Annotated in this window: 108 protein-coding genes (1 of these 108 running past the window's edge); 53 read left to right on the forward strand and 55 right to left on the reverse strand. The window is 74.3% G+C overall.

All coding sequences use genetic code 11. The features are described from left to right. Nucleotides 1–135 precede the first annotated feature (135 nt). Complete coding sequence (locus ACF061_RS22010) at nt 136–630, reverse strand: DUF6328 family protein (protein WP_392268620.1); 495 nt, start codon at nt 628–630, stop codon at nt 136–138. Nucleotides 631–788: 158 nt separating this feature from the next. Here ACF061_RS22010 and ACF061_RS22015 point away from each other — a divergent pair, with 158 nt between their 5' ends. Then, entirely contained in the window at nt 789–1175 is a 387-nt protein-coding gene (locus ACF061_RS22015; RefSeq protein ID WP_392268621.1) for a hypothetical protein, read from the forward strand. A gap of 93 nt (nt 1176–1268) precedes the next feature. Here the strand turns inward: ACF061_RS22015 and ACF061_RS22020 are convergent, their stop codons facing one another. From ACF061_RS22020 to ACF061_RS22045, 6 genes are all read right to left on the reverse strand, one after another. Further along, a complete protein-coding gene (locus ACF061_RS22020) occupies nt 1269–2252 on the reverse strand; it encodes an aldo/keto reductase (protein WP_392268622.1) in 984 nt (327 codons plus the stop codon). Between the two features lie 63 nt (nt 2253–2315). Beyond that, nucleotides 2316–2924 carry a TetR family transcriptional regulator gene (locus ACF061_RS22025; protein ID WP_392268805.1) on the reverse strand — a complete coding sequence of 203 codons (609 nt, stop codon included), beginning with the start codon at nt 2922–2924 and terminating at the stop codon, nt 2316–2318. Between the two features lie 44 nt (nt 2925–2968). Continuing rightward, entirely contained in the window at nt 2969–4471 is a 1503-nt protein-coding gene (locus ACF061_RS22030; RefSeq protein ID WP_392268806.1) for an MFS transporter, read from the reverse strand. A 203-nt stretch (nt 4472–4674) separates the two neighbouring features. Then, on the reverse strand, nt 4675–5388 hold the full coding sequence (locus ACF061_RS22035) for a ribonuclease H (protein WP_392268623.1): 714 nt from the start codon (nt 5386–5388) through the stop codon (nt 4675–4677). A gap of 54 nt (nt 5389–5442) precedes the next feature. Then, nucleotides 5443–6240, reverse strand: coding sequence for a VOC family protein (locus ACF061_RS22040; RefSeq protein ID WP_392268624.1), 798 nt, complete (start codon nt 6238–6240; stop codon nt 5443–5445). A gap of 183 nt (nt 6241–6423) precedes the next feature. Continuing rightward, nucleotides 6424–6906: a VOC family protein gene (locus ACF061_RS22045; protein ID WP_392268625.1), complete on the reverse strand. Its 483-nt coding sequence runs from the start codon at nt 6904–6906 to the stop codon at nt 6424–6426. A gap of 313 nt (nt 6907–7219) precedes the next feature. On the opposite strand from ACF061_RS22045, the gene ACF061_RS22050 reads away from it, so the two are divergent. Next, complete coding sequence (locus ACF061_RS22050; RefSeq protein WP_392268626.1) at nt 7220–7858, forward strand: ClpP family protease; 639 nt, start codon at nt 7220–7222, stop codon at nt 7856–7858. A 1-nt stretch (nt 7859) separates the two neighbouring features. Beyond that, the gene (locus tag ACF061_RS22055) at nt 7860–8462 is read left to right on the forward strand and encodes a ClpP family protease (protein ID WP_392268627.1); all 603 of its coding nucleotides are present in this window, start codon (nt 7860–7862) and stop codon (nt 8460–8462) included. Nucleotides 8463–8483: 21 nt separating this feature from the next. Here the strand turns inward: ACF061_RS22055 and ACF061_RS22060 are convergent, their stop codons facing one another. Then, nucleotides 8484–9044: a helix-turn-helix domain-containing protein gene (locus tag ACF061_RS22060; protein ID WP_392268628.1), complete on the reverse strand. Its 561-nt coding sequence runs from the start codon at nt 9042–9044 to the stop codon at nt 8484–8486. 338 nt (nt 9045–9382) lie between these two features. Here ACF061_RS22060 and ACF061_RS22065 point away from each other — a divergent pair, with 338 nt between their 5' ends. Beyond that, nucleotides 9383–10267, forward strand: a complete 885-nt coding sequence (locus ACF061_RS22065) for an RNA polymerase sigma factor SigF (protein ID WP_392268629.1) — start codon at nt 9383–9385, stop codon at nt 10265–10267. Between the two features lie 30 nt (nt 10268–10297). Here ACF061_RS22065 and ACF061_RS22070 read toward each other — a convergent pair whose 3' ends face one another. Continuing rightward, the gene (locus ACF061_RS22070) at nt 10298–10753 is read right to left on the reverse strand and encodes an ATP-binding protein (protein WP_392268630.1); all 456 of its coding nucleotides are present in this window, start codon (nt 10751–10753) and stop codon (nt 10298–10300) included. Nucleotides 10754–10920: 167 nt separating this feature from the next. On the opposite strand from ACF061_RS22070, the gene ACF061_RS22075 reads away from it, so the two are divergent. After that, a complete protein-coding gene (locus ACF061_RS22075) occupies nt 10921–12231 on the forward strand; it encodes a streptophobe family protein (RefSeq protein ID WP_392268631.1) in 1311 nt (436 codons plus the stop codon). A gap of 112 nt (nt 12232–12343) precedes the next feature. On the opposite strand, the gene ACF061_RS22080 is transcribed toward ACF061_RS22075, so the two are convergent. Then, a complete protein-coding gene (locus ACF061_RS22080; protein WP_392268632.1) occupies nt 12344–12754 on the reverse strand; it encodes a hypothetical protein in 411 nt (136 codons plus the stop codon). Between the two features lie 312 nt (nt 12755–13066). On the opposite strand from ACF061_RS22080, the gene ACF061_RS22085 reads away from it, so the two are divergent. Next, entirely contained in the window at nt 13067–13450 is a 384-nt protein-coding gene (locus ACF061_RS22085) for a nuclear transport factor 2 family protein (RefSeq protein ID WP_392268633.1), read from the forward strand. Nucleotides 13451–13548: 98 nt separating this feature from the next. Here ACF061_RS22085 and mgrA read toward each other — a convergent pair whose 3' ends face one another. Then, a complete protein-coding gene (gene mgrA, locus ACF061_RS22090; protein ID WP_392268634.1) occupies nt 13549–14541 on the reverse strand; it encodes an L-glyceraldehyde 3-phosphate reductase in 993 nt (330 codons plus the stop codon). 136 nt (nt 14542–14677) lie between these two features. Between mgrA and ACF061_RS22095 the strand changes: the two genes are divergently transcribed. From ACF061_RS22095 to ACF061_RS22105, 3 genes are all read left to right on the forward strand, one after another. After that, on the forward strand, nt 14678–15592 hold the full coding sequence (locus tag ACF061_RS22095; protein ID WP_392268635.1) for a LysR family transcriptional regulator: 915 nt from the start codon (nt 14678–14680) through the stop codon (nt 15590–15592). 83 nt (nt 15593–15675) lie between these two features. Next, on the forward strand, nt 15676–17175 hold the full coding sequence (locus ACF061_RS22100) for a carotenoid oxygenase family protein (RefSeq protein WP_392268636.1): 1500 nt from the start codon (nt 15676–15678) through the stop codon (nt 17173–17175). A gap of 27 nt (nt 17176–17202) precedes the next feature. Next, a complete protein-coding gene (locus ACF061_RS22105; RefSeq protein ID WP_392268637.1) occupies nt 17203–17718 on the forward strand; it encodes a DUF664 domain-containing protein in 516 nt (171 codons plus the stop codon). Here the strand turns inward: ACF061_RS22105 and ACF061_RS22110 are convergent. The 4 genes from ACF061_RS22110 to ACF061_RS22125 form a co-directional block, all read right to left on the reverse strand. Further along, a complete protein-coding gene (locus ACF061_RS22110; RefSeq protein ID WP_392268638.1) occupies nt 17700–18770 on the reverse strand; it encodes an adenosine deaminase in 1071 nt (356 codons plus the stop codon). The two genes, ACF061_RS22105 and ACF061_RS22110, sit on opposite strands and share 19 nt — an antisense overlap. Nucleotides 18771–18796: 26 nt before the next feature. Beyond that, nucleotides 18797–19192: a VOC family protein gene (locus ACF061_RS22115; protein ID WP_392268639.1), complete on the reverse strand. Its 396-nt coding sequence runs from the start codon at nt 19190–19192 to the stop codon at nt 18797–18799. Between the two features lie 89 nt (nt 19193–19281). Continuing rightward, the gene (locus ACF061_RS22120) at nt 19282–20211 is read right to left on the reverse strand and encodes a M48 family metalloprotease (protein WP_392268640.1); all 930 of its coding nucleotides are present in this window, start codon (nt 20209–20211) and stop codon (nt 19282–19284) included. After that, the gene (locus ACF061_RS22125; protein ID WP_392268641.1) at nt 20208–20579 is read right to left on the reverse strand and encodes a BlaI/MecI/CopY family transcriptional regulator; all 372 of its coding nucleotides are present in this window, start codon (nt 20577–20579) and stop codon (nt 20208–20210) included. The genes ACF061_RS22120 and ACF061_RS22125 overlap by 4 nt, the downstream gene beginning before the upstream one ends. Nucleotides 20580–21078: 499 nt before the next feature. Between ACF061_RS22125 and ACF061_RS22130 the strand changes: the two genes are divergently transcribed. After that, the gene (locus ACF061_RS22130) at nt 21079–21819 is read left to right on the forward strand and encodes a dienelactone hydrolase family protein (protein ID WP_392268642.1); all 741 of its coding nucleotides are present in this window, start codon (nt 21079–21081) and stop codon (nt 21817–21819) included. 24 nt (nt 21820–21843) lie between these two features. Here the strand turns inward: ACF061_RS22130 and ACF061_RS22135 are convergent, their stop codons facing one another. Both ACF061_RS22135 and ACF061_RS22140 read right to left on the reverse strand, forming a co-directional pair. Continuing rightward, nucleotides 21844–22749 (reverse strand): aldo/keto reductase, encoded by a 906-nt coding sequence (locus tag ACF061_RS22135; RefSeq protein WP_392268643.1) that lies wholly within the window; start codon nt 22747–22749, stop codon nt 21844–21846. 196 nt (nt 22750–22945) lie between these two features. Further along, nucleotides 22946–23113 (reverse strand): hypothetical protein, encoded by a 168-nt coding sequence (locus ACF061_RS22140; protein ID WP_392268644.1) that lies wholly within the window; start codon nt 23111–23113, stop codon nt 22946–22948. A gap of 267 nt (nt 23114–23380) precedes the next feature. On the opposite strand from ACF061_RS22140, the gene ACF061_RS22145 reads away from it, so the two are divergent. Then, a complete protein-coding gene (locus tag ACF061_RS22145) occupies nt 23381–24919 on the forward strand; it encodes an SDR family oxidoreductase (protein WP_392268645.1) in 1539 nt (512 codons plus the stop codon). Between the two features lie 313 nt (nt 24920–25232). Next, nucleotides 25233–26606, forward strand: a complete 1374-nt coding sequence (locus ACF061_RS22150) for a cryptochrome/photolyase family protein (protein ID WP_392268646.1) — start codon at nt 25233–25235, stop codon at nt 26604–26606. Between the two features lie 12 nt (nt 26607–26618). Here the strand turns inward: ACF061_RS22150 and ACF061_RS22155 are convergent, their stop codons facing one another. Continuing rightward, nucleotides 26619–27080, reverse strand: coding sequence for an SRPBCC family protein (locus ACF061_RS22155; protein ID WP_392268647.1), 462 nt, complete (start codon nt 27078–27080; stop codon nt 26619–26621). 197 nt (nt 27081–27277) lie between these two features. Further along, nucleotides 27278–28726, reverse strand: coding sequence for a hydrolase (locus ACF061_RS22160; protein WP_392268648.1), 1449 nt, complete (start codon nt 28724–28726; stop codon nt 27278–27280). Nucleotides 28727–28944: 218 nt separating this feature from the next. Between ACF061_RS22160 and ACF061_RS22165 the strand changes: the two genes are divergently transcribed. Then, nucleotides 28945–29211: a GlsB/YeaQ/YmgE family stress response membrane protein gene (locus ACF061_RS22165; RefSeq protein ID WP_392268649.1), complete on the forward strand. Its 267-nt coding sequence runs from the start codon at nt 28945–28947 to the stop codon at nt 29209–29211. Nucleotides 29212–29778: 567 nt separating this feature from the next. Here the strand turns inward: ACF061_RS22165 and ACF061_RS22170 are convergent. Further along, nucleotides 29779–30558 carry a GNAT family N-acetyltransferase gene (locus ACF061_RS22170; protein ID WP_392268650.1) on the reverse strand — a complete coding sequence of 260 codons (780 nt, stop codon included), beginning with the start codon at nt 30556–30558 and terminating at the stop codon, nt 29779–29781. A 386-nt stretch (nt 30559–30944) separates the two neighbouring features. Between ACF061_RS22170 and ACF061_RS22175 the strand changes: the two genes are divergently transcribed. Then, nucleotides 30945–31463 (forward strand): GNAT family N-acetyltransferase, encoded by a 519-nt coding sequence (locus tag ACF061_RS22175; RefSeq protein ID WP_392268651.1) that lies wholly within the window; start codon nt 30945–30947, stop codon nt 31461–31463. Between the two features lie 128 nt (nt 31464–31591). On the opposite strand, the gene ACF061_RS22180 is transcribed toward ACF061_RS22175, so the two are convergent. Further along, nucleotides 31592–32260 (reverse strand): chaplin, encoded by a 669-nt coding sequence (locus ACF061_RS22180; protein WP_392268652.1) that lies wholly within the window; start codon nt 32258–32260, stop codon nt 31592–31594. Nucleotides 32261–32545: 285 nt separating this feature from the next. On the opposite strand from ACF061_RS22180, the gene ACF061_RS22185 reads away from it, so the two are divergent. Next, nucleotides 32546–34192, forward strand: a complete 1647-nt coding sequence (locus tag ACF061_RS22185; RefSeq protein ID WP_392268653.1) for an alpha/beta hydrolase — start codon at nt 32546–32548, stop codon at nt 34190–34192. A gap of 21 nt (nt 34193–34213) precedes the next feature. On the opposite strand, the gene asnB is transcribed toward ACF061_RS22185, so the two are convergent. Beyond that, complete coding sequence (gene asnB / locus ACF061_RS22190; RefSeq protein ID WP_392268654.1) at nt 34214–36055, reverse strand: asparagine synthase (glutamine-hydrolyzing); 1842 nt, start codon at nt 36053–36055, stop codon at nt 34214–34216. A 326-nt stretch (nt 36056–36381) separates the two neighbouring features. Between asnB and ACF061_RS22195 the strand changes: the two genes are divergently transcribed. Together ACF061_RS22195 and ACF061_RS22200 are read left to right on the forward strand one after the other, a co-directional pair. After that, nucleotides 36382–37482 carry a chemotaxis protein gene (locus ACF061_RS22195; protein ID WP_392268655.1) on the forward strand — a complete coding sequence of 367 codons (1101 nt, stop codon included), beginning with the start codon at nt 36382–36384 and terminating at the stop codon, nt 37480–37482. Between the two features lie 70 nt (nt 37483–37552). Next, nucleotides 37553–38578 (forward strand): Gfo/Idh/MocA family protein, encoded by a 1026-nt coding sequence (locus tag ACF061_RS22200; RefSeq protein ID WP_392268656.1) that lies wholly within the window; start codon nt 37553–37555, stop codon nt 38576–38578. Between the two features lie 80 nt (nt 38579–38658). Here ACF061_RS22200 and ACF061_RS22205 read toward each other — a convergent pair whose 3' ends face one another. Further along, nucleotides 38659–39072 (reverse strand): SsgA family sporulation/cell division regulator, encoded by a 414-nt coding sequence (locus ACF061_RS22205; RefSeq protein ID WP_392268657.1) that lies wholly within the window; start codon nt 39070–39072, stop codon nt 38659–38661. Nucleotides 39073–39488: 416 nt separating this feature from the next. On the opposite strand from ACF061_RS22205, the gene ACF061_RS22210 reads away from it, so the two are divergent. Beyond that, nucleotides 39489–40913 (forward strand): SpoIIE family protein phosphatase, encoded by a 1425-nt coding sequence (locus ACF061_RS22210; protein ID WP_392268658.1) that lies wholly within the window; start codon nt 39489–39491, stop codon nt 40911–40913. A 48-nt stretch (nt 40914–40961) separates the two neighbouring features. On the opposite strand, the gene ACF061_RS22215 is transcribed toward ACF061_RS22210, so the two are convergent. Then, nucleotides 40962–42455 (reverse strand): hypothetical protein, encoded by a 1494-nt coding sequence (locus ACF061_RS22215; RefSeq protein ID WP_392268659.1) that lies wholly within the window; start codon nt 42453–42455, stop codon nt 40962–40964. A 235-nt stretch (nt 42456–42690) separates the two neighbouring features. On the opposite strand from ACF061_RS22215, the gene ACF061_RS22220 reads away from it, so the two are divergent. Continuing rightward, nucleotides 42691–43833 (forward strand): aminoglycoside phosphotransferase family protein, encoded by a 1143-nt coding sequence (locus ACF061_RS22220; RefSeq protein ID WP_392268660.1) that lies wholly within the window; start codon nt 42691–42693, stop codon nt 43831–43833. Between the two features lie 399 nt (nt 43834–44232). Continuing rightward, nucleotides 44233–46245: an N-acetylmuramoyl-L-alanine amidase gene (locus ACF061_RS22225; RefSeq protein WP_392268661.1), complete on the forward strand. Its 2013-nt coding sequence runs from the start codon at nt 44233–44235 to the stop codon at nt 46243–46245. Nucleotides 46246–46312: 67 nt separating this feature from the next. Here ACF061_RS22225 and ACF061_RS22230 read toward each other — a convergent pair whose 3' ends face one another. From ACF061_RS22230 to ACF061_RS22245, 4 genes are all read right to left on the reverse strand, one after another. Next, the gene (locus ACF061_RS22230) at nt 46313–46810 is read right to left on the reverse strand and encodes a hypothetical protein (RefSeq protein ID WP_392268662.1); all 498 of its coding nucleotides are present in this window, start codon (nt 46808–46810) and stop codon (nt 46313–46315) included. A gap of 299 nt (nt 46811–47109) precedes the next feature. Beyond that, nucleotides 47110–48015, reverse strand: a complete 906-nt coding sequence (locus ACF061_RS22235) for a universal stress protein (protein WP_392268663.1) — start codon at nt 48013–48015, stop codon at nt 47110–47112. 129 nt (nt 48016–48144) lie between these two features. Continuing rightward, nucleotides 48145–48387 (reverse strand): DUF397 domain-containing protein, encoded by a 243-nt coding sequence (locus tag ACF061_RS22240; protein ID WP_392268664.1) that lies wholly within the window; start codon nt 48385–48387, stop codon nt 48145–48147. A gap of 319 nt (nt 48388–48706) precedes the next feature. Continuing rightward, nucleotides 48707–50206, reverse strand: a complete 1500-nt coding sequence (locus ACF061_RS22245) for an acyl-CoA synthetase (RefSeq protein ID WP_392268665.1) — start codon at nt 50204–50206, stop codon at nt 48707–48709. Nucleotides 50207–50416: 210 nt separating this feature from the next. Between ACF061_RS22245 and ACF061_RS22250 the strand changes: the two genes are divergently transcribed. Then, a complete protein-coding gene (locus ACF061_RS22250; protein WP_392268666.1) occupies nt 50417–52231 on the forward strand; it encodes a serine hydrolase in 1815 nt (604 codons plus the stop codon). Nucleotides 52232–52537: 306 nt separating this feature from the next. Here the strand turns inward: ACF061_RS22250 and ACF061_RS22255 are convergent, their stop codons facing one another. The 4 genes from ACF061_RS22255 to ACF061_RS22270 form a co-directional block, all read right to left on the reverse strand. Further along, the gene (locus ACF061_RS22255) at nt 52538–52729 is read right to left on the reverse strand and encodes a DUF2795 domain-containing protein (RefSeq protein WP_392268667.1); all 192 of its coding nucleotides are present in this window, start codon (nt 52727–52729) and stop codon (nt 52538–52540) included. Nucleotides 52730–52828: 99 nt separating this feature from the next. Then, a complete protein-coding gene (locus tag ACF061_RS22260) occupies nt 52829–54418 on the reverse strand; it encodes a phytoene desaturase family protein (RefSeq protein ID WP_392268668.1) in 1590 nt (529 codons plus the stop codon). A 416-nt stretch (nt 54419–54834) separates the two neighbouring features. After that, nucleotides 54835–55692 (reverse strand): oxygenase MpaB family protein, encoded by an 858-nt coding sequence (locus tag ACF061_RS22265; protein WP_392268669.1) that lies wholly within the window; start codon nt 55690–55692, stop codon nt 54835–54837. 63 nt (nt 55693–55755) lie between these two features. Beyond that, a complete protein-coding gene (locus ACF061_RS22270; protein WP_392268670.1) occupies nt 55756–56148 on the reverse strand; it encodes a ferredoxin in 393 nt (130 codons plus the stop codon). Nucleotides 56149–56272: 124 nt separating this feature from the next. Between ACF061_RS22270 and ACF061_RS22275 the strand changes: the two genes are divergently transcribed. The 9 genes from ACF061_RS22275 (at nt 56273) to ACF061_RS22315 (ending at nt 62528) form a co-directional block, all read left to right on the forward strand. Next, nucleotides 56273–56677, forward strand: coding sequence for a ChaB family protein (locus ACF061_RS22275; protein ID WP_392268671.1), 405 nt, complete (start codon nt 56273–56275; stop codon nt 56675–56677). An 81-nt stretch (nt 56678–56758) separates the two neighbouring features. Beyond that, complete coding sequence (locus ACF061_RS22280) at nt 56759–57127, forward strand: DUF6479 family protein (RefSeq protein ID WP_392268672.1); 369 nt, start codon at nt 56759–56761, stop codon at nt 57125–57127. Between the two features lie 53 nt (nt 57128–57180). Continuing rightward, nucleotides 57181–57534 (forward strand): hypothetical protein, encoded by a 354-nt coding sequence (locus tag ACF061_RS22285; RefSeq protein ID WP_392268673.1) that lies wholly within the window; start codon nt 57181–57183, stop codon nt 57532–57534. Between the two features lie 320 nt (nt 57535–57854). Further along, entirely contained in the window at nt 57855–58718 is an 864-nt protein-coding gene (locus tag ACF061_RS22290) for a ribonuclease BN (protein WP_392268674.1), read from the forward strand. Nucleotides 58719–58922: 204 nt separating this feature from the next. Next, nucleotides 58923–59414 (forward strand): DUF1360 domain-containing protein, encoded by a 492-nt coding sequence (locus ACF061_RS22295; protein WP_392268675.1) that lies wholly within the window; start codon nt 58923–58925, stop codon nt 59412–59414. Between the two features lie 3 nt (nt 59415–59417). After that, on the forward strand, nt 59418–59876 hold the full coding sequence (locus ACF061_RS22300; protein ID WP_392268676.1) for an AAA family ATPase: 459 nt from the start codon (nt 59418–59420) through the stop codon (nt 59874–59876). 592 nt (nt 59877–60468) lie between these two features. Further along, the gene (gene dhaK, locus ACF061_RS22305) at nt 60469–61461 is read left to right on the forward strand and encodes a dihydroxyacetone kinase subunit DhaK (RefSeq protein ID WP_392268677.1); all 993 of its coding nucleotides are present in this window, start codon (nt 60469–60471) and stop codon (nt 61459–61461) included. Nucleotides 61462–61507: 46 nt separating this feature from the next. Beyond that, nucleotides 61508–62116, forward strand: a complete 609-nt coding sequence (gene dhaL, locus ACF061_RS22310) for a dihydroxyacetone kinase subunit DhaL (protein ID WP_392268678.1) — start codon at nt 61508–61510, stop codon at nt 62114–62116. 1 nt (nt 62117) lies between these two features. After that, complete coding sequence (locus ACF061_RS22315) at nt 62118–62528, forward strand: PTS-dependent dihydroxyacetone kinase phosphotransferase subunit DhaM (protein ID WP_392268679.1); 411 nt, start codon at nt 62118–62120, stop codon at nt 62526–62528. Nucleotides 62529–62962: 434 nt separating this feature from the next. Here the strand turns inward: ACF061_RS22315 and ACF061_RS22320 are convergent, their stop codons facing one another. Continuing rightward, nucleotides 62963–63679, reverse strand: a complete 717-nt coding sequence (locus tag ACF061_RS22320; RefSeq protein WP_392268680.1) for a glycoside hydrolase family 75 protein — start codon at nt 63677–63679, stop codon at nt 62963–62965. A gap of 395 nt (nt 63680–64074) precedes the next feature. Here ACF061_RS22320 and ACF061_RS22325 point away from each other — a divergent pair, with 395 nt between their 5' ends. Further along, nucleotides 64075–65082 (forward strand): fibronectin type III domain-containing protein, encoded by a 1008-nt coding sequence (locus tag ACF061_RS22325; protein ID WP_392268681.1) that lies wholly within the window; start codon nt 64075–64077, stop codon nt 65080–65082. 205 nt (nt 65083–65287) lie between these two features. Further along, nucleotides 65288–65821, forward strand: coding sequence for a hypothetical protein (locus ACF061_RS22330; protein ID WP_392268682.1), 534 nt, complete (start codon nt 65288–65290; stop codon nt 65819–65821). Between the two features lie 243 nt (nt 65822–66064). On the opposite strand, the gene ACF061_RS22335 is transcribed toward ACF061_RS22330, so the two are convergent. The 3 genes from ACF061_RS22335 to ACF061_RS22345 form a co-directional block, all read right to left on the reverse strand. After that, nucleotides 66065–66616: a PadR family transcriptional regulator gene (locus tag ACF061_RS22335; protein WP_392268683.1), complete on the reverse strand. Its 552-nt coding sequence runs from the start codon at nt 66614–66616 to the stop codon at nt 66065–66067. A 40-nt stretch (nt 66617–66656) separates the two neighbouring features. Next, nucleotides 66657–68672 (reverse strand): FAD-dependent oxidoreductase, encoded by a 2016-nt coding sequence (locus ACF061_RS22340; protein ID WP_392268684.1) that lies wholly within the window; start codon nt 68670–68672, stop codon nt 66657–66659. Between the two features lie 173 nt (nt 68673–68845). Next, nucleotides 68846–69217, reverse strand: a complete 372-nt coding sequence (locus tag ACF061_RS22345) for a hypothetical protein (protein ID WP_392268685.1) — start codon at nt 69215–69217, stop codon at nt 68846–68848. Nucleotides 69218–69509: 292 nt separating this feature from the next. Here ACF061_RS22345 and ACF061_RS22350 point away from each other — a divergent pair, with 292 nt between their 5' ends. Further along, nucleotides 69510–71588: a SpoIIE family protein phosphatase gene (locus tag ACF061_RS22350; RefSeq protein WP_392268686.1), complete on the forward strand. Its 2079-nt coding sequence runs from the start codon at nt 69510–69512 to the stop codon at nt 71586–71588. A gap of 122 nt (nt 71589–71710) precedes the next feature. On the opposite strand, the gene ACF061_RS22355 is transcribed toward ACF061_RS22350, so the two are convergent. Beyond that, entirely contained in the window at nt 71711–72532 is an 822-nt protein-coding gene (locus ACF061_RS22355) for a putative protein N(5)-glutamine methyltransferase (protein ID WP_392268687.1), read from the reverse strand. Nucleotides 72533–73061: 529 nt separating this feature from the next. On the opposite strand from ACF061_RS22355, the gene ACF061_RS22360 reads away from it, so the two are divergent. Beyond that, entirely contained in the window at nt 73062–73547 is a 486-nt protein-coding gene (locus tag ACF061_RS22360; protein WP_392268688.1) for a MarR family winged helix-turn-helix transcriptional regulator, read from the forward strand. A gap of 81 nt (nt 73548–73628) precedes the next feature. On the opposite strand, the gene ACF061_RS22365 is transcribed toward ACF061_RS22360, so the two are convergent. Both ACF061_RS22365 and ACF061_RS22370 read right to left on the reverse strand, forming a co-directional pair. Beyond that, nucleotides 73629–74381, reverse strand: a complete 753-nt coding sequence (locus tag ACF061_RS22365; RefSeq protein WP_392268689.1) for a GNAT family N-acetyltransferase — start codon at nt 74379–74381, stop codon at nt 73629–73631. Continuing rightward, a complete protein-coding gene (locus ACF061_RS22370) occupies nt 74378–75304 on the reverse strand; it encodes an NADP-dependent oxidoreductase (protein WP_392268690.1) in 927 nt (308 codons plus the stop codon). Before ACF061_RS22370 ends, ACF061_RS22365 begins: the two co-directional genes overlap by 4 nt. A 290-nt stretch (nt 75305–75594) precedes the next feature. On the opposite strand from ACF061_RS22370, the gene ACF061_RS22375 reads away from it, so the two are divergent. The 4 genes from ACF061_RS22375 (at nt 75595) to ACF061_RS22390 (ending at nt 79083) form a co-directional block, all read left to right on the forward strand. After that, nucleotides 75595–76200 (forward strand): sulfite oxidase-like oxidoreductase, encoded by a 606-nt coding sequence (locus ACF061_RS22375; RefSeq protein ID WP_392268691.1) that lies wholly within the window; start codon nt 75595–75597, stop codon nt 76198–76200. Beyond that, nucleotides 76193–76948: a ferredoxin reductase gene (locus ACF061_RS22380; protein ID WP_392268692.1), complete on the forward strand. Its 756-nt coding sequence runs from the start codon at nt 76193–76195 to the stop codon at nt 76946–76948. Before ACF061_RS22375 ends, ACF061_RS22380 begins: the two co-directional genes overlap by 8 nt. A gap of 245 nt (nt 76949–77193) precedes the next feature. Further along, entirely contained in the window at nt 77194–78162 is a 969-nt protein-coding gene (locus tag ACF061_RS22385) for an acetylxylan esterase (protein ID WP_392268693.1), read from the forward strand. A gap of 156 nt (nt 78163–78318) precedes the next feature. After that, the gene (locus ACF061_RS22390) at nt 78319–79083 is read left to right on the forward strand and encodes a GntR family transcriptional regulator (protein ID WP_392268694.1); all 765 of its coding nucleotides are present in this window, start codon (nt 78319–78321) and stop codon (nt 79081–79083) included. A 145-nt stretch (nt 79084–79228) separates the two neighbouring features. Here ACF061_RS22390 and ACF061_RS22395 read toward each other — a convergent pair whose 3' ends face one another. Further along, entirely contained in the window at nt 79229–79954 is a 726-nt protein-coding gene (locus ACF061_RS22395) for a class I SAM-dependent methyltransferase (protein WP_392268695.1), read from the reverse strand. Nucleotides 79955–80367: 413 nt separating this feature from the next. Between ACF061_RS22395 and rho the strand changes: the two genes are divergently transcribed. Together rho and ACF061_RS22405 are read left to right on the forward strand one after the other, a co-directional pair. Next, on the forward strand, nt 80368–81516 hold the full coding sequence (gene rho / locus ACF061_RS22400; RefSeq protein ID WP_392268696.1) for a transcription termination factor Rho: 1149 nt from the start codon (nt 80368–80370) through the stop codon (nt 81514–81516). Between the two features lie 128 nt (nt 81517–81644). Next, complete coding sequence (locus ACF061_RS22405; protein WP_392268697.1) at nt 81645–82835, forward strand: D-alanyl-D-alanine carboxypeptidase family protein; 1191 nt, start codon at nt 81645–81647, stop codon at nt 82833–82835. A 22-nt stretch (nt 82836–82857) separates the two neighbouring features. On the opposite strand, the gene ACF061_RS22410 is transcribed toward ACF061_RS22405, so the two are convergent. From ACF061_RS22410 to ACF061_RS22445, 8 genes are all read right to left on the reverse strand, one after another. Beyond that, a complete protein-coding gene (locus ACF061_RS22410; RefSeq protein ID WP_392268698.1) occupies nt 82858–83781 on the reverse strand; it encodes a glutaminase in 924 nt (307 codons plus the stop codon). Nucleotides 83782–83905: 124 nt separating this feature from the next. Continuing rightward, nucleotides 83906–84922, reverse strand: coding sequence for an asparaginase (locus ACF061_RS22415; protein ID WP_392268699.1), 1017 nt, complete (start codon nt 84920–84922; stop codon nt 83906–83908). A gap of 133 nt (nt 84923–85055) precedes the next feature. Continuing rightward, nucleotides 85056–85727, reverse strand: a complete 672-nt coding sequence (locus ACF061_RS22420) for a FadR/GntR family transcriptional regulator (protein ID WP_392268807.1) — start codon at nt 85725–85727, stop codon at nt 85056–85058. A 176-nt stretch (nt 85728–85903) separates the two neighbouring features. Next, nucleotides 85904–86740, reverse strand: a complete 837-nt coding sequence (locus ACF061_RS22425) for an undecaprenyl-diphosphate phosphatase (RefSeq protein WP_392268700.1) — start codon at nt 86738–86740, stop codon at nt 85904–85906. Between the two features lie 93 nt (nt 86741–86833). Then, a complete protein-coding gene (crcB, locus tag ACF061_RS22430) occupies nt 86834–87208 on the reverse strand; it encodes a fluoride efflux transporter CrcB (protein WP_392268701.1) in 375 nt (124 codons plus the stop codon). Beyond that, a complete protein-coding gene (locus ACF061_RS22435) occupies nt 87205–87612 on the reverse strand; it encodes a DUF190 domain-containing protein (RefSeq protein ID WP_392268702.1) in 408 nt (135 codons plus the stop codon). The genes crcB (ACF061_RS22430) and ACF061_RS22435 overlap by 4 nt, the downstream gene beginning before the upstream one ends. Next, a complete protein-coding gene (gene crcB, locus ACF061_RS22440) occupies nt 87609–88070 on the reverse strand; it encodes a fluoride efflux transporter CrcB (RefSeq protein ID WP_392268703.1) in 462 nt (153 codons plus the stop codon). Before crcB (ACF061_RS22440) ends, ACF061_RS22435 begins: the two co-directional genes overlap by 4 nt. Nucleotides 88071–88293: 223 nt before the next feature. Then, a complete protein-coding gene (locus ACF061_RS22445; protein ID WP_392268704.1) occupies nt 88294–88584 on the reverse strand; it encodes an ArsR family transcriptional regulator in 291 nt (96 codons plus the stop codon). A gap of 292 nt (nt 88585–88876) precedes the next feature. Here ACF061_RS22445 and ACF061_RS22450 point away from each other — a divergent pair, with 292 nt between their 5' ends. Beyond that, nucleotides 88877–89221, forward strand: a complete 345-nt coding sequence (locus ACF061_RS22450; protein WP_392268705.1) for a VOC family protein — start codon at nt 88877–88879, stop codon at nt 89219–89221. A 112-nt stretch (nt 89222–89333) separates the two neighbouring features. After that, on the forward strand, nt 89334–89723 hold the full coding sequence (locus ACF061_RS22455) for a MarR family winged helix-turn-helix transcriptional regulator (RefSeq protein ID WP_392268706.1): 390 nt from the start codon (nt 89334–89336) through the stop codon (nt 89721–89723). Between the two features lie 20 nt (nt 89724–89743). Here ACF061_RS22455 and ACF061_RS22460 read toward each other — a convergent pair whose 3' ends face one another. Continuing rightward, nucleotides 89744–90151 (reverse strand): SseB family protein, encoded by a 408-nt coding sequence (locus ACF061_RS22460; RefSeq protein ID WP_392268707.1) that lies wholly within the window; start codon nt 90149–90151, stop codon nt 89744–89746. A 215-nt stretch (nt 90152–90366) separates the two neighbouring features. On the opposite strand from ACF061_RS22460, the gene ACF061_RS22465 reads away from it, so the two are divergent. Continuing rightward, nucleotides 90367–90687, forward strand: coding sequence for a DUF2795 domain-containing protein (locus ACF061_RS22465; RefSeq protein ID WP_392268708.1), 321 nt, complete (start codon nt 90367–90369; stop codon nt 90685–90687). Between the two features lie 289 nt (nt 90688–90976). Here ACF061_RS22465 and ACF061_RS22470 read toward each other — a convergent pair whose 3' ends face one another. From ACF061_RS22470 to ACF061_RS22485, 4 genes are all read right to left on the reverse strand, one after another. Then, nucleotides 90977–92089 (reverse strand): PP2C family protein-serine/threonine phosphatase, encoded by a 1113-nt coding sequence (locus ACF061_RS22470; protein WP_392268808.1) that lies wholly within the window; start codon nt 92087–92089, stop codon nt 90977–90979. 171 nt (nt 92090–92260) lie between these two features. Further along, complete coding sequence (locus ACF061_RS22475; protein ID WP_392268709.1) at nt 92261–93028, reverse strand: GNAT family N-acetyltransferase; 768 nt, start codon at nt 93026–93028, stop codon at nt 92261–92263. Nucleotides 93029–93342: 314 nt separating this feature from the next. Next, on the reverse strand, nt 93343–94860 hold the full coding sequence (glpK, locus tag ACF061_RS22480) for a glycerol kinase GlpK (protein ID WP_392268710.1): 1518 nt from the start codon (nt 94858–94860) through the stop codon (nt 93343–93345). A 59-nt stretch (nt 94861–94919) separates the two neighbouring features. Next, nucleotides 94920–95687: an IclR family transcriptional regulator gene (locus tag ACF061_RS22485; protein WP_392268711.1), complete on the reverse strand. Its 768-nt coding sequence runs from the start codon at nt 95685–95687 to the stop codon at nt 94920–94922. A 147-nt stretch (nt 95688–95834) separates the two neighbouring features. Here ACF061_RS22485 and ACF061_RS22490 point away from each other — a divergent pair, with 147 nt between their 5' ends. Then, nucleotides 95835–96269 (forward strand): ATP-binding protein, encoded by a 435-nt coding sequence (locus tag ACF061_RS22490; protein WP_392268712.1) that lies wholly within the window; start codon nt 95835–95837, stop codon nt 96267–96269. A 210-nt stretch (nt 96270–96479) separates the two neighbouring features. Here the strand turns inward: ACF061_RS22490 and ACF061_RS22495 are convergent, their stop codons facing one another. After that, nucleotides 96480–96995: a GNAT family N-acetyltransferase gene (locus ACF061_RS22495; protein WP_392268713.1), complete on the reverse strand. Its 516-nt coding sequence runs from the start codon at nt 96993–96995 to the stop codon at nt 96480–96482. A gap of 95 nt (nt 96996–97090) precedes the next feature. On the opposite strand from ACF061_RS22495, the gene ACF061_RS22500 reads away from it, so the two are divergent. The 4 genes from ACF061_RS22500 (at nt 97091) to ACF061_RS22515 (ending at nt 101109) form a co-directional block, all read left to right on the forward strand. Beyond that, nucleotides 97091–97894, forward strand: a complete 804-nt coding sequence (locus ACF061_RS22500; RefSeq protein WP_392268714.1) for a thioesterase family protein — start codon at nt 97091–97093, stop codon at nt 97892–97894. A gap of 185 nt (nt 97895–98079) precedes the next feature. After that, nucleotides 98080–99096: a TIGR01777 family oxidoreductase gene (locus ACF061_RS22505; protein WP_392268715.1), complete on the forward strand. Its 1017-nt coding sequence runs from the start codon at nt 98080–98082 to the stop codon at nt 99094–99096. A 205-nt stretch (nt 99097–99301) separates the two neighbouring features. After that, entirely contained in the window at nt 99302–100327 is a 1026-nt protein-coding gene (locus tag ACF061_RS22510; RefSeq protein ID WP_392268716.1) for an alcohol dehydrogenase, read from the forward strand. Between the two features lie 290 nt (nt 100328–100617). Beyond that, nucleotides 100618–101109, forward strand: coding sequence for a lamin tail domain-containing protein (locus tag ACF061_RS22515; RefSeq protein WP_392268717.1), 492 nt, complete (start codon nt 100618–100620; stop codon nt 101107–101109). A 122-nt stretch (nt 101110–101231) separates the two neighbouring features. Here ACF061_RS22515 and ACF061_RS22520 read toward each other — a convergent pair whose 3' ends face one another. Beyond that, nucleotides 101232–102179, reverse strand: a complete 948-nt coding sequence (locus ACF061_RS22520) for an MIP/aquaporin family protein (RefSeq protein ID WP_392268718.1) — start codon at nt 102177–102179, stop codon at nt 101232–101234. Nucleotides 102180–102523: 344 nt separating this feature from the next. Between ACF061_RS22520 and ACF061_RS22525 the strand changes: the two genes are divergently transcribed. The 5 genes in view from ACF061_RS22525 to sbnA are tightly spaced (at most 53 nt apart) and all read left to right on the forward strand, a layout consistent with a single transcriptional unit that may run on beyond the window. After that, nucleotides 102524–105040 (forward strand): Pls/PosA family non-ribosomal peptide synthetase, encoded by a 2517-nt coding sequence (locus tag ACF061_RS22525; RefSeq protein ID WP_392268719.1) that lies wholly within the window; start codon nt 102524–102526, stop codon nt 105038–105040. Between the two features lie 14 nt (nt 105041–105054). After that, the gene (locus ACF061_RS22530; protein WP_392268720.1) at nt 105055–108381 is read left to right on the forward strand and encodes an amino acid adenylation domain-containing protein; all 3327 of its coding nucleotides are present in this window, start codon (nt 105055–105057) and stop codon (nt 108379–108381) included. Nucleotides 108382–108417: 36 nt separating this feature from the next. Further along, nucleotides 108418–109422 (forward strand): TauD/TfdA family dioxygenase, encoded by a 1005-nt coding sequence (locus ACF061_RS22535; RefSeq protein ID WP_392268721.1) that lies wholly within the window; start codon nt 108418–108420, stop codon nt 109420–109422. Next, entirely contained in the window at nt 109419–110501 is a 1083-nt protein-coding gene (gene sbnB, locus ACF061_RS22540; protein WP_392268722.1) for a 2,3-diaminopropionate biosynthesis protein SbnB, read from the forward strand. The genes ACF061_RS22535 and sbnB overlap by 4 nt, the downstream gene beginning before the upstream one ends. 53 nt (nt 110502–110554) lie before the next feature. Next, nucleotides 110555–111353 carry the 5' portion of a 2,3-diaminopropionate biosynthesis protein SbnA gene (gene sbnA / locus ACF061_RS22545; RefSeq protein ID WP_392268723.1) on the forward strand. It continues 227 nt past the right edge of the window, so only the first 799 of its 1026 coding nucleotides appear in the window; it begins with the start codon at nt 110555–110557; its stop codon lies beyond the right edge, outside the window.

The following is a 111353-nucleotide window of genomic DNA, read 5'->3' on the forward strand; positions in this document are numbered from 1 at the left end:
CCGGGCGGCCGGGTGGGGGGGGCCGCCTAGTTGACGGTGGGCTGGACCCCGGGGGCGCCCAAACCCCCCACGGGGCGCGGCCCCGGGGGGGGGGCCGGCGCGCGGGCCCCTCGGTTTCCGTGCCCGTCCGCCGCCTCACGAGGTGTAGCGGCGCCTGGTCCACAGAGGCAGCACGAACCAGCACAGCAGGTACCAGGCCACCACGAGGGCGACCAGCCAGGGCACGAACCCGCCGTGCGTGGCCACCCTGAGTATCAGCACGAGCGAGGCGGTCATGGTGGCCAGCAGCAGGACGAGGCCGACGAAGGTCAGCCGGGAGGCCCAGCGCACCGCCTGCGGCTTCACCCGGCGCCCGGAGACGAGCCGGTGCAGGGAGACGGGCCCGATCAGGGCGCCGGTCGCGGCTGCGCCGAGGACGACCGTGACGATGTAGATGACCTGGTCGGTGTCGCTCAGGCTCTGGTACTTGGGCTGGAAGACCACGGTGAGCAGGAAGCCGAAGAGGATCTGCACCCCCGTCTGGGCCACCCGCACCTCCTGGATCAACTCCCCCCACATGCGGTCGGCTCTCTCCTCCTCGGTCTCGTCGCGCCCCCGGCGCCTTGCCGTGTCTTCTCCGGTCTGCGTCACCGTCACACCGTCTCCCCGCTCCCGCGAACTCGGTCCGTCGTCGTCGCGGGTTCCCCGAGGAGAGCGAATCCTGCCTGGTCGGTCGCCTGTTTGAGGGATCGGGCGCCGGTTACACGGAGCAGTGACGCAAGGCAGCCCAGTCGAGGAGGTCCTGGCCGATGCCCGGCACACAGCTCACGGTGACGCTCAGCGGTGGCGAGGTCGCCGACGCCCAAGCGGTCGTGAGGACTCTGGAGGGGGTCTTCGGGGCCCCGGACGAGTTCCCCTCCGACGAGAGGGCGACCGTCCGCACGGCCACCTTCTCCGGCGCGGCCGGCGAGGCCCGGCGGACCGGCGCACCCGGCGCGCCGGGTGCGACCGCCGGAGCCGAGCCCGGCGGCACGCGCGGCGGCGGACTCTCCGCGCCCGTGACCGTGACGGTCCAGGGCACCCCGGAGGCCGTGCGGCGGGCGAGCGACACGCTCGCCCACGCCTTCACCGCGCACGACGAGGGCGCGGCGGCCGGCGACCAGGAGCAGGAGCGGCAGTTGCGGCTGGACCCGTAGGCGCGGGCTCCGGCCGCCCCGCCGCGGGCGCCCGCCGGCCGGCCCCCGCGCCCACCGGCCGCCCGGGTCCCGGGCCTGGCGTCCCCGGCCCGTCTACCAGCGGGTCTCCACCTGGTCCTTGATCCGGCGCTCGTACAGCTCGGCGATCGCCGACTTCGTGTCGTCGGTGAGCGGCGGCATCTTCCCGGCGGCGGCGTTGGCGCGGGCCTGTTCCGGCGAGCGGGCGCCCGGGATCACGGTGGTCACGCCGGGCTGCTGGATGATCCAGCGCAGCGCCAGCTGGGCCGGGGTGCACCCCTCGGGAGCGAGCGCGGCGAACTCGGCCGCGGCCTCCACCCCGGTCGCGTAGTCGACGCCGGAGAAGGTCTCGCCCTGGTCGAAGGACTCGCCGTGCCGGTTGAAGGTGCGGTGGTCGTTGGCGGGGAAGACGGTGTCCCTGGTGTACTTGCCGGACAGCAGTCCGGAGGCCAGCGGGACCCGGGCGATGATGCCGACGCCCGCCTCCCGCGCCGCGGGCAGCACCTCGCGCAGCGGCTTCATCCGGAACGGGTTGAGGATGATCTGCACGCTCGCCACGTTCGGCCGGGCGATCGCGGTCAGCGCCTCGGCGCAGGTCTCCACGCTGACGCCGTAGGCGGCGATACGCTCCTCCTCGACCAGGGTGTCCAGTGCGTCGAACACCTCGTCGGTGGAGTACACGGGGGTCGGCGGGCAGTGCAGCTGCACCAGGTCGACGCGGTCGACGCCGAGGTTGCGGCGGGAGCGGTCGTTCCAGGCGCGGAAGTTGTCCAGGACGTAGTTCTCCGGGACCTGCTCCACGCGCCGGCCCATCTTGGTGGCGACCAGCACATGCAGGTCCGGACGGGTCCTGAGGAAGGTGGCGATGGTCTCCTCGCTGCGCCCGTCGCCGTAGACGTCGGCGGTGTCGAAGAAGGTCACCCCCGACTCGGCGGCCGCCTCCAGCACGGCGAGGGCTTCCTTGTCGTCCACGTCGCCCCAGTCGGCGCCCAGTTGCCAGGTGCCGAGCCCCACGACCGACGCGTGCTGGTGCGACCTGCCGAATTCACGTTCGTCCATGGCGCCAGTCTCGCACCCGACGGCCGCGGGCCCGCGGGCGGCGGTCCGGGCCGGCTGGGACGCTCACCCGGGCAGGGGCGTCAACTGGGACTGCACCGCCGGCGCGTACCGCTCCACGAGGTCGTCGACCGGGCGGGCGCGCACCCGTGGCCCGCGCGCGATGCCGTACATCGCGCTCAGGCCGAGCAGGACGCCGACGGCGAGCTCGGCGCGCAGACCGGCGTCGGGGCCGGTGAGGCGTTCGGCGAGGCGCTCGACGATCTGGGCGCGGAAGTTGGCGCGCAGGACGTCGCCGCGCTCGCCGTGCAGAGGGGCGAAGACGATCCGCAGGACGGGGTCCGCGCCCCGGTCGCGCTGGCTGAGCAGTACATGGCGGACCATGTGGCGGCCGAGGTCCTCCAGCGGCGCGTCGAGCAGGGCGGCTGCGTCTTCGTCGAAGGACATGACCCGGGCGAAGAGGGCGTCCTTGGAACCGAAGTACTTGAGGATCAACGGCGGGCTCACCCCGGCGCGTCCGGCGACCGCCTTGAGCGTGACGCCGGTGTGCTCCTGCCGCGCCAGGAAGTACCGGGCGGCCTTGAGGATGGCCGTCCTGGTGGCCTCGGCGTCCCTCCGGGCGGGCGCGGGCACGCTCCCGCGTCCGGCCCGGCCAGCGGAGGGGGCCGGCGGCACGGCGGCGGCGACGCGGGCGGGCGGGGAGGCGCCCGGCGGGGTGCTCACGCCTCCTCCAGTTCCTGGTCGCGGGGTTCCGGGGCGTGTGCGCGGGTGCGGCGCGGCCCGGCGCGGTCGGCGTCTTGCGGGATGGTCAGCGCCGCGGCGCAGGCGGCGAGGGCGACGGCCCCGGCCATGGCGAAGGCCAGCAGATAGCCGTGCAGGGTGGGCACGGGCAGGCCGCCGACCGGGCTGGTGTGGTGCACGAGCACGGCGGCGACGGCGGCGCTGGAGACCGCCTGGCCGATGGTGCGCATCAGCACGTTGACGCCGTTGGCGGAAGCGGTCTGCGTGGCCGGGACGGCGCGCAGGATCAGGGTGGGCAGCGCGGAGTAGGCGAGGGTGGTGCCGGTCGCCACGACCGTGGCGCCCAGGACGATCATCCACAGGTCGCGGCTGTCGGCGATGCGCACCGCGTAGCCGACGGCGATGACCGCGGCCCCGAGGGCCAGCGTGACACGGGGGCCGCGGGTCGCCGAGATGCGGGCCGACAGCGGCGAGAACAGCAGCATGGTGACACCGCCGGGCAGCAGGCACAGGCCGGTGGCGACGATCGACAGTCCGAGGCCGTATCCGGAGGCCTTCGGGGCCTGCACCAGCTGGGCCGTGACGAGGGAGTTGGCGTAGAAGGCGAAGCCGGTCAGCAGGGCGGCCACATGGGACAGGCCGACCCGGGGCCGGGAGACGAGCCGGAGGTCGACCAGCGGCCGCTCGGCGCGCAACTGCTGCCACCACCACAGGGCCAGGACCACCGCTGCGCCCAGGAACAGGCCCAGCACCCGGGGGCCGGCCCAGCCCCACTGGCTGCCCTGGGACACGCCCAGCAGCAGACAGACCAGGCCGGCGGCCAGGCCGAGCGCGCCCGGCACGTCGAACCGGCCGGGTTCGCGCACCGGTGACTCCCGCACCGCCCACCACACCGCCGTCACGCCGAGCGCGCCGAGGACGCTGGTCAGCCAGAACATGGTGTGCCAGTCGGCGTACTGCACGACGAGCGCGGCCAGCGGCAGCCCGAGCGCGGCGCCGATGCCGACGGTGGAGCTCATCAGCGCGACCGCCGAACCCCGGCGCTCCGGCGGCAGTTCGTCCCGCAGGATGCTGATCGACAGCGGCACGACGGAGGCGGCCGCCCCCTGCAGCGCGCGGGCCGTGATGAGCACGCCGATGTCGGACGACAGCGCGCACATCACCGAGCCGACCGTCATCAGGGCGAGGGCGGCCGTCAGCACCCGCCGCTTGCCGTACATGTCGCCGGCCCGGCCGAGCACGGGGGTGAGGACGGCGCCGGACAGCAGCGTCGCGGTGACCGTCCAGGAGACCGCGCCCGGCGAGGCGCCGGTCAGCCGGGGCAGGTCCGGCAGGAGCGGGACGACCACCGTCTGCATGACGGCCATGAGGATGCCGCCGAACGCCAGCACCGGGATGGTGAGCCGGTCCCGCAGGCGCCCGGCGCCGGCGGACGCGCCGGTCGGATCGGATATCGGTGAGGGCTGGGCGGGCTGGTCCATCGGCACTCCGGCGGGCGGCACGGTCCTCAACGAGGCGAGGTGAACAGCCATTCACCTTATCGGGTGAACGGCTCTTCACCAACGCTCGTCGGCCCCTCTCCCCGCGGTCCGTCGGCCGCCGGCGCGTCACCGGCGGGCCGGCGGAGCACGCCGGGTCCGTCGCCGCGACGCGGGGCCTGACCCGGGCGGGCCGGGCCGCCCGGTCAGCCGGCGGCGGCCGTACGGCACTCCGGGTGGCCCCAGCCCTGGTCGTTCTTGGCGATGGGCTCGCCGGCCGCGTAGGAGCGGCCGCACGCGCAGCGGCCGGGGAACTTGGCCTTGATGGTGCGGGCCGAGGAGCCGGCCCCTCCGGCACGCGCCCGCGCTCCCTTGGCCCGGTCGCTGCCGTTGGCGCGGCGGCGCGGCGCGGCGGACGCCGGGGCGGCGGCCGAGGGCGGCGGCTCGGGCGAGCCGAGGGCGCTGCCGGCGGGCCGCTGGGCGGTCGCCGCCTGGCTGGCCGCGCGGTCGGCGAAGTCGTTCAGCGGATCGCCGTCGACCTGGTGGGCGGGCACGTAGCGGAAGTCGACGGAGCGGCCGTCGAGCAGTTCGTCGATCCGCACGACCAGTTCCTGGTTGGCCACCGGCTTGCCGGCCGCCGTCTTCCAGCCGTTGCGCTTCCAGCCCGGCAGCCAGGTGGTGACCGCCTTCATCGCGTACTGCGAGTCCATCCGCACCTCGAGCGGCACGTTGGGGTCGGTGGCCGTCAACAGCTTTTCCAGTGCGGTGAGTTCGGCGACGTTGTTGGTGGCCGTTCCGAGCGCGCCGGCCTCCCAGCGGGCCGGGGTCCCGGCATCCTCGGAAACCACCCATGCCCAGCCTGCCGGACCCGGATTCCCCTTCGACGCCCCGTCGCACGCGGCCACCACTCGTTCACGCATGGGCTCGATGATGCCACGCCCGGACGGAGCCCCCGGCCGCGGTGGGCACGCGGTCTAGAAAACCTCCCCGACCTGCGGCGTTCCGCCTCGCTTCGTCGTGATGTCGATCACGGAGAAGTTCGCGCCCTGCGGATCGCCGAGCGCCGCGACCCGGCCGAAGGGGCTGTCCGCCGGACCGAACCGCAGCACCGCGCCCCGGTCCCTGGCGGCGGCCACCGCCGCGTCGCAGTCGGCGACGGTGAAGTAGACGTCGACGTACGACGGCACCTCGGGCGGGACGTCGTCCGTCATCCCCATCAGGCCGAGGACCGTGTCACCGCCGAGGTCGAACACCCGGAAGTCGACCGCCTCGTCCCCGATCCGCTTCGTGGTGTAGCCGAAGACGGCGGTGAAGAAGGCGTCCGCCCGCTCGGGCGCGCGGGTGATGACCTCCGCCCAGCAGTACGCGCCGGGCACCGCGGTCGCCCCGAAGCCCTCGTGGGTGCCGCCCTGCCAGACGCCGAAGACGGCGCCGCCCGGCTCGCGGGCCAGGCACATGGTGCCGAGGTCACCGACGCGCAGGGGCTCCAGCAGCACCTCCCCGCCGTGGTCACGGATCCGGCCGGCGGTGGCCGCCGCGTCCGGCGAGGCGAGGTACAGGCACCACTGCGACTGTCCCTCCTGCCCGGGCATGGGCGGTACGACGGCCGCCACCGCCCCGCCGTCCACGCGGGCCTGGAGGTAGTCGCCGTACTCCGCCGACGACTCGCCGAAGGTCCAGCCGAGGACGCCGCCGTAGAAGCTCTCGGCCTGCTCGACGTCGGTGAACATCGCGTCGGCCCAGCAGGGCGTTCCCTCGGGTCGTACCGCCATGGCCGCGCGCCTCTCCCGTCCGGCGACATGTCCGAGAGGCCACGCTAGTCACACCTCGTACGGGTTCGCACGGCGGCCGTACGCACAGGTGGACGGCGGGCGGACGCCCCGGGCCGCGGCGTCTGCCCCGCCGGTCGGCCGGCCCACTCCCCCGGTCGGGTGGGCCGGCCGCGCGGCCGCCCGCTACTCGCCCGCGTGGGCCCTTCGCAGGGCGGCGATGTCCAGCTTGCTCATGCCGAACATCGCCCGGGTGGTGCGGGCCGCTTTCTCGGGGTCGGCGTCGCCGACCATGTCGGCCAGCGCGTCCGGGACGACCTGCCAGGACACGCCGTACCGGTCCTTGAGCCAGCCGCAGGGGCCGGGCGCGCCGCCGTTCTCGGTGAGCGCGGTCCAGTAGTGGTCGATCTCCTTCTGGCTCCCGCAGTGGATCTGGAAGGAGACCGACTCGTTGAACCTGAACTGCGGGCCGCCGTTCAGCGCGACGAACCGGTGGCCGTTGGCCGTGAAGTCCACGGCGATCACGGAACCGGCGGGGCCGGGACCGGCCTCGGTGCAGCGGTTGATCCGGCCGATGCGGGAGTCCTCGAAGACCGAGACGTAGTAGTGGGCGGCCTCCTCGGCCTGGCCGTCGAACCAGAGGCAGGTGGTGAATCCTTCGCTGGCCACGAGTTCCTCCTGAGGGTGCGGGACGCGGTCATCGGTACTGACCCCGCCGCGCCGCGAAACTCATCGGCCGGCCCGCAAGACGTCCCGGAGGGCGGCCCGGGAGACCTCCCGGAGGGCGGCCGCCCGGCCCGGGGCGTCGCGCCCGGACCGGGCCGGGGTCGGTGCCGACGCGCCCGGCGTGGTCCGGACGCCGAGCCCTGGCATCGGCGCTCTGCCGGTGGCGAATCTGCCACCGGCAGAGGAACCGCTCCGGCGCACCGCCTCCGGCCGACAGTGGAGTCGACGGCATCCGACGCCACGACGAGGAGACCCGATGATGCCACTCACCGCACTGTCACCGCGCGCCCAGGAGGGCGACACCCCGCCCAGCCGCTTCGACGACCACCTCGCGGCCCGGCTGCTCGCCCAGCGGATCGTGTTCCTGGGCACGCAGGTCGACGAGGTGTCGGCCAACCGGGTGTGCGCCCAGCTCCTGCTGCTGTCGGCCGAGGACCCGCGCGCGGACATCGGTCTGTACATCAACAGCCCCGGCGGCTCCGTCACGGCGGGGCTCGCCGTCTACGACACGATGCGGCTGATCCCGAACGACGTGTCGACGCTGGCGATGGGGTTCGCGGCGAGCATGGGCCAGTTCCTGCTCACGGTGGGGACGCACGGCAAGCGGTTCGCGCTGCCGCACGCGCGGATCATGATGCACCAGCCGTCGGCCGGGATCGGCGGCACCACGGCGGACATCGAGATCCAGGCGGAGAACCTGGAGCACACCAAGCGGACCGTCGAGCGCCTCACCGCCGAGCACACCGGGCAGAGCGAGGAGACCATCTCGCGGGACGGCGACCGGGACCGCTGGTTCACCGCCGAACAGGCCAGGGAGTACGGGATGGTGGACCGGGTGGCGCAGTCGCTGGCCGACGTCCGCCCGGCCTCCCCGCACCGCCGGATCGGGTTGTGACATGGGCTCGTACACGGTTCCGTACGTGATCGAGCGGACCGCGCGGGGCGAGCGGTCCTCCGACGTGTTCAGCCGACTGCTGAACGAGCGGATCGTCTTCCTCGGCACCGAGATCGACGACGGGGTCGCCAACGTCGTCATCGCGCAACTCCTCCACCTGGAGTCGGCGAACCCGGAGCACGAGATCGCGATCTACCTCAATTCGCCCGGCGGCTCGTTCACCTCGCTCATGGCGATCTACGACACCATGACGTTCGTGCAGTCGCCGATCTCCACGTTCTGCGTGGGGCAGGCGGCCTCCACGGCGGCGGTGCTGCTGGCGGGCGGCGACCCGGGGCGGCGGTTCGTGCTGGAGCACGCGCGTGTGCTGCTCGGGCAGCCGGCCAGCGGCGGCCGGCAGGGGACGGTCTCCGACCTCGCGCTCCAGGCCAGGGAGATGGTCCGGGTCCGCTCACAGGTCGAGGAGGTGCTGTCCCGGCACACCGGACACGACGTGGCGGCCCTGCGCGCCGACATGGACCGCGACAAGGTGTTCACCGCGCGGGAGGCGGTGGCCTACGGGCTGGCCGACGAGGTGCTGAGCCGGCGCCTCGCACTGCTCTGAGGCGCCGGTCCGGGCTTGCCGTCAGGCCGCCAGGCACAGACCGCCGTAGCGGGAGCCGGACATGCCCCGGGCGCGGTCCGAGGCCGGGCCGGCGAGCCGCACCAGCTCGCCCTGCGCCAGTGTGAGCAGGTCGCCGAGGCCCAGCCCGAGCGCCTGAGCCGCGGCCGCGAGGACCTCCGAGGAGGCCTCCTTGCGGCCGCGTTCGACCTCCGACAGGTACGGCATCGAGATCCGAGCCGCGTCGGCGACGTCCTTGAGGGTGCGCTCCTGGGCGAGCCGCTCACGGCGCAGGACGTCGCCGACGAGGTCCCGCCAGAGTGGTTCGCGGGCGGCGGGCCGCGTCTCCCGGCCCGCGGGGCGCCCGGACACCGGAAGCCCTGGAGTCGGGGGTTCGGGGACCGGACGGCCGGCGGCGGGGCGCTCGGAGGCCGGACGGCCGTGGGCCGGGGGTTCGGAGACCGGCCGAGCGGGAGCGGGGCGCTCGGGGACCGGACGTTCGGAAGCGGGGCGGGCGCCGCCCGGGCGCGTGGCCGGCGGGCGCAGGACGACGAAGCGGGCTTGGTTCGGCGCTTGGTTGGTCACCTCCCCAGCCTAGGAGACCCGGGCGCCGGCGGAAGGGGGGCGGCATTGCGCCCTGGGTGAATCACCCTCTGCGCCAGCCCGGCACCGTCGGTTTCGCGCCGCCCGGCCGCACGGTGGGAGTACGCCGGGTCACTCCGGGTACCCGACGGGCACGCCCCGCACGGCACCGGGGCGCGGCGCGACGACCCGCCGGTCGGCGGCCGGGGCGCGGCATACCTTCCCCGCAAGGGGGTACCGGGGGTCCCGGAGCCGTGGGCGCCGACGCCGGGCAGCTACGCAGACATCCACATGAAAGCCGAAGAGGCAGAGGTCGAACCGTGACTTTCCTGGGAGAGGCAATGGACACCGCCGTGACCCGGTCCGACGCGAAGGTCGAGGAGACCCGAGGGCTCCGGACGGACGGTGTGCCTCTGCCGGCGGTCGCGGATCCCCGCTCGGTCGCCCCGCGGGACGCCCGTGAGCTGTCCCGGCACTTCTTCCGGCGCCTGACGGAGCTTCAGGAGGGCACGCACGAGTACCAGTACGCGCGCAACACGCTCATCGAGATGAACATGTCGCTGGTGCGGTTCGCGGCCGGCCGGTTCCGCAACCGCGGCGACGACATGGAGGACATCGTCCAGACCGGCATGATCGGCCTGATCAAGGCCATCGACCGGTTCGAGCTGTCGCGCGAGGTCGAGTTCACCTCCTTCGCGCTGCCGTACATCGTCGGCGAGATCAAGCGGTTCTTCCGGGACACCACCTGGGCGGTGCACGTGCCGCGCCGGCTCCAGGAACTGCGCGTGGAACTGGCCAGGGCCCGCGAGGAGCTCTCCAGCCGACTGGACCGCGACCCGACGGTCGCCGAACTCGCCACTCTCATGAACCTCTCCGAGAACCAGGTGGTCGAGGCCCAGATCGCCTCCAACGGGTACAACTCCTCGTCGCTGGACGCCGCACTCACCGGGGACGGCCCCGAGGGCGGCGAGGCGGTGCTCGCCGACTTCATCGGTGTGGAGGAGGACGGGATCCGGCTCGTGGAGGACTTCCACTCGCTGGCGCCGCTGGTGGCCGGGCTCAGCGACCGGGACCGGCAGATCATCCACCTGCGGTTCGTGGAGGAGGCCACCCAGGCGGAGATAGGCGAGCGGCTGGGCTGCTCGCAGATGCACGTCTCCCGTCTGATCAAGCGGATCATCACGCAACTGCGCCAGGGCATGCTGGGCGAGCTGGGCCTCGTCTGACCCGCGCGGGGAGGGAGGCGGTCCGCGGTCTCAGTCGCGTTCGAGGTGCACGAGGGCGCGCACCCGCTTGCCCACCGGGACCCGGTCCGCGGTGACCTCGGCCGCCAGGGCGTGCACGATCTCCAGGCCGTGCCGGCCGATCCGCCGGGGGTCGCGGGGGTAGCGCCTGGGCAGCGTGGCGCTGCTGTCGTACACGCACACGCTCACCAGCGCGTCCGTACCCTCCAGCTCCAGGACGTACGGCCCGCCGCTGTGCCGGTCCGCGTTGGTGACCAGCTCGCTCACCACCAGCAGCAGTGCCTCGCCGGACCGGCTGCCGATCGCGGCGCACCACTCGTTCCTGAGCTCGTCGAGGAAGTGCGCGGCGAAGGAGCGCGCCTCGGCGATGCAGCCGGGTTCGCCGGTGTAGTGCGTCGTCCGCCGAAGCGGTTCCACGGGAACGTCGAAGTCAGTGCGTATCACTGCCCCGTCCGGGTACTCGATCATGTGTTTCTCTTCCGGGAGCCGGTCCGACCGGACGCTACTGCACCTGTCTGTTACCCACAGCCGGGCCCGGCAGTCCCCTGCGGTCCCCGGCACGTCGCCCGGTGGTCCGCCGGCGCGGACGGACCTCCCGGCGGGCGGGGCGCCGGAGCGCTGCATAGCGTGACAGCGTGAGCCCCCCACCCAGCCGTTCTCCCGTACCACCGGGCCCGTCCGTCCGGCCGGCCGCCTCATGTCACGGCTGGCTGTGGGCGCTCGCCACCGTGCTGGGCGGACTGATCGGCATGGGCGTGACCGCCGCGCTGGGCCTGTGGGCGGCCGGTGCCGCCGACCTGCCCGGCGGCGCCTTCCCGCGGGTCGTCGCGGCGACCGTGGCGACCGCGGTCGGCGGGAGCCTGGAGCTGTCCGGCGACGCGGGCGTGCTGGCCGAGACGCACGCCGGTGTGACGGTGATGCCGCTGTCGGTCACGCTCGTCGGGGCGCTCGTGCTCGGCGCGGGCTTCGTGCGGCCGGTCCGGCGCCGGGCGGTGGCGGGGGCACGGGAGCTCGTCCGGTGGACCGCGCGGATCGCCGTGCTGTGGGTGGCGGGGCTGATCGGCCTGGCGTTCGCCGCCCGTCAGACCTTCACGGTCGATTTGGGCGACGGAGTGCTGGGCGCGATCGGCGGTCTGTTCGGCGCCGAGCCGAAGGTCGGCTTCACGACCCGGGTGCCGCTGACCGTCGCCTTCGGGCTGCTGTGGCTGGCGGGCGTGCTGGTGCTCGCCCTGCTGGTGGCACGCGGTGCGCCGCTGCCGGCGCGACTGCGGCGGTCGCAGGCGTCGGTCCGCCCGGTGGCGCACGCCATGGTCGTCCTGCTGCTCGCCCTCGTCGTCGTGGGGCTGGTCGTCGCCCTGGTCACGGCGGGCACGCGAGGACACCCCGCGCGGACCTTCGCCCTGATCCTGCTCGGGCTGCCGAACCTGACCTGGCTCGCTCTGACCATCGGGCTGGGGGCCACCTGGAACGGCAGGGTGGACGGTCCCTTCGGGCTGCCGGTGCCGCACCTGCTCGACGAGGTGCTGCGCACCCCGGACGTGTCCACGCTCAATCTGGGCACGCTCGCCGAGCACGACGGGCGGGTGTGGTGGCTGGTGACCGTCGACGCGGTTCTGCTGCTCGCCGCCGCGTTCCTGGCGGCGGCGCGCTCCCCGGCCCGGCTGCGCCTGTGGCAGCACGCCCTGCGCATGGCGGTCGCGCTGGTGCTGACGGTGCTGCTGGCCTGCCTGGCGGGCCGGATCTCGGCCCACTACGGGCTGTCCCTGCTGGGCATCGGCGACGTGGGCGGCGGCCTGTCCGGGGAACTGCTGCTGCGGCCGCGTCTGTGGAGCGCGCTCGGCCTCGCCGCGCTGTGGGGCCTGGTCACCGGCTTTCTGGGCGCGCTCCCGGCCCGCGTCGTGCGGCGGCGGCACCTCGGCGGGGCCCGGCCCGTCCCGCCGGGCTAGGAGTTCCGGCCCGCCTCCGGCCGGGCGGCGCGGGGCCGTGCCCCGCCGTGCCGGGCGGCGCGGGGCCGGGCCGGTCCGGACGGCTCCCGGCCCCGTCACGGCGGCCGGACCGTCAGCCCATCGGGAGCAGGAGCGCCGGGATGGTCCGCTGCATGCGCAGGGCGTCCACCGACTCGGCGAGCAGCTCGTACTCGGTGGTCTCGTCGCCGGCGGCGAGCCGCACCAGCCGGCCGCCGGCCAGCTCCTCGGCGACGACTTCCTGCCGGACCGGGTCGGCGCACCAGGCGCGCAGGATGCCGGGCACGTCGGGCACGGTCTCCGCCACCGGGACGAGCGCGCCCACCGGGACATAGGGGGTCGCGGGCCCGGGGTCGAGCCGTTCGGCGATCCAGGAGGCCCGGTCGCGCAGCCACCACAGGGCCAGGGCCAGGGTCGGCGCCCGGTAGGTGCCGAGCGGTACGCCGATGCGACGGCCGTCGCACACCCCGTACCCGGTGACGTGGCACAGGAATTCGTCGTGCACTGCTCCTCCCCCGTGGCGTGGTTCGCCTGCTGGTCGTGCCTCGCTCTCCGTGCGGCTCCTGTGCGGTGAAGCGTCCCTGACGTTCGAGTATGTTGACTCCTGAAACAGTGTCACCACGACTTTCCGGCCAGTCTCCTGGCATATTCCGTGGGCCCGTTGGCCGAAAGCGCGCGGGCCCGCCGCCGACCGGGCATTACCCCGGCGGTAATCGACCCCTCCCCGGCCGCCCGGGCATGGTTGAGCCATCGGATCGCCGGTCACGGGGATCCGGGCTCCGACAGAACCGACGCCCTCGATGGAGGCTGATTCCCCATGTCCGCACAGACCGACCGTTACGAGAGCGCCGTCGCCCGTTACCTCGAGGCCTGGAACGCCGACGGGCCCGAGGCGCTGGAGAAGGCGGTGGCCGCCGCCTGGACGCCGGACGGCAGCTACACCGACCCCCTCGCCGAGGTCAGCGGCCACGAGGGGATCGTGGCCCTGATCACCGCCGCGCAGGGGCAGTTCCCCGGGTTCGCCTTCCGGCTCAGCGGGGCCGTCGACGGCCACCACGACACCGCTCGCTTCTCCTGGGAGCTGGTGAGCACCGCGGACGGTTCCGCGCCGGTCGCCGGGTTCGACGTGATCACCCTGGACGGCGAGGGCCGCATCCGGACCGTGCTGGGCTTCCTCGACCGGGTGCCGGCCGGGGCGTGAGACGAGCCCGCTCGGGCGGCGGCCGGTGAGAGGACGGGCGGCCGCCCACCTCCCGTGAGGTGGACGGCCGCCCGGCGTGTGGCGTTCTCAGTGCCGCACTAGGACCGCACGACGGCGTCGATCCGGGCCAGTTCCGCGTCGTCGAAGTGCAGGTTGCGGATGGCCGCGACGCTGTCCTCCAGTTGTCCCGGGCTGCTCGCGCCGACCAGGGCCGAGGTCACCCGGCCGCCGCGCAGCACCCAGGCCAGCGCCATCTGGGCCAGCGACTGGCCGCGGGACTTGGCGATCTCGTCCAGGGCGCGCAGCCTGCCCACCAGCTCCCCGGTCACCGCGTCGGAGTTCAGGAAGGGGCTGTCGCTCGCCGCGCGGGAGTCCTCGGGGATGCCGTCGAGGTAGCGGGCGGTGAGGAGACCCTGCTCCAGCGGGGAGTAGGCGATGGAGCCGACCTGGAGCTCGTCGAGCGCGTCGAGGAGACCCTGCTCCTCGGGGCGCCGGTCGAGCATGGAGTAGCGCGGCTGGTGGATCAGCAGCGGAGTGCCCAGTTCGCCGAGGATCCGGGCGGCCTCGCGGGTCTGCTCGGCGGAGTAGTTGGAGACGCCGACGTAGAGCGCCTTGCCCTGCTGGACCGCCGAGTGCAGGGCGCCCATCGTCTCCTCCAGCGGAGTCTCCGGGTCGGGGCGGTGCGAGTAGAAGACGTCGACGTACTCCAGACCCATGCGCTTCAGGCTCTGGTCGAGCGAGGAGAGCAGGTACTTGCGGGAGCCCCACTCGCCGTACGGGCCGGGCCACATCAGGTATCCGGCCTTGGTGGAGATGACGAGCTCGTCGCGGTACGGCGCGAAGTCGGCCCGCAGCGCCTCGCCGAGGGCGCTTTCCGCGGCGCCGGGCGGCGGGCCGTAGTTGTTGGCCAGGTCGAAGTGGGTGACGCCGAGGTCGAAGGCGCGGCGCAGGATGGCGCGCTGGGTCGCGGCCGGGCGGTCCGGCCCGAAGTTGTGCCACAGGCCGAGCGACAGCGCGGGGAGCTTCAGGCCGCTGCGGCCGGTGCGCCGGTAGGGCATGTCGGCGTAACGGTCGGGATGGGCGGTGTACAACGCGACTCCATGAGGGGTTGGGCACTCGGACGACCGGCTCCGTCGGTACGGGAACCGGGGTCCCACTCTCGCGCGACCTGCGGACAGTGGTCCAACAGAAGAATCCGATGGGATTCAGCGGTTAGGCTTCTCAATCATGGAACTGCGCCACCTCCACCACTTCGTCGCGGTCGCCGAGGACCAGCATTTCACCCGGGCGGCGGAGCGCCTGATGGTGTCGCAGTCAGGTCTGTCGGCGTCGATCCGGGCGCTGGAGCGGGAGCTTCAGACCGCGTTGTTCGTGCGCACCACGCGCCGGGTGACCCTCACGGAGGCCGGGCGCGCGCTGCTCGGTGAGGCGGAGCGGATCCTGGCACAGGTGCGGTCGGCGCACGAGGCGGTGGCCGCGGTGCAGGGCGTGCTGCGCGGCACGCTGTCGCTGGGCACCGAGCAGTGCATCGCCGGGGTGCACGTGGCGGGGCTGCTCGCCGCGTTCCGGCGGCGGCACCCGGACGTGGAGGTCCGGCTGCGGCAGGCCGGCTCCGGTGCGCTGGCGGAGGGGGTCGCGGCCGGGCGGCTCGACCTGGCGTTCGCCTACCGGACCCAGCCGGACACCGACCAGCTGCGTTCGGTGGCGCTGGCCGGCGAGCCGCCGACCGTGCTGTGCCATCCCGGGCACCGGTTCGCGACGGCGGGCGCGGCGCTCGGCCCCGAGGACGTGAGCGGCGAGGTCTTCGTCGACTTCCACCCGGACTGGGGCCCGCGCCGCACCACGGACGCGGTGTTCTCCGCCGCCGGTGTCCGGCGCACCGTGGCCCTGGAGGTCAACGACGTGCACAGCCTGCTCGACCTGGTCGACGAGAACCTGGGCATCGCGGTGGTGCCTGGGCACTTCCGGCACAAGCGGCCCTCGCTCACCGCGCTGCCGTTCAAGGGCGTCGGCGGGACCGAGTACGAGACCGTGGCGCTGCTGCCGCCGGAGCAGGCCACCAGCCCGGCGGCCCGGGCGCTGGTCACGCTGCTCGAAACAGGGGGCCTGGCACCACCCCCGCAGGGGGCCCAGCACTCCTGACCTCGCCGTCGCGCGAGCGCAGACTCGTGACCGTCCCCCAGTGCCGCGACAGGCACTGGCAACCGCGGTCAGGAGGACGGACGATGGAACACACTCGACGCAGGGTACTGCTCGGCGGCGCGGCCGCCGCGGCGGCGGCCGGGATCCTCGGCGGGCCCGGCGGCTCCCGGGCGACGGCCGCCCCCTCGGAAGTGAAAAGGGGGCACCATCCCTTCCTGGAGGGTTCCTTCGAGCCGGTCGCCGAGGAGCTGACGGCCTTCGACCTGCCGGTCACCGGTCGCCTCCCGCGCGAGCTGAACGGGCGCCTGCTGCGCAACGGCCCGAACGTCCTGGGTCTGGAGGACCCGCGGGCGCACCACTGGATGCTCGGCGAGGGCATGGTGCACGGTGTGCGGCTGCGCGACGGCCGCGCCGAGTGGTACCGCAACCGGTGGGTGCGCTCGGCGGCGGTGGCGCACAAGCTCGGCGAGCCGGGCCCGGATCCGGTGCCGCCGGACGACTTCGCCTGCAACACCCACGTCATCGCCCACCGGGGCCGGATCCTCGCCCTCCAGGAGAGCGGGCCGCTGCCGTACGAGCTGGACGGCGACCTGGACACGGTGGGCCCGTACGACTTCCGGGGCACGCTGGAGGGGGCCTTCGCCGCCCACACCAAGTTCGACGAGCGCTCCGGCGAACTGCACGCCATCGCCTACTACCCCGCCTGGGACCACGTCCGGCACCTCGTCGTGGACCGCACCGGCCGGCTCGCCCGCACCCGGCGGATTCCGCTGGCGGGCTCGCCGATGATGCACGACTTCGCGCTCACCGAGCGGTACGTCGTCCTGTTCGACATGCCGGTCACCTTCGATCCGACCGCCGCCGGACGCGGCGCTTCGGTGCCGTACGTGTGGAACCCGGACCGTCCGGCGCGCGTCGGCCTGGTGCCGCGGGCCGGCGGCGCGGTGCGGTGGTTCGAGGTGGCGCCGGTGTTCTACTCGCACACGCTCAACGCCTACGACGAGGGCGCGGGCGTGGTGATCGACCTGACGGCGTACCCGGCCCCCTTCCTGGTCGCCGGCCGGGGCAGTGACGGCCCCTACTGCGCGGGCACCGCCAGGCTGGAGCGGTGGACCGTCGATCCGCGGCACGGCCGGGTGCGGACGAGGACGCTGGACGACCTGCCGCAGGAGTTCCCGCGGGTGAACGAGGCGCTGGTGTCCCGCCGCCACCGGTACGGCTACTCGGCGGCCGCGGCCGACATGACCCTGGCGTACCTCACCGCGGAGGACGGGAACCCGCCCGACCGGGCCTTCACCAACGCGCTCATCAAGCACGACCTGCTGCGCGGCACGGCCCAGGTGCACCGGCTGCCGCGGCACGCGGCGGCCAGCGAGGCCGTGTTCGTGCCGGCGGACCCGTCGGCGACGGGGGCGGCCGAGGACGACGGGTACGCGCTGGCCTACGTCCACAATCCCGACCGGGGGGCGTCCGACCTGGTCGTCCTGGCCGCGCAGGACTTCACGGGCGAGCCGGTCGCCCGGGTCCACCTGCCCGGGCGGGTACCTCTGGGATTCCACGGAAGCTGGGTTCCGGACGCGTGACGGGCCGTGATGCGCGATGGTGGACCCATGCATGTGAAGGACATCCTCATCGACGGCTACGGCCGCATCCGGGAAGAGGTCCACGCCGTCGTCGACGGCCTGTCACCGGAGCAGCTCAACGCCCGTCCGGCCGACGACGCCAACTCCATCGCCTGGCTGCTCTGGCACCTCACCCGGGTGCAGGACGACCACCTCGCGGACGCGTTCGACCTCGACCAGGTGTGGCTCTCGCAGGGCTGGGAGAAGCGCTTCGGGCTCGACCTGCACCGCCGCGAGACCGGTTACGGGCACACCCCGGCCAAGGTCGCCAAGGTGCGGGTCGACTCCGGTGACCTGCTGACCGGGTACTACGACGCGGTGCACGAGCAGAGCGTGCGCGCGCTCAGGGGCCTGGCCGCCAAGGATCTCGAACGCGTCGTCGACGAACGCTGGGACCCGCCGGTCACCCTGGGCGTGCGCCTGGTCAGCGTCCTGTCCGACGATCTGCAGCACGTCGGACAGGCCGCCTACGTCAGGGGGCTGCTTCAGAGCGCGGACGCGTAACCGGGCAGGACCACGTCCTCGATGAGGGCCTTGCGCTCGTCGAACGGGATGAACGCGCTCTTGACGGCGTTCACCGTGACGGTGCGCAGGTCCTCGGCCGTCCAGCCGGCCTGCTCGACCAGCAAGGACATCTCCCGGGTCATCGTCGTGCCGGACACCAGACGGTTGTCGGTGTTGACGGTGACCCGGAAACCGAGGTCCTTCAGCGCGGTGATGGGGTGGCCGGCGATCGATTCGGCGGCGCCGGTCTGGAGGTTGGAGGTCGGGCACATCTCCAGGGCGATCCGGCGGTCGCGCACCCAGCCGGCCAGGCGGCCGAGCTTGCCGTCGACGATGTCGTCGGCGATGCGCACGCCGTGCCCGATGCGCTGGGCGCCGCACACCTGCAACGCCTGGTGGATGCTGGGCAGGCCGTGCGCCTCGCCGGCGTGGATGGTGAACGGCACGCTCTCGCGACGCAGGTGCTCGAAGGCGGCCAGGTGGTCGGCGGGCGGGAAGCCGTCCTCGGCTCCGGCGATGTCGAAGCCGACGACGCCGGCGTCGCGGTGGGCGACGGCGAGGTCGGCGATCTCGCGGGTGCGGTCGAACATCCGCATGCCGCACAGCAGGGTGCCGACCCGGACGGGAGTGCCGTTCGCCGCGGCCTTGGCCATGCCCGCCGCGAGGCCCTCCTGCACGGTCTCGACGACCTCGGTCAGGGTGAGCCCGCCGTTCACCATCAGCTCGGGGGCGTAGCGGACCTCTCCGTAGACGACGCCGTCACCGGCCAGGTCGAGGACGTACTCCTCGGCGGTGCGCAGCAGGCCCTCGCGGTTCTGCATCACCGCCAGGGTGTGCTCGAAGGTGGCTATGTAGCGGACCAGGTCGCCGGAGTTGGCCGCCTCGTAGTACCAGGCGGCGAGCTCGTCGGGGTCGGTGGTGGGCAGGGTGTGGCCGACCGTTTCCGCGAGTTCCACCACGGTGGCGGGGCGCAGACCGCCGTCGAGGTGGTCGTGCAGCACGGCCTTGGGGAGCCGGCGGATGGTGTCGGTGTCGATGCGGGACGCGGTCATGGGTGTTTCCTCGGGCAGGTGGTGTGTCAGGTGGTGGCCGGCTGGAGCAGGTCCCAGCGGTTGCCGTACAGGTCCTGGAAGACGACGACGGCGCCGTAGGGCTCGTGGCGCGGTTCCTCCAGGAAGGTCACGCCCGCCGCCCGCATCCGGGCGTGGTCGCGGGCGAAGTCGTCGGTGTGCAGGAAGAACCCGACCCGTCCGCCGGTCTGGTCGCCGACCCGGGCCCGCTGGGCCTCCCCCCTGGCACGGGCGAGCAGCAGGGCGGTGCCGTCCTGCCCCGGTCCCGGGGCGACGACGACCCAGCGGGAGCCGTCCGGGCGCGGGGCGTCCTCGGCGAGGTGGAATCCGAGGGCCTCGGTGTAGAAGCGGATCGCCTCGTCGTAGTCGTCGACGACGAGGGCGACCAGGGCGATGTGTCTCATCGGGGCCTTTCGGGACGGGCGATTGACGGGTGACGTTATACGTAAAACTTGCGCCGCGCCAGTCAGCCCCGAAGAGGGAGCGGCAGGGTTCAGCGGGGCTCCTCGCCCTGGGCGACCTCGACCCGGTGGTGGAAGTCGATCATTCCGGTGGCCGAGGAGACCAGGGAGACCGCCGTGCAGGCCAGCAGCAGCGCGGCGATCAGGCCCGCGGCACGGCGTGGGGTGTGCGGGGCGGCGAGAAGGGCCCTGACGCGCTGGGGAACGGGGCCGGAGGCGGCGGCGGGGGCGAACCGCGGACGCGTGGAACCGGCCTCCTGCGCGGCCAGCGCGGCGCGGGCGATGGCGCGGGCGGTCAGTCGGCGGTCGCCGACGGCCCGCGCGGCGGCCTCGTCGGCGGCGCGTTCGGCGGCCAGGCGGATGGCGCCGCGGACCGGGCGCAGCGCCGGGTGGCAGTGGGCGGCGAGTTCGGCGGCGGCGAGGAAGTAGTGGTGGCCGCCCCGGTTGTGGGCGCGCTCGTGGGCGAACAGCGCCTCGCGCTCGGCGGCGTCGAGGCTGCGCAGCATCGCGGTGGTCACGACGATGCGGTGCGGGCGGCCGGGCAGGGCGTACGCGTCCGGGTGCGGGGAGTCGACGACGCACAGGTCGCCCGCCGCGGGCCTGCGGCCGGCCTCCGTGCGCGCGCTGCGGAAGGCCCGGAACTCGCGCAGCGCCGAGCGGCCGAGGGCGCCCGCGCTGACGGCGAGCGCGCCGACCGACAGCGCGGCCGCCGGCCCGACCAGCGGGCCGGGGGCGGTGGACAGCGGATGCACCAGATCGCCCAGGGCGGCGAAGACGGGCAGCTTCAGCAGACCGGTGAGGACGAAGCCGCCGAGCGCGGCGAGCGAGCAGCCGGCGAGCACGACCACGGTCAGGGTCAGCACCCGCAGGGCGGCGACGGGAGCGAGCCGGTCGAGGGCGCGCCGGGCCAGGGCCGGTACCGCGAACGGCAGCAGCAGGGGCAGGAGCAGCAGCGCGGTCATCGCTCTCCGGGTTCGAGCAGGTCGCGCAGGACACGCTCGTCGTCGGGGCTGAGCTGGGCGACGAACCGGGCGAGCACCGTCTCGCGGTCGGCGTCGCGGTCCAGCTCGGAGTGCATGCGGCGGGCGGTCAGCCCGTGGGCGTCCTGGACGGGGTAGTAGGCGTAGCCGCGCCCCTGCCGGTGGCGCTCGACCACGCCCTTGTCGTGCAGCCGGGTCAGGATCGTCGTCACGGTCGTGCGGGCCAGGCCGGCGCCGAGGCTCAGCTGGACCTGCCCCGGGGTCCGGGGCGCGTCGGCGGCCCACAGGACGGCCATGACGCTGGCTTCGAGCTCGCCGGCCGGCCTGCGTTCGTCCTTCGCGTCGGTCATGGGAACGTTCCTCACCCCGTCTTCGTCTACGACCCGGTGGACCGTCTACACAATCGTAGTCAGTCGGGTGCCGTCCTCCGCACGCGGCCGCGCCCGCCTGCCCATTATGGGAGGGGGCGCCGGGAACGGCGGCGGGGATGCGCACACCCGTGCGCAGGTACGCCCGTACCGTCCGGCGGCCTCGGGCGTCCGGTCCGGGCCCTCCCGCGCGCCCGTGGCCTGCCGCGCGGGGCGGCCGGACGCCTCGCGGGAGCCCGCGGGACCGCACCGCGCGGCGGGATGGGACCACGCCGACCGCGCCGGCTGTTCCTCGCCGCGGACGCCCCGCGCCTCCCCCGGCGCGCGCCGCACGGGACGCCGCGCGGCGCGGGGACGGGGCCGGGCGGGTGCGGTGGTCGCAGCCCCGCGGAATCGGCGCGGTGACGCGGTAGGGATTTCCCGGGGGACCCGCTCCGCGGCGCACCGCGCCGCCCCGAGACATCCGCAGGAGCTGAGTCAGATGCCCGGACGGCCGAAGCCCGCCGAGACCCCCGCCCGCCAGAACGTGACCTTCCCGAGCGCGGGAGCCACCGCCCACGGCTACCTCGCGCTGCCGCCGTCCGGACGCGGTCCCGGAGTCCTCGTCATCCAGGAGTGGTGGGGGCTGACGGACCACATCGCCGACGTCGCCGACCGGCTGGCCGCGGCGGGCTTCGTGGTGCTGGCCCCCGACCTGTACGGCGGCAGCGTGGCGCACGACGCCGAGGAGGCCCTGCGGATGATGAAGGCGCTGCCGGTCCCCCGCGGCGTCGAACTGCTCCGCGGCTCGGTGGACCACCTGCTGTCACGGCCCGAGGTCACCTCGGACGCGGTCGGCGCGGTCGGCTTCTGCATGGGCGGCGGCTTCGTGCTCTGCCTGGCCGCGGTCGAGCCGCGGGTGAGCGCCGCGGTGCCCTTCTACGGCGTCGTCCGGGGCGAGCTGCCCGACTTCTCCGCCCTGCGCGCCCGGATCCTCGGCCACTACGGCGAACAGGACCGGAGCATCCCGGTGGAGAGCGTCGGTGAACTGCGCGAGGCCATCCGCGCGCAGTCCGGCACCACACCGGACCTGCGCCTCTACCCGGCCGGGCACGCCTTCTTCAACGACCGCCGCCCGAGTCACGACCCGGACTCGGCCGACCGCGCCTGGCGGAGCACCGTCGAGTTCCTGCACGAGTGTCTGGGCCGGCCGGACGCGGGGACGGGGGCCGACGACCGGTGAACGCCGAGCGGCGGCCGGCGACGGTCAGGCGGCCCCGGCGTGCAGGGCGTCGAGCCGGGCCAGCTCCTGCCCGGTCAGGCGGATGGCCCCCGCGGCGACGTTCTGCACGAGGTGGTCCGGGTCGCCGGTGCCGGGGATGGCCAGCACGTGGGGGCCCTGGTGCAGGGTCCAGGCGGTCCGGATCTGGGTGGGCGTCACGCCGTGGGCCGCGGCGACGGCCGCGACCGCCTCGTCACGGTCCTCGGCCGCGCCCCGCTCCCCGCGCTCGCCCGCGATGGCGTAGAACGGCACGAAGGCGATGCCCTGTTCCCCGCAGAGCCGCAGGAGTTCGTCGGCGGCGGGGGTGCTCAGCCCGAGCCCGAAACGGTTCTGGACGCTGACCACCGGCGCGATGGCCCGGGCCTCGGCGAGGTGGCGGGGCTGGACGTCCGAGAGGCCGAGGTGCCGGATCAGGCCTTCCTCGCGAAGTTCGGCGAGTGCGCCGAAGTGCTCGGCGACGGAGTCCTGGCGCATGCGGCGCAGATAGACCAGGTCCAGGTGGTCCCGGCCGAGCTGGCGCAGGTTCTCCTCGACGTGTCCGCGCAGTTGGTCGGGCCGGGCGGCGGCGCCCCACTCGCCGCGGTAGTCGCGGTACGGACCGACCTTGGCGGCGATGAGCAGCTCGTCCGGGTAGGGCGACAGCGCGCTGTTGATCAGTTCGTTGGCGGAGCGCAGCGCGGAGAAGTAGAAGGCCGCCGTGTCGATGTGGTTGACGCCGAGCTCCACCGCCCGGCGCAGCACGGCGATCGAGCGTGTCCGGTCGCTCGGCGTGCCGAGGTGGAAGGCGGCGCTGCCGGTGAGCCGCATCGCGCCCAGGCCGATCCGGTTGACGGTGAGGTCGCCGGTCCGCCAGGTGCCCGCGGCGTCCGCGGTGATCGTTTCCGTGGTCATCGCCGGAGTCTCGCACACCCCCGGCCGGGGGCCCGGGCGGAGCAACGGCCGCCCGTGCCGCTCTCCCCCGCGCCGCCGAACCGGCCTGGCCGCGGACGGTGGGACGGCCGCAACCGCGTCGTGGCCGCGGGCGGGCGGGTCCGCCGCCGGACGCCGGGGCGTCCCGGCCCGCGTCATGGCCGTGCGGAGCCCCGGCTCAGTCCTCCTCGGCGCCCGGCACCACGACGAGGAAGGCGTCGGACTCCAGGTCCATCACCACGGTGGCGGGCTCGCCCTCCGCCCTGCGGCGCGCCGCGTACTCCTCGGCCGGCCACGACCCGCGCGGAGAGCCCGCGGGAAACCGCTCCAACACCTTCGCGCCCATACCGGCAGACACCTCCGTGTGTGAACACTCGACTTCACCGAACACCGTGTGGCTCGTACAGTCCGCCTGCCCGCTGCCGACCGGACCATGTGCGCCCCGCCGCGCACACCCCCGGGCGGCCCGCGCACACCCCCCGGGCGGCCCGCGCACCGCGTCCGGTGCCCGTCCGCCCCGGGAAGTGGCCCGGGAGGTGATGAGGGGAGACCATCGCAATGACGGGAAACCATCGGAACGACGGGCGACCGCCGAGCGGAAGGGCACGGGCCGATGAACGGTGACGAGGTACGGGGACGGCCGCGCAGCCTGGTCACGGGCGCCACGGGCTACATCGGCGGCCGGCTCGTCCCGGAGCTGCTGGCCGCCGGACACCGGCTGCGCTGCCTGGCACGCTCGCCGGGCAAGCTGCGCGACCACACGTGGGCGGGCGATGTCGAGGTGGTGCGCGGGGACGTCACGGACGCCGAGTCGACGGCCGCGGCGATGCGGGACGTCGACGTGGCGTACTACCTCGTGCACGCCATCGGCACCGGCGGGGACTTCGAGGAGACCGACCGCGGCGCGGCGCGGATCTTCGGTGAACAGGCCCGCGCGGCGGGCGTGCGGCGCATCGTCTACCTGGGCGGGCTCACGCCCACCGGCGTGCCCGAGCGGGAGCTGTCGCCGCACCTGCGCTCGCGTGCCGAGGTCGGCCGCATCCTGCTGGACTCCGGGGTGCCCACCACGGTCCTGCGCGCCGCGGTGATCATCGGCTCCGGCTCGGCCTCGTTCGAGATGCTCCGCTACCTCACCGAACGCCTGCCGGTGATGATCACGCCGAGCTGGGTACGCACCCGGATCCAGCCGATCGCCGTGCGGGACGTGCTGCGCGTCCTGGTCGGCAGCGCGCGGATGCCGGCCGAGGTGAACCGCGCGTTCGACATCGGCGGGCCGGACGTCTTGACGTACCGGGAGATGATGACCCGCTACGCGGCGGTGGCGGGCCTGCCGCACCGGCTCATCCTGCCGGTCCCGGTGCTCACCCCCCGGCTGTCCAGCATCTGGGTCGGCCTGGTCACACCGGTCCCGGCCGCCATCGCCCGGCCGCTCACCGAGTCGCTGCGCCATGAGGTCGTCTGCCGCGAGCGTGACATCACCCGGTACGTGCCCGACCCGCCCGGGCACCCGATCGGCTTCGACGAGGCGGTCCGGCTGGCCCTGCAACGGGTCCGGGACGCCCAGGTCACCACCCGCTGGTCGTCCGCCTCGGTGCCCGGCGCTCCCAGCGATCCGCTGCCCACCGACCCCGACTGGGCGGGCGGCAGCCTCTACACCGACCACCGGGAACTGACGGTCGCGGCCCCGCCCGAGGCGCTGTGGCGGGTCATCGAGGGGATCGGCGGCGACAACGGCTGGTACTCCTTCCCGCTCGCCTGGGCGCTGCGCGGCTGGCTGGACCGGCTGGCCGGCGGGGTGGGGCTGCGCCGTGGCCGCCGGGACGCCCACCGGCTGCGGGCCGGCGACTCGCTGGACTTCTGGCGGGTGGAGGAGATCGAGCCGGGGCGGCTGCTGCGGCTGCGGGCCGAGATGCGGCTGCCGGGCCTGGCCTGGCTGGAGATGTGCGCCGGCACGGACGCCACCGGCCGCACCCGCTACCGCCAGCGTGCCCTGTTCCACCCGCACGGGCTGCTCGGGCACGCCTACTGGTGGGGCGTCTCGCCCTTCCACGCCGTCGTCTTCGGCGGCATGGCGCGCAACATCGCGCAGGCGGCCGCCGGTTCGGCCCCGGCGCGGCCGGCCGACCGGACCGCCGGACGGCCGGCCTCCTGACGCCGGCCCGACGGTGCGGCCCCCGGGCGGTCCCCGGGCGGTCCCGGCCGGTCGCCCGCACGAGCCCCGTACGGGTCCCGGACGCCCCGGCCGCGAGGGGGCGGGCCCGGCCGGACCCGGCCGGCCTCCTGCCGCGTCCGGCCGCCCACGACGCCACGGGCCGCATCCGGGAAACACCCGGCACCGGAAGTAGGGTCGTGTGGGCCGGTTCCCGCAGGACGACCGCCCGGGAGCCGGCCTCCCGGACACCGGTCCCCCGGCGCCCCTCAGCAGCGCACCGTCCCGTCCGCTCCTCCCTCCCGGAGACCGCACCATGAACGTCTCGGTCGTCCTGTTCACCGCCGACCTGCGCCTGCACGACCACCCGCCGCTGCGGGCCGCCCTCGACAGGGCGGGGCAGGTGGTGCCGCTGTTCGTCCGGGACCGGGCCGTGGACGCGGCCGGATTCGCCGTGCCCAACCGGCTGGCGTTCCTCGCCGACTGCCTGGCCGACCTGGACGCGGGGCTGCGGCGGCGCGGCGGCCGGCTCGTGGTGCGCTCCGGCGACGTGGTCGAGCGGGTCCGCGCGGTGGCCGCCGAGGCGGGCGCCGACGAGGTGCACCTCGCGGCCGACGCGAGCGGCTACGCACACCGGCGCGAGGAGCGGCTGCGGCGTGCCCTGGAGGCGGACGGGCGGCGGCTGCACGTGCACGACACCGTGACGACGGCCGTGCCGCCCGGGGCGCTCACCCCGTCCTCCTCGGACCACTTCGCGGTCTTCACGCCGTACTACCGCAAGTGGTCCGTGCAGGCCCTGCGCGACCCGCTCGGACCGCCCCGTTCCGTCCGGGTGCCGGACGTCGTCGGATCCGAACCCCTGCCGGCCCGTGCGGACGTGACCGGCGTGTCGGCCGGGCTGGCCGCCGGCGGCGAGAGCGAGGGCAGGAAACGGCTCACCGCGTGGCTGCGCTCCGGGATCGCCGCGTACCAGGACCGGCACGACGACCTGGCCGGCGACCAGACCTCACGGCTCTCGCCGCACCTGCACTTCGGCACGCTCTCCCCGGTGGAGCTGGTGCGGCGGGCGCGGCGGACGGGCGGCCCGGGCGCGGAGGCGTTCGTGCGGCAGCTCGCCTGGCGCGACTTCCACCGGCAGGTGCTGGCCGCCCGGCAGGACACCGCCCGCGACGACTACCGGACCAGGCACGACCGCTGGCGGACCGAGCGTGCGGCGCGGGCGGACGTCGAGGCGTGGCGGGAGGGGCGCACCGGCTACCCGGTCGTCGACGCGGCGATGCGCCAGCTGAGCCATGAGGGCTGGATGCACAACCGGGGACGGCTGCTGACCGCGAGCTTCCTCGCCAAGACGCTCTACGTCGACTGGCGCGTGGGCGCCCGGCACTTCCTCGACCTCCTGGTGGACGGCGACGTCGCCAACAACCAGCTCAACTGGCAGTGGGTGGCCGGAACCGGCACGGACTCCCGGCCCAACCGGGTCCTCAACCCGGTCGTCCAGGGCCGGCGGTACGACCCCGACGGCGCCTACGTACGGCGCTGGGTGCCCGAACTCGCCGCGCTGGACGGGTCCGCCGTGCACGAGCCGTGGAAACTGCCGGGCGCGAAACGGGCGGCCGTCGACTACCCGGACCCGATCGTGGACCTCGCGGAGGGGCTCGCGCGCTTCAGACGGGCGCGCGGACTCGACTGAGCGGCGGCCGGGTCAGTCGCCCGGGACCTGCCAGGGGTCCTGCGGCAGCGGGCTGCCGGTCTCGATCAGCGACTTCAGGTTGGACAGGACCGCCGGCCAGCCGCGCGAGACGTCCGCGAGCTCGCCCTCGTCGTTGAGTTCCTCGTGGGTGACGGTGAGCCGGACGATGTCGCCGTGCGGCCGGATGTCGAAGGCGACCCGGGAGTGCCGGTCCGGGCGCTCCTCGTCCCCCGGCGCGGACCAGGTGGTCACCAGCCGGGTCGGGCGCTCGGCCACGAGGACGGTTCCGACGACGTCCGCGACCTGGGAGCCGTCCGTGCGGAGGTGCTCCCAGCGAGAGCCCGGCTCCCAGTCCGAGACGTTGCTGTGTCCCCAGTAGGCGGCGGTCAGATCGGCGTCCGTCAGGGCGTCCCACACCGTCTCGGGTGTGCTCTCGATGTAGGTGACGTACACGTAGCTCGGCTGGTCGGACATGGCTTCCTCGGCTCGTCGCTGCACGGCGCCGAGCGCGTGGGGGCGCGGCGCCCGGCCTTCTCGATCCACCGCCCCCGGATCTCGTGGAGCGGGACCGGATCGGGGCTCATGCAGGCATTCTCCCGCGTGTCGGGGGAACGGGTGGGCCCGCCGTACGGTCCGGCGGGCCCGCACCGACGCTGTTGCTCCCCTCCGCGTCAGCCGACGTCGAGCGCCGTGTCGTCGACGACGAACGACGTCTGGAGCTTGGAGCCCTCCGTTCCGGTGAACCTGACCGTGATGGTCTGCCCGGCGTAACCGCTCAGGTCGAGGGCGCGCCGGGTGTAGCCGGCCGCGGCGTCGAGGTTCGAGTAGGTGGCCAGGGTGCCCAGGACGGTGCCGGAGCTGTTCAGGACCTGCGCCTTGAGGGTGTCGTAGGCGGTGCTGGTCGTGGTCTCCGCGGTGTCGACGTGGAGGTAGAAGCTCAGGGTCGCGGCGCAGCCGGCGGGGATGGCCACCGACTGGGAGAGGGTGTCGGTGGTGGCGGTGCCGTTGCCGTCGAGCCAGGCGTAGTACGAGCCCGAGCGGGCGGACTCGCCGGTGGAGTCGGTGATCACGCCGCTGCCGGCGCTCCAGATGGAGTTGCCGGACTCGAAGCCGCTGTTGCGCAGGAGCTGGGCCGCGGTGCAGGAGCCGGCCCCTCCGCCGCCGCCGCTGCCCGAAGCGGCGAGCCAGGCGGTGGCGTTGAGTGCGAGGGCGGCGTTGGTGGCGCCCGTGTCGTTCCAGCCGTCGTAGAGCGTGTTGCCGGACTGGCCGGTGCCGTCGTCGATGGGCGAGCTGTCGCCCCAGAAGGCGACGCGGCCGCTGCCGAACGTGCTGGTGACGAAGAAGGCGCCGGTGTTGCCGGAGTAGCCGCCGCGGTAGACCAGGCCCTTGACGGAGGAGTTGTCGGACGGCTTGAGCGTGGCCGTCGTGCCGTTGGCGAACAGGCTCTTGGTGACCGTGCCGAAGGAGCCGTGCAGCACCGGGTCGGTGCTGTCGCCGATGGCGGCCGGGTAGCCGGAGGCGACGTTCAGCGAGTCGATGGAGAAGCCGAACGGGTCGGTGGAGTCGACGCTGTTGTTGCTCATCAGGTCGTTCAGGATCTGCACCGAGTCCTTGCCGTCGTTGTTGCGGTCGGACCCGGTGTGGTCGGAGATCATGAACAGCCCGCCGCCGTTCTTGACGAAGTTCATGACGGCGGTCTTCTCGGCCGCCGTGAACGACGTGTTCGGCTCGGGCAGGACCAGCGTGTCGAAGTTCGACAGGTCGGTCGTCGAGGAGCCGCCGTAGGACAGGCTCGAACCGGACGGCAGCGTCCTGAGGCTGTAGCCGCCGGCCTTCTGGAGGGCGACGCCCCAGGAGGAGAGGGCGCCGGTCCAGTCCTTCTCGGCGGACGGGGAGGGGTTCTGGCCGAGCGGGTCGGGCTGGCTGGTGGAGATGATCCAGTCGGCGTTGCCGGCCGTCTCGGCGTGGGCGTTGTCGAACAGGACGCGGTGGGTCGCGGTGGTGGCCGCGTGGGCCGGCGTGGTGCCGGCGGAGACCTGCAAGGCGGCCGAGGCGGCGAGCAGCCCGAGTCCGGCCAGCGCGGCGGCGACTGTGCGGGGGGACCTTCTGGATCCGAGCATCCGGCGAACCTCCGAGTGGGGTGAGGGGGCGGCGCGGGCGCCGTGTCTTCGCGCGTAGAACGGGTAGGCGTCGAGCGTTCTACACGCGTCGATCAATTGAAAGGTACATGGCATGACTGAACGATGAACAGAAAGACCCGGCAATAACCCGAACGGAGTGCTCTCCGCCGCAGCGGGCATTCGAACAACGCAAAGACGTACGACAAAGAGGGGCGAAGATGGAGATCAGCGGCATCATCAGTGCCATCGTCATCGGCATCATCATCGGCGTCCTGGGACGACTCGTCGTCCCGGGCCGACAGCACATCGGCGTCATCTGGACGATTCTCATCGGCATCGTCGCCGCGCTGATCGGCGCGGCGATCGCGGGCGCGCTCGGCGTGGCCGACACCAAGGGCGTCGACTGGATCGAGTGGCTCATCCAGATCGCCCTCGCCGCGGTGGGTGTGGCCGCGCTGGACCGGGCGAAGACGGCACACCGCTGATCCGGCCGCCCCGGGGCCGCGCCCCGTGCGGGACGGTGACGTGCGCGGGGGGGGGGGGGGGGGCCGCGCCCGGGGGGGGGGGGGGGGCGCCCGGGGGGGGGGGGGGGGCGCGCGCGGGGGGCCGGCGGGGGGGGGGGGGGGGGGCGCCCCGCCCCCCCCCCGGGCGCCCCCCCGGGGGGGGGGGCCGCCCGGGGGGGGGGGGCGGGGGGGGGGGGGCCCCCCCCCCCCCCGGGGGGGGCGGCCCCCCCCCCCCCCGCGGTGTGCCCGGCGACCGTCCTCCGTGCGCGACGGCGACCGGTCGCCGGGCACATCTGCCGCCCCCTTGGCGGCTGCGACCGGGCCGGTGCGGGCTCGTCGACCGCGAGGGTCCTCCGGCCGGTTCGCCGGAGGTGGCGTCGCAGGAGGCACCGCGCGGCGTCCCCGCGGGCACACCGCCGGACGCGTCCGCCGCAAAGTCGGCGCGGCCCTGGTCGCACGGCCCGTCCCGGTCACGGACGCGCGCGTCCAAGCGGCTCGCCCGCTCCCCTGCCCGCGCCACGGCGACGAAGCCCGTGCGCCCGTAGGCGGTTACGGTTCGTAGACGTACGGCGTCGTGGTGGTCAGCGGGGCGAAGCCGAGGCGCTGGAGGATGGGACGGCTCCGGTCGGAGGCGTCGACGTGCAGGTAGCGGTAGCCGTGGTCGGCGGCGACGCGGGCGCGGTGGGCGACCAGTGCGCGGTAGATGCCGCGCCCGCGCCAGCCCTCGACGGTCCCGCCGCCCCACAGGCCCGCGAACCCCGTGCCGGGGGCCAGTTCCATGCGGGCCGCGCTCACCGGCGCGTCCCCGGCGAGGGCGACCACGGCGACGAACGTGTCCGGGGCCTCCAGGAGCCGGGCGAGGACGCGGTGCCGCAAGAGGGAGCCGTCCTTGCCGAAGGCCCGCTCGTGCGCGGCGACCAGCAGGTCGACGCCGGACGCGTCGGTGACGGGGCTCAGCCGCACCCCCTCCGGCGGCCGGGCCGCCAGGTCCAGGTCCGCGATCCGGCCGACCATGAGCGTCTCCGCCGGCCCGGCCGTGAATCCGGCGGCCCGGAGCCGCTGTCCGAGGTCCGCAGGCCGGTCGTGGCCGTACAGCTTCCACTCGAAGGCGTGCCCCAACCCGCCGAAGTGGGCGATCTGCTCGGCGATCGCCGCGTCGGCGCCCTCCGCGTCCAGAGCGGACCACAGCACACCGTTCCAGTCCCGGGCACTGGCGCCGACCTGGCGCACCACCGCTCCGACGCGCTCGACGCGCGCCCCTGGCCCGTCCGGCGGGGCGTCCCGGCGCAGATCCTGGTCGTAGCGTGCGAGTACCGCGGCGTGATCCATGCGCCCCACTGCACCAGACGGCCCCGTGTGCGGCAAAGCGATTCCCGGGGCCGCGCGCGGCCGGTACGGCGGACGGCGTGCCGAGCGCGGGAACCGCCTCGGCGCGGTCGGGAACCGCCCCCGTGCCGGTCGGTGGCCGCCCCGCCGGGCGACGGGACCTCCCCGGCCGCTCCCGTGGCCGGACGCCCGGAGGGCTGCGGGCCGGGCGGCGGGCCGGCGGCCCGCCGTCGGCGTGGTGGCCCGCCGTCGGCGTGGTGGCCCACCGTCTCCGCGGTGGCCCACGGCCGCCTGCCCCGTCCACGCGGGCCGAGCCGCCGGCGCCGCCGGGTCGCGCCGGTCAACCGGTCACTTCCACAAGCACGTTGGGGACTCTAGGGTTGCGCCTCATGGATACGTCCGATGTCACTCTCCGCCCCGTGGACGAGGCCGACCTGCCCGTCATGGAACGCGTCCTGCGCCATCGCGAGGACGCGTCGCACTTCCAGTGGTTCGGCTGGCGCGACCCGGCCCGCTGGCGCCGGATGTGGGAGGAGAACGGCCTGCTCACCGACGACATGGGGCACCTCATGGTGGCGCGCGGAGCGGAGCGGCTGGGTTTCGTCTCCTGGCGGAAGATCCAGATGAGCCTTGCGTCCTACTACTGGAACCTGGGCATCGCCCTGATGCCCGAGGCCCGGGGGCAGGGCGCCGGGACCGAGGCCCAGCGGCAGTTGGTGCGCTACCTCTTCGCGCACACACCCGTGGCACGGATCGAGGCGGACACCGAGGCCGACAACTTCGCCGAGCAACGCGCCCTGGAGAAGGCCGGGTTCACACGCGAGGGCGTGATGCGCGGTGTCATCTTCCGGGACGGACAGTGGCGGGACCACGTGCGGTACGGCATCCTGCGCGACGAACTGGGCTGACTCCTCGCCCCGCACGGACTCGGCCCGGGCCCCGCGGGGACCCGGGCCGCGGACCGGGCCGGCCGACGGCGGGTCCACCGGTCACGGCCCGGAGCCGGTGGCACCTCGCTCCGCCGCGGAGATCCGCTTCAGCGCGTCGCTCCCGGCCGGAAGCGCCGGTACAGGACGGCTCCGCCGAGCAGGAGCGCCGCGCTCGCGGCGACGGCGGGCAGGGTGTCGTCCGCCCCGGTGTGGGCGAGGGACGCCTGCGTCCGCGGCAGCGCCACGGGGTGCGGCAGCGGCTTGGGCGCCGACTCCGGCGTGGTCCGCCGCGGCGGCGTGACCGGCCGGGGGGACGCGGGCCGGTCGACGGAGGTGTTCGTGGAGGTGTTGCCGGTGGCCGGGTTGCCGACACCCACCACGTTCACGCTGTTGCCGCTGACGTTCACCGGGACGTGCACCGGAAGCTCGATGGTGTTGCCGGAGACCACTCCCGGCGAATCCTTTCCGCTCGCCTGCGCCGCCGCTCCGCCCCTCGACGACGCCCGATCCCTCCCGGCGGACGCGTTCTCGCAGTGGTTGTCCGCGGCGGGGTTGAAGAGCCCCGCGACGTTCACCGTGTTGCCGCACACGCTCACCGGGACGTGCACCGGGAGCTGGAGGGTGTTGCCCGAGAGCAACCCGGGCGAGCCGGCCGCGGCACCGTCCGCGGTGGCACCGCCGTCGGCGGCGAACGCGGCGGACACCGGCACCGTCATCACCATCGCGCCGGAGACGGCGGCGGCGGCGATCACACCGTTTCGGGTAACCCGTTTCATAGGTTTCTGTGCCTTCCAGACAAGGTCGCGGGCGCTCGCCCGCACCGGGTAAAACGCCGGTGGACGGTCCGGGTTATGGCTGACCGGCCTTTCACCCCTTCGGGCGCCCGGTTGTCGAACACCGCGCGGAACGTCGCACGCAGCGGCGGACCGCGACGGTCGGAGGCGAAACACCTGCCTCCCGGCGGCCGGCACGGACCGCCGGGAGGCGGCCTCCCGGGGTGCCGCTTATGGTGTTCGAGGGCGCCCTCCCGGCTCCGCGGCGGCGCGTCCCTGGAGGCATCGATGCTGGCCAAGCTGTCGACGCGACCCGCGGCCCGGCGGTGCACCGGTGCCGGAGCCCTCGCACTGACCCTGCTCGGCTCGGCGCTGACCGGCCCGGCCCTGCCGGCGGCCGCGGGCGACGACGCGCACCGCCTCGACCGCTTCTACCGGCAGCGGGTGGCGTGGTCGGCGTCGGCGTGCGACGTGGGCTCGCCGAAGGACCTGCAGTGCGGGAAGGTCTCCGTCCCCCTCGACTACGCCGCCCCGGGCGCGGGCACCCTCGACCTGGCCCTGGCCCGCTACCGTGCCTCGGGTCCGTCCAGGCGGGGCTCGGTGGTGCTGAACTTCGGCGGCCCCGGCGGCGCGGGCGTGGCCGCGCTCACGTCCGACGGCAAGGAGTTCATGGACCTGACCAACGGCTACGACGTGGTCACCTTCGATCCCCGCGGCGTCGGCAGGTCGTCCCCCGTCAGCTGCGGCGTGGGCGCCGGCGCGACCTCCTCGGACACGGGCGGCGGCACCGCGGGCCGCCTCGACCTCGGCAGCGTCCAGGCCGCGCGCAAGGCGCTGGAGGAGTGGAAGAAGGTGGCGGCCGAGTGCGCCCGGCACTCCGGTCCGGTCCTGCGCCACATGGGCACCGTGGACGCGGCCCGGGACCTGGACGTCATACGCCAGGCGCTCGGCGACCGGAGACTCAACTACCTGGGCTTCTCCTACGGCACCCGGCTCGGCGCGGTGTACGCCGCGCAGTTCCCCGGCAAGGTGGGGCGGCTGGCCCTCGACGGAGTGGACACGCTCACCGAGTCCCTGGCCGAGCAGGGCCGGGTCGCCGCGGAGGGCCAGCAGACGGCGCTGGAGGACTTCCTCGACTGGTGTGTGCAGGACATCGCCTGCCCGTTCGGCCAGGACCGGCGCCAGGCCGGCGACCAGGTGGTCCAGCTCGTCAGGGCGCTCGACGAGAACCCGGTGCCGACGGGCTCCGGCGGCAGGTTCTCCGGGCAGGACCTGGTGGGCGCGATCGGTCAGGCGCTCTACAGCAAGGCGATGTGGCCCTCCCTGGAGCGGGCGGTCGCCGCACTGGTCCAGGACGGCGACACACGGGGCGTCCAGGCCTTCTCCTCGGGCGGCGCCGCCCTGGCCGAGCCGCCCGGCCGGCCGGCTGCCGCGCCCCACCCGCGCGACGGCTCGGTGGTGGCCGCCTCGGACGTCCCGCCGGACAACATGCCGGCCGCGTTGATGGCGATCGACTGCGCGGACGACCCGGACCGGCCCGGCGCCGAGCGGATCGCCAAGGATCTCGGGCGGCTCGGCGCCGAGTACGAACAGGCCTCGCCCGTCTTCGGCCGCTACCGGCTCAACCAGCTCCTGATGTGCTACGGGAGGCCCGGGGGCACCACGTTCATCCGTGACCGGGTCAAGGACGTGCACACGGCGAAGATGCTCCTGGTGGGCACCCGCGGCGACCCGGCGACGCCCTACCGGTGGACCGTGGAGACCGCGCGACGGCTGGGCCCCTCGGCCGTGGTGCTCGACAACCGCGGCGACGGCCACACGGGGTACGGCTCCTCCCGGTGCGTGCACCGCAAGGTGAACGACTTCCTGCTCTACGGCTCCCTGCCGCCCGACGGCAGCTCCTGTCCGGCGGACACGCCGGACAGGAGCGGATGAGGGCGGGGACCCCAGGGCCGGTCAGCCGGTGACGATCTCCGGGCGGTACAGGTCCAGCCACAGCGCGAGGTCGAGGGTCCTCTCCAGGCCCCGCCGGGCCGCCTGGGTGCTGACCGGGGTGACGCGGTGGGCGGCCTCACGCACCCGTTCCCGGTCGACCAGGTCGAACACGGGGTGACCGGGCCGGGCGAGCAGGTCCCTGACGTGGCCCCGGAGCGCGGTGGCGTACGCCGGGTCCTGCGTGGACGGGTAGGGGCTCTTGACCCTGTCGTACACGGACTTGGGCAGCAGGTCGGCCGTCGCCTCCCGGAGCAGGCTCTTCTCCCGGCCGTCGAACGACTTCAGCGACCAGGGGGTGTTGTAGACGTACTCCACGAGCCGGTGGTCGCAGAAGGGCACCCGGACCTCGAGGCCGACCGCCATGCTCATGCGGTCCTTGCGGTCCAGGAGGACGCGGACGAAGCGGGTCAGGTGCAGGTGGCACATCCTCCGCATCCGGTACTCGAAGTCGCTCTCGCCGTCGAGCCGTTCGATGCCGGTGACGGCGGTGCGGTAGCCGTCGGCAATGTACGCCGGCAGGTCCAGGGCCCGGGCGAGGTCCGGCCGCATGACGTCGCCGTCGTCGCCGAAGTCCCGGGCGTAGTGCGCCAGCCAGGGGAAGGTGTCGGCGTTCCGGGCGCCCTCGTCGAAGAACTGCTGGTACCCGCCGAACACCTCGTCGGCGGACTCGCCGGACAGGGCGACGGTGGAGTGGTCGCGGATGCTGCGGAACAGCAGGTACAGGGAGAAGTCCATGTCGCCGAAGCCCGCGGGCAGATCGCGGGCCCGGAGCACCTTCGCCCGTACGTCCGGATCGGCGAGGGTGTGCGCGTCCAGCACGATGTCCTGGTGGTCGGTGTCGGCGGCCTCCGCCACGTCGTGCACGAACGGCGTGTCGGGGGTGGCGCGCAGTTCGTCGGCGACGAAGCGGTCGGTCTGGCCGGCGAAGTCGACGGCGAAGCTGCGCACCTTCTCGCCCTGCTCGCCGAGTTGGCGGGCGGCCAGCGCGGTCATGGCGGAGGAGTCCAGGCCGCCGGAGAGCAGGGTGCAGCGGGGCACGTCGGCGACGAGCTGCCGGCGCACGATGTCGTCCAGGAGGGTACGGACGGTGGCGACGGTGGTGTCGCGGTCGTCGTGGTGCGGCCGGGTGCTCAGCCGCCAGTAGGCGCGGGTGCGGCGGCCGGTGCGGTCGACGGTGACGACCGTGCCGGGCTCGACCTCGCGCATGCCGTCCCACACCGCGTGGCCCGGCGTCTTGACGAAGCTGAACAGCTCCCGCAGGCCGTCGAGCGTCACCCGGCGGCGGACCAGCGGGTTGGCGAGGATCGCCTTGGGTTCGGAGCCGAACAGGACGCCGTCGGGGGTCGGGTGGTAGTAGAACGGCTTGATGCCCATGCGGTCGCGGATCATGACGAGCTTGTCGTACCGGCCGTCCCAGACGGCGAAGGCGTACATGCCGTTGAGCCGTTCGGCGACGGCGTCGCCCCACTCGAGGTAGCCGCGCAGCACGACCTCGGTGTCGGAGTCGGTGCCGAAGCGGTGACCGCGCTCGGCGAGCTCGGCGCGCAGTTCGGGGAAGTTGTAGGTCTCCCCGGAGTAGACGAGCGCGACCGTGCCCTCGGAGGTGTCGGCGGTCATGGGCTGGCGTCCGCCGGGCAGGTCGATGATGGCCAGCCGGCGGTGTCCGAGGGCCGCGGGCCCCTCGGCCCAGACGCCGCGGTCGTCCGGGCCGCGGCAGGCCATCGTCTCGGTCATCGCGTCCAGTGTCGCGGCCTCTCCCCTCAGGTCGCGGTCGAAGGAGATCCAGCCGGTGATACCGCACATGTCGCACCTCCTGGCGAACCAGTTGCATCGTGCACCTATATGACGAGCGTGTGTCACCGGCGGCGGGCCGGTCAACGCGGCCGGAGTCGGAACGGTCGCGCGGGCGCCGCGCTTTCGGCCGCGCTTTGCCCGGACGTCACCCGCGCCCCCGCCGCGCACCGAGGCGCGCCCGCCGGAATCCGGCCACGGGCAAAGACTTGCCCAACACCCGGTCGCACCCGCCCCCGGCACCGCGGCGACCGGGCTCCCGCACAACCGGTTACCCCGGCGGAAGCACCCTGATTACTCCAAATGCCCGAGATGCGATTCGGCCCTATGGTGCTGTCATGGAGCACGATCTGAGTCCCGCGACCCTCGCCGAGCTGCGGCGCCAGCGCAGCTACCCCGCGGTGTCCGTGCTGACGCCGACGCACCGCCGGGAACCCGACAACGCACAGGACCGGGTCCGGCTGCGCAATGTCGTGGCCGAGGCCAAGAAGCAGCTGGAGACCGACCCGGCGGTCACCCGGGAGCGGCGCGCCGATGTCGTACGGCAGCTCGACCAGGCCCTCTCGGAGGTGGATCTGACCTACGCCGAGGACGGGCTGCTGATCTTCGCCGCGCCCGGCGAGCACCAGGTGTGGTCGCTCGGCCGCGCCGTTCCGGAGCGGGTGGTGCTCTCGGACACCTTCCTCACCCGCAACCTGGTCTCCGCGCACGCCGCCGAGCGCCCCTTCTGGGTGCTGTCCCTCGCCGCCGACCGCGTGACCCTGTGGAGCGGCGGCCCCGACCGGGTCACCGAGGACCGCACCGGCGGTTTCCCGCTGACCCGGGACCTGGCGGAGAACTTCGACGCCGAGCGCCAGGAGCAGATCGGCGACGCGCCGAGCACGTTCCGCGACGAGCGCACCCACCACTTCCTGCGGGAGGCCGACACCGCGATGCGGGCGGTGCTGCGCGAGCGCCCGCGCCCGCTGTACGTCACCGGCGATCCGGGGGCGCTGTCCGTCCTCGACGAGCTCGGCGGCGTCGCCAGGTGCGCGGTGCACGTGCCGCACGGCGGGCTGTCGCACGGCACCCCCGACGCGGTGTGGCGTGCCATCCGGCCGGTGCGGCAGGCCCAGGCCCGCCAGGACACCGACGCCGTGGCCCGGGAGCTGGAGACGGCGCGGGGGCGCAAGGAGTTCGCGGCCGGCGTCGACGAGCTGTGGCGCAACGCGCGGGAGGGCCGGGTCCGGCTGCTGGCGGTCGAGGAGAACTTCCGGGTGACGGTGCGCGACGACGCCGGCGACCATCTGGTCCCGGCCGACAGCGGCGACCTGGACGCCCGCGAGGACATCGTGGACGAGATCGTCGAGCAGTGCCTGGAGACCGGGGCCGAGGTCCGCTTCGTCCCGGACGGCACCCTGGGCGACGAGCAGGGCATCGCCGGCGTGCTGCGCTACTGACGCCGCGGCGCCTCCCGGCCGACGTCTACGCTACGGCTTGCGCGATCGTCGGCGAGGAGGGAGTTCGCACGTGGGTGACCTGCTGGGCGTGGCCGTGCTGGGTGCCGGGCACATGGGGGCCGATCACATACGGCGTCTCGACCAAGTGGTGAGCGGAGCCAGGGTGGCCGCGGTGGCCGACCCCGACACCGCGCGGGCGAAGGAGGCCGTCGGCCCGATCGAGGGCGTCTTCGTGCACACCGAGGCGACGGCCGCGCTCGACGCGCCCGGCGTCGAGGCGGTGCTGATCGCCTCGCCCGGGCCCGCCCACGAGGAGGCGCTGGTCGCGGCCTTCGCGCGCGGTCTGCCGGTGCTGTGCGAGAAGCCGATGGTGCCCGACTCCGCCGGGGCGCTGCGGGTCGTGGAGGCGGAGGCGCGGCTCGGACGGCGGCTGGCCCAGATCGGCTTCATGCGGCGCTACGACGCCGGGTACCGGCGGCTGAAGTCGCTGCTGGACAGCGGGGAGCTGGGACGCCCGCTGATGCTGCACTGCACCCACCGCAACGTCTCCTCCCCACCGGACTTCACCAGCGCCATGCTGATCAACAGCTCGGTGTCGCACGAGATCGACGCGGCCCGCTGGCTGCTCGGGCAGGAGCTCACCGCGGTGACCGTGCTGCGCCCGGCGCCCTCCGCACAGGCCCCGGCTGGTCTGCTGGACCCGCAGTTCGTTCTCTTCGAGACCGAGCGGGGCGCGCTGGTGGACGTGGAGGTCTTCGTCAACTGCGGTTTCGGCTACCAGGTGCGCTGCGAGGCCGTGGGCGAGGCGGGCAGCGCCCGGATCGGCGACGAGCACGGAATGGTCGTGACCGCGCGGGGCGGCGCGCGCGAGGAGGTGCCGCAGGACTACCTGGTGCGGTTCGCCGACGCCTACGACCGCGAGGTCCAGGCCTGGGTGGACGCCACCCGGTGCGGGCGGGTCACCGGTCCGGGCGCGTGGGACGGGTACGCCGCCGCGGCCGTCGCCGAGGCAGGGGTGCGGTCGCTGGAGGGCGGGGGCCGGGTGGCGGTCGGCCTCGCCGCGCGCCCGGACCTGTACGCGCGGGGCGGCCGCTGAGATTGGTGGCCGGCGGGGCGGAGCGCGGCGCCGTCCGCCTCGCCGCCCACGCTCCGGGCCGGCCCTCGTACGCGTACTCGTCAGACCGTGCCGAACAGGGCGTCGAGCCCCCGGTCGACGGCCGCCCCGACGTCTTCCCGGCCCGCCGCGACCACGGCGTAGGTCCGCAGCAGGAAGCGGCGCAGCGCCGAGGTGTCGAACTGCAGGAGGGCCATGCCGGACCGGGAGTGCAGTTCGAGCACCGTACGGCCCTGTCCGCAGGGCCACAGGTGCACGTCCCCCGTGCCGGCCGGCCTCCCCAGTCCCTCCTCCAGCAGGGCGCGGGAGAAGGTCCAGGAGACCTCCTTGCCGTCGAGTGCCGCCTCGGGCGGGAAGTCCATGTGCACGGCCAGCGGGTCCCCGGCCGCGTAGCGGAGCGTGGCGGGCACGGCGACGTCCCGCTCGCCCATGGTGATCAGGCGGGCCCGGACGGGTTGTTCGAGGGTGATGTCCATGGTCGGTCTCCCCTGCGGGTCGGAGGTCGGCCGGTTTCGCCGTGTGTTCTTAGGAGTCCGCGGGGGCCCTTCGCATTACGTCCGGCCGCCACCAATTGATGTGACCTGCATCACACTTCTTGTCGTGCACGTCACGGACCGGCCGAGAGGGAACACATCGCCGTCGAACAGGCTCTCCATTGACCGGCCGGACCGCCCGACAGTCCCTCACATCGCGTAGCCGCCGTACGTCCCGGCCCACCGCACACCTACTGCACAGGCGCCGTCCAGCCGCCCCTCGGGGACTGTGGCATATGCCAGAAGCACCACCGGATCGGGTGTCGCCAAATCACTCACGGGCCGTCGCCGGCTGTGCAACAGTCGTAACGGTCCCTCCCACCGCCCTGACCCTGCCGTCCCCCGCATCGGAGTGCGTCATGCCGTCCCACCTCTCCGCGGACCGCCCACCCGCCCAGCGGCCGGGGCGCGGCACGGTCGACGCCCTGCTCTCGCGGGCTCGTCGGCCGAAGGGCGAGGGGGACGCCGGGCGACGGGACGCGCCGGGCGCTCCCACCGACCCGCGGGGCCGGTGGGAGCGCGCCCTGTCGGACCTGGCGCCGCAGCGGCTCCGGGACCTCGACGAGCACTCGGCCCAGCTGCGGGACGGCCCGCCCGGCACCACGGACACGGCACACGTCGCGACCGCGGAGCCGGACGGCGGGCCGCACGGCTCGCTGCTCGGCCGGGTCGGCAGCGCGGAGTGGAACCTGCTCACGGACGAGGCCGGCTGGTCCGGCGAGCTCTACCGGATCCTCGGCCTCGACCCCGCCGCGCCCGCGCTCACCCTCGACGAGCTGCCCTCGCTGGTGCTCGAGGAGGACCGTCCCCTGCTGACCGCGCTGGTCACCGGCTGCCTGGTCGACGCCAGGCCGGTCGAGGGGGAGTTCCGCATCGTACGGCCGGACCGCACGGTCCGCACGGTGCACATGATGGGCGAGCCCGTGCTCGACGCCGACGGCGCCACCGCCTCGATGTGGGCGGTGCTGCGGGACGTCGGCGAACCGCGTCGCGGCCGGTCGGCGGTGCGCGAGACCCGTGACTCGCCGCGGCACCACCGGCCGCGGGCGCGGACCGGGCACCGGCTCGCGGTCGAGTCGCGGGAAGCCGTGCCGCCCCCGTGGCGCGGCTCCCCGCGGCTCCCGCGCCCGGGCGGGCCGGCACTCGACCTGGCGGCGCACCGGCCGGCCGGCCCGACGGGCCCGGCCGGCGGCGAGTGGTGCGACACGCTGGAGCTCCTCGACGGGGACACCGTGCTCGGCGTCGGCGGCCTCGCCGGGGGCGGCTCCGGCGGGGCGCCCGGCCCGTCGATGCTGCTGGGCGCCCTGCGCGGCATGGCGATGGCGGGCAGCGGCCCGGGCCGGCAACTGACCCTGCTCAACCGGCTGCTGGGCACCACCGCCACCGCCCGGCCCGCCCTCGGCGGCGCCGTCTGCTGCCGCTACCGCCCCGGCACCCGCACCCTGGTGTGGGCCCGGGCGGGGCATCCCGCCCCGCTGCTGTTCCGCGGCGGCACGGGACGAGCGCTGGCGGCACCGGACGGCACCCCGCTCGGCGCCGCGCCGGACACCGCCTACGGCCAGGCGGAGGAGACCCTCGAACCAGGCGACCTGCTCCTGCTGCACACCGGCGGACCGGCGCCCGGACACGGTGGCACGGACACCGTGGACCGCCTGCTCGGCCTCGCTCCCCGGTTCCGCACGGCGCGCGGCGCGCAGGACTGCGTCCGGGCGGTCGTGGAGGAGTTCGGCGGGAGCCGGCGCGAGGGTGCCGCCTGGGTGCTCGTCGCAAGGGTGACGTCCTAGCCCTGCGTGCGAGGCGCCCGGCGGGGCGGGCAGGCGGCGCCGGCGCCCCTACGCCGGTGCGCCGGCGCCGCCCTTGCCCCTGGGCTTGGGCAGGGCCAGCCAGATCTCCTCCCGCAACTCGTGGATCTTCGGGTAGGTCGCGTACTCGGCGGTGAGCCGGTACATCTCCCGCAGCCGGTCCCAGGTGCGCCGCGAGGAGTTCGAACCCATCGACATCAGCGCCAGCCGGGCGTACCCGACCGCCTGTTCGGGATCGTCCGCGATGAAGCAGGCGGAGGCCATGGACAGGTGGTCGAAGATCTTCGAGCGCTCACGGCCGTCGACGCGCAGCACGAGGGCCTTCTCCGCGTAGTACTGGGCGTGGGCGGCCGCCGCCGGGTCGAACTCCGCCAGCGTGCGGTACGCGAGCGCCTGCATGCCGTACAGGTCCTCGTCCTTGAAGGTCTGCATCCAGTCGAGCGGTTCGGCCTCGCCCCTGACCGAGACGAAGAGGTCCTCCGCCTGCCCGAGGGTGCGGCGCATGGCCTGCCCCTTGCCCATCGACGCCTGTGCCCAGGCCTCGATGGTGTGGAACATCGCCTTGGTTCGCGGCTGCAGACGGTCGCCCGAGCCGGACTGGGCGAGCTTCATCAGGTCCAGCGCGTCGTCGGGCCGGCCCAGGTGCACCATCTGACGGGCCGCACGGGACAGCGCCTCGCCGGCCCGCGGCCGGTCGCCGCCCTCCCGCGCGGCGTGCGCGGCGATGACGAAGTACTTCTGGGCGGTCGGCTCCAGGCCGACGTCGTGCGACATCCAGCCCGCGAGGACGGCCAGGTTGGCGGCGACGCCCCACAGGCGCCGCTGGAGGTGGGGCGGATGGCGGTAGGCGAGCATGCCGCCCACCTCGTTCAGCTGGCCGACCACCGCCTTGCGCTGCAGCCCGCCCCCGCGGGCCGCGTCCCACGCCCGGAACACCTCCACCGAGCGTTCCAGTTCCTCGACCTCCTGCGCCCCGACGGGGGCGGCGTCGTAGCGGTCGAATCCGGCGGGGTCGGCGTGCAGGGGTCGGTCGAGTTCGGGAGCGTCGGCCTTCAGGGCCGGATCGGTGTGCAGCCAGTCGTGCATGGCACCGCTGAGTGCGGATCCCGCGGTGAGCGCGACACCCGCGCCCACCAAGCCGCGTCGGTTGAGCATGAGGTCCATTCCCGTGAATTCGGTGAGGACCGCGGCGGTCTGCTCGGGCGCCCACGGCACTCCGTCGGGATGTTCCACGTCCCCGTCGCCCTGCCGTCTTCCCGTGCGCCCGTGCCGTACCAGACCGAGGTCCTCGATGGTCACGACACGGCCGAGACGCTCGGTGAACAGGGCCGCCAGCACCCGTGGCACGGGATCGCGCGGGATCTCTCCCATGTCGATCCAGCGCCGGACCCGGGAGGTGTCGGTCGCCAGCTGGGGGTGGCCCATGGCCGCCGCCTGCCGGTTGACCAGCCTCGCGAGCTCTCCCTTGGACCAGCCGGCCAGGCCGAACAGGTCCGCGAGACGGGTGTTGGGTTGTCCTGTCACGTCAAGCCCCCAGGTACTCGGCTGAGTTGACAGTAGACCCGGGGCAACTTGCCGGGCGACTATTCGCCAGGGTTCGCCAGGGTGCGCCAGATGGTGTGCCACTGGGCGACGGGTGTCAGGTAGGAACGCGCCACCCCGACCCGGTCGCCGAGGGACATTCCCCAGGGTGCACCCGGGCGTCCGGGCCGGGCGGGGCGCGTCAAGCAGCAGGCACACGAAGGGATCTGTCTCGCCCATGTACGCAGCATCGTCCTCCGTGTCCGCCCCGCCCCGGTCGCTGCGCCCCCGTCCGGGCGTCGGCGCCCCCTACCTCGACCCCGCGCGCCCGGCGGCGGCCCCGGTGCTCGGCGTGGGCCGGCCGCGGCGCGCCCCGGGGTCCGGCGCGCAGCCGCTCAGCGGCCGGCTCGACCTGTCCGGCCCGCAGGGCTCCCAACTGCGCTCGGCCCTCGCCTCGGTGCAACGGATCTGTCCGGAGTTCGCGCCGGTGCAGGTGCTGCGCCGCAGCGGCCGGTCCGTGCTCCTGGTCGGCACGACCGGGCGCAGCACGGCCGTCGCCAAGTGCTTACTGGACCACTCCCCCAAATGGGCCGAGCGGTACCGGCACGAAATAGCCGCATACCGCTCGTTCGTCCGGCACCGGCCCCCGGTCCGCGTGCCCCGGCTGATCGCGGCGGACCCGGACAACTGCACGCTGGTCATCGAGCGCACGCCGGGCCGGGTGGCCGCCCTCCAGCGGCACCCGGCGGAGACCCCGCCACGGGCGGACATCAGGGCCGCCCTCGGCGCGATCTGCCGGCTGAACGCCTGGCGGCCGCCGGCGGGTACCTTCGACGCCCCGCTGGACTACGCCGACCGCATCGCCCGCGACCACGAGTCGGGATTGCTCACCGACCGGGACCTGGGCGACCTGCAGAAGCTGCTGCACGGCATCGCGCAGGCGGCCGGCCGGCAGGGCATGGGCCAGTTCTGTCACGGTGACGCCCTGCTCTCGAACATCCTGCTCTCACCGGCTGGTCCGGTGCTGGTGGACTGGGAGCACGCCGGCTGGTACCTGCCGGGCTACGACCTGGCGACGCTGTGGTCGGTGCTCGGGGACGCGCCGGCGGCGCGACGGCAGATCAGCCAGCTCGCCCAGGCGGCGGGCCCGGCGGCCCGGGACGCGTTCCTGGTGAACCTGATGCTCGTGCTCACCCGCGAGATCCGGACCTACGAGACGGCCGTGCAGCGCTCGATGAACGACACCGCCCCGGCCGCGCCCGGCGGCGCCCATCCGGGTTCCGTGCCGTCCGGCGAGGAGCAGCGGCTGCTGCTGCGGCGGCTGCACGACGACTGCCAACTGGCCCGCCGGGCCGTGCGCGCGGCGGTCGGCACTCGCTGACAGGACACGACGGAGGTCCGCGGCACGCCCGCTCGGGCGGCGTGCCGCGGACCTCCGTCGTCTGTCCCCCGGTCGTCCGCGCGGCCCCTTCCGCCTCCGGCCGTGCGGACGGCCCCGCGACCGACCGCACGGCCGTCCCGTTCAAATGTGCGAACGACTCCGCGCTCGGCCGTGCGGACGGACCCACTTTCCAGGGACGACCCACCCCACGGGCCATTGGTGTACGCCACTGACGCCCCGCAGGCCCGGGGACCGTGGCCGCGAAACTCGCCGGAATGCCGCTTGACATGGGAAATCACCCTCTGGCACGCATCATTGACGGATCGTCGGTCAGCCGGTACCACTGGTCCACGCCGGCCCCGCACGCCCCGCCACGCCCGAGCGCCCCAGGAGGCTGCATTGCGAGGATCCGCCACCGACCCCAGACCCACGCCGGGCCACCCGCGCCCGCTGCGAAGCGACGGCCGCGTGCGCAGGACGGCCGCGGCGGCCGTCGCCTCCGCCGCGCTGCTGTTCCCGCTGCTGGGCGCGGCCCCCTCCGCGGGCGCGGCCCCGTCCGGCGTGGACGACACCGGCCGGCTCCAGCGTGCCTTCACCTCCGCGGCCGCCGAGTACCACGTGCCGCTCAGCGTCCTGCTGGGCGTCTCGTACCTGCAGTCCCGGTGGGACGGGCACGGCGGCGCGCCGAGTGTGACAGGCGGCTACGGCCCGATGCACCTCACCGACGCCCACACCGCGCTGTCCCGTGCCCCGCACCACAGCGAGGGCTCCGAGGACTCGCGCGGCGACACCGCCCGCCCCGCCCTGCGCCCCGCGACGGGCGCGCCGGCCGAGGCGGAGCTGCCCGGCCGGCTGAAGACCCTGACCGAGGCCGCCGGGCTGACCGGCCTCCCCGCCGAACGGCTGCGCACCGACGACTCCGCGAACATCGCGGGCGGCGCGGCCCTGCTGGCCGCCGCGCAGAAGAGGCTCGGCGAGCCGCTGAGCGCGGACCCTGCCGACTGGTACGGGGCCGTGGCCCGGTTCTCCGGCGCGGACGACACCGCGACGGCGGCGGCGTACGCGAACGACGTGTTCGACGTGATCCGCTCCGGCGAGCGGCGCACCACCGACTCCGGGCAGCGGATGGTCCTGGCCGCCCGGCCGCACCTCGTCCCGGACACCGCGCAGTTGGCGCGGACGGGCCTTCGGCAGGTCTCCGCGGCCGGCACGCAGTGCCCCGCGTCGGTGTCCTGCGAGTGGATCCCGGCGCCGTACCAGGAGTTCGGGACCGACGACTACGGCAACCACGACCTGGGCGACCGGCCGAAGTCGCAGAGCATCCGGTACATCGTCATCCATGACACCGAGGGCCGCTGGGACGGCGTGATCAATCTGGTGCAGGACCCGACGTACGTGTCGTGGAACTACACGCTGCGCTCCACCGACGGGCACATCGCCCAGCATGTGAAGGCCGAGGACGTGGCCTGGCACGCGGGCAACTGGTACGTCAACGCGAAGTCGGTCGGTCTGGAGCACGAGGGCTTCCTCGCCTCGCCGGACGCCTGGTACACGGAGGCGATGTACCGTGCGTCGGCCCGGCTGGTGAAGTACCTCGCCGGGAAGTACGGCATCCCGCTGGACCGGCAGCACATCCTCGGCCACGACACCGTGCCGGGTCCGACCACCGGCACGATCCCCGGCATGCACACCGACCCGGGCCCCTACTGGGACTGGCGGCACTACTTCGAGCTGCTGGGCCGTCCCTTCGAGCCGACCGCCGGCCGCGACGGCGGCCTGGTGACGATCCGCCCGGACTACACCGCCAACCGGCCCGACTACACCGGCTGCGACACGGGCGGGCAGCCCTGCGCCTCGCACGGCTCCAGCGAGGTGCGGCTGTACTCGCGGCCCGACTCCTCCGCGCCGCTGATCAAGGACATCGGCGCGCGTCCGGACGGCGGCGACTCGACGATCGACGTGAACGACGTGGCCTCTCGGGTGGAGACCGGACAGCAGTACGCGGTCGCCGGCCGGGAGGGCGACTGGACGGCGATCTGGTACCTGGGCCAGAAGGCATGGTTCCGCAACCCGGCGAAGCAGGCCACGGCGGTGGACGCGGCCGGGCTGGTGGTGACGCCGAAGGCCGGTGCGGACAGCGTGCCGGTGTACGGGCGGGCGTACCCGGAGAAGGAGGCCTATCCGGCGGGTGTGCCGGTGCAGTCGGTGTCGCCGCTGCCGTACAAGCTGCTCGCCGGCCAGCGCTACGTGGTCGGCGACGCGGTGCCGGGCGAGTACTTCTACTCGGTGACCTTCACCGAGGACTCGCACCGGGTGGTGGTCGGCAAGGACCTGTACTACGAGATCCAGTTCGGCCACCGGGTGGCGTTCGTCCGGGCGGCGGACGTGCGGGTGCGGCCGTCGGGGCTGTAACGCGCCGGGTCCGCGGCGGTCCGAAGGGCCGGCCCCCGAGGGGGCCGGCCCTTCGGGGCGTGGTCGGTCAGCCCTGCTGGAACAGCTCGGCGGGCAGCGGCTTGAGGAGGGCGTACAGGTCGTCGGTGATCGGGCGGTCCCAGGCGGCGATGGTCACCAGGACGCCGTCGCTGCGGTCGAACTGCACACAGGAGATCCGGCTCTCGGACAGCTTCAGGCGGCGCACGATCAGGAGGTTGTCGCCCTGCAGGACCGGCATGTCCTCGGTGCCGACGACGGTGACCTCCTCGTCGTTCTCCAGGGCCACCAGCAACTGGGCCACCTCGAAGGGGGCCTCGCCCTCGGCGACGTCGCGGGCCGGGGAGCCCTCGGGCAGATTGCCGATGATCATCGCGGTGCCGCGGCCGCCGAAGAGGTCGTAGCGCAGGAACACGCCCTGGCAACTGCCGTCGGGCGCGGGCAGCAGCCCGGCGCCGAGGTTGCCGGGCCAGTCGCCCGGGTCCATGGCCAGTACGTCGAAGTCGGGCCCGGCGGGGGTGGCGCTGCGGCGACGGAGGAACGACATGCCGCCATGGTACGTGTCCCGGCCCGCCGCGCGACGTGCGGGCGGCCTCCGACCGGGGCACCCCCCGCGGGCGGGTCCGGGGCCCGTCCGCGGGGCACTCGGCGGGCCCGGGCCCGGCCCGCCGGTACGGGACCGGGCAGGGCCTGGGCGTCACCCGAGCGGGGCATCGGTGACGCCGCCGGAGCGGTGGCGGCGGACGGCCGGTGCGGGATTGGGGGCGGGTGTCCCCGCCGGCGAGTCCCGTGTGCCGCCGCCGGCAGGCGCCTTGGTTCCGGTGGGCCGGGCGGGGGGTGCGGCGCTCACTCCTCGGACGGCGACGGCGGCACCACCGCGATCGGGGCGGCCGCGTGCAGCAGCACGGCGTGGGTGACCGAGCCCAGCATGCGGGCCGGCGCCAGCAGGCGCCGGCGGTGGCGGCCGACGACCACCAGTTCGGCGTCCCGGGAGGCGGCGACCAGCAGGCCGGCCGCGTCGCCGGCCACCACCTCCGGCTCGGCCGGCAGATCGGGGTGCCGGGCGCGGTGCGGGGCGAGGAAGCCTTCCACCAGGGTCCGGATCTCGTGCTCCACCGCGCCCTGGTCGATCATGACCGTGGCGATCTCACCGGGCATCAGCCAGGTCCGGGCCGGCCACGGGTAGGCGGCGACCACCTGCACCCGGGCCCCGCGCAGGGCGGCCTCGGAGAAGGCGAAGGCGAGCACGGCGTCGTCGGGACTGTCGGCGTTCAGCCCGACGACCACCCGGGGCCCGGGCACGGGCGGCACCTCTCCGGGGACCGCGCGGCCGGGCCGGGGCACGACGACGACGGGGCAGTCGGCGTCGCGGGCCACGGCGAGGCCGTTGGAGCCGAGCAGCAGGCTCGCGAAGCCGCCGCGGCCCCGGGAGCCCAGCACCAGCAGTCGTGCGGCGGCGCCGAGTTCGGGCAGCAGGGCGCCCGGCAGTCCGTCCAGACCGGCGTACTCCACGGGGGTGCCGCCCGGGCCGCGTTCCGCCAGGTGGGCGCGTGCCAGGTCGAGCACCGGATCGTCGTCGCCCTGCGGCGGTCCGGCGACCAGGACGTCGGGCTGGAACCAGGCGGCGTACTGGCGCACATGGACCGCACGCAGTGGTGCCGCGCGGCGCCGTGCGGCGTCCAAGGCCCAGTCGAGGGCGCGCAGGCTGTCCTCGGAGCCGTCGACCGCGGCGACGACCGGTGGGGTGCTCATGGCTTCTCACCTCCGGTGGCGACCTTCCCGCAGCCGGGGCCGCCCCGGTCCGGGCGTCGGCCCCGGTGGGGGCCTTCCATGGTCGCGTGTCCGCGAAAGCCCGTTGAACACCCGCGGGCCCGTGTCCGCTCAGGTGAGGTCGAATTCCCCCTCCCGGGCGCCCGACACGAACGCGCCCCACTCCGCGGGGGTGAAGATCAGGGAGGGACTCTCCGGGCGGCGGCTGTTGCGCATCGCGATGAATCCCTCGACAAAGGCGATCTGGACATCCCCCAGGCCACGGCTGCTGGACTGCCACTCGGCGCTGCTGAGGTCCAGCTCCGGCTTGTCCCATCCCGCGAGCGGGTGCTGCTGGACAGTGCTCTCGGCCACGTCCGTGCTCCTCCCGATTCCGTCGTCCGCGGGCCAGCCTAGCGATCGTGCCCGGCCGCCGACAGGCCACCTGAGGGGGACCTTTCGGGAGCCGGGCGGCTCGGCCCGCCGGCGGCGTCCGCCGGGCTCCGCCGGCGCCGGACGATCGCGGTGGCCGGCCCGGTGGCCTCCGCTTCCCTCCGCCCGGCGGTCCCGTTCGGAGGTAGGCGCCGATCGTGCCGTACCCACGCCGGCCACGGCCCGGCGGGGGCAGGCCCGAGCACCGGCCGGGCCGCCCCGTACAACCGGCCGGTGGCGCCCGCGCGCCCAGGCGGTGTCCTCAGTTCCCGCCGAAGCGGTCCCGCAGTTCCCGCTTGAGGATCTTGCCGCTGGCGTTGCGCGGCAGCTCCGGCACGAAGACGACCTTCTTCGGCGCCTTGAAGCGGGCGAGCGTGTCGCGGGCGTGGGCGATCAGCTCAGCCTCGGTGACCTCGCCGCGGGGGACGACGAACGCCGTGACGGCCTCGATCCACCGCTCGTCCGGGAGGCCCACCACCGCCGCCTCGGCGACCCCGGGGTGGGTGTACAGCGCGTCCTCGACCTGGCGGGAGGCGACCAGCACGCCCCCGGAGTTGATGACGTCCTTCACCCGGTCGACGATCGTGTGGTAGCCGTCCGCGTCCCGCACGGCGAGGTCACCGGAGCGGAACCAGCCGTCGCGGAAGGCCTCGGCCGTCTCCTCGGGCTTGTCCCAGTAGCCGTCGCACAGCTGCGGGGAGCGGTAGACGATCTCACCGGGTGTGCCGTCGGGGACGTCCTCGCCGTCCTCGTCGACCACGCGGGCCTCCACGAAGAGCACGGGCCGACCGCAGGAGTCCATCCGGCCCTCGTGCTCGTCGGGGCCGAGCACCATGGCCAGGGGGCCGATCTCGCTCTGGCCGAAGCAGTTGTGGAAGGCCAGTCCCGGCAGGCGGGCGCGCAGTCGTTCCAGGACGGGCACCGGCATGATCGAGGCGCCGTAGTACGCCTTGCGCAGCCCGTCGAGGTTCCTGGTGGCGAGGTCCGGGCGGCCCGCCAGCTGGATCCAGACGGTGGGCGGGGCGAACAGGCTGTCCGCGCGTCCGGCCTCGACGAGGTCCAGGATCCGGTCGCCGTCGGGGGCGTCGAGGACGATGTTCGTCGCGCCGACGGCGAGGTACGGCAGCAGGAACACGTGCATCTGCGCCGAGTGGTAGAGCGGCAGCGAGTGGACGGGCCGGTCCCCCGCCTCCAGGCCGAGGGCGGTGATGGCGCTCAGGTACTCGTGGACCAGCGCCCGGTGGGTCATCATCGCGCCCTTGGGCAGGGCGGTGGTGCCCGAGGTGTAGAGCAGCTGCGCCAGGTCCTCGGCCCCCGGCTGCGGGCCGTCGTACGGCGCGGCCGCCGGCAGGCGGGCGAGCAGCGAGTCGGCGGCGTCGCGCAGCGGCAGCGTCCGGACGCCGTCGGGCAGTCGCCCGGCGAGGTCCGGATCGGCGAGGACGAGGGCGCTGCCGGACTGCCCGACGAGATAGGCCAGGTCCGCGCCGGTGAGGTTCTGGTTGACCGGCACATGCACCAGGCCGGCCCGGGCGCAGGCGAGGAAGGCGATCAGATAGGCGTCGGAGTTGTGGCCGTAGGCGGCGACCCGGTCACCGGGGGCGAGTTGCCGACCGATCAGGACGCTCGCCGCACGGGAGACGGCGTCGTCGAGTTCGGCGTACGTCCAGGAGCGCTCGCCGTACTCGACGGCGATCCGCGCCGGGGTGCGCCGGGCGCTGCGCCGCAGGACTCCGTCGACCGTGCTCCCGTGTCCAGGCGTCATGGCAGAAGATCTTCGGTCCGTGGCGGCGGGAGGTCAAGCGTTCGGGGACCGCCCGTGCCCGAACCCGTCAGCGGGGCGGCGGCCGACGGCCGGTCGGTTCCGGCCGGGAGCGCACGCCCCGTTGACACCGGCCCCCGCTGACACGAAAGTTTCACCCCGCACGGCAAGTCCCGAAAGATACTTTCAGACGGTACGACGGGAGGCCTCACGATGAGCGACGGCGCGGCAGGCGGAAGCGGACGCGGACTCACCCGCCGTCGACTGGGCGGGCTCACCCTGCTCCTGGGCGGCGCCCTGGGTCTCGCCGCCCTCCCGGCGGGACCGGCCGTCGCGGCGGAGACGGAGGCGTCGGCGGGGCGGCCGCGGCGCCCGGCGGGCCGCACCACCCTGCGCCACGGTTCACCCGAGCACGCCGGTCTGCTCCCCGCCCGTCTGCGGCAACTCGTCACGGACGCCGAGGCGTTCCTCGGCCCCTCCCCACGCCGCCCCTGGTACGCGGGCGCCGTGCTGCTCGCCGGGCGCGGCGGCACCGTGGCGCTGCACGAGCCGATCGGCATGGCGGTGCGCTACGCGTCGTACGACGAGAAGACCGACACCGGTGTGGAGTTCCCGCCCGACCGGCAGCTCCCGATGACCCGGGACACCGTCTTCGACCTGGCCTCCGTCTCCAAGCTGTTCACCTCGATCCTGGCCGTCCAGCAGATCGAACGGGGGAAGCTGGAGCTGGAGGGGAAGGTGTCGGCGTACCTCCCGGACTTCGCCCGGGCCGGCAAACAGGATGTGACGGTGCGTCAGCTGTTGACGCACACTTCGGGGTTCAGGGCCTGGATCCCGCTGTACGACGCGCCGACGTACGAGCAAAAGCTGGAGCTGATCTGGAACGAGGCGCCGCTCAACCCGCCCGGCACGGCGTATCTGTACTCGGACCTGAACATGATCTCCCTGCAACTGGTCCTGGAGAGGATCACCGGCCGTTCGCTGGACGTGCTGCTGGCCGAGGAGATCACCGGCCCGCTCGGCCTGGAGCGCACCCGGTACAACCCGCCCGCCTCCTGGAAGCCGTCGATCGCGGCGACCGAGGACGCCCGCAGACCCCGGTCGGGGCTCGACCGGGGGCTGGTCTGGGGCGAGGTGCACGACGAGAACGCCTACGGTCTCGGCGGGGTGGCGGGGCACGCGGGGGTGTTCTCCCGCGCCTGGGACCTCGCGGTGCTGGGCCGTACGCTGCTCAACGGCGGCGCCTACGGGCGCACGCGGATCCTGTCGCCGGAGTCGGTGGAGCTGATGTTCACCGACTTCAACACGGCCTTTCCCGGCGACGAGCACGGCCTCGGCTTCGAGCTCTACCAGCACTGGTACATGGGCGCCATGGCCACGCCGCGCACGGCCGGGCACACCGGTTTCACCGGCACCTCGCTGGTCCTGGACCCGACGACCGACTCGTTCCTGGTGGTCCTCGGCAACTCCGTCCACCCGGTGCGCACCTGGCGCTCCGGCTCCGCTCCGCGGGTGGCCGCCGGCGACAACCTGGCGCGGGCGGTGGCGGTCCGCCCGGAGCGGGGCCGCAGCGCCTGGTTCGCCGGGATGACGAGCGCCACCACGGCCACCCTCGCCCTGCCCGCACTGGACACCTCGGCCGGCGACGCGCGGCTGCGGTGCGGCCTGTGGTGGGACACCGAGCCGCGCTCGGACGTGCTCGTCCTGGAGTCCACGGCCGACGGGGGCGCCACCTGGCAGCCGGTCCCGTTCACCACGGTACGGGCGGGCGAGCAGCCGCGGCCGCACCCGGCGGGGAGCGTCACCGGTTTCTCGGGCCGCGTCTGGCACCGGCTCACCGCCGTCCTCCCGGCGGCCCGGCGGCTGACACTGCGCTGGCGCTGCACCACGGACCGCCTGTACGTCGGCCGCGGGGTCTATGTGGAGGCGCAGCGCGTCGAGGCGGCCGGCCACGTCCTGTTCGACGGGGCCCGCCCGGCGGACGCGGCCCGCGTGACGGCGACGGGCTGGACGGCGTCGGCCGACTAGCCGGTGCCGCGGGCGGCAGGCGGCGTTCGCCCGTCGAGGAGCGGCGTCCGGTGCGTGCTCCGGGGTCTCGCTCCGAGCGCTCGGGAGGGTGCCGGCCGGGAACCCTCGTGCTGGTCGTACTCGGTCATCCGGCCGGCAGCGGCGAGTGGGGGTCCTCCGGGCAGGCGTGCCGGGCGTCGCGACGGGGCGCACGACGCCTGTCGCGGCACCGGGCCCGGCGTTCGGACCGGAGATCGAACCGGGCAAGCCTGCCGTTCCGGTACGGAGGGCAGGCTTGCGCAGGGATTCGCGGACGGGAGCGGCCCGTCACTCGTTGAAGATGGCCTTCTGCACCTCGTTCGGTCCGTCGAAGTGGTCCTGCTTCAGGCCGTCGAGCCTGCTGACGATCTTCGTGTCGGCCTTGTTCTGGCGGGCACGCTCCACCAGGTGCTGCTTGTCGGTGGGGTAGTCCATGCCGCTGAGGGCCTTCTGGAGGTCGATCGGGTTGAGGTCGGCCATGGGAGCCTCCCGTGGGGGGTGCTACGGCCGCCGCGGGGCGGCCGGGTCGTACTGCGGTTTCCTTCGCCCTGTCGGAGTGCCCAGCGTCGGCGGAGGCATTCAGCCGCCCTGCCCCGCCCACCCCCGTCCTTCCAGTACCGCCATGGCCGCGTTGTGCCCCGGCACCCCGCTGACCCCGCCGCCGCGCACCGCGCCCGCGCCGCACAGCAGGACGTTGGCGTGCCGGGTCTCCACACCCCAGCGGCCCGTACCCTCCTGGGCGTACGGCCAGCTCAGCGCCCGGTGGAAGATGTTGCCGCCGGGCAGGCCGAGGTCCCGCTCCAGGTCCAGCGGGGTCCTGGCCTCGATGCAGGGCCGGCCGTCGGCGTCGGTCGCCAGGCAGTCGGCGAGCGGCTCGGCGAGATGGGCGTCGAGCTGGGCGAGCGTGGACCTCAGCAGTTCCTCGCGCAGCGCGTCGTTGTCCCGGACGAACAGCCGGGCGGGGGTGTGCAGGCCGAACAGGGTGAGCGTCTGGTGGCCCCGGTCCGCCAGATCGGGACCGAGGATCGTGGGATCGGTCAGGGAGTGGCAGTAGATCTCGGAGGGCGGTGCGGCGGGCGGCTCGCCGGCGGCGGCCTGCGCGTGGGCGGCGGCCAACTGCTCGTAGCCCTCGGCGACGTGGAAGGTGCCGGCGAATGCCTCGCGCGGGTCCACCGCGCCGTCGCGGAGCCTGGGCAGCCGGGTGAGCAGCATGTTCACCTTCAGCTGGGCGCCCTCGGCGGGCTCCGGCGGTGCCCCTGCGGTCAGCGCGGCCAGGGCCTGCGGGGAGGCGTTCACCAGGACGTGCCGGGCTCCGACCGTGCCCTCCTCGCCGCCGCGGGTCCGGTAGGTGACCTCGGCGCGGCGGCCGTCGGACGCCACCCGTACCGCCTCGTGGCCGGTGACCAGGTGGGCGCCGGCCGCGCGCGCCGTGTCCGCGAGCGCGTCGGTCAGGGCGCCCATGCCACCCACCGGCACGTCCCAGGCGCCGGTACCGCCGCCGATCACGTGGTAGAGGAAGCAGCGGTTCTGCGCCAGGGAGACGTCATGGGCGCCGGCGAAGGTGCCGATGAGGGCGTCGGTGAGGACCACGCCGCGCACCAGGTCGTCGGCGAAGCGGTCCTCGACGGCCACGCCGATCGGCTCCTCGAACAGGGTCCGCCAGGCGTCCTCGTCGTCGATCCGGCGGCGCAGCTCCTCGCGGGTGGGCAGGGGCTCGGTGAGGGTGGGGAAGACCCTCCGGGCGACGCGGCCCGTCATGCCGTAGAAGCGCTGCCAGGACTGCCATTCGCGGTCGGAGCCGGTGAGCCGGGCGAAGGCCGCCCGGGTCCGCTCAGGCCCCCCGCCGACGAGCAGCCCGGTGGCCCGCCCGTCCCGCTGGACGGGCGTGTACGAGGAGATGGTGCGGGTGCGCAGCCGGAAGTCGAGGCCGAGGTCCTGGACGATCTTCCGGGGCAGCAGGCTGACCAGATAGGAGTAGCGGGACAGCCGGGCGTCCACTCCGGCGAACGGGCGGGTGGAGACGGCCGCGCCGCCGGTGTGGTCCAGCCGTTCCAGCACCAGCACCGACCGGCCGGCCCGGGCCAGGTAGGCGGCGGCGACCAGCCCGTTGTGCCCGCCGCCCACGATCACCGCGTCGTACTCGCCGGCCTGTACCGCGTGTGCGCTCATGGCTCTTCGTAGCACGGGGTGATCGACGGCGGCCAGGGTGCGGGCCTGGCCGGTGGCCGTCCGCCGCCCGTCCGGCTCGGGCCGTGACCGGGAGGAGCGTCCGTGCACCGGGACACGCGGCCGGGCGGAGCCGGCGGGCACCCGTTGTCCCAGGCGTTGGAAGGCCGTGTGGGTCGCCCTGGCGACCGGTTTCATGAGCCTGCTCGACGTGACGGTCGTGGCCGTACGCCCCGCCCTTCGCGGGCCGGGTCCCGCCGGCCGTCGCCGCACCCTCCGTCGCCAAGTCGCCTCACGCCCCGCCGCCAGTCGCCGTACGCCCCGCCCTGGCGGGCCGGGGCCCGGCGCTCGGGGGCCGCCCGGCGGTGAGCCCGTGGCCGGTCCGGTGCGCGGGGCGGGCCCTCGCGCGGTGTCGCGTGCTATCGAGCGGCTTTGTACGGTGCGGGACGCGCCTGGGGGCCGAGCCTGGCCATCGCCCGCAGGATGTGTTTGGGCGGGAGCTGCCAGCGCAGACGCGCCGGAACCATGCGCAGCAGGGTGCCGGTGGCCCTCAGCCGGCGGGTGACGACGGCGGGTGCGGGAGCCGGTCTGCCGTACAGCTCGTGGGCGTACGGGGGCAGGGAGGCGTACGCCAGTTGCGCCACCCGCCGCCACAGCACCTCGCGCGCCGGGACGAGCAGCGGGTGCGCCGGCGGACGGAGCAGGAAGTCGTCCACCTCGCGCGCGTCGGCTCCGGCGGCGAGTTCGGGGCGCACCGCCTCGAAGCAGGCGGCCAGCTCGGAGCGGCTCGCGGGCACGGCGGCGGGGTCGAGGCCGACCAGGCGGGCGCTCTCGCGCTGTTCGGCGACATATCGGTCGGCCTGGGCGTCGGTCAGCGGGAAGCCGGAGCGGCGCAGCACGTGCAGATAGGAGTCGATCTCCGCGCAGTGCACCCACAGCAGCAGTTCGGGCGCGTCGATCCCGTACCGTTCCCCCGTACGCGGGTCGGTGGCCGACAGCGCGCGGTGGATCCCGCGCACGCGCGCGCCCGCCCGCTCGGCGGCCTGTGTCGTGCCGTACGTCGTCGTCCCGACGAAGCCGGCGGTGCGCATCAGCCGCCCCCAGGCGTCGCGCCGGAAGTCGGAGTTCTCCATCACCCCGCGCACCGCGCGCGGGTGCAGGGCCTGTAGGTACAGCGCCCGGACACCGGCGATCCACATCATGGGGTCGCCGTGCATCTGCCAGGTCACCGAGTCGGGCCCGAAGAGCCCGGGATCACCCGTGCGTATGGTCTCCATCCCGGCAGGCTAGCGCCGTGCCCGCGGCAGCCCCAGGCCGGTGCGGGAGCCGGTCCGCCGGTGTCAGTCCAGGGTCGCGATGAACTCGCCGCATGCCTTGGCGCAGGTCCGGCAGGCGTCCGCGGTCTGCTCGGCGCCCGGGTGCCGGTCGAAGACGTGCGCGGCCTCCAGACAGACGCCGCGGCACCACTCCAGCTGGGCGCGGATGCCGGCCTCGTCCTGGCTGTTCTGCTCGGACAGCACCCGGCAGGTCGCGTCGCAGACCTCCGCGCACATGATCCCCTTGCGTCGCAGCAGTTCCTGCTCCTCGCCGCCGCCCGGATCCACCAGGCTGGCGCGCAGCGCGCAGGCCCGCGCGCACTCCGTACACGCCTGCGCACAGGCGAAACGGTCCTCCAGGAACTGTATGAGCTCCTGTTGCGAAGTCGTCGTTGGTGTCGTAGATGTCGAAGTCACATCGGTCGGGTAGCCGGTGCCACACCCACCAAACCCGGTGCTCCCAAGGGTTCCGGCCGTTTTCCGCCGTCCGCGCGGGGCACTCGGGCGGCCCATGGGAGGACGTACCACGGGAGGTGGATCCGTGCCCGGACGACAGGAGCTGCCGTCGACGCTGGAGCGCTCCTGCGAGGACGCCCAGCACACCTGGATCAAGGCCCACGACTCGGCCGTCGAGACCTACGGCGAGGGCGAGCGGGCGCACCGGGTGGCGTACGGCGCGTTGAAGCACATGTACGAGAAGGTCGGCGACCACTGGGAACGCAAGGAGGGCGGCCGCAAGGGCCCCTCCGACCCGCGGTCGGCGCGGCCCCGCGGGCAGGGCGGACGAAGCGGCGAGGGCGTCGACGAGAACGCGTCCAAGGAACACCTGTACGACACGGCGAAGCGGCTCGGCATCGAGGGGCGTTCGCGCATGTCCAAGGGTGAACTGCTGGACGCGATCCGCAAGGCCAACCGTTCGAGGACCCGGCAGGCGCGGTCCGAGTGAACCGCGGGCGGCCGTCACCGCGCGGGCGGACGCCGGCCGAGTGAGCCGGTTCGCGGCGGAGACCAGGGGTACCCGCGTTCCATGAGCAACGCATCGCTGGACATCGCCGCGGCCCACGGGGCCGCGATCGGCATCTGGCCGTTCGTCATCGGCCTGATCCTGGTGGCACTGCTGATCGGCGCCTTCTGGCTGGGCATGCGCGTCCGCCGGCGCGAGAGCGCGCCGCCTCGTCCGGAGGACCAGCCCCGGCTGCCGGACTCGGGTCCGGTCGGCGAGGTCCTGGAGAACCGCGAGCCCGACGAGGTGCCCCGCAGCAGCGACCGGCTGACGCCGCACCGGCTGAACGCGCACGGCAACCTGGGATCCCGCACGAGCGCCGGGCAGGCGCGCCCCCGCTGGAACGAGGGCGGCAGCGGCTCGTTCGGCAGCGGCGGGCCCGGCGGACACTGACCGGCACCCTCCCGCCCGCGGGTGGGGCCGGCGTACGGAGGGAAGTGAGATCCATGGCCGACGACCCCGGCCGCAGCACCCTGCCCCTGCCCGACTACGACCACCTGCCGCTCGGCGCCCTGGAGAGCAGGGTGCGCTCGCTGACCGCGGCGGAGGTCGAGGAACTGCTCGCCTACGAGCGCACCCACGCCGACCGGCTGCCGGTGGCACAGGTGCTGACCGCCCGTCTGGACCAGTTGCAGGCGGGCGGGCGGCCCACCCAGGGCGACCCGACGGCGATCCGCCCCGAGCAGGGCGAGGGACACGCGGGCTCCCCGGTGACCCCCGCGACCTCGCCGCAGCCGTCCAGCCCACCGCCGCACGGCACCCCCGACCAGCGGGGCAAGCCGAAGGGCGACCGAACATAGAGCTCCGTCACACCCGGTTTTCGGCACCGGCGCACGGCACCCGTGCGCCGGTGCCGTCGCGTCGGCCGAGGTGGCCCGCCGCGTCGGGGCCCGTCACGGGCCCCGGGCCCGTCCGTCGCGCCGGCGCCCGACCCGGCCGCTGCCCGGCCCTGCCGTCCACCGACATGGGCCGTGGGCGCCCGCGGAGATCGCCGCCGGGCCGCCGGGCGCGCGGCCTGTCGTGCTGCGCCGGACCGGCGGGCTCGCGATGATGGTGTCGTGACGGCCGGAGCGCGCCCGCGCGTCCGCTGCCCCGGGTCCGGGAAGGAGGCGCCGTCGCCATGTCACGCCCGACGACGCGCCCTTCGTGGCCGGTCGAGCTGTACCACCGTGGCAGGCGGCTCGAACTGATGCACAGGGGCCTGGGGTTCTCCACCCTCGCCCTGGTCACCCTGGCTCCGCTGCTGATCGTCGTGGCGGCGGCGGACCCCCTCAACCACGGCGGGTTCGCGCTGTGGCTGGTGGACGGTATGGACCTGTCCGGCAGATCCGCCGAGGTGCTCTCCGAGGTCTTCAACCCGCCCCGCAAGGTGGTCGGCGCCACCAGCGTCCTGGGCGGGGTGCTGCTCGCGGTCTTCGGGCTCTCCTTCGCCGCCAGCGTGCAGAACGGCTACGAGCGGGTGTGGCGGCTGCCGGCCGGACCGTGGCACCGGATCTGGCGGCAGGCCGTCTGGCTGTGCGTGCTGACGGTGTACCTGTACGTCCAGGTGCAGACCCGCGCCGTGCTCGCCGGCAACTACCGCATGGTGATGAGCGTCGTGATCGGCGTGCTGTTCTTCTGGTGGGGCCCGCACTTCCTCCTCGGTGGTCAGGTGCGCCCCCGGCTGTTGCTGCCCGGCGCCGTCGCCACCATGGCCGGCCTGGTGGGCCTGCGGGCCTTCTCGTACCTGGTCCTCACCCCGCTCCTCGTCACCAACGCGGTCGGCTACGGCTCCATCGGCACCATCCTGGTGGTGGAGTCCTGGCTGGTCGGCGCGGGCTTCGTCGTGCACGGCGGCGCGCTGGTCGGGCACCTCTTCTGCGACCGGGCCGGCCACCTGCTGGAACACCGGGAACCGGTGTACGAGGCGCCCGCCGGCCGGCCCGCGCAGGAGGCCGGCGACACGCGACCGGAGGAGCCCTTCGGCGGGCGCCCGGGCGAGTAGCCCGCCGGCCGGTCGTCCACCTGTGCCCGCCGTCGTGCCCGCGGCGCGGGCGCCGGCCGAACCCGTGCGGCCCCGGTGCCAGGCGGTCGTACGCGCGGCGCGGGCACCGGCCGGGGCGTGTGGCCCGGGGCCGGACGGGGCACTCGGGGCCGGCACGACGACAGGCCCGCGCGTTCGGGCCGGCATTACGCGAGGGAGGCTTCCATGGCGGCCGGAGAACGGTCCTACGACGACCGGGACGAGGTGCCCCTGGCCGGGTACGCGGCACTGGCCGCGACCTTCGCCGCGGGCGCGGCGCTGTTCGCCACGACGGCCCGGCGGTGTGGAGTACGGCTGCCGGACCGGGTTCCGCCGTGGGACGTGGCCCTGCTGGGCGCGGCGACGTTCAAGGCGTCCCGGCTGCTGACCAAGGACAAGGTCACCAGCTTCCTGCGCGCCCCCTTCACCCGCCGCACCGAGGAGATCCCGGCGGGCGAGGTGATGGAGGAACCCCGGGGCGAGGGGATGCGGCGGGCCGTCGGCGACCTGGTGTCCTGCCCCTTCTGCAGTTCGGTGTGGGTGGCCGGCGCCCTGGTCGGCGGTTACGCCTGCGCGCCCAGGGCCGCCCGCCTGGTGAGCGCCGGGCTCGGCGCCGTGACCCTGGCGGACTGGCTGCAGTACGCCTGGAGCTTCACGGAGCAGCGGGCCGAGGGCTGAACCGTGCCCGAGCTGGCCGTTCTGGTCGGTTTGCAGGCGTCGGGCAAGTCCGCCTTCTGCGAGGCGCGCCTCGCCGGCCGCTTCGACCTGGTGGGCAAGGACCTCTTCCCGCGCGGCGCCCGCGGCAAGCAGGCCCGGCAGATGCGGCTCGTCCGGGAGGCACTGGCCGCGGGCCGTTCGGTGGCCGTCGACAACACCAATCCCTCCCCCGAGGAGTGGCGCCCCCTGGTGGCCGCCGGACGCGCCCACGGCGCCACCGTCGTCGCCTACTGGTTCCCGCCGGACCTGGCCGGCTCCCTGCGCCGCAACGCGGTGCGCACGGGCCGGGCCCGGGTTCCGGAGGTCGGCGTCCACGCGACACTCGGCCGGCTGCGCCGCCCGGCCACCACGGACGGCTTCGACGCCGTGTACGCCGTACGGTTCGACGGCCGAGGCGGGTTCGAGGTCGTACCCGTGACCTGACCGGCCACCGCGCCACGGCGTCGACGGCGTCGACGGCGCGCCCCACCGCCCGCCGGCGTCCGGCCGGGCCCCGGCGGCCCCACGGTCCGGCCGCCGCACCGGACCGCCTCCGACGGGCGGTGCCGCCGTGGAGTGCTGGTCCCCCTCGCGCTCCGACCCCACCGACGGGACCCTGGCCCGCCCTGGCCTGGCCACGACGCGGTGCGGAAGCCTCGTCCGCGCGCGGCGGGAGACGCCCGTACCCGGCCGGCCGCCCGCACTCGTGACCGACCGTCCGCCCCCCGGCACCGGGGCGCTCGAGCCCGATCGCCCGGCTCGCGGGGATCCGCCCCCGGTGCGCCCGCGCGGTCGCCACACGTGACCTTCGCTGCCGCAAGGTCGATACTGCCGGTAGGAGCGCTCCGGTCGCGTCGCGTCCGGCCGCCCCACCTACCTGACGTCTCGTCAAGAAAGGCGGCACTCAGCCGGCGTCACCGCTCCCAGACCGCTTCCGCCCGCCGTGGACCGCCTACGTCGAACACCACCCTTACCCATTCCGACCAGCAGGAAAGCAGGTTGGAACCATGCCTGCTAGTCTCACCGGGAGGTACCCATGAGGATGCTCATCAACGTTGCCGAGACCGTCGTCGCGGACGCCCTGCGCGGTATGGCCGCCGCCCATCCCGAACTGATGATCGACGTGGAGAACCGGGTGGTCGTGCGGCGGGACGCTCCCGTGGCGGGGAGGGTCGCCCTGGTCTCCGGCGGCGGCTCCGGTCACGAGCCGCTGCACGGCGGCTTCGTGGGACCCGGGATGCTGTCGGCGGCGTGCCCGGGCGAGGTGTTCACCTCGCCGGTGCCCGACCAGATGGTGCGGGCCGCGGCGGCCGTGGACAGCGGGGCGGGCGTGCTGTTCGTCGTGAAGAACTACACCGGTGACGTGCTCAACTTCGACATGGCCGCCGAACTCGCCGAGGACGAGGGCATCCAGGTCGCCAAGGTGCTGGTCAACGATGACGTCGCGGTGACCGACAGTCTGTACACGGCCGGGCGGCGCGGCACCGGCGCCACCCTGTTCGTGGAGAAGATCGCGGGTGCGGCGGCCGACGAGGGGCAGCCGCTGGAGCGCGTGGAGGCGATCGCCCGGCAGGTCAACGAGAACTCCCGCAGTTTCGGCGTCGCGCTGAGCCCCTGCACCACCCCGGCCAAGGGCAGCCCCACCTTCGACCTGCCGGCCGGCGAACTGGAGCTGGGCATCGGCATCCACGGCGAGCCGGGCCGCGAGCGGCGGCCGATGATGACGTCGGGTGAGATCGCCGACTTCGCGGTCAACGCGATCCTGGAGGACCTCAACCCGCGCAACCCGGTGCTGCTCCTGGTGAACGGCATGGGCGCGACCCCGCTCCTGGAGCTGTACGGCTTCAACGCCGAGGTGCACCGGGTGCTGGCCGAGCGCGGGGTGGCCGTCGCCCGCACGCTGGTCGGCGACTACGTCACCTCCCTCGACATGGCGGGCGCCTCGGTCACGCTGTGCCAGATCGACGAGGAGCTGCTGCGGCTGTGGGACGCGCCGGTGAACACACCGGGACTGCGTTGGGGCGTGTGAACCGGCGGCAGGTCCTGAACCGTACCTATCACGCAAGGGAGATCCAGTGCTCGACGCCGATTTCTTCCGCCGTTGGATGACGGCGACCGCCGTGTCCGTCGACCGCGAGGCGGAACGGCTCACCGCCCTCGACTCGCCGATCGGGGACGCCGACCACGGCAGCAACCTGCAGCGCGGGTTCACGGCCGTGCGCGCCGTGCTGGAGAAGGAGGCGCCGGACACGCCCGGCGGTGTCCTGATCCTCGCCGGGCGGCAGCTGATCTCGACGGTCGGCGGGGCGTCCGGACCGCTGTACGGGACGCTGCTGCGCCGCACCGGCAAGGCGCTGGGCGACGCCGCCGAGGTGAGTGAGGCGCAGCTCGCCGAGGCGTTGCGGACGGGCGTGGACGGCGTGATGGCGCTGGGCGGCGCGGCGCCGGGCGACAAGACCATGGTCGACGCGCTGGCGCCCGCCGTGGCCGCGCTCGGCGACGGCTTCCCGGCTGCGCGCGCCGCGGCCGAGGAGGGGGCCGAGGCGACGATCCCGATGCAGGCCCGCAAGGGCAGGGCGAGCTATCTGGGCGAGCGCAGCATCGGGCACCAGGACCCGGGCGCCACCTCGTCGGCGCTGCTGATCGCGGCCCTCGCCCGGACGGCCGAAGGGGCGGAGGCCTGACATGAGCGACGGCAAGCTGGTGGGGATCGTTCTGGTGTCGCACAGCGCCGCGGTGGCCGCGTCGGTGGCCGAACTGGCGAAGGGCCTGGCGGGCGCGCCGGTGGCGGTGCCGGTGGCGCCGGCGGGCGGCCGGGCGGACGGCGGACTGGGCACCAGCGCCGAACTGGTCTCCGCCGCGGCCGCGTCGGTGGACCAGGGCGCCGGGGTCGCCGTCCTCATGGACCTCGGCAGCGCGGTGCTCACCGTGAAGGCGCTGCTCGCCGAGGGCGACGAACTGCCGGAGGGCACCCGCCTGGTGGACGCCCCGTTCGTCGAGGGGGCGGTCGCCGCGGTCGTCACGGCGGCCACCGGAGCCGACCTCGACGCGGTGGCGGCGGCGGCCTCGGACGCCTACAGCTACCGGAAGGCCTGAGCCGTACGGGGGCCGAGCGGGGGCCGCTGTGGCGAAGGGCGCGAGGGGGGCGGGGGAGGCCGCGGCGAGAGGCGCGGGCCGGACGGACCGGGGCTCCACGGCGAAGGCGAACCCGGCGGGTGCGAGAGGTGAGCCGGACGGGACACGACACGAGGTCCGGACCACGCGGGAACCGCGAGGGCGTGGCCGCCGGAAGGTGCGACCCGGCCGGGCCCCCGCGTCCGGTGTGCCGCCGCGTGCGCCCGCCGGCCGGGGTGCGCCGTGCGCTGCCGTACGCCATGCCCGGTCGCAACGCCATGCCCGGTCGCAACGCCGTGCCGCCGGGCGGGCCCGCGCACGCCCGCGGGCCCGGGGTGGGATCTCGCGTCCGGCATCGCCGTGACCGCCACCGGCGACGAGGCGACCTGGGGAAGCACGACGACGACCTCGCGTCCTCAGCCGGCCGGCGCCGCCGCGGCGGCCACGAGTCGCCGTGCCAGCCGCTCCCCCTCGGCCACGGCGGCCCGGTGGTCCTCGATGGGGCTGACCCGGGAGTGCTCGAAGACGATGTAGGTCACGCCCGTGCGCGCGCCGCCGCAGCGCGGGTCGGCGGGGATGCCCAGGCGCCGGGCGGTGGCGTAGGAGGCCTCGCCGATGATGGTCCGGGGGCCGGTGTCGCCGACGACCGCGTACTGCACCCGGCCCCGGTAGACGACGGCCGCGACCGATCCGCCGCGCACTCCGTGCACGCGGTGGTCCCAGACGCGGCTCGGGGCGGGGAGCACGATGTAGGGCAGGTGCTCGGCGTTCAGCCGGCGGCCGTCGGACTGCGCGTAGGCCGCCGAGGGCCAGAAGTGCGGGTCGGTGCGGCGGTTGCAGCGGCGGGTGGGCCGTCCGTCGCAGTCGATGTCCATGTCGGCCTTCCAGAAGACGGCGCCCGGCAGCCCGCAGACCGGGATGGTGGCGGGGGCCCCGGCGTCCGGGCGGTACCGGCCGCGGGAGACCCGCGTGCAGCCACGTACCAGAGCCAGCAGATCGGCGGCGCGGACGTCGCCCTCACTCCGCGCCGCCGGTTCCTCGCGGGGACGGTACGGCACGGGGGGTTCGGGCAGGGTCGTCGGAGCGAGCAGAGCGGCGCTCGCCGCGACGAGTGTCAGCGACTGGACACGCACGGTACGGAAGCCTCTCCTCGGGGACAGTGACGGACATTCATCCGATAAGGCGTGGATGTGATCGTGTGGCCCACGTTAGGGGACCGGACTGCGCATGGCCCGCAACACGTGCGGGGCGGCCGGGGGCCGCGGGCCGCACCGGCCGGGCCCCCGGCCGCCCACGCCGGCGCGGCATCAGCGACGACAGCGGTCCGCGCCTCGACGCGAACTTCCGTTTTCTGAACGCAAGTTCGGCCGGGATGTGCTTCAGCATACGTAACTCTCCCCGGTGGTCACCAATGGCCGGCCCGCACCGCCCTCTTGATGCGCTCCCGCCCAGACGGCATATTGGTCCGGACCAATGTTCGAGCGGTGTCCGGGCCGTCCGCACCGCAGTTGACGGGGAGGCAGGCCTCGTGCGACGCGTTCGAGTGCCCGTTCACCGCCGGGCCGGTGTTCCCGGGCGTGTCGTCGCGGTGTGCGGCGCGCTGCTCCTGCTCGCCGGCTGCGGGCAGGGGACCACGGACGACGGCGAGAGCGGACTGCCCGGGGCGCCGACCGGCGTCACGGCGGCGGCCGGCAGCGCGACCAGTGTGCACGTCATGTGGAACGCCGTGTCCTCGGGACCGGGCGTGCGCGGGTACGAGGTGTACCGCGGCGCCGAGAAGGTGAAGGACGTGCCGGCGTCGGAACACATGGCGGACATCACCCGGCTCAGCCCCGCGACCGCCTACGTCTTCACCGTGCGGGCCCGGGACACCGAGGGCCGGCTCGGACCGCGCAGCCGGGAGGCGCGGGCGACGACGCCCACCGCCGTGGCGGCGGACCGCTCGGCCCCGACCCGCCCGCTCGACCCGCGCGGCCGGACGGTCGGCAGCCAGGCCGTCCAGCTCTCGTGGTCCCCCGCCAGGGACGACCGGCGCGTGGTCTCCTACGACGTCTACCAGGGCGCCGCGAAGATCCACAGCGTGGGCGGGAACCAGACGGCGACCGTGGTCACCGGGCTGCGGCCGGGCACCCGGTACTCCTTCACCGTCCGGGCCCGCGACGCGGCCGACAACCTCTCCCCCGCGAGCGCGCCGGTCCGGCTCACCACGGCACCCGGCTCCGACGACGGCCGCGGCACCGCGCCCACCTCCTTCCACGCCGCGACCCACCGCACGGACGGGGCGTACTACCTCGACCTCGACTGGGTCGCGCCGCGCACGGACGGCGTGGTGACGGAGTACCGGATCCAGCTCGACGGGCAGTCGGCCACCTCCCTCGTCTGGGGCGCCGACGCTCCGCGCGGGAAGGCGTCGTACAGCTTCTACCTGGGCCGGGAGGCCGGTGTCCGCCACCGCGTGCGCCTGCGGGCCCGGCTGCCGGACGGCACCTGGGGCGGCTACTCGGCCGAGCGCACGGTGATCACGGGGCAGCCGTAGGCCCGGGGCCGCCGTGAGCCTGGGAGACCGGCGCGGCCGCCCCTCGGTGGGCCCGCCCGGCCGGCGAGGATCACCCGAGCGGGCGCGCTGCGGGTGCGGCCGGCGGCCGGGGCGTGTTGGCTGCCCCTGAGGCAGCACGGGCGATCCCCTCTCTCCGGCGGGACACGGGATGGTCCGCCGACCGTGCCGCCGGAGGAGGAGTCCCATGCCCCACCCCCAGCCCCTCCTCCGCCCCGGCCCGGTCACGGCGGCCGCCGCCCTCGCGCTCGGGCTCGCCGCAGGACCGGCCGCCGCGGGACCGGGCGTCTCCGTGCGCGCCGACGGAACCACGGTGTCGGTGACCACGGGCGCGTGCACCCCGGTCGACGGAGTCTGGGGCACGGCCTCGCTGCTGGGCGACGGCCAGACCGCCTTCGCCCAGGGCCGCCGGGCGGCGCTGGCGGGGACGGCCGTCAGCCAGTCGGCCGCCTGGCCAAACGTGCGGCCGGGCACCTACACCGTGATCGTCGTGTGCGCCGACAACATCACCGCGGGCACCCAGTCCGTCGTCGTCCCCGCCCCTTCCGCCTCGGCGCCCTCCGCCGCCGGCGGGCCGCTCCGCGGTGTGCTGGGCGGTCTGGGCCGGGGCATCGGTGACTACGGGCGCGTCACGCTGGCCGCGGGCGGGGCACTGGTCGGAACGGCCATGATCGCCACCGGCTGGGCACTGCGCCGCCGCCCGAAGCCGTACCGGCTCTGACGGACGGCTCTGACGGACGGCTCTGACGGACGGCTCTGACGGACGGCTCCTGCCGCCGGAACCCGCCGAGGACTCCGACCGCGGGACCCTCCCCACGGGACCGCTGCCCATGAGCGCGGTCGACGGCTCCGGTCGGTGGACGTGGCCGACGGCTCCGGCGCCGGGGCTCCCGGCGGCGGAGCCCGACGGCCGGCCCCGGCCGCGGGCGCCCCGCGTACGGGCCGGCCGTCCGGCCGTCCCTCCTCAGGAGGGATCCTCGCCGCGCAGTTCGGAGAACTCCCCGAGTGCGTGCCTGAGCCACTGGGTCCAGAAGGTCTCCAGGTCGATGCCGGCCCGCAGCACCAGGTGGCGGAGCCGGTCCTGGGAGCTGTCCCGGCCGGGCGGGAAGTCGCGGCTCTCGATCTCCAGGTACTCCGCCAACTGGCGCTCGTGCAGCTCCAGGTGACGTCCGAGGTCGTGCGCCAGACCGTCGGTGCCGACCACCGCCGCGGCGCGCAGCCGCAGCAGCAGGGCGTCCCGGTGCGGCTTCGGCTCCTGGGACGCCGCCGTCCAGCGGGCCAGCTCCGCGCGGCCCGCGGGCAGGACCTCGTAGCTCTTCTTCTGCCCACGGGCCGGCTGCTCGGCCGGCAGGGCGCGGATCAGGCCGTCCGCCTCCAGCCTGCCCAGCTCCCGGTAGATCTGCTGGTGCGTCGCCGACCAGAAGTAACCGATCGACTTGTCGAAGCGGCGCGTCAGCTCCAGCCCCGAGGACGGCTTCTCGAGCAGGGCGGTCAGGATCGCGTGCGGGAGTGACATGCGGTCATCCTAAGGAAGGCCGCCGCGTCCATCACGGCCGCTACAGTGCCGCCGCCAGCTCCGTCCCCTGCTTGACGGCGCGCTTGGCGTCCAGCTCGGCGGCCTCGTCCGCGCCGCCGATCAGATGGGCGCCGCGCCCCGCGGCGACCAGTTCCTCGTACAGGTCGCGGCGCGGCTCCTGCCCGGTGCACAGCACGACGGTGTCCACCTCCAGGACGGTGCTCGCGCCGTCCACGGTGATGTGCAGACCGGAGTCGTCGATGCGGTCGTACCGCACGCCCGGGACCATGGTGACGCCACGGTGCCGGAGTTCGGTGCGGTGGATCCAGCCGGTGGTCCTGCCGAGTCCCGCGCCCACCTTGCCGGTCTTGCGCTGCAGCAGGTGCACGGTGCGCGGCGGTGCGGGCCGCTCGGGCGCGGCGAGCCCGCCGGGCGTGCGGTAGTCCGGGTCGACGCCCCACGCGCGGAAGAACGCCGCCGGGTCCTCGCTCGCCTTGTCGCCGCCGTCCGTCAGGTACTCGGCGACGTCGAAGCCGATGCCGCCCGCGCCCAGGATCGCCACCCGGTCGCCGACGGGCGCGCCGTCGCGGAGCACGTCCAGGTAGCCGAGGACGCGCGGATGGTCGATGCCGGGGATCTCTGGGGTGCGCGGGGTGACACCCGTGGCGACGACGACCTCGTCGTAGCCGTCGAGATCGTCGGCGCCCGCCCACGTGTTCAGCCGTACGTCCACGCCGTGCGCGTCGAGCTGGTGCCGGAAGTAGCGCAGCGTCTCGTCGAACTCCTGCTTGCCGGGCACCTTGCGGGCGACGTTGAGCTGGCCTCCGATCTCGCCCGCGGCCTCGAACAGCGTCACCCGGTGACCGCGTTCGGCCGCCGACACCGCACAGGCCAGGCCGGCCGGGCCGGCTCCGACGACGGCGACGCTCCTGCGCCGCCGGGTCGGTGAGAGCACCAGCTCCGTCTCGTGGCAGGCGCGCGGGTTGACCAGGCAGGAGGTGATCCGTCCGGCGAAGGTGTGGTCCAGGCACGCCTGGTTGCAGCCGATGCAGGTGTTGATGGCCTCGGGGCGCCCGTCCGCGGCCTTGTTGACGAACTCGGGGTCGGCGAGCATCGGGCGGGCCATCGAGACCATGTCGGCGCAGCCGTCGGCGAGCAGCCGCTCGGCGAGTTCGGGGGTGTTGATGCGGTTGGTGGTGACGAGCGGGACGGAGACCGCGCCCATCAGCTTCTTCGTCACCCAGGTGTAGGCGCCGCGCGGCACGGAGGTGGCGATGGTGGGGATGCGGGCCTCGTGCCAGCCGATGCCGGTGTTGATGATGGTCGCCCCGGCGGCCTCGACGGCCTGGGCGAGCCGGACGACCTCGTCCAGGGAGGAGCCGCCGGGCACCAGGTCCAGCATGGAGAGCCGGTAGACGACGATGAAGTTCCCGCCCACCGCCTCGCGCACCCGGCGGACGATCTCGACCGGGAAGCGCATGCGGTTCTCGTGGGAGCCGCCCCAGCGGTCGGTGCGGTGGTTGGTCGGCGCGGCGGTGAACTCGTTGATGAGATAGCCCTCGGAGCCCATGATCTCCACGCCGTCGTATCCGGCCCGCTGGGCGAGGCGGGCGGTGCGCACGTAGTCGCCGACGGTGCGCTCGACGTCGGCGTCGGTGAGCTCGCGGGGCACGAAGGGGGTGATGGGCGCCTTCAGGGGACTGGGGGCGACGAGGTCGCGGTGGTAGGCGTAGCGGCCGAAGTGCAGGATCTGCAGGGCGATCCTCCCGCCCTCGCGGTGCACGGCCGCGGTGACGGTGGCGTGCTGCGCCGCCTCGTCCTCGGTGGTCAGCTTGGCGCCGCCCTCGTAGGGCCGCCCCTCGTCGTTGGGGGCGATGCCGCCGGTGACGATGAGCCCCACTCCCCCGCGCGCCCGGGCGGCGTAGAACTCCGCCATCCGCTCGAAGCCGCGCTCGGCCTCTTCCAGGCCGATGTGCATGGAACCCATCAGGACGCGGTTGGGCAGGGTGGTGAAGCCCAGGTCGAGCGGGCTCAGCAGGTGCGGGTAACGGCTCATCGGGCCCTCCGTGCGGGGTGTCGTACCCGTAGTTGTAGAGGACGCCGAGTCGTTTATGCAACTAGTTGCATAACTGGCGCGCGCACGCCCGCGGCCACCGAGCGCGGGGCCCGGGACTCACCCGGGTGGCCGTACGGCCGCCGCTCGGCGCCGAGCGGCGGCCGTACGGCGGGTCAGCGGGTCTCCAGGCGCACGTGCAGTTCGCGCTCCTGGTCGCCGGAGGCCGTGCACAGGTCCTGGACGGTGAACAGCGAGTCCAGGGTCGTGCGGAACCGGTCGATCGCCCAGTAGCCGCCCTGTACGTCGGCCGTCACGGACGCCCCGAGCCGGGTGGAGCCGCAGTCGGCCCCGTGGGTGTCGGCCACGTCGAAGGTGCCGAGCCACACCGTCGGGCGTACCTCGTGGTAGTCGCGGGGCACGTCCTCCGCGCACCGGTCGGACGCGTAGCAGGCGCACAGGGCGTCGAACACGATCCGGGCGTCTTCCTTGCTGCATCCGCTCAGTTCCACCGAGACGGACTCCGGGTGCGCTCGTTCGCTGTCCATCGTGATCGCTCCTCTCGTGGCCGTGCCGCGGTGCCGCACGGGGTTCCCCGGAACGGGCCCCCACCCTCACCACTCAGCAAAGCACCACCCCCGGCAGAGCACTACCGGCCGGCCCTCCGCACCGCGCCGGGACGCTCCCGTCCGGCCGATTCGGCGGGACGGCCGCCCGGGTGGTGAGGGATGGTGGAGGAAGACGACGGACCCTCGGAGAGGTGAGTGTGGGCGCGGTACAACGGGGTGTGTCGGCACCCGTGACGGCGGGCCGTGCGGACGGGCGAAGGCGGTGCGAGGGATGAGTGCAGCCGGGACTCCCTGGGCCGACGGCGAGGAGCCGGCCCGCGGCCCGGTGCGGCCGAGCGGGCTGCTCGACGTGCTCGGCGTGGCCTCGGTGGTCCTCGACGCCAAGGGTCGGATCGTGTTGTGGAGCCCGCAGGCCGAGGAGCTGTTCGGCTACTCGGCGGACGAGGCGCTGGGCCAGCCGGCCGCCCGGCTGATGGTCCACAAGGAGCACCTGGACCTGGTGATCAAGCTGTTCGCCGACGTCCTGAGCACCGGCCGGGGCTGGGCCGGGGCCTTTCCCATCCGGCACAAGGACGGCAGCACCCGCCTGGTGGAGTTCCGCAACATGCGCCTCCTGGACGACCGCGGAGACATCTACGCTCTCGGACTCGCCGCCGACCAGTCGACCGTCCGGCGGCTGGAGCAGGAGGTGGCGCTCTCGGAGCGGATCGTCTCGCAGTCCCCGATCGGTCTGGCCGTCCTGGACACCCGGCTGCGGTACGTCTCCGCCAATCCGGCCCTGGAACGGATCGACGGGGTGCCGGCCGCGGACCGCATAGGGCGGACGGTGCCCGAGGTCCTGCCGCACCTGGACGCCGACGAGGTCGAGTCCTCCGCCCGCCGGGTGCTGGCGACCGGAAGGTCGATGGTCGACGTCTTCGCCGTCGGCCGGACCCCTGCCGACCCCGACCAGGACCACGCCTGGTCGGTCTCGATGTACCGGCTGGAGGACGCCGTCGGCACGGTCCTGGGCGTGGCCGTCTCGGTCGTGGACGTCACCGAGCAGTACCGCGCGGGCCTCGAGGCGGAGGCCGCGCGCCGCCGGCTGGCCCTGATCGCCGACGCCTCGGCCCGGATCGGCACCACCCTCGAACTGGACCGCACCGCCCGGGAGCTGGCCGACGTCGCCGTGCCGGAGCTGGCCGACGTGGCCGCCGTCGACCTCCTCGACTCGGTGGTCGGCGGACGCCGCAGCAGCCTGGGACCCACGGAGACGGCGGTGTTCCGGGCGCTGGCGGTGCGGGCGGACCACGCGGTGGACGCCCTGGAGGCGGCCGACCCGCCCGGCCAGATCGCCCGCTACGGCCCGGACCGCCTGGTCACCCGGTGCGTGCGCACCGGACAGCCGGTGCTGGTGGCGCGGGTCGAGGACGAGGACCTGAGCTGCATCGCCCGGTCCCCCGAGGCGGCCGTGCTGCTGGGCCGCGCGGGCGTGCACTCCTATCTGGCGGTGCCGCTGACCGCCCGGGGCGAGGTGCTGGGCGCGCTCGACCTCAAGCGCACCCGCAATCCGCACCCCTTCAGCGAGGACGACGTGCTGCTGGCGCGGGAGCTCGCCGCCCGGGCCGCCGTGCAGATCGACAACGCCCGCTGGTACCAGAACGCCCGCGACACCGCCCTTACCCTCCAGCGCAGTCTGCTGCCCCGGCATCCGTCGGTCACCGGCGGACTGGAGGTCGCCTCCCGCTACCAGCCGGCCGGCTCCACCGTCGAGGTGGGCGGTGACTGGTTCGACGTGATCCCGCTGGAGGGCGACAAGACGGCGCTGGTGGTCGGGGACGTCATGGGCAGCGGCATCGGCGCCGCCGCCACGATGGGCCGGCTGCGCACCGCGACGAAGGCGCTGGCCTCGCTCGACCTGGACCCCGCGCGGCTCCTGGAACACCTCGACCGGATCACCGACGGCCTGGACCAGGCCATCGCCACCTGCCTGTACGCCGTCCACGACCCGCACCTGCGCCAGTGCCGGTTCGCCAACGCCGGGCACCTGCCGCCGGCCCGGATCCGCCCGGGCCGTCCCCCGGAGCTGCTCGACCTGCCCACCGGGGTCCCGCTGGGCGTCGGGGGCGTGGCGTTCTCCACCACCACCGTCGGCCTCGAACCGGGCGACCAGCTCGTCCTGTACACCGACGGACTCGTCGAGACCCGCCGTCATCCGCTGGACGAGCGGCTGGACACGCTGCTGTCCCTCCTCGACGACCCCCGGCGCCCCCTGGAAGAGCTGTGCGACCTCCTGCTGCGCAAGCTGCACCAGCCGGACAACCACGACGACGTGGCCCTGCTCGTGGCCCGCGCGCAGCCGCCGGCGTAGCGCCGGCCGGACCGCCCGCCCGGAGTTCGCGGACAGGCGGGGGCGACGGGCGGCACCGGTCCGCGGGGAGGCCGGGCGGGGCGGGCGGCGCCGGACCGCCGGGGGGGCGGCCCGGGCGCGGACTACCGTCTCGTGCCGACGACCACGTTGGCGTACAGCTCCGCCGAGACCGCGAGGCGTGCGGCGAGCCCGGCCGCGGCGAAGACCTCCAGGGCGGCCGGCGCCTGCCGCTCGCTCGTCTCGACGAGGAGACAGCCGCCGGAGGCCAGCCAGTCCGGGGCCTCGGCGGCGACACGCCGCAGCACGTCCAGCCCGTCCGCGCCGCCGTCGAGGGCGGCCGGCGGTTCGTGGTCCCTGGCCTCCGGCGGCAGCAGGGCGACCTCGTCCGTGGGGACGTAGGGGACGTTGGCGGCGAGGACGTCGACACGGCCGCGCAGCCGGGCGGGGAGCGCCTCGAACAGGTCGCCCGTGTGGACCTGGCCGCCCAGCGGGCCGACGTTGCGGCGGGCGCAGCGCACCGCGGCCGGGTCGATGTCCGCGGCGTGCAGCTCGACCGGGCCGAGCGCGGCGGCCAGCGCGGCGCCCACGGCGCCCGACCCGCAGCACAGGTCCACGACCACGGACGCCTCCGGCGCCTGGGCCACGGCCTCCTCGACCAGGAGCTCGGTGCGGCGCCGGGGCACGAAGACCCCCGGTTCCACGACGACGCGCAGACCGTGGAACTCGGCCCAGCCCAGGACCTGTTCCAGTGGCAGTCCGGTGGCGCGGCGGTCCACCAGAGCGGCGAGTTCACGCGGGGTGCGCGCCGCCGCGAGGATCAGCTCCGCCTCGTCCTCGGCGAACACGCAGCCGGCCGCACGCAGCGCGGTGACGACCGCGGCACGCGAGGCCGGGGAGAAGGAGGCGGCGGAGGAAGAGGGGGACGGAGGGGGAATCTGAGGCATGGAGAGCCGAGACCTTTCGGGAGCCGAAGGGCGCTCCCGCGGTCACCCACCGACGGTGATCCGCACCGTTCCGAGGGGAGAGCACCCGACCTGACACAGCGGCAAGGGGTCTCACCTCCTCGGGCGAATGCGGTCCGGACCGTCCGCGACCGCAGGCCACCCTACCCCAACCACCGGACGCCCACGGTCTCTTCGGCCGCCGCGGCGGGGTCGCCGGCCGTCTCCGGCGAGCGGGCCCCGCTCGCCGGAGACGTACGCCGGAAGCACAGGAGAGGCGCGGGCTTCACGGCCCTCTCGAACCCCGCCGGGCGGCCGGGCGTCGGCCCCGCCCGCCCGGGCGGGCCCGGCCTCTTGCCGTGACGAGCACAGGAGGGCTCGCCCCGATCACCGTGCTCATGGGTTCCGGGAGGACGGCGGCGGCCGATCCGACGTCCACGACGCACCGTCGCCCCGGCACAGGGCCGCGCGCCCCCATCGGATGGCCCTCCTTCTCAGTTGTACTCTGCAACCAGAGCCGGGGAGGTATTCCGTGACAGCAGCCGAAGGGCCGGACGCGAGGGCCGTCACCCGTGGCGGGAGCGCCGGGGAGACGGCCGTCGAGACCATCCAGCGCGAAATGACGATCTTCGCACGCCGGGCCCGGGCCTCGGCGGGCCGCACGCACCCCGAGCTGTCGCTGGTGTCGTACACACTGCTGGGGCACCTCGAGGAGCGCGGCGGCTGCCGCGCCACCGACCTGGCCGCGCACTACGCGCTGGACAAGTCCACGGTCAGCCGTCAGGTGGCCGCCCTGGAACGGGCCGGCCTCATCGAGCGGCGGCTGGACCCGGAGGACCACCGGGTCCAGGTCCTGCATCTGACGGACGCCGGCCGGCGGATCCTCGCCCAGGTCACCGAGAGCCGCCGGGCGGCCTTCCACGAGCGGCTGGCGGACTGGCCCGCCCAGGACCTGGAGCGGTTCGCGGGCTATCTCACCCGCTACAACGCCTGGACGCCGCCGTCCGGCGCCCGCTGACACGGCGGCGGCCGCCGCGACACCGGACGGCGGCCACGGCGGCCGCCGCCGTGACCGCGCGCCGCCGTGACCGCGCGCCGCCTACGCCACCGGCACGGGCTCCCGCTCGTCGGCCAGGTGCTCGGGGACGCGGGCCGCGAGGAAGGCGGTGTGCCGCCGCAGCCGGAACCCCAGGGACTCGTACAGCCGGATGGCGTTCGTGTTGGGGGCGCCGGTGTGCAGGAACGGTGTCTCGCCGCGCTCGCGGATGCCGTGGGCGACCGCCAGGATCAGCCGTGTGGCGAGACCGTGGCCGCGGTAGGCGGGGTCGGTGCAGACCGCGCTGATCTCGGTCCAGCCGGGCGGGTGCAGCCGCTCCCCGGCCATCGCCACCAGCGCCCCCTCCCTTCGGATGCCCAGGTAGGTGCCCATCTCGATGGTCCGCGGCAGGAACGGTCCGGGCTGGGTGCGGGCGACCAGGTCGAGCATCTCCGGGACGTCGGCGGGGCACAGGCGGACCGCCTCGGGGTCGGGGGCCGCGTCGATTCCGTCGTCCACGAACTGCACGCCCTCGACGCGGAACGTGACCTCCCAGTCGTCGGGGACGCGTCCCCGGAAGCCGAGCAGCGGGACCTCGCCCCCGGGACCGGCGAGACCGGCGAGGACCGCCCAGTCCGCGGCCTCCGGCTCGGCGGGCAGCGCCAGCCACGGCGAGACGTCCACGGGATAGCGCAGCACCCGGCCGTGCCGTTCGGCGAAGCGGGCGTGCGGGCCGGTCAGGGAGGCCAGGGCCGGGTCGTCCAGGACGTGTCCGGACGTCGGCCGGGCGGCGGAAGGACCTGTCGTCACGCTCACGCCTCGACCTCGATCACGACCTTGCCGCGGGCGTGCCCGTCCTCCACCAGGCGCAACGCCTCGCCGGCCCGCTCCAGCGGGAACGTCCGGGTCACGTGCGGATCCAGGTCTTTGCGGGCGACCAGCTCCGCCACGGCGTCCAGGACGGCCGCGGTGAGGGCGCGGGCCACCCGTGCGCCGCCCAGGGCCGCGGCCGCCTGCGGCGGCGCGCCGGCGGTGACCAGTCTCGCGCGGTCGGCGAGCAGCCCGGCCGCCTCGGTGAGCACCTCGCCGCCGACCAGGTCGTAGACGGCGTCGACGCCGTCCGGGGCGGCGGCCCGGGCGCGTTCGGCCCACCCGGGACCGGACGGCACGTGCACCGCGCCGAGCGACCGGACGAAGTCCTTCTTGCCCTCGCTCGCCACTCCCACGACCCGCAGCCCGAAGGCCCGGGCGATCTGCGCAGCGGCCGCCCCGACCCCGCCGCCCGCGCCGGTGACCAGTACGGTCGCCCCCGGGTCGAGGTCGAGCTGGCGCAGGCCGTCGTAGGCCGTGGCCGCCGCGACGGGCAGGGTGGCCGCGTCGGCGAACGACACCGCGGCCGGCTTGTGCGCGGCGAGCCCGGCCGGCAGCAGCGCGTACTGGGCGAAGGCGCCCGCCGCGGTGTTGCCGAAGACCTCGTCCCCGGCCGCGAAGCCGGTCACGCCCTCGCCGGTCTCCTCGACGATCCCGGAGGCCTCGCTGCCGAGGGTCTCCGGGAAGACCGGCTCGGCGCTCTGACCCGGCCTGCGGAAGCCCGTGCGCAGTTTCCAGTCGACCGGGTTCACCCCCGCCGCACGCACCGCGACCAGGATCTGCCCCGGGCCCGGGCGTGGCCGGTCCACGTCCACGAGCGCCTCGGTCTCCGGGCCGCCGAACCGGGTGAAGACATACGCCTTCGGCATCGCTCCCACTCTCCTCACGCTGTCACCGCGTCACCGGCCGCGAGCCGCCGCGGCCTGCCCGCCACCTGCAAGAAAGATCGTCGGGCGGCTATTCCCGGGCCGGCGGAGATTTCATCCTCCCGTCATGACGGCCGGCGCTCCCCGGGTGCGGGGCGGCCGGGAGCACGACGTACGGTGGGGAGCGCGAGCGACCGTCCGCGGGCGCGAGCGACCGTCCCGTCCGGCCGGCGGGGAACCGCACCGCTCGACCAGCGGGCCGCCGCGCACGGCGGCCTGGAGGCACCACCCGCATGAACGTCACCCGAGGCTTCACCGGGCGTCCGCGTGTCGACAACCCGGGCCTGCCGCCCGGGCAGTACGACGCGGGGGACGACTGGCCCGTGCTGTCCGCGGAGGTCACGCCCGACCTCGCGCCCGCCGACTGGACCTTCCGCGTCGACGGACTGGTCGCCGAGGAGCGCACCTGGGACTGGGAGCGGGTGCGGGAGCTTCCGCGGTCGGTGTACGAGGGCGACATCCACTGCGTGACGAGCTGGTCGAAGTTCGGGGTGCGGTTCGGGGGCGTGTCGCTGGACGTCTTCCTGGACGCGGTACGGCCCGACGCCGCCGCCACGCACGCCGTGGCCTACTCCCACACCGGGTACACCGCGAACCTCCCGCTCGCGGACCTGCGGGGCGGGCGCGCCTGGATCGCGTTCACCTACGACGGCGAGCCGCTGCCGGCCGAGCACGGCGGTCCGGCGCGGCTGCTGGTGCCGCACCTGTACTTCTGGAAGAGCGCCAAGTGGATCGCGGGGCTGAGGATCCTCGACCACGACGAGCCGGGCTTCTGGGAGCGGAACGGCTACCACGCCCGCGGCAACCCCTGGCAGGAGCAGCGGTACTCCGGTGACTGAGACCTTCGTACCCCCGGCCCGGTTCGCGGTGCCCGGGCGCATCGCCGTGGGCGAGCAGACCGCCTCGGTGTGGCAGACGGCCACCCTCACCGGGATCCGGCGCGAGACCCCGCGCGCGGCCACCTTCCGTTTCTCGGTGCCGGCCTGGGCGGGACACCTGCCCGGGCAGCACCTGATGCTGCGGCTGACCGCGCCGGACGGCTACACGGCCCAGCGCCACTACTCGATAGCCTCCGCGCCCGACGACTGCGGGCACATCGAACTGACCCTGGACCACGTCGACTCCGGCGAGGTCTCCGGCTGGTTCCACACGGTGGCCCGGCCCGGCGACCAGGTGGAGGTGCGCGGCCCGCTCAGCGGTTTCTTCGCCTGGCCGGGCGACCGGCCGGCGCTGCTGGTCGGCGCGGGTTCCGGGGTGGTGCCGCTGATGTCGATGGTGCGGCACCACCGGGCACGGCGCCTCGACGTGCCGCTGCGGCTGCTGGTCTCCGCGCGCAGCCCCGAAGAGCTCATCTACGCACGGGAGTTCGGTGCGGAGACCACACGCGTGTTCACCCGTGGCGGTCCGCCGGGCACACCGGTGGGGCGGTTGTCGGCGGCACATCTGGCGCCGGTCGTGGCGGAGCGGCCCGACGGCGGCTGGGAGGCATACGTGTGCGGCTCCAACGCCTTCGCCGAGCACGCCTCCCGGCTGCTGGTCGCGGCGGGTCTGCCCGTGGACCGCATCCGGATCGAGCGCTTCGGCTGAGCCGGCGGCGCCCGGAGGGGCGGCTCCCGCGCGGGTGACCCGATCACCCGTGGGCCCGCCGCCTTCCCGGCCGTGTCCGGCCCGCCGAACGAGCACACCCGGGGCAATGGCTCTGACCAGCGGCTCCGCCCGCAGGAGAGCGCGGTTTCGGAGGGTCCGTTCCGGCTGAACAGGTCTGGCGATTCATCCGACCACTGCCCTACCGTGTGATCGTCCTCCGCGTCCCCTCCCGAAGGCGGTTGCCGATGCCCCTGTTCGACCTTCCCCTCGACGAACTCCGCGAGTACCGCAGCGAGTCCGCGGAGCCCGACGACTTCGACGCCTTCTGGTCCAAGACCCTCCAGGAGGCCCGTGAGCACGATCTGGAGGTCCGCTTCGACCTCGTCGAGACGGGACTGACCACCGTGAAGGTGTACGACGTCACCTTCGCCGGGTTCGGCGGCCACCCGGTCAAGGGCTGGCTGACGCTGCCCGCCCGGGTCGACGCGCCCCTGCCGCTGGTCGTGGAGTTCGTCGGCTACGGCGGCGGGCGAGGTCTGCCGCACGAGCATCTGCTGTGGGCGTCGACGGGCCGGGCCCACTTCATCATGGACACCCGCGGACAGGGCAGCGCCTGGGGCGGCGGGGGCGGCACCGCCGACCCGGTGGGCGGTGCGCCGGCGTACCCCGGTTTTATGACCCGGGGCATCGACGCGCCGGAGAACCACTACTACCGCAGGGTGTTCACCGACGCGGTGCGCGCGGTGGAGGCCGCGCGCTCGCACCCGCTGACCGATTCGGCGCGCACCGCGGCGATCGGCGAGAGCCAGGGCGGCGGCATCGCGATCGCGGTGGGCGGCCTGGTGCCGGACCTGGCCGGCATCGCGCCGGACGTGCCGTTCCTGTGCGACTACCCGCGCGCGGTGACGCTGACCGACCGTCACCCGTACCGTGAGATAGGCCTCTACCTCAGGACGCACCGCGGCCGGACGCAGGACGTGCTGCGCACCCTGTCGTACTTCGACGCGGTCCACTTCGCGGCGCGCGGCCGGACGCCGGCCCTGTTCTCCGTGGCCCTGGAGGACCAGACCTGCCCGCCGTCCACCGTCTTCGCCGCGTTCAACGCCTGGGCGCACGACGACAAGGCGATCGAGGTGTACGACTTCAACGACCACGAGGGCGGCGGCCCCTACCAGGACGCGGTCAAACTGCGCTGGCTGCGGTCGTACGCCTGAGGCCGCCGGGCCTTGCCGGCCCGGTCCGGCCGACGTCTGCTGAAAGGTTTCGGCCGAATCATCGGACCACCCTTCCCTAGTGGTTTAGACCAATGTTAGACCTGGTGGCGCAATGAGCCCGAGTGGCTACGGTACGTCACCAACAGGAGGCGCGGCATGGCCCGCACCACCCCCCACGACCCCCCTACGGCGCGAGCGACGGCCGAGGGAGGGCCGCTGTACTGGAGAATCGCGACGGAACTCCTCGACGAGTTGCGCGACGGCACCATACCGCCCGGCGAACGACTGCCTGGCGAGCGGCAGTTGGCCGCGCACTTCGGGGTCAGCCGGGAAACCGTGCGGCAGGCGCTGGAGGTGCTGCGCCGCGACGGACTGGTCGCCACCGACCGCCGCGGCAGCCACGCCACGCTGAGCGGCCCGCCGGTCGGGGCGCCCGCCGGCCCGGCCTTCCCGGTCGGCGCCCGCACCGCCGCCCCGGACGCCTTCGACCGGGCCACGGTGACCTGGGAGACACCGCCCCCTGAACACGCCGCCGCGCTCGGGCTCGCCCCGCACCGGCCGACCCTGGTGCACCGCTACCGGTCCGCGGGTGCCGACGGCACCGGTCTGCGCACGGCGGTGACATCGTTTTCCGCCGTGGCCCTCACCGAGGTCGCCGAGCTCGCCCGCTACCGCCACCGCGCCGACGGCTCCGGCGACGCACAACTGCGGCGGGCCTACGACTGGATGCGCCGGGCGGGCCTGACCCTGCACCACCGGGACTCGATCACCCGCCTCGCCGACGGCCCGTCGGTACGGGTGACCCGGCGCGTCCACGACCAGTACGCACGCCCGCTGGAGATCACCGACCTGCTCGTGGACGCCCGGCAGGACGTCCTCGTCTACGAGTTCACCCTGCCGGCGGCGGCCCGGGTGGGCTGACCGGGCGGGCCGCCGGACGGCCGCGGACCCGACGGCGAGCAGGGCGCACCCGTTCCCGCCCGCCGGACGCGCGGCGGGCGGCGAGCGCCGGGCCGATCGGCGCGGCCCGTACGACGCCGTCCCGTCCGGCGGGCGGCCGCCCGGGTCAGGGCAGCCGGCGGGCCGCGACCACGCGGGCCCGCGGGCTGCCGTCGGCGCGGCGGCCGAACTCCGGCAGCGCGTGCAGTTCCACGCGGAACCCGGCGCGTTCCAGCTCCCGCAGCACATCGCCGAAACGGAAGGCGCGGTAGTACATGACGAACGGCGGCCGCCACACGGTGTTGCGCACCCGCATGGCCGCGTCGAAGCCGAGCAGCGTCCAGAACGCTCCCGAACCGGGCCGCGGCGGGGCGAACACCGGCAGGGCGAACACGCCACCGGGCCGCAGGACGGAGCGCACCTGGCCGAAGAGCGCGGGCAGTTCGGCGGGGAGGAAGTGGCCGAGCGCGCCGAAGCTGACGACGAGGTCGAAGGCGGCGGTGAAGGGCAGGGCACGGGCGTCCGCGCGCACCCAGGCGGGCCGCGGAGCGGCGTTGGGGGCGTGCTGCCGGGCGAGGGCGAGCATCCCCGCGCTGAAGTCGACGCCGGTGACCGTCTTCCGGCACACCCGCGCCAGCACGTCCAGGCCGGCGCCCGTCCCGCAGCACAGGTCGAGCCCGTCCTCGTACGGTCCGGTCTTCTCCAGGAGTGACCCGACGGCCTCCAGTACCGGGCCCGGCGTCCGGAACGGGGTGCGGTCGAACTTCGGCGCGAGCAGGTCGTAGCCGCGCTCGACGGAGGACAGCGCCTGCACGGCGAGTTCACGGAGGGTGGGGCCTTCGGGGGCGAACACCCTTGTCAGCCTAGCCCTCCGGGTGCCCGGTCGCGGGCGCCGTCCGGGTGCCCGGCCCGCGGGCGCCGTCCGGATGCCGCGGTCGCGGGCGTCGGAGGCGTCCGGGACGAGCGTGGTACAGTGCGAAGAGCACCACTCTCGGTTCCCTTCCGTGAACCCGGTGCGACCGTTTTCTCCGCGCGACCGCGTTGTCCGCTGATCCACTCGCTGCCCCGCCCGGCCCGTCGGGCGCACCGGCGCGCCGATCGACCTTCTCCACCGCCTCGTGAGCCGGGCGTTCCCGTGTTTCGTGGTCCGTCGCACCCGAGGTGCGTTCCTTCGCCGCCGACGGCCGTGTTCCAGGCCCTCCGCCCGCGGCTTCCCACCCCTCTCGCACGTGTCCCGTGCCGTTCGTCCCGAAAGGACCCTCCTCCATGACCACCACACTCGAACATCCCCCGGTACGACGGCAGCCGGAGCCGGCCGACCGGCTTGTGACCGGCGTCCTGGACATCGACGCGCGCGGGACGGGCCGTCTGCTCGGCACCGACTGCCTGCCCTCCCCCGCCGACCCCCAGGTGCCCGCCGCCCTGATCCGCCGCCACGGGCTGCGCCGGGGCGACCTCGTCGACGGGGTGCCGGGCGACCGGCACACCCTCACCGCGGTCGCCCGGGTGGGCGGGCGCACTCCGGAAGCGCTCCGGGGCCGCCGCCACTTCCACGACCTGACCCCGCTGCACCCCCGTGAGCGGCTGCGCCTGGAACATCCGGCCGCCGGCCTCACCGGCCGCGTCACCGACCTGATCGCGCCCGTCGGCAAGGGCCAGCGCGGACTCGTCGTGGCGCCGCCGAGGTCCGGCAAGACCGTGCTGGTCCAGCAGATCGCCGCCGCCGTGGCCGGGAACCACCCCGAGTGCCGGCTGATGGTCGTCCTGCTGGACGAACGGCCCGAGGAGGTCACGGACATGCGGCGCTCCGTGCGCGGCGAGGTCTACGCCTCCACCTTCGACCGGACCCCCAAGGAGCACATCGCCCTCGCCGAACTCGTCGTGGAACGGGCCAAGCGGCTGGTGGAGGCCGGCGAGGACGTCGTGGTCCTCCTGGACTCCCTGACCCGGCTGTGCCGGGCGCACAACAACGCGGCCGCCTCGGGCGGCCGCACCCTCAGCGGGGGCGTCGACGCGGCTGCGCTGCACGGCCCCAAACGACTCTTCGGCGCGGCGCGCCTGGCCGAGGAGGGCGGGTCGCTCACCATCCTCGCCACCGCGCTGGTGGAGACCGGCTCCCGCGCCGACGACTTCTTCTTCGAGGAGCTGAAGGGCACCGGCAACATGGAGCTCAGGCTGAGCCGCGAACTCGCCTCCCGCCGAGTCTTCCCGGCCGTCGACATCAGCGCCTCCGGCACCCGCCGCGAGGAACTCCTCCTCTCCCCCGCCGAGTCGGCGGCCACCGGCGGCCTGCGCCGCGCCCTGCTGACCCGCGACGGCCGGACCGGCCTGGAGACCCTGCTGGACCGGCTGCGCGCCACCCCGGACAACGCGACGTTCCTGCGCCGTGTCCGGTCGACGCTGCCGAGCGGTTAGGTCCTGTCGCCGGACTCCCGTCGGGCGGGCCCGATCAGCCGTACCCGCTGGTTCATCCGGGTGCTCCCGGCCCCCGTTCGGCCCCCGGCGAGGTCACGCCGCCACCGGTTCGTTCCTACGTTTGCGATATGACGATCGGATCTTCTCTTCGAGCTGCCCTGTCGGCCTGCGCCCTCTGCACGGCGGGCCTGCTCATAGTGGCCTCCCCCGTCGCGGCGGTGGGCCGGACCGGGACGGACCCCGGGGCCCGGGACCGGTCGAAGCCGGCCGTACCGCAGCCGGCCCTGCTGCAACGCGAGGGCACACAGGTCCGGCTCCGCGCCGGGGCGCCCGGGACACCGGACGTCTCCGCGCTGTCCTGGCTGGTGGCCGACGCCGGCACCGGCGAGGTGCTCGCCGCGCACGACGCGCACGAGAAGCTGCCGCCCGCCAGCACCCTCAAGACCCTGTTCGCGCTCACCGTGCTGCCCGCCTTCCCCGGCGGCCTCCGGCACACCGTCAGCGGAGCCGAACTGGCCGGGATCGGCCCCGGCAGCAGCCTGGTCGGCGTCGTCGAGGGACACACGTACCAGGTGGCCGACCTGTGGCGCGGGGTGTTCCTCAACTCCGGCAACGACGCCGTGCACGTGCTCGCCGCGCTCAACGGGGGCTGGGACCGCACCGCCCGTCAGATGCAGGCCAGGGCCCGCGCGCTGGGCGCCCTGGACACCCACGTCGTCTCCCCCGACGGCTACGACGCCGACGGACAGGTGTCCTCGGCCTACGACCTGGCCGTGTTCGGACGGGCCGGCCTGCGCAACGCGGACTTCGCGCGCTACTGCTCCACCGTGGACGCCTTCTTCCCCGGCGGCGACGGCGGCACGTACGGGATCGCGAACACCAACCGGCTGCTGACCGGAGCCGACGGCGTGGCACGGTACCCCGGTCTGATCGGCATCAAGAACGGCTACACCAGCAACGCGGGCAACACGCTGGTCGCAGCGGCCCACCGCGCCGGGCGCACCCTCGTCGTGACGGTGATGAACCCGCAGGTCGGCAACGGCCTCCAGGTGTACGAGGAGGCGCGCCGACTGCTCGACTGGGGCTTCGCGGCCGCCGGGCACGTCGATCCGGTCGGTTCGCTCGACGCGCTGCGTCCCGTGGCACAGGGCGGGCAGGTGGTCGTTCCGGCCGCGGCGGCCGGGGCGGGGACCGGGGGCGGATCGGCCCCCGACTGGCCGAGGACCGGCGCCGTCGCGGGCGCCGCCGGTCTGGGCGCCGGGGCGGTGCTGGTGGGCCTGCGGCGCAGGCGCAGGCGCGCCCGGCTCGTCCGCGGCTGACCGGCCGGCCGCACACCGCCGCTCAGAACACCGACAGTCCGGTGAGCGTGGTGAAGCGGTCCAACGCCGCGACACCCGCCACCGAGTTGCCCCGCTCGTCCAGGCCGGGACTCCACACGCACAGCGCGCACCGGCCCGGCACGACGGCGATGATGCCGCCGCCGACGCCGCTCTTGCCGGGCAACCCGACCCGGTAGGCGAAGTCGCCCGCCGCGTCGTACGTCCCGCAGGTCAGCATGACCGCGTTGACCTGCTTGGCCTGGCTGCGGCTGAGCAGCCGGGTGCCGTCGGCCCGGACGCCGTGCCGGGCCAGGAAGGTGGTCGCCAGGGCCAGGTCGGCGCACGAGGCGGCGACGGAGCACTGGCGGAAGTACTGGTCGAGCAGGACCGGCACCGGGTTGTCGATGTTGCCGTAGGACGCCATGAAATGGCCGAGGGCGGCGTTGCGGTCGCCGTGCGCGGTCTCGGAGGCGGTGACCTGGAGGTCGAAGTCCATGTCCGGGTTGCCGCTCTCGGCGCGCAGCAGCCGCAGCAGTTCGCCGGCCGCGTCTCCGGTGCGGGTCTGGAGGCGGTCGGTGACCACCAGCGCGCCGGCGTTGATGAACGGATTGCGCGGAATGCCGTTCTCGTACTCCAGCTGCACCAGGGAGTTGAACGGGTTGCCGGAGGGCTCGCGGCCCACGTGCTCCCACAGTTCGTCGCCCTCGCGGGAGAGGTCGAGGGCGAGGGTGAAGACCTTGGTGATGGACTGGGCGGAGAACGGCTCCCGCCAGTCCCCCACCCCGTACACCGTGCCGTCCAGTTCCGCCACGGCCATGCCGAAGGCGCGCGGGTCGCGGGCGGCGAGCGCCGGGATGTAGTCGGCGGGGCGTCCCCGTCCGGGCGTCCGCTCGATCTCCTCGGCGATGCGCTCCAGGACCGGCTGGAAGGTCATCGACGACGTCATGATCCCCATTGTGCCCCCGGGCCGGCCCCGGCGAGCCGCACGGCCCCGGGCCAGGGCCCGCGGGGCTGCCGGACGCGGCCTCGTCGGCAGCCGTGCGGGTCGTCCTCCCGAGGCACCTGGCGCCTCAGGCGCAGGCGGTGAGCGGGGCCGGGGACAGAGCGTCGGCCGGGCGGACGCAGCCGACCGGTTCGCCGCCGCCGAGCAGCGGTTCGCCGGCGAACCCGGTGAGCAGGGCCGGGTCGACACCGGCCCGGGCGAGGGCCGCGGCGGCGACCGGGACGCGGGCCCGGTTCGCACCGTCGGCGATCTTCACCGCGACGGCCCGGCCGTCCGGCAGGGCGGCGACCTGGACGCCCTCGAAGCCGTCCTTGGCGAGCAGTCCGGGCACGACCCGCATCAGCTCGGCCACGTCCCGGCCCGAGCCGGACGCCATCTCGGCGTGCTCGCGCATCGCGTCGGCGACGCGGGCCTCGGCGGTGCCGGCGGCGGCGGTGGTGATGCGCGCGGCGGCGCGGGCGAGGCCGTGCAGGGAGACGGCGAACAGCGGCGCGCCGCAGCCGTCGACGGTGACCTGGGCGACGGGCTGCCCGGTGAGCTCCTCGACGGTTTGGGCGACGGCCTGCTGGAGCGGGTGGGCCGGGTCGAGGTAGTCGTCGAGGGACCAGCCGTTGAGCCCGCACGTGTAGAGCATGGCCGCGTGCTTGCCGGAGCAGTTCTGGGCGAGCCGGGAGGGCGGGCGGCCCTCCCGCACCCAGGTGTCCCGGACGGCGGGGTCGAACGGCAGGTCGGGTACGTTGCGCAGGTCGTCCTCGGTCAGGCCGGCCAGTTCGAGGATGCGCCGGGCGCCGGCGAGGTGGCGTTCCTCCCCGGAGTGGCTGGCGGCGGCGAGCGAGAGCAGCTCGCCCTCCAGCGGCAGCCCGGCCCGAGCCATGGCCACGGCCTGGAGGGGCTTGAGCGCCGAGCGCGGGTAGAAGGCGGCCTCGGCGTCGCCGAGCTGGAAGGCGGCCGTGCCGTCGGCGCCGAGGACCACCACGGAGCCGTAGTGGACGCCCTCGATCACGCCGCCGCGTATCAGGTGGGCGACGGGTGCGTGGCGGGGTTCGCGGACGAGGGGCGCCGCTGCGCGGGAAGTGCTGTTCATGGCTGCCTGCATCACTCGTGGGTGTGGGTGGGGGTGCGCGGAGTGTGCGCGGGGGGCCGGGCGGAGGCGGGCGCCGTCGACGCCGGGCCGGTCCGCGTGCCGGCCGGCGGCGCGCCCGGAGTGGGGGCGCGCCTCATGCCTCGGGGCCGCCCCGGGTGCGGGGGTGCGCGGAGCGCACGATGTCGGTGAGGGTGGTCTCGACGCGGTCGAGGTGGTGTGACATGGCCCGGACCGCGTCGTGCTCGCTGCCTTCGGCCAGCGCCTCGACGAGCGCCCGGTGCTCACGGTTGGACTGTTCGCGCCGGCCGCCCAGTTCGTTCAGGAAGGCCGACTGACGGGCCAGCGCGTCCCGGATCTCCTCGATGACCCGGCGGAAGACCGGGTTCCGGGCGGCCTGGGCGACCGAGAGGTGGAAGAGGGTGTCCAGCGCGACCCACGAGGTCGTGTCGGTCTCCTGTTCCATCCGCTCCAGCAGGTGGCCCAGGTGGTCCAGGTCCTCGGGCGTGCGCCGCAGCGCCGCGTAGCCGGCGACCGGCACCTCGATGTGCCGGCGCACCTCCATCAGGTCGCTGGCCGCGTAGTCGCCGAAGGTGGGGTCCTCCACGGCTTCGGCGACGACGAAGGTGCCCTTCCCGGTCCTGGAGACGGTCAGGCCCATGGTCTGCAGGGCGCGCAGGGCCTCGCGCAGCACGGGCCGGGACACCTGGAGGGCGCGGCACAGCTCGGCCTCGGAGGGGAGCTTGTCACCGATCGCGTAATCGCCGCGCTCGATCGCGCCGCGCAGGTGGGCGAGGACCGCTTCCATGGCGCTGACGCGTCGCGGTGGCACTCCACCTGTCTGGCTGTCTGACAGGTTCACGGGGCGATCCTCCGGGTTGCGGCGCAAGCTGTCAAGGCGGGCCGGCGCGGGCTCTGGACACGGTCGCCGGAGGCGAGGCCGCGACGGCGGCCTCGCGCCCCGCATGGCGCGGGCCCCGCAGCTCAGGCGTCGAGGACGCCCGTGCCCAGCAGGCCGAAGAGCAGCACGCCGACGGCGATCCGGTACAGGACGAAGGCGTTGAAGGAGTGCTTGGCGACGAACTTCAGCAGCCAGGCGATGGAGGCGTAGGCCACCAGGAAGGAGACGACGGTGCCCACGGCGAGCGGGGCGGCGCCCACACCCGCGCCCAGCGCGTCCTTCAGCTCGTAGAGGCCGGCGCCGGTCAGGGCCGGGATGCCGAGGAAGAAGGAGAGGCGGGTGGCGGCGACGCGGTCCAGGTCCAGGATGAGCGCGGTGGACATGGTGGCGCCGGAGCGGGAGAAGCCGGGGAAGAGCAGCGCGAGGATCTGCGAGGTGCCGACCAGCATGGCGTCCTTGAAGGACGTGTCGTCCTCGCCGCGCTTGTGCCGGCCCATCTGGTCGGCGCACCACATCACGGCGCTGCCGGCGATCAGCGAGCCGGCGACCACCCACAGCGAGCCGAGCGGCCCGTCGATCAGGGGCTTGGCGGCCAGGCCCACGACGACGATCGGAACGGTCGCGTAGATCACCCACCAGGCGAACTTGTAGTCGTGGTGGTAGCGCTCCTCGCGGTCGGCCAGGCCGCGGAACCACGCGGAGACGATCCGCACGATGTCCTTGAGGAAGTACACGAGCACGGCGGCGATGGCGCCGACCTGGATGACGGCGGAGAACCCGACGACGGAGCTGTCGTCGACGGGGATGTCCATGAGCCCTTCGGCGATCTTGAGGTGGCCGGTGGAGGACACGGGGAGGAACTCGGTCACCCCCTCGATGACTCCGAGAACGACGGCCTGACCGACGGAGATGGCGCTCATGGGATCCAGTTCTGCGAAAGGTTTGGTCGACAGTGGTGTAGACGCACTTGCGTCGCAGACACTCTTACTGCGCGGAGGTGAAGTCCCGGTGACCTACACCCAGAGAGCTGCTGAAATCGAGGCTCCCGCGAAAGCGGCGCCGAGGCCCGTCACGACACTCGCGACCGCGTTGACGGCGGCGTACCGCCCGGCTCCGGTCTCGGTGAGCCGCAGGGTCTCGTAGGAGAAGGTCGAGTACGTCGTCAGGGCCCCGCACAGGCCGGTGCCCAGCAGCAGTTGCAGGTGCCGGCCGGCGGCGCCGGCCGACACCGCGCCGGTCAGCAGGCCGAGGATCAGGCAGCCGGTCACGTTCACCACGAAGGTGCCCCAGGGGAAGACCGAGTCGTGGCGGGACTGGACCGCGCGGTCGGTGAGATACCGCAACGGAGCGCCGACCGCGGCTCCCGCGATCACCAGCAGCCAGTTCACGACGGACTACCGCCCTTCGGGGCCGCGCCGCCCGCCGGTCCCCGCCCCGGACCGCCCCCGTCCCCGTGCCCGCGGCCGACGTACCGGATGACCTCGCAGTCGTCGAGGATGACGAGACCCTCGGTGACCAGTTCGTCCAGTTGCGGCAGGAAGGACCGCACCCGGTCCTCGGTGTCGACGATCACGATCGCCACCGGCAGGTCCTCGCTCATCGACAGCAGCCGTGAGGTGTGGATCAGGGACGAGGCGCCGAAGCCCTCGACACCGCGGAAGACACTGGCGCCGGCCAGCCCGGCGGTGTGCGCCCGGTGCACGATCTCCGAGTACAGGGGCCTGTGGTGCCAGGTGTCGTTCTCGCCGATGAAGACGGTCACGCGCAGGGCGCTGCCGGTGAGCCTCGTCATCGCTGCCTCCGCTTCAGGACCCGGCGGGTGGCCGCCGCCGCGAGCCACACCGCCGCGAGCGCCGCGCACAGGGTCGCGGCCAGGTAGGCCAGGCCGGTGCGGGCGTGGCCGGAGTCGACGAGTTTCTGGATGTCGACCGCGTAGGTGGAGAACGTGGTGAAGCCGCCGAGCACGCCGGTGCCGAAGAAGGGCCGCACCAGGCGGTGGGCGGCCCACACCTCGGTGATGACCACCATGAAGACGCCGATCACCGCGCAGCCGACGACATTGGTCCAGAAGGTCGCCCAGGGGAAGCCGCCGGGCGGCGTCGGCCACGCCAGCGAGAACGCGTAGCGGGCGGTGGCTCCGAGCGCGCCGCCGAGCGCCACCACCGCGACCACCGGCGCCTGGGCGCGCCAGGCGTGCTGTCGGGACGGACTCGGACCGAGGCGCAGGCTCTCCGCTTCCGGGGCTGTCATGGTCGTACGCGTCTCCTACTCGCCCGGGCCCCCGCGGACATGCCGGGCCGCTGACTGAAGCAAGTAGGGACCGTTGGCGGCGCCGGTGCCGCGGTTCGGGTACGGCGGGCCCCACCGCCGTGCCGCGGAAGAGATCGCGGCCGGACATCAGGGTAGCGCCCGGCCGCCGCGCTGGTCACTTCGAGGGCGGTGCGCCGCCGGGTCCTTGCGGGCGGCGCACCGGTCACCAGCCCTTCTCGAACAGCCGGGCCACCTCGGCGATGCGGAACTCGTCACGGCGGTAGTAGGTACGGCGGCGGACGCGCCGGGTGCGCAGCAGTCCGAGGTCCGTGAGCAGGGCGAGGTGCGCCTCGGCGACCCGGCGGGGGATGCCGAGACCGGCGGCCACGGCCCCGGCGGTCGCGCCGTGCTCGGCCGGGACGGCGCGCCGCGGACACCGGGGCACGTGCGCGGGCGGTTCCTTCAGCCACTCCAGGATGACCAAGCGTGTCCGGCCGGCGGGAGTCCACGGCATCTCGGCCTCCTGCTGTCGTCGAAGCCGCCCCGTCTGGACGTTTCCCACTGTGGCGCGGATCGACCCGTCGTGTCCGGGACTCGACGGCCGTTGTCCGGTACCCGACGTCCGGGGCGCGCGGTCCCCTGAGGAGGCGGCCGGGGCGGCACGGGCGGCCGCGCCGCCGAGGAATCGGGGAACGCCGCCCGGACGCCCGCGGGCGGTCAGGATTCGAGAAGCGGCCCGGCGCTCGCCCGGCCTAACGTGAAACCACCGACGCACCCGTCGGCCCAGCCGTCACCGAGGAGCACTCATGACCGCCGCCCTGAAGACGATCATCTACCCCGTCAAGGACCTTGCGCGGGCGAAGGCCCTGTTCAGCGCGCTGCTGGAGGCCGAGCCGTACGTCGACGAGCCCTACTACGTCGGGTTCGAGGCAGCCGGGCAGGACGTCGGTCTCGACCCGAACGGGCACTCCAGGGGCATGACCGGACCGGTCCCCTACTGGCACGTGACGGACATCAGGACCCGGTTGGCGGCACTGGTTTCGGCGGGCGCCGAGGTGCAGCAGGACGTGCAGGACGTCGGCAACGGCAGGCTGATCGCCTTCGTGAAGGACGCCGACGGGAACCTCGTCGGACTCCTCCAGGACGCCTGAGCGGCCGTACCGGGGAAGCCCGGGCGGCCGGGCGTCCCGGTGTCCGCGCCGGCCCGGTCGCCGCTTCCCGCGCGCCGATGCGCGCCCCCACGCCCGCATTACCATGCGATGCATGGGAGCGAACGCGGCCGGCGCCCGGCTCGAGGAACAGTGGCGGGACATCCTGTCGGTGCACGCGCGCACGACGTGCGAGATAGACCGTGTGCTGCACCCGTACGGCCTGGGCGCGAGCGATTTCGAGGTGCTCGACATCCTGGCGTCCGAGCCGCCCGCAGACGGCGGCGGGTGCCGGGTGCACAACGTCGCCGGGCGGGTCCACCTGAGCCAGAGCGCGTTGTCCCGCCTCATCGGCCGCCTGGAGAAGGACGGTCTGGTGGAGCGGTCGGTGTGCGCCCACGACCGGCGCGGGGTGTGGCTCTCCCTGACCCGCAAGGGCCGTGAGCTGCACACCGAGGTGCTGCCGTTGCAGCGCGCCGTGCTGGCGCGCACGCTGGGCGGCTGACGGCGCGGCCCGGAGCGGCCTCAGCCCTGCGGCCGGGCCAGCAGGGTGCGCACGCCCTCCGAGGTGAGCGTCAGGCCGTGCGGGGAGCTGGCGTCTATCGTCAGCGACAGGTCCTCGGCCGGCCACTGGGAGGCGAGGGCGCCCAGGGGCACCAGGCGGTAGCGGGAGACGAAGGGCAGCAGCTCCGACATCTCCAGTTCCGAGGTGAACACGGGCACCACCGGCACGCCGCCGGGTTGTTCCAGGACGGGCAGCGCCACTGACGCCGGGTTGGTGGCATCCTCGTCGCTCACGTCGTCGGGCACCGGGATCAGCACGTCACTGTGGGCGAGCGCGTCCAGTGCCGCCGTGTCCTCGGCGTTCTCGGCGAGCACGTCCAGCGCCTGCTGCGCGGGCGTGGCGGTGTAGTCGTTCTCGGGTGTCTCCATGACAGATTCCCTGGTCGCGGCGGTGTCGTGTGCGAGCCGCCCCGGGACGGTGATCGCCCGGGCACAGCCCTGGACGCGTACCCGGTCGGACACGGGGCAACCGCCCGTGCCCGAGGGAATCGGCGGGGCCCGTCGCCCACGCGCATTCGGCCACATGCGCGGGTCCATGACGGTTACCCGATATGTCCGTCGAGTCCGAAGAGGGAGAGAAAGTCATGGACCGCAGCACCAGCGCACGCGACGTGGTCAAGGCCATCAAGGACGTCGACTTCCCGGCCGGCAAGGACGACCTGATCGAGGCGGCCGGCCGGTCCGGCGCCGCGCCGGAGGTCGTGAAGGCGCTGCGCGGCATTCCGCCCGAGCAGTACGCCAATCGTGAGGAGGTGGCCCGGTCGGTGCGCGTGGACCCGGCATCCGACCTCGGCACGAGCGCCGCGCAGCGCGCCGAGCAAGCCCGTGAGGGCGGTCGGCGCGGACAGTCCCAGCACCTGCGCGAAGTGCCGAAGCCGCCGGTGCAGGACGAGCTGGAACAGTAGGGCCCGTCCGGCGTTCCCCGCCGGACCCGTGACGCCCCGGCAGGGGTCGTCGGACAGCCCCTGGCCGGGCCCTGAGCCGCGGCGGGCCCGCCCGGCCGGGACGGGCGGGGACGCCCTCACCCGGCCCCGGGTCCACCGCGCGGCCGTGGCCGTACCAGGGCGGTCGTCGGCCGGCCGGGGCGCTTGACCGCCCGGCTCGGACGGTTTCCTGGTGGCGCCGGCCCGGTCTGCACGGCCCGCTGCTCGGGGCACAGGCCAGACACGGCCGAGCCGCCGGCGGCCGTGCCGGTCACCGGTCCGGGCGGCTGATCGCGACGGCCGCCATGTCGTCGCGGAGGCGACCGCAGGCGTGGGCGAGCAGGTCGTCGCGGAGCCGCCGCAGCAGGTCGTCCGGTGTTCCGGTGGGCCGGGCGGCGGCCCAGACGACGGCGCGTGCGGCGAGCGGGAAGAAGGCCCCGTCCGCGTCGCGCGCCTCCAGTACGCCGTCGGTGTGCAGCAGCAGCTCGTCGCCGGGCGAGAACGCGAACGAGGCGACGGCGTAGGCCACGGATCCGCTCAGGGGGCCGATGCCGAGCGGCGGTGCGACGGCCTCGGCGACCAGCGTGTGGGCCTCGGCCCGCCCGCAGCAGATGAGCACCGGGTCCGGATGGCCGCAGTTCACGAAGCGGACCACCTCTTCCCGGTCGGGGATGTCGAGGAGCAGGGCGGTGGCGAAGGCCTCCTCGGTGTCGGGCGTCCCCTCCGTGTGCCACTGCCGGGAGTCCCACCGCATGGCGCCGTCCAGATGCGCGGCCAGCCAGGGCAGCGTGGGCCGGCGGTGCGAGGCCGCGCGGAAGGCGCCGAGCAGCAGCGCGGCGTGGTCGATCGCCGGGAGCCCCTTGCCGCGCACGTCCGCGATGAGCAGCCGGGTGCTGTCCTCGGTACGGGCGGCGGCGTAGAGGTCGCCGCCGAGGGCCGCCTCGTCCTGGGCGGCCAGGTACAGGCCGGCCATCCGCAACGGCCCGCTGCGCTCGGGCAGCGGCGGGAGCAGCACCTCCTGCACGGCCCGGGCCACGGTCCGGCTCTGGCTGAGCTGGCGTTCCCGGCGGTCGAGCACCAGGCGGAACAGGACGATGAGGCCGGAGACGATGACCAGGGCCGCGACCTGGACCTGGATGTTCTGGGAGCCGATCGTGCCTCTGGCGGCGCCGATGAACAACTGGGCGCCGACGGCCAGGGCGCCGATCAGCGCGGTGAGCCGGGGACCCGCGAAGGCGGCCGTGACGGCCGGGGCCGCGACCAGCAGTGGGCCCAGGTGCACTTCCCGCGGAGTCAGGACGTCCACCACGCACACGGCGGCGATCAGTCCCAGCGGGAGGAGGACCAGCGCCCGCCCGGACCTGTAACACCGCAAGAGTTGCAGCGCCACACATCATGCTCTCACCCCCGGCTCGCGGCCACCACCGCACCGGGGCGTCCCGCACCGCACGACGCGCGACGCGGTGCGCCACAGCGCCGCGGTCGCCGCGGTGCCGCCCGGCCCCCTGACCACTGGCTGCCCGGCCGCCCGGCTCCCCGGCCGCCCGGCCGGGCGCTACGCCCGCACGAGGCGGCCGTCGACGTCGTCCGGCCGCGGACCGGCGCCTTTCGGCGCGGGCCGGACCGGGGCGGTGACCGGACGCACCGGGTGCGGGGCGGGCACGCCCACGGCCGGCCGCCCCGCGGCCAGCCGGAGTTCGACGACGGCGCGGGCGGTGGGCCACTCCTCGTCGAGGATCGAGTAGAAGGCGGTGCTGCGCACGGCGCCGTCCAGGCCGCGCGAGTGGGCCCGGCGGACGCCCTCGCGGCGGGCGCCCAGCCGTTCGATGGCGGCACACGAACGGAGGTTGCGGGCGTCGGCGCGGAAGGAGACGCGGCGCACCCGCCAGGTCTCGAACGCGTGCCGCAGCAGGAGCAGCTTGGCCTCGGTGTTGATCCCGGTGCCCTGGGCGGACGCGGCGAGCCAGGTGTTGCCGATCTCGGCGGCGTCGGGCACGGCGGTGCCGGGGTCGCCGTACGGGACTCCGGGCACGCAGGGCCACACGAGCGGGCCCTGCCAGTAGTCGAGTTCCAGGAAGCGGGTGGAGCCGACGACCCGCCCGTCGTCGGCGCGGACCACGGCGAACGGCAGGGCACGGCCCGCCGCCTGCTCGGCCAGGGCCCGCTCGACATAGCCGCGGGCCGCTTCTAGGCCGTGCGGCACGGGGGTGAAGGCGTAGGAGGTACGGTCCTCGGCCCCGGCCTGGGCCAGGCCCTCGGCGTGGTGGGGAGCGAGGGGCTCCAGCCGGGTGCTGCGGCCGGAGAGAACGACGGGTGCGGGCACGGGGCCTTCGGTCCTTCTGGGAATGGGGGTGCTGCCACTCGCGACCGTCGGCGCGGTGCGGGAGCGGTGGTCAAGCATGCGCCGGGGGCCGGGTTCGGCGGGAGACGCGGGGGTGAAGAACGGAAAACGGTCGGATGAAGCGCGGCCGGAGACCGGCGGACCCCGGCGCCGTCCGGGACGGCATCGCAGCGGGCCCCCCGCGTGCAACGGCGCGGAGAGCCCGGGGGGCTCACTTCCGAACCCCACGGATGGTGGGTAACCACCGGGAGGGGACCGATGCCCCGTCGGGCCAGGATCCGCTCGTTCGGCGGGCGTCAGTGCGCGTCGTCGCGCGGGCGGACCCAGCCCAGGGACCGTTCCACGGCCCGCTGCCAGCTCTCGTACTCCCACGCGCGCCGTTCGGGGTCCATGTCCGGCAGCCACTGGGCGGCCCGGTGCCAGTTGCGGCGCAGCACCTCCAGGTCCGGCCAGTAGCCGACGGCGAGACCGGCGGCGTAGGCGGCGCCCAGGGAGACCGTCTCGGCCACCAGCGGCCTCACGACGGGTACGTCCAGCACGTCGGCCAGCATCTGCATGAGCAGGTTGTCCGAGGTCATGCCGCCGTCCACCTTGAGCTGCCGGAGGGCGAGGCCGGAGTCGGCGTTGACGGCGTCGACGACCTCCCGGGTCTGCCAGGCGGTGGCCTCCAGCACGGCCCGGGCCAGGTGCCCCTTGGTGATGTAGGAGGTGAGGCCCACGACGACACCGCGGGCGTCACTGCGCCAGTGCGGGGCGAACAGGCCGGAGAAGGCGGGGACGATGTAGCAGCCGCCGTTGTCCTCCACCGTGCGGGCCAGGGTCTCGATCTCGGGCGCGGAGCTGATCACGCCGAGCCGGTCGCGGAACCACTGGACCAGCGAGCCGGTGACGGCCATCGGGCCCTCGAGCGCGTAGACCGTCGGCTGGCTTGCGATCTTGTAGGCGACGGTGGTGAGCAGCCCGTGCCGGGAGCGGACCAGCTCGGTCCCGGTGTTCATCAGCAGGAAGCTGCCGGTGCCGTAGGTGCACTTGGCCTCGCCGGGCGAGAAGCAGGTCTGGCCGAACAGGGCCGCCTGCTGGTCGCCCAGGGCGGCGGTGATGCGGACGCCCGGGAGCAGCGCCCGGGCCTCGCCGTAGCTCTCGGCGGAGGAGCGGATCTCGGGCAGCAGCCCGCGCGGCACGCCGAAGAAGTCGAGCAGTTCCGGGTCCCAGGTCAGGGTGCGGATGTTGACGAGCATGGTGCGGCCGGCGTTGGTGGGGTCGGTGATGTGCAGTCCTCCGTCGGTGCCGCCGGTGAGGTTCCAGATCAGCCAGCTCTCCATCGTGCCGAACAGCACCTCGCCGTCCTGGGCGCGCTGTTCCAGGCCCGGCGTGTTCTCGAACAGCCAGCGGATCCGGGGCGCGGAGAAGTAGGTGGAGGGGGGCAGCCCGCAGCGGTCCAGGAAGAACTCGTCCCCGGGGCGGTCGCGGAGCGCGTCGACCATCGGTGCGGTTCGGGTGTCCTGCCAGACGACGGCCCGGCCCAGCGGGGTCCCGGTCCGCCGGTCCCAGAGCACCGTCGTCTCCCGCTGGTTGGCGATGCCGATGGCCGCGATCTGCCCGGAGTCCACGCCGGCCGAGGCCAGTGCCTCGGGCACGACGCGCCGCACGTTGCGCCAGATCTCCAGGGCGTCGTGCTCGACCCAGCCGGGCCGCGGGAAGTGCTGCTGGTGCTCCCGCTGGGCGACCGAGCACAGCCGCCCGCGATGGTCGAAGAGGATGCATCGCGTGGACGTGGTGCCCTGGTCGATGGACATCACATACCGGTCAACCATGATCGGGCCTGCCTTCCGGTGCGTCGCGCGGGTGGGGGGCCTGCCGGGCCGGCGGGGACCTACCAGCGGGCCGCTCCCAGGTCCCGGGAGATCGCCCGCGCGGCCTCCCTGAGCAGGGCGGTCAGCGCGGGCAGCGGCCGGCTCCTGGTGTCGCAGATCCGCTCGACCGGGCCGGACAGGCAGACGGCGCCCACCACCAGGCCGCCGTGCCCGCGGATCGGCGCGGCGATCCCGGCGACACCCATGCTCATCTCCTGCACCTCCGCTCCCCAGCCGAGCTCGCGGATCTCGGCCAGCGCCCGGTTCAGGTCGTCGGGGACCACCAGGGTGTGACGTGTGTACGCGGCCAGGCCCCCGTCGGGCAGCGGGTCGAGGGTCGCGGCCCCGAAGGCCAGCAGCACCTTGCCCAGCGAGGAGGCGTGCAGTGGCAGCAGCGCTCCCACGTCCAGGGTCTGCAGGGTGTCGTCCGGCCGGAAGACGTGGTGGACGATGAGGACCTGGCCCTCCAGGGGGGTGCCCAGCCGGACGGCCTCGCCGCTGCGGGCGGCCAGCGCGTCGGCCCAGTTGATGGAGCGCGAACGCAGTTCGTTGACGTCGAGGTAGCTGGTGCCCAGGTGGAGCAGGGCCGCTCCGAGCTGGTACTTCCCGGTGGCCTCGTCCTGCTCGACGAAGTCGACGTGTTGCAGGGTGCGCAGGATCCCGTGGGCGGTGCCCTTGGCCAGCCCGAGGGAGGACGCCACCTCGCCGAGCCCGAGCCTGCGGGGGCCGCCGGCGAGCAGGCGCAGGATCGCCGCCGCTCGCTCGATGGACTGGACGGGTCCGGCCATGGAGCGATATTAGCCCCATTTGCCCCGATCAGGACTGGCGTTCGGCAATGCCGACCGCGATTCATTGACCCGTCCCGTGTACGTTCCCTAGCGTTCCCTTCGCGCCCGGCCCCAGGCCGCCGGCGCCGTCCGGAGGAAGGAGGCCACATGACCTCAGCGCAGCTCGACGTCACGCCCCGCGGGGAGGCCGGCCACGCCGGCCACGCCTTCCCGCTGCCGCACACGCCGGGGGCCGTGCCGTCCGTGCGCCGTCGCGTGCGCGCCGTCCTCGGCGGCTGGAACCTGCCCGCCGGCGCCGCCGACGACGTTCTCCTGGTGGTCTCGGAGCTGGTCACCAACGCGTTGGTGCACGCCCGGCCGCCGGCGACACTGCGGCTGTGGCGGGCGGCGGTCGACGGACACGGAGCCGTCCACGTCGAGGTGAGCGACCTGGGGCCCGCCGCCCCGCCGGGACCGGCCGCGGCGCCGGACCCGGACGAGCACGGCCGTGGTCTGGGCATCGTGACCGCGCTGTCGGCCCGGTGCGGCATGCGGACGGGCCCGGGCGGGACGAGCCGGTGGGCGGAGGTGCTCGCCGGCTGAGGCCGTCGACGCGCGACCGGCGGTCTCCCGGGCCGCCGCGGGGGCGCCGGCCGGCGCCGGCGTCCACGCGTTCACCGGACGCGCCCCACCGGCGCGTCGGCCGCGGCGCGGCCGGGGAAGGTGGTGGCGCGCCGCGCCGGGCACCGCGGGCGCACGGGCCGGGGTGGCTCGTCCGGGAGGCCCTTGCGGGGGTGACTCGTACACGGTGGCTCATCCGGGGGCGAGGTCGGTGCGGGGGGCGATGGCCCAGTGGTTGCCGCGCAGCACCCGGTCCGCGAACGGCACGTCGCGCTCACCCAGGAAGCGGAAGCCCAGGGAGCGGCAGATGCCGTTCGAGGCCGCGTTGCCGGTCGCCGGGAACGCGTGCACCACACCCCAGCGGTCCTCGTCCCGGGCCTGTTCGAGCAGCCTGCGGGCCGCCAGCTTGCCCAGACCCCGTCCCTGGAACCCGGGCAGCACCATCCAGCCGATCTCCGACAGGGGACCGTCGTCGGTGTCGTGGGACCAGATGGTCACCGACCCGGCCACCACCTCGGGCGCGCCGGGATCGGGGACGATCATCTTGATCCAGGCGGTGTCGGCGGCCGCCGCCGCGGCGTCCCGGCGCACCTTGTCCGCCATGCCGTCGGCCGGCAGCGGTCCCCCGAGGCCGGTCATCATGACCGGGTCGCACCGCATGCGGACGTAGTGGCCGACGTCGTCGGGCGTGACGTTGCGCAGTTCCACCGAGGCCCCTCCCTGGGTCGTGGCGTGTGCCGCTCCCTACCCTGTGGACCGTCCGGAGAGTCCGGAGATTGGGAAGAACCCGAGGAGAGACACCGTTGCACACCGGCGGTCCGGTCCCCGAAAGCTACTACGTGCGCACCGACGAGCACCGTTTCAAGCCCACCGCCCACGCGAGCGGCGCGTGGGACGAGAACGAGCTGCACTTCAGCCCGCTGGGCGGCCTGGTCGCCCACGCCATCGACCGGCATCTCGCCGAGCGTCCGCCCAGCGGGCTGCTCCTGTCCCGGATCAGCTACGACATCCTGGGCCGGCTGGCGCTGGACGAGTGCGAGATCCAGGTGGAGACCGTCCGCCCCGGACGCACCATCGAACTGCTGGAGGCGGTGGTGCGCATCGCCGACCGCCCGGTGGTCCGGGCCCGCGCCTGGCTCCTCGCCGGCCTGGACACGGCCGCCGTCGCCGGGGGCGCGGACGGCGGGCTCGCCCCGCCCGAGCAGCTCGCGCCGTGGCCGATGGCCGACCTCTGGCCCGGCGGCTTCATCGCCTCCCTGGACGTCCGCCCGGTCGCGCCGCCGCGACCGGGCCGCACCACCGCCTGGGTGTCCACCCCGCTCCACCTGGTCGCCGGCGAGGACTGCGGCCCTGTCGCCTCCTACCTCGCCCTGGTCGACACCGCCAACGGCATCGCCGTGCGCCGGTCGCCCACCGAGTGGATGTTTCCCAATGTCGACCTGACCGTCCATCTGCACCGCCGGCCGGAGGGCCGCTGGACCGGCCTGGACACCACGGTCGTCTTCGGTCCGACCGGCCAGGGTCTGACCAGCACGGTCCTGCACGACGTGCACGGTCCGGTCGGCCGGGCCGAGCAGATCCTCACCGTGCGTCCCATACCCGGGTGACCGGCCGACCGGGCGGAGACGCGAGCGATCGCCCCGGTGTCCGCCCGGACCGCCGCCCGCCCGGACCGACGGGACGCCGTCCGCACGGACAGCGACGGAGCGGTCACGCCTGTTTTTTGAACGCGTTCAAATAGTGCGCTAGAGTCGTCTCCGTCGACGGTCCGACAGAGGGGGGACGACGTCCGATGAAGATCGTGCTGCCCGGCGGCACCGGGCAGGTGGGTTCGATCCTGGAGCGCGCGCTGACCGCCGCCGGACACCAGGTCGTTGTGCTGAGCCGGCGGCCGGCGCACCCGCGGCAGGTCCTGTGGGACGGGCGGACCATGGGCCCGTGGGCGGAGGAGATCGACGGCAGCGACGTGGTGGTGAACCTGGCCGGACGCAGCGTCAGCTGCCGTTACACGCCCGTCCATCTGCGGGAGATGATGGACTCGCGGGTGGACTCGGCCCGGGTGGTGGGCGAGGCGATCGCCACCGCCGCGCGGCCGCCCCGCGTCTGGCTCCAGATGAGCACCGCGACGATCTACGCCCACCGTTTCGACGCGCCGAACGACGAACGCGACGGGATCATCGGCGGCTCGGAACCGGGTGTGCCGGACTACTGGTCCTACAGCGTCGACATCGCCAAGGCCTGGGAACGCGAGCAGGAACGGGCCCGGACCCCGCACACCCGCAAGGTCGCCCTGCGCTCGGCCATGGTGATGAGCCCCGACCGGGGCGGCGTCCTCGACGTGCTGCTGGGCCTCGTCCGGCTCGGTCTGGGCGGTCCGGTCGCGGGCGGCGCGCAGTACGTGTCCTGGATCCACGACCGGGACTTCGTCCGGGCGGTGACGTTCCTGATGGACCGCGAGGACATCGCCGGGCCGGTGAACCTGGCCTCGCCTGCCCCGCTGCCGCAGCGAGCGCTCATGCGGGCGCTGCGGGCCGCCCGGGGTGTGCCGTTCGGCCTGCCGGCGACCGGGTGGATGGCCGGGATCGGCGCCTTCGTGCTGCGCTCGGACACCGAACTGCTGCTGAAGAGCCGGCGTGTCGTACCCGGCCGGCTGCTCGAGGCGGGCTTCGCGTTCGATCACCCGCACTGGCCGGAGGCCGCCGACGACCTCGTGCAGCGGGTGGTGCTGAGCCGGTCCCGCGCCGGGCGGTCCGGCCCACGGGGCGCGGCGGACCGGACCGGTGTGCCGCACGGCGATCGCGCGGGCTGAGCGCACGGGCCGCAACCGCGGGCCGCTCCGGCACCGGCGCTCCGAGCGGACGGGCCGGTGCTCCGAGCGGACGGGCCGGTGCTTTGAACGGGCGGGAGGGAAGGCGGGCGCCGGGCCGCGGGGCGGCCCGGGCTCGGCGCGCGCGATCGGCCCGGAGCTGGTGTGCTGGGTGCCGGGGGCGTCGTATCCGCCACGGGAGGCCCGGATGAGCACCTACACCGTCGCACAGGTGACCACCGCCGGTGGTCCGTTCGAGATCACCGAGCGTGAGGCCCCGGAGCCGGGCCCCGGCCATGTGCGGATCGCCGTGGAGGCGTGCGGGATCTGTCACAGCGACACCTTCTTCGTGGACGCGGCGGTGCCCGGAGTCAGCTTCCCCGTGGTCCCCGGGCACGAGATCGCCGGCCGGATCGACGCGCTCGGCGACGGGGCGGCCGAACACGGCTGGCAGGTGGGCGACCGGGTGGCGGTCGGCTGGTTCGGCGGCAGCTGCGGCCACTGCACCGCGTGCCGGCAGGGCGACTTCGTGGTGTGCCGGAACCTCAAGGTACCCGGGTGGGCGTACGACGGCGGGTTCGCCGAGCGGGCCATCGCGCCGGTCGACGCGCTGGCCCGGATCCCCGAGGACCTGACGGCGAGCGACGCGGGCCCCATGGCCTGCGCGGGCGTGACCGTGTTCAACGGGCTGCGGCGCAGCGCCGCGGCGCCGGGCGACCTGGTGGCGGTGCTGGGCATCGGCGGGCTGGGGCACCTGGGGGTGCGGTACGCGGTCGCCATGGGATTCGAGACCGTGGCGATCGCGCGGGGCCCCGGCAAGGCCGAGTTCGCCCAGGAGCTCGGCGCCCACCACTACGTCGACAGCACGGCGGACACCTCCGTCGCCGAGGCCCTGCTGTCGCTCGGCGGGGCCAAGGTCGTGCTGGCCACGGCCGGGAGTTCCAACGCCATCACGGCCACGGTGGACGGGCTGACGCACCGCGGCGAGCTGGTGGTGATCGGGGCGGCGCCCGACCCGCTGGGGATCAGCCCGCTTCAGCTCATCACGAGCGGCCGGACCGTGCGCGGTCATCCGTCCGGCACCGCGCAGGACGTCCAGGACACCATGGCCTTCAGCGTCCTGCACGGCATCCGGCCGATGACCGAGGTGACGCCGCTGGACCAGGCCGACGAGGCGTACCGGAGAATGCTGTCCGGCTCCGCCCGCTTCCGCATGGTCCTCACCACCTCCTGACGCAGCGCCGACGTGTGCCGGCGGTGAACCCGTGGCGGGCGCGGGAGCGGGCACACGTGCCGCCGGTGCGAGCACCCGGTGGAACCCGGCGACGGCCGCGCGCGGTCGCGAGGGCCGACCGTGGCGCGCTGGGCACGGGGCGCGGCGGCCGTCGGGCCGGGGGCCCGGTCACTGCCACATGTCGGCCCGGCGCGGGGCGACTTCACGTTTTCCGCACCTCGCCGTCACGTGTCGCGCACGTGTTGTGTAAGCTCCTGGCGCTTCGTCCGCATCACCGAGGGGGGAACCTCATGCGTATACGTTCCGTGCTGGCCGCCGGCGCCACGGCGGCCGCGGTCGCCGTCGTCGCCGCCGCGCCGGCCCAGGCCACCGAGTACTCCTCCGCCCTGAAGATCAAGGGCGTCCAGTACGACGCCCCGGGGCGGGACTCCAACAGCTGCACCAAGGGCAACACCAAGGACGAGTACCTGACGGTCAAGAACTACTCCCGCACGACCGTCAACCTCAAGGGCTACGTCGTCAAGGACGCCACCGGCAACCGCTTCACGTTCCGGTCCAACCACTACCTCGAGCCGGGCGACTACGTGAACCTGCGCGGCGGCAGGGGAACGGACTCCGACGCCAAGAACGTCGTCTACCGCCAGAACTGCAACTTCATCTGGAACAACGACAAGGACACCATCTACCTCTACAAGCCCTCGGGCGCCCGGGCCGACGTCCACTCCTACACCAAGTCCCGCGACGACCGGGACGGCAACGGGTACATCAAGTACCACGGCTGACCGCGAGCCGGCCCGAAGACCCGGAGCGGCCCACCGGGCACGCCCCGGCGGGCCGTCGGGCAGGCGTGACGGCCCGCCCGCGGCGCTGCCCCGCGAGGCCGCCGCGGGCGCCGGGCCGGCGGCTACTCGTCGTCCGCGGTGCTGACCGCCCGGGTGCGTCCGGCCTCGGGCGGTTCGGCCTTCTGGGCGCGGATGTGCAGGACGTCGCCGATGAACAGGTCGTACACCAGCACCCCGACCACGCCGCCGACGAGCGGTCCGACGACGGGGATCCACCAGTAGTCGCTGAACGCACCGGCCAGAGAGCCCGGCAGCGCCAGTTCTCCCCAGCCCGCGGCGAAGGTGAACAGCCGCGGGCCGAAGTCGCGGGCCGGGTTGATGGCGTATCCGGCGTTCGCGCCGAAGGAGATGCCGATGGCGGCGACGACGAACCCGATCACCAGTGGTCCGAGGTTGGCCTTCACGGCGGTGTTGCGCAGGTCGACGACGGCCGCGATCAGCATGACCAGGAAGGCGGTGCCGACGATCTGGTCCACGAGCGGACCCCAGTAGCCGCCGTGGAAGTAGGGCGCCGGGAAGGTCGCGAAGATGGAGAACGACGCAACGGTGTGCCCGTTCGTCTTCGGCCCCTTCATCGCGGCGTCGAACGTGTTGATCGCGTCGTGGTACACGCCGTAGACCAGCGCCGCTCCGGCGAAGGCGCCCACCAACTGCGCGATCCAGTACGGAACCACCTTCGCCCACGGGAACCCGCGCCGCACGGCGAACGCCAGCGTCACCGCCGGGTTGATGTGCGCCCCGCTGACACCGCCGGCCACGTACACGCCGAAGGCCACGGCGAACGCCCAGCCCCAGCCGATCAGCAGCCAGTCGCCGGCGCCCAGGAAGAAGGTGGTGGGCCCCTCGGTGCGGCCCGAGCCGGGCAGCGCCGCGACGGTCATGGCCACCGAGCCGGCGCCGAAGGCGATGAGGACCAGGGTCCCCAGGAACTCCGCCAGACACTCACCCCACAGCCCGCCCCGGCTTCTGAGCCGGGAGGGCTTGATCAGGGGCGGGATCTCCACTGCCATGTCGGCCCTTCGACGAACGGTCCGCCGGACGAGCCGGCACAGCCCTGCTCTCGGCGGCCCCGCGCCACCGACCGGCCGCGGCCCCGCGCACTGCTCAGTCTGCGCGCCGGGACCGGCGGCGGCCACTCGGCCGGCCCCGACGGCCGGGTGTGACACCCGGTGGCCGACGGGCGCCCGTTACGGCGTCGCCGCGGGCCGCGGACTCCATACGGACGCACCCGAGTGGCAGCCCCGCCGCGACCGCACAAAACTGATCCATGGCTTCGTGATCAGGTGAAGACGCACGGTCTCGGGGACCGGCCACCGCTGGCCGACGGTCTTCGACCTTTCCTCAGGGAGTTCGCATGGTGGAGAAGTCTGCCGACATCCTGATGCCCGGGACGGACGGTTCCGCGATCGCCCGACGCGACGCCGCCGCACCGGCGACGGCGGACACCGAGCGGGCACTCGCCGGAATCCTCGCCGAGGTGGTGCGGGCGGAACACGTGCCCGCCGAAGGCAACTTCTTCACCGATCTCGGCGCCAACTCCCTGGTCATGGCCCAGTTCTGCGCGCGGGTGCGGAAACGGCCGGATCTGCCGTCCGTGTCGATGAAGGACATCTACCGGTACCCCACCGTCCGCGGCCTGGCCGCCGCGCTCACGGACACCGCCCCCGCTCCCCAGGACACCACGGCCCGGCCCCCGGACCCGGCCACGTCGCCCGCGCCCGCCCCGCCGCCGGACAAGGCGCACCACGTGCTCTGCGGGACCGTCCAGGCGCTGGTCTTCCTGGGCTATTCCCTCGTCTTCGGACTGTCGACCGCCCGGGCCTACGAATGGGTCGCCACCGCGTCGGGCCTCGCCGAGATCTATCTGCGCTCGCTCCTGTGCGGCGGCGTCGGGTTCGTCGCCGTGTGCGCCTTCCCGATCGCCGCCAAATGGATCCTCGTCGGGCGCTGGAAACCCGGGGAGTTCCCGATCTGGAGCATGGCCTACCTGCGTTTCTGGATCGTCCGGGCGCTGCTGCACGCCAACCCGATGATCCTGTTCGTCGGCAATCCGCTGTACGTCATGTATCTGCGGGCGCTCGGCGCGCGCATCGGCAAGGACGTCACGATGCTCTCCCGCTCGGTGCCGGTCTGCACCGACCTGCTCACCATCGGCTCCGGCACGGTGGTCCGCAAGGACTCGTTCCTCCTCTGCTACCGGGCGCACGCCGGACACATCCAGACCGGCCCGGTCACACTCGGCCGGGACGTCTTCGTCGGCGAGAAGACGGTGCTCGACATCGACACCGTGATGGGCGACGGGGCTCAGCTCGGACACGCATCCGCCCTGTACCGGGGGCAGGAGATCCCGGCCGGGGAGCACCGGCACGGCTCCCCGGCCCAGCCCACCGCGTGCGAGTACCTGCGCGTCCCACCGGCCCGCTGCGGCACACCGCGCCGGGCCGGCTTCGCCGTCGCGACCCTGCTGCAACTGTTCCTCCTCTACCTGCCGCTGACGGTCGGCGGTGTGTACATGGTGTTCGCGGAGGTCCCCGCGCTCAGCGGGCGGCTGGACACCCGGACGAGGGGCGCCACGGCCGCGGAGCTCCTCACCGACACGCTGATCGTGGCCAGTGTGCTCTTCTTCGGCGCCGTCGTCGTGGGCCTGGCCGGGCTGTTCACGGTGCCGCGTCTGCTGGGCGCGGTCGTCCGGCCCGACCGGGTCTACCCGCTCTACGGCTTCCACTACGCCGCGCACCGCGCCGTGGCGGGCCTGACGAACATCAGGTTCTTCACCTGGCTCTTCGGCGACAGCTCCTACATCGTCCCCTACCTGCGCGGCCTCGGGTACGACCTGTCCCGGGTCGAGCAGACGGGCTCGAACTTCGGCACCGAGGTGCAGCACGAGACCCCGTTCCTGGTCTCCGTGGGCAGCGGCACGATGGTGGCCGACGGACTGTCCGTGCTCAACGCCGACTTCTCCAGTACGTCCTTCCGGGTGAGCCGGGCGTCCATCGGCGCCCGCAACTTCCTCGGCAACAACATCGCCTATCCGGCGGGCGCCAGGACCGGTGACAACTGCCTGCTGGCGACGAAGGTGATGGTTCCCCTGGACGGCGAGATCCGCCAGGGCGTGGGCCTGCTCGGCTCGCCCTCCTTCGAGATCCCCCGGACGGTGGAGCGCGACTCACGGTTCGACCATCTGCGCACCGGCGACGAACTGCGCCGCCGTCTCGCCGCGAAGAACCGCTACAACCTCCGCTCGATGGCGCTGCACCTGCTGCTGCGCTGGCTGCACACGGTCCTGCTCACGGCGGCCGGGCTCGCCTCCGTCGAGCTGTACGGCACGCTGGGGCAGGCGGTGATCGCCGGCTATCTGGCCCTCACCCTCGTCTTCACCGCCCTGTACTACGTGCTGGTGGAGCGGACGATCGCCTCCTTCCGCGCGCTGCGCCCCCGGCTGTGCTCGATCTACGACCCGTACTTCTGGTGGCACGAGCGGCTGTGGAAGGTGCCGGACCGGTACCTCGAGGTCTTCAACGGAACGCCGTTCAAGCCGCTGATGTGGCGGCTGATGGGGGTGCGCGTCGGCCGGCGGGTCTTCGACGACGGCTGCTACATCACGGAGCGGACGCTCGCCGCCATCGGGGACGACTGCACGCTGAACGCCGGCAGCAAGATCCAGTGCCACTCGCAGGAGGACGGCACCTTCAAGTCCGACCACACCACCCTCGGCGCCGGCGTCACCCTCGGGGTCGGCGCGCACGTGCACTACGGCGTTCGGCTGGGCGACCAGGCGGTGCTGGCACCCGACTCCTTCCTGATGAAGGGCGAGGAAGTCCCCGAGTACGCGGTCTGGGGCGGCAATCCCGCCGCGCCGACGGCGAACTGAGGAAGGGTCGTTCGATGGGAGCGCTCGTGGCAGCGGACAGGGACTTCTGGGCCGATGTGCTCACCGCCGGTGGTTTCACCGCGGTCCCGCGGTGGACGCGGCTCCCCGCGCCCGGGGTGGCCGGGCACGCGGAGCCGGTGCCGGCCGAGGTGGCGCGGGCGGTGCGCGCCCTGGCGGCGGAGCTCGGTGTGCCGGTGAGCGCGGTGCTGCTGGCGGCCCACGCGAAGGTGCTGGCCGCGTTCTCCGGTGAGCAGGACGTGGTGACCGGGCACGCCGCGGGCCGGAGCGGTCCGCTGCCGTGCCGGCTGACGGTCGCGCCGCCGACATGGCGCGGGCTGGTGCGCAGCGCCCGGCGCGTCGAGGCGGACCTGCTGGGCCACCGGGACTTCCCCGTCGACGGGCTGCGCCGGGAACTGGGACTGACGGAACCGTCGTACGAGGTGGTGTTCGACCCCGGGGGCGCCGAGGACACCGGGGACGCGGAGGACCTCGGCGGGAGCGGGGACGGCGAGGAGTGCCGCGGCGACCTGGGCGCCCTGCCCGAGGAGGCCGTGCTGAGCGTGGGCTGGAGCGACCCGGACGGGCGCATGGCGCTGCGGCTGCGGTACCGCACGGACGCGCTGGACGCCGGCGCGGCGGCCCGGATCGCCGGTTACCACCTGACCGCCCTGCGGCTGATGACGGCCGACGCGGACGCCGAGCACACCCGGCAGGGCCTGTTGTCGGCCGACGAGGTGCGCGAACAGCTCGACGGACTGGCGGGAGCGCACCGGGAGCTGCCGCGGGCCCGGGCCCACGAGCTGTTCGAGCAGCGGGTACGGGAACGTCCGGACGCGGTGGCCGCGGTGCACGGCGACGACGTGTGGACGTACGCGGAACTGAACGCGCGGGCCAACCGGCTGGCGCGTGCCCTGCTGGCGCGCGGCCTGGGCCGGGAGGGCGTGGTGGCGGTGGTCACCGAACGCAACCTGGACTGGCTGGCCTCGGTGCTGGCGGTGTTCAAGGCCGGGGGCGTCTACCTGCCCATCGAGCCGCACTTCCCGCCCGGCCGGATCGCGGCGACGTTGTCGCGGGCCGGGTGCCGGCTGGCGCTGACCGAGCCCGGCAGCACCGGCGCCCTGGACCAGGCCCTCGCCACGCTGCCGTCGGGCGCTCAGAGGCTGCTGGTCGAAGCGGCGTACGCGGAGGAGCATTCCGACGGGGACGTCGGGGTGGAGGTGACGCCCGAGCAGTTGGCGTACATCTACTTCACCTCCGGATCCACCGGTGAGCCCAAGGGCGCGATGTGCGAGCACGCGGGCATGCTCAACCATCTGTACGCCAAGATCGACGACCTGGGGATCGGGCCGGAGACGGTGGTGGCGCAGACCGCCCCGCAGTGTTTCGACATCTCGCTGTGGCAGTTGCTGGCCGCGCTGCTGGTGGGCGGGCGGACGCTGCTGGTGGAGCAGGACGCGGTCGTGGACGTGGAGCGGTTCGTCGACACCCTGGTGGCCGGCCGGGTCTCGGTGGCGCAGGTGGTGCCCTCCTACCTGGAGGTGGTGGTGTCGTACCTGGAGCGGCGCCCGCGTGAGCTGCCGCACCTCACCTGTGTGTCGGTGACCGGCGAGGCGCTGAAGCGGGAACTGGTCCAGCGCTGGTTCGCCATCGAGCCGGGGATCAGGCTGGTGAACGCCTACGGACTGACCGAGACGTCGGACGACACCAACCACGAGGTGATGGACTCGGTCCCGGACCGGGTGCTGCTGGGCCGTCCGGTCGCCAATGTCCGGGTGCTGGTCGTCGACGAGCGGTTGTCGCTGGTGCCGCTGGGCGCCCCCGGACTGATCGCGTTCTCCGGGGTGTGCGTGGGACGCGGCTACGTCAACGACCCCGAACGCACCCGTGAGGCGTACCGGCAGGACCCGTACCGGCCGGGCGAACGCCTCTACCTGGGCGGCGACTGGGGGCGCTGGCATCCGGGCGGCAAGCTGGAGTTCCTGGGCCGCCGCGACGGCCAGGTCAAGATCCGCGGGTTCCGGATCGAGATCGGGGAGATCGAGAACACTCTGCTGCGGGTGCCGGGCGTGCGCGACGGCGCGGTCGTCGTCGCCCGGCTCGCGGGCCGCAGCACGCACCTGATCGCCTTCCACACCGGCCGGCGCATCGAGGACGAGGAACTGCGGCGGGAGTTGGGCGCCGCGCTGCCCTCCTACATGGTCCCCACCGCGTTCCACTGGCGCGACGCCCTGCCGCTGACCGGCAACGGCAAGATCGACCGCAAGGCCCTGACCGCGTCGGCCGAGGAGGCGGCGGAGGCCGCCGCCGACGCCGCCGACGGCGGGCCCGACCACGCCCCGCGCACCGCGGCCGAGCGGCGGCTGGCGGACGTCTGGGCGGAGCTGCTGGGTCTCCCCCGCCACCGGATCGGGCGCGGCGACCACTTCTTCGACCGCGGCGGCACCTCCCTGTCGGCGGTGAAGCTCACCATCGCCCTGGACCGGGCGGTGTCCCTGAAGGACGTCACCCGCCACCCGGTGCTCGCCGACCTCGCCGCGCTCCTGGACGGCTCGGCCCGGCAGCGCCCCGAGCTGCTGCAACCCCTGTCCGGGTCCGCGGCCGCGCCGCGGTGCTCCCTGGTGTGCTTCCCGTACGCGGGCGGCAACGCGGTGAACTTCCAGCCGATGGCGAGCGCCCTGGCGGGCAACGGCCCGGCGGTGTACGCCGTCGACCTGCCCGGCCACGATCTGGCGGCGGCCGAGGAGCCGTTCGTCCCGATGGAGCGGGTCGCCGAGCGGGTCGCCGCCGAGATCGCCGGGCGCGGCCTGCCGCGGGTCATGCTGTGGGGCCACTCCTCCGGCGCCGCGCTCGCCGTGGCGACGGCGCACGCGCTGGCCGAGCGCGGGGTGGCGGTGGCGCGGGTGTTCATCGGTGCGCAGTTGCTCGGTACCGCGGTCGAACGGCGAGCCGCCGAGGCGGAGTTGACGGGGCTGAGCGACGCCCGGATCGCCGCCCGGCTGAGCGCGGACAGCGGCTACACCGAGCTGGCGGAGCTGAACGCGCGGCACGCCGAGCACATCGGCGCCGCGTACCGCCACGACTGCGCGTCCGCGCACCGCTACTTCGCCGGTCTGCTGGACGGTGCGCCGGCGGTGAAGCTGGCCGCGCCGGTCACCGTGGTCGTCGCCGCCGACGACCCGCACACGGCCGGTTTCCGGGACCGGCACCGGGACTGGCGGCTCCTGGCCGACCACGTGGACCTGCACGAACTCCCCGACGGAGGCCACTACTTCCCCCGCACCAGGCCGGCCGAGGCGGCACGGGCCGTCCTGTGCGCCGTCGAACTGCCGGCCACCTCCTGACCACGTTCACCCGCTGCCGAACGAAAGGAAACCGCGATGTCGTTCTCGTCCCCGGCGTCACTGCTGGAGGTGGAGCCGCGACCCGACCGGCCTCCCATACTGCGCGTCGAGCCGACGGCGGACCCGCTCGGCTGGGCGGCCGCGCACCAGGAGGCGCTGCGGTCGCGGGTCACCGAGCACGGCGCCCTGCTGGTGCGCGGCCTGGGACTGCGGGATCCGGACCAGGTGCGCGCCGTCTTCACCGCACTGGCCGGTGAACTCATGGCCGAGCGCGAGGCGTTCGCCCCCCGGACGGCGTACGGCTCGGGCCTGTACTCCTCCACGGCCTGGCCGGACAACCAGCCGATGTGCATGCACCACGAACTGAGCTACGCCCAGCGGGTCCCGGGGCTGCTGCTCTTCGCCTGTCTCACCGCGCCCGGGCAGGGCGGGGCGACCGCGATCGCGGACGGCGAGGACGTGCTGCGCGCCCTGCCCGCCGAGCTGACCGAGCGGTTCGAGCGGGAGGGCTGGCTCCTCACCCGCAGCTACAACGACGAGATCGGGGCGTCCCTGGTCGAGTCGTTCGGCTCCGAGGACCGCGAGACGGTGGAGAACTACTGCCGGGCCCACGCCATCGACTTCGACTGGCAGCCCGACGGGTCGCTGCGCACCACGCAGCGCCGCGCCGCCGTCGTACGGCACCCGGTCACCGGCCGCCGCTGCTGGTTCAACCAGGTCGCCTTCCTGAACCAGTGGACGCTGGCGCCGGAGGTGCGCGAGTACCTGGTGGACGAGTACGGCGAGGACGGGCTGCCCTTCAACACCCGGCACGGGGACGGCGCTCCGATCGGCGAGGACGTCGTCACGCTGCTCAACTCCACCTACGAGAAGCACACCCGGCGTGAGCCGTGGCAGGCGGGTGACCTGATGCTGGTCGACAACATCCGCACCGCGCACGCCAGGGAGCCCTTCACCGGCGAACGCGAGGTACTGGTCGCCATGGCCGAACCCCGGCTCCTGACCGAAGGCCGGCCGACACCGGAGGGAACCCGTCGATGACTTCCGTGACGTCTCCCGCCACCGGCGCCGCCCCCTCCGCCCGTCCGGCCCGGGTGCCGGCCTTCGCGGTGATCCCCGGCGCCCAGGTCCAGCAGGCGCTCCAGGGACGCGAGAAGGAGATCGTGGAACTGGTCGAGGCCACCTACCGGCTGCACGGCGCGGGTGAGACGGTGAACCCGCCGTCGTACTTCCTGCGCTTCCCCGACCGGCCCTCGTCCCGGATCATCGCGCTGCCGGCCTCGGTCGGCGGGCCGGTGGGCGTGGACGGACTGAAGTGGATCTCCAGCTTCCCGGACAACGTCGCCGACGGCCTGCCGCGGGCCTCGGCGGTCCTGATCCTCAACGACCACGACACCGGCTACCCGTTCGCCTGCCTGGAGAGCTCAGTCATCAGCGCCACCAGGACGGCCGCATCGGCCGCGCTGGCCGCGGACCGGCTCAGCCGCGGCCGGCCGCGCCCCAGGCGTGTCGGGTTCTTCGGCACCGGCCTGATCGCCCGCTACATCCACACGTATCTGGCCGCTACCGGCTGGGAGTTCGACCGTGTCGGGGTGTACGACGTGTCCGCCGACAGCGCGGCCGGCTTCCACGGCTACCTGCGCCGGGGCGGGACCGCCGACGGCGGTGCGGACGTCACCGTGCACGACAGCCCCGAGGAGCTGATCCGCTCCAGCGACCTGGTGGTCTTCGCGACGGTCGCCGGTGAGCCGCACGTGACCGATCCGGCCTGGTTCGGCCACCGTCCCGTGGTCCTGCACGTGTCGCTGCGCGATCTCGCTCCCGAGGTACTGCTCGCCTCGGCCAACTTCGTCGACGACGTCGAGCACTGCCTGAAGGCCGGCACCTCGCCCCATCTCACCGAACAGCTCACCGGCGGCCGGGACTTCCTGGACGGGACCCTCGAGGACGTGCTGTCCGGCCGGGTGCGGGCGCCGGCCGACCGGACGGTGGTCTTCTCCCCCTTCGGCCTCGGGGTCCTCGACCTCGCCGTCGGCGGATACGTCCACGACCAGGTGGCCCGGGCCGGAGAGCTGCGTGTGATCGACGACTTCTTCCACGAGCTGCGGCGGTACGGCTGATCGTCCTTCCGGCTGATCAACCGCTCATCCGGCCCGAGCATCAGGAGGTTAGCGTGCCCGTCATCTCCGCCCCCGACGCGTTCAACGAAGGCCGGCTCTACGTCGACCTCCAGCCGATCTTCGGGCGCTCGCTCTACCTGAAGTGCGAGGGCTTCAACTTCGCGGGCTCGATCAAGCTGAAGGCCGCGATAGAGATGGTGGAGGCCGCGGAGAGGGACGGACTGCTGACACCGGACTCGGTCCTGATCGAGTCCTCCTCCGGCAACCTGGGCGTCGCGCTCAGCATGATCGCGGCCAGCCGGGGCTACCGGTTCCTGTGCGTCACGGACTCGCGCTGCAACCTGTCGGCCAGACTGCTGATGGAGGCCCTGGGCAGCGAGGTCCAGATCATCTCCGACCTGGACGCCAACGGCGGTTTCCTCGGCGCCCGGATCGACTACGTACGCGCGCTGTGCGCCTCCGACGACCGGTACGTGTGGCTCAGCCAGTACACCAACCCGGGCAACTGGGGGGCGCACTACCGCAGGACGGCGCCGGAGATCGCCCACCAGTTCCCTCGCCTCGACGTGCTGTTCGTGGGGGCGGGCACCACGGGGACGCTGATGGGGTGCGCGCGCTACTTCCGCGAGTGGCACCGGCCGGTACGGGTGGTGGCGGTGGACACCGTCGGTTCGGTGGCCTTCGGCGGCGAGCCGGGCCGCCGGATGATTCCCGGGCTGGGCATGAGCATGCGCCCGCCGCTGCTCGACGAGTCCTTCGTCGACGAGGTCGTCCGCGTGGAGGAGGCCGACACCATCCGCGCCTGCCACCGGCTGGCCCGGCGCGGCTTCCTGTTCGGCGGCTCCACCGGGA

The sequence above is a fragment of the Streptomyces sp. NPDC015220 genome (assembly GCF_043079345.1).
Classification (GTDB): domain Bacteria; phylum Actinomycetota; class Actinomycetes; order Streptomycetales; family Streptomycetaceae; genus Streptomyces.

Excerpts from the sequence above, each read along its gene's own strand:
- ACF061_RS22145 (WP_392268645.1), top strand. The coding sequence starts at position 23,381 with ATGAACGGTGACGAGGTACGGGGACGGCCGCGCAGCCTGGTCACGGGC.
- ACF061_RS22520 (WP_392268718.1), bottom strand. The coding sequence starts at position 102,179 with ATGGCAGTGGAGATCCCGCCCCTGATCAAGCCCTCCCGGCTCAGAAGC.
- ACF061_RS22100 (WP_392268636.1), top strand. The coding sequence starts at position 15,676 with ATGGAACACACTCGACGCAGGGTACTGCTCGGCGGCGCGGCCGCCGCG.
- ACF061_RS22165 (WP_392268649.1), top strand. The coding sequence starts at position 28,945 with ATGGAGATCAGCGGCATCATCAGTGCCATCGTCATCGGCATCATCATC.
- ACF061_RS22085 (WP_392268633.1), top strand. The coding sequence starts at position 13,067 with ATGTCCGCACAGACCGACCGTTACGAGAGCGCCGTCGCCCGTTACCTC.
- ACF061_RS22410 (WP_392268698.1), bottom strand. The coding sequence starts at position 83,781 with ATGACGTCGTCGATGACCTTCCAGCCGGTCCTGGAGCGCATCGCCGAG.
- ACF061_RS22210 (WP_392268658.1), top strand. The coding sequence starts at position 39,489 with ATGCCGTCCCACCTCTCCGCGGACCGCCCACCCGCCCAGCGGCCGGGG.
- ACF061_RS22505 (WP_392268715.1), top strand. The coding sequence starts at position 98,080 with ATGAAGATCGTGCTGCCCGGCGGCACCGGGCAGGTGGGTTCGATCCTG.
- ACF061_RS22035 (WP_392268623.1), bottom strand. The coding sequence starts at position 5,388 with ATGCGTGAACGAGTGGTGGCCGCGTGCGACGGGGCGTCGAAGGGGAAT.
- ACF061_RS22455 (WP_392268706.1), top strand. The coding sequence starts at position 89,334 with ATGGGAGCGAACGCGGCCGGCGCCCGGCTCGAGGAACAGTGGCGGGAC.
- ACF061_RS22465 (WP_392268708.1), top strand. The coding sequence starts at position 90,367 with ATGGACCGCAGCACCAGCGCACGCGACGTGGTCAAGGCCATCAAGGAC.
- ACF061_RS22485 (WP_392268711.1), bottom strand. The coding sequence starts at position 95,687 with ATGGCCGGACCCGTCCAGTCCATCGAGCGAGCGGCGGCGATCCTGCGC.
- ACF061_RS22255 (WP_392268667.1), bottom strand. The coding sequence starts at position 52,729 with ATGGCCGACCTCAACCCGATCGACCTCCAGAAGGCCCTCAGCGGCATG.
- ACF061_RS22110 (WP_392268638.1), bottom strand. The coding sequence starts at position 18,770 with ATGACCGCGTCCCGCATCGACACCGACACCATCCGCCGGCTCCCCAAG.
- ACF061_RS22420 (WP_392268807.1), bottom strand. The coding sequence starts at position 85,727 with ATGGAAGCGGTCCTCGCCCACCTGCGCGGCGCGATCGAGCGCGGCGAT.
- crcB (WP_392268703.1), bottom strand. The coding sequence starts at position 88,070 with ATGACAGCCCCGGAAGCGGAGAGCCTGCGCCTCGGTCCGAGTCCGTCC.
- ACF061_RS22070 (WP_392268630.1), bottom strand. The coding sequence starts at position 10,753 with ATGATCGAGTACCCGGACGGGGCAGTGATACGCACTGACTTCGACGTT.
- ACF061_RS22235 (WP_392268663.1), bottom strand. The coding sequence starts at position 48,015 with ATGAGCACCCCACCGGTCGTCGCCGCGGTCGACGGCTCCGAGGACAGC.
- ACF061_RS22425 (WP_392268700.1), bottom strand. The coding sequence starts at position 86,740 with ATGAGCGCCATCTCCGTCGGTCAGGCCGTCGTTCTCGGAGTCATCGAG.
- ACF061_RS22295 (WP_392268675.1), top strand. The coding sequence starts at position 58,923 with ATGGCGGCCGGAGAACGGTCCTACGACGACCGGGACGAGGTGCCCCTG.
- ACF061_RS22355 (WP_392268687.1), bottom strand. The coding sequence starts at position 72,532 with ATGCCTCAGATTCCCCCTCCGTCCCCCTCTTCCTCCGCCGCCTCCTTC.
- ACF061_RS22405 (WP_392268697.1), top strand. The coding sequence starts at position 81,645 with ATGACGATCGGATCTTCTCTTCGAGCTGCCCTGTCGGCCTGCGCCCTC.
- ACF061_RS22340 (WP_392268684.1), bottom strand. The coding sequence starts at position 68,672 with ATGAGCCGTTACCCGCACCTGCTGAGCCCGCTCGACCTGGGCTTCACC.
- ACF061_RS22185 (WP_392268653.1), top strand. The coding sequence starts at position 32,546 with ATGCTGGCCAAGCTGTCGACGCGACCCGCGGCCCGGCGGTGCACCGGT.
- ACF061_RS22220 (WP_392268660.1), top strand. The coding sequence starts at position 42,691 with ATGTACGCAGCATCGTCCTCCGTGTCCGCCCCGCCCCGGTCGCTGCGC.
- ACF061_RS22245 (WP_392268665.1), bottom strand. The coding sequence starts at position 50,206 with ATGACGCCTGGACACGGGAGCACGGTCGACGGAGTCCTGCGGCGCAGC.
- ACF061_RS22330 (WP_392268682.1), top strand. The coding sequence starts at position 65,288 with ATGCCCCACCCCCAGCCCCTCCTCCGCCCCGGCCCGGTCACGGCGGCC.
- ACF061_RS22510 (WP_392268716.1), top strand. The coding sequence starts at position 99,302 with ATGAGCACCTACACCGTCGCACAGGTGACCACCGCCGGTGGTCCGTTC.
- ACF061_RS22065 (WP_392268629.1), top strand. The coding sequence starts at position 9,383 with ATGGACACCGCCGTGACCCGGTCCGACGCGAAGGTCGAGGAGACCCGA.
- ACF061_RS22345 (WP_392268685.1), bottom strand. The coding sequence starts at position 69,217 with ATGGACAGCGAACGAGCGCACCCGGAGTCCGTCTCGGTGGAACTGAGC.
- ACF061_RS22390 (WP_392268694.1), top strand. The coding sequence starts at position 78,319 with ATGGCCCGCACCACCCCCCACGACCCCCCTACGGCGCGAGCGACGGCC.
- ACF061_RS22180 (WP_392268652.1), bottom strand. The coding sequence starts at position 32,260 with ATGAAACGGGTTACCCGAAACGGTGTGATCGCCGCCGCCGCCGTCTCC.
- ACF061_RS22050 (WP_392268626.1), top strand. The coding sequence starts at position 7,220 with ATGATGCCACTCACCGCACTGTCACCGCGCGCCCAGGAGGGCGACACC.
- ACF061_RS22490 (WP_392268712.1), top strand. The coding sequence starts at position 95,835 with ATGACCTCAGCGCAGCTCGACGTCACGCCCCGCGGGGAGGCCGGCCAC.
- ACF061_RS22290 (WP_392268674.1), top strand. The coding sequence starts at position 57,855 with ATGTCACGCCCGACGACGCGCCCTTCGTGGCCGGTCGAGCTGTACCAC.
- rho (WP_392268696.1), top strand. The coding sequence starts at position 80,368 with ATGACCACCACACTCGAACATCCCCCGGTACGACGGCAGCCGGAGCCG.
- ACF061_RS22370 (WP_392268690.1), bottom strand. The coding sequence starts at position 75,304 with ATGCCGAAGGCGTATGTCTTCACCCGGTTCGGCGGCCCGGAGACCGAG.
- ACF061_RS22285 (WP_392268673.1), top strand. The coding sequence starts at position 57,181 with ATGGCCGACGACCCCGGCCGCAGCACCCTGCCCCTGCCCGACTACGAC.
- ACF061_RS22055 (WP_392268627.1), top strand. The coding sequence starts at position 7,860 with ATGGGCTCGTACACGGTTCCGTACGTGATCGAGCGGACCGCGCGGGGC.
- ACF061_RS22445 (WP_392268704.1), bottom strand. The coding sequence starts at position 88,584 with ATGCCGTGGACTCCCGCCGGCCGGACACGCTTGGTCATCCTGGAGTGG.
- ACF061_RS22125 (WP_392268641.1), bottom strand. The coding sequence starts at position 20,579 with ATGACCGACGCGAAGGACGAACGCAGGCCGGCCGGCGAGCTCGAAGCC.
- ACF061_RS22205 (WP_392268657.1), bottom strand. The coding sequence starts at position 39,072 with ATGGACATCACCCTCGAACAACCCGTCCGGGCCCGCCTGATCACCATG.
- ACF061_RS22130 (WP_392268642.1), top strand. The coding sequence starts at position 21,079 with ATGCCCGGACGGCCGAAGCCCGCCGAGACCCCCGCCCGCCAGAACGTG.
- ACF061_RS22230 (WP_392268662.1), bottom strand. The coding sequence starts at position 46,810 with ATGTCGTTCCTCCGTCGCCGCAGCGCCACCCCCGCCGGGCCCGACTTC.
- asnB (WP_392268654.1), bottom strand. The coding sequence starts at position 36,055 with ATGTGCGGTATCACCGGCTGGATCTCCTTCGACCGCGACCTGAGGGGA.
- ACF061_RS22120 (WP_392268640.1), bottom strand. The coding sequence starts at position 20,211 with ATGACCGCGCTGCTGCTCCTGCCCCTGCTGCTGCCGTTCGCGGTACCG.
- ACF061_RS22020 (WP_392268622.1), bottom strand. The coding sequence starts at position 2,252 with ATGGACGAACGTGAATTCGGCAGGTCGCACCAGCACGCGTCGGTCGTG.
- ACF061_RS22350 (WP_392268686.1), top strand. The coding sequence starts at position 69,510 with ATGAGTGCAGCCGGGACTCCCTGGGCCGACGGCGAGGAGCCGGCCCGC.
- ACF061_RS22435 (WP_392268702.1), bottom strand. The coding sequence starts at position 87,612 with ATGACGAGGCTCACCGGCAGCGCCCTGCGCGTGACCGTCTTCATCGGC.
- ACF061_RS22450 (WP_392268705.1), top strand. The coding sequence starts at position 88,877 with ATGACCGCCGCCCTGAAGACGATCATCTACCCCGTCAAGGACCTTGCG.
- ACF061_RS22175 (WP_392268651.1), top strand. The coding sequence starts at position 30,945 with ATGGATACGTCCGATGTCACTCTCCGCCCCGTGGACGAGGCCGACCTG.
- ACF061_RS22250 (WP_392268666.1), top strand. The coding sequence starts at position 50,417 with ATGAGCGACGGCGCGGCAGGCGGAAGCGGACGCGGACTCACCCGCCGT.
- dhaK (WP_392268677.1), top strand. The coding sequence starts at position 60,469 with ATGAGGATGCTCATCAACGTTGCCGAGACCGTCGTCGCGGACGCCCTG.
- ACF061_RS22015 (WP_392268621.1), top strand. The coding sequence starts at position 789 with ATGCCCGGCACACAGCTCACGGTGACGCTCAGCGGTGGCGAGGTCGCC.
- ACF061_RS22155 (WP_392268647.1), bottom strand. The coding sequence starts at position 27,080 with ATGTCCGACCAGCCGAGCTACGTGTACGTCACCTACATCGAGAGCACA.
- ACF061_RS22195 (WP_392268655.1), top strand. The coding sequence starts at position 36,382 with ATGGAGCACGATCTGAGTCCCGCGACCCTCGCCGAGCTGCGGCGCCAG.
- ACF061_RS22140 (WP_392268644.1), bottom strand. The coding sequence starts at position 23,113 with ATGGGCGCGAAGGTGTTGGAGCGGTTTCCCGCGGGCTCTCCGCGCGGG.
- ACF061_RS22040 (WP_392268624.1), bottom strand. The coding sequence starts at position 6,240 with ATGGCGGTACGACCCGAGGGAACGCCCTGCTGGGCCGACGCGATGTTC.
- ACF061_RS22265 (WP_392268669.1), bottom strand. The coding sequence starts at position 55,692 with ATGGAGACCATACGCACGGGTGATCCCGGGCTCTTCGGGCCCGACTCG.
- ACF061_RS22385 (WP_392268693.1), top strand. The coding sequence starts at position 77,194 with ATGCCCCTGTTCGACCTTCCCCTCGACGAACTCCGCGAGTACCGCAGC.
- ACF061_RS22535 (WP_392268721.1), top strand. The coding sequence starts at position 108,418 with ATGTCGTTCTCGTCCCCGGCGTCACTGCTGGAGGTGGAGCCGCGACCC.
- ACF061_RS22135 (WP_392268643.1), bottom strand. The coding sequence starts at position 22,749 with ATGACCACGGAAACGATCACCGCGGACGCCGCGGGCACCTGGCGGACC.
- ACF061_RS22375 (WP_392268691.1), top strand. The coding sequence starts at position 75,595 with ATGAACGTCACCCGAGGCTTCACCGGGCGTCCGCGTGTCGACAACCCG.
- glpK (WP_392268710.1), bottom strand. The coding sequence starts at position 94,860 with ATGGTTGACCGGTATGTGATGTCCATCGACCAGGGCACCACGTCCACG.
- ACF061_RS22095 (WP_392268635.1), top strand. The coding sequence starts at position 14,678 with ATGGAACTGCGCCACCTCCACCACTTCGTCGCGGTCGCCGAGGACCAG.
- ACF061_RS22160 (WP_392268648.1), bottom strand. The coding sequence starts at position 28,726 with ATGCTCGGATCCAGAAGGTCCCCCCGCACAGTCGCCGCCGCGCTGGCC.
- ACF061_RS22460 (WP_392268707.1), bottom strand. The coding sequence starts at position 90,151 with ATGGAGACACCCGAGAACGACTACACCGCCACGCCCGCGCAGCAGGCG.
- ACF061_RS22260 (WP_392268668.1), bottom strand. The coding sequence starts at position 54,418 with ATGAGCGCACACGCGGTACAGGCCGGCGAGTACGACGCGGTGATCGTG.
- ACF061_RS22315 (WP_392268679.1), top strand. The coding sequence starts at position 62,118 with ATGAGCGACGGCAAGCTGGTGGGGATCGTTCTGGTGTCGCACAGCGCC.
- ACF061_RS22170 (WP_392268650.1), bottom strand. The coding sequence starts at position 30,558 with ATGGATCACGCCGCGGTACTCGCACGCTACGACCAGGATCTGCGCCGG.
- ACF061_RS22150 (WP_392268646.1), top strand. The coding sequence starts at position 25,233 with ATGAACGTCTCGGTCGTCCTGTTCACCGCCGACCTGCGCCTGCACGAC.
- ACF061_RS22105 (WP_392268637.1), top strand. The coding sequence starts at position 17,203 with ATGCATGTGAAGGACATCCTCATCGACGGCTACGGCCGCATCCGGGAA.
- ACF061_RS22525 (WP_392268719.1), top strand. The coding sequence starts at position 102,524 with ATGGTGGAGAAGTCTGCCGACATCCTGATGCCCGGGACGGACGGTTCC.
- ACF061_RS22030 (WP_392268806.1), bottom strand. The coding sequence starts at position 4,471 with ATGGACCAGCCCGCCCAGCCCTCACCGATATCCGATCCGACCGGCGCG.
- ACF061_RS22280 (WP_392268672.1), top strand. The coding sequence starts at position 56,759 with ATGAGCAACGCATCGCTGGACATCGCCGCGGCCCACGGGGCCGCGATC.
- ACF061_RS22415 (WP_392268699.1), bottom strand. The coding sequence starts at position 84,922 with ATGAACAGCACTTCCCGCGCAGCGGCGCCCCTCGTCCGCGAACCCCGC.
- ACF061_RS22335 (WP_392268683.1), bottom strand. The coding sequence starts at position 66,616 with ATGTCACTCCCGCACGCGATCCTGACCGCCCTGCTCGAGAAGCCGTCC.
- ACF061_RS22530 (WP_392268720.1), top strand. The coding sequence starts at position 105,055 with ATGGGAGCGCTCGTGGCAGCGGACAGGGACTTCTGGGCCGATGTGCTC.
- sbnB (WP_392268722.1), top strand. The coding sequence starts at position 109,419 with ATGACTTCCGTGACGTCTCCCGCCACCGGCGCCGCCCCCTCCGCCCGT.
- ACF061_RS22515 (WP_392268717.1), top strand. The coding sequence starts at position 100,618 with ATGCGTATACGTTCCGTGCTGGCCGCCGGCGCCACGGCGGCCGCGGTC.
- ACF061_RS22115 (WP_392268639.1), bottom strand. The coding sequence starts at position 19,192 with ATGAGACACATCGCCCTGGTCGCCCTCGTCGTCGACGACTACGACGAG.